Here is a 115,343-nt window from a genome sequence, read left to right on the forward strand (position 1 = left end):
TCTCTTACCAAGACGCGCCGGAATACCCACCCCCGGACGGTGGATCAGGGCTGAGTGGGCGGGATGAAAGGGGCAATTGTCCAAGCCGGTGTAGCTCGTGTGGCTGGGCCGTTGGACACGCCGAGCGATGGAGGCCGAGGTGGCTAGGAGGTTCCGGCCTGGACTTTCGCGGGGCATGAAGAACTGGTCGTACGACCGACTGTGTTACGCAAAACAACGTACCGGTGTAACTGGTCGAGCGTCTTGATCGACCGTATTTCGATGGCTCTCGTTGGGCTCGTCATGTCGGGTGTTCGTGCCCATCTTTCGGCGCCGAGGGGTGTCGACTGGTGGGGAGAGGGGCCTGGCTCGGTGCCGATGCGTGAGCTGGGCCGGGGGGTGTGAGTGTGCTGTGGCCTCACGGGGAGCGGTGCGCCCGCATGAAAACGAGCACGTGAGAAGCGGTTTCTGTCGAGTCGGTCGACCGGATTCCCCTAGCCAAGGTGCGGCTCGAGTGTGATCTATGCCATAGGTTCTGCGCTCAAGTTCCGGGGGTGTTTGCCGACTATAGGCGAGCCTCTGACCCTGACCTGAAGGTGCGTGAGGAGGCTCCGAGAAAACTGGATGTAATGCCAACGCCGGTTGAGCGATGATCAGGATGGTGTAACCATCAATCACGGCGGGTCGCCATCGGGATCCCGGTGGTCTGGGGGAAGTAGACCCCGGGTGACCGACCTCGCCAACCCCCCCGAGTTCGTCGTTTCAAACAGCCTTCAGGAGGCACCAGTGAACTCTGCAGCCAAGCTGCGCAAGCGCTCCGTCGCGACTCTCGCGGCCAGCGCCCTCATCATCGGCGGCGTCGCCCCCGCGGCCTTCGCGTGGACCAACACCCAGACGCCGAACGAATACACCGATGCCGCCGCCGCGAGCCTCGGTGTCATCGACTCCGACCGCAACGAGCCCGGCACTCAGGGTGCCCAGGCCATCTCTGCTGGCGCCACCGCTCAGCCTCTGGCTGACACGCGCTTCGTCCTTCCCAGCACCTGGCGCAACGGTGACTACATCGAGTTCACGGTGGCTGCCGCGGGCAAGGCCAATGGCGCCGCCGCGTCCCGGATCAACTTCACGTCGCAGCCGACCGTCAACATCGACACGAAGGCCTACGCCGCCAACACGCACGTGGCGAACACGAGCGGCGCGGCCAACACGGTGGGCTCCGTCGAGGATGGCACTGAGCAGCCGTTCACCGGCGCGATCGCACCCGTGGCGCCGACCTACACGGTCTCCATGCAGTCCACGACCGGTGACGCTTACAAGGACAAGGTCCGCATCACCTTCACCAACGACTCCAAGGGCGACGTTCAGACCGCCAAGTTCATCGGCAGCATCAACGGTGCCAAGGTGGACGTCGGTGCGAGCCTCACCGGTGACGTGAGCCTGACGGCCAGCGCCTATAATGCTGGGGACGTGGCTCCCACGTCTTCCGCCAACACGGCGGGGACGCTGCAATTCTTTGACGAGACGGGAGCTAACGCCGTCACCTACCCGGCCACGATCGCCCAGGCCAAGCTTGAGGTCGCCTCGAGCACTCTGGTTGCCGACGGCACGTCCCAGACGGCCGGCCCCATCACCGTGACGCGGACCGACGGTTCCGCCTTCGGCGTGACCCAGCCCATCGCGGTCACCGCGGACGGTGTGTCGTTTGACACGACGGTCAAGCCGGTCGCCACGTTCTACAAGAGCGACGGGACCGTGGCCGGCACCGCCACCCCCGCGATCAGCGGCCCCAACAATGACATCCTCACGATCGCGAGCGGTGACCAGCCCGCGAACGCTGTTCGCGTGGTCATCTCCGGGTTCAACGTCAAGGCCCCCCGCGGTACGCAGTCCTACTCCTACAGCCTTACGCGGAACGGCATCTCTGCTGCCCCGGCAGGTTCGTACCTGACCGCCACGGGTAACCAGGAGGACATCACGTTCCCGGGTGGCGTGACGGTCTCCGAGGCCGTTGCCACTCAGGTCCCGAAGCGTCTCGGCGGGCAGGATCGCTACCAGACGGCCGTGAAGATCGCCGAATACGACGAGGGCACCAACGAGAACGACGGGATGGTGGGCGAGAGCGACAACGTCGTCATCGCGTCCGGTGAAGGTTTCGCGGACGCTCTCTCGGCCGGCTACCTCGCGGCGACCAAGGACGCGCAGCTCATCCTCACGCGCCAGGGTTCCCTTCCGCAGACGGACATCGAGTTCCTCAAGAACTACGGTGCCAAGAACGTCTTCATCGTGGGCGGCACCGGGTCGGTCAGCAAGGCCGTCGAAGACCAGCTCCGCAGCATGCAGGCGTACGACGTGCAGGCCAAGCAGCAGACCCAGCAGGTGACCGTGACCCGGCATGACGGAAACGTTGCCGCCACGAGCGCCGTGGGTGCGGGCGACGCTGGCACTGCGACCCTGAACGGCACCTTTGCCTACACCGACCTTGCTGCGGCGCCCAGCCCCCTGGTTCTGAGCGTTACGCGTGACGCGGCGGGTGCGCCCACGGCGGTAAGTGCGAGCCCCGGCTACACGGTCGCGTGGACGTCGGGCAACACCGCGACCGTCACCCTCGACGCGACCGGGCAGTCTCGCACCGTCACCATCGGCACAGGCACGACCACGCTGAACCATGTGGACGACTACACCTTCGCAGTAAACGACACCTCGAAGCAGGTCACGAACACGGTGCCGGTGGGCGGGTCTGTCACCGACGCCAGTGTCACGGAGAAGAGCGGCAACCGCTCGGTCGTCCCGATGGATGCTCGTCTCACCGTGACGCGCATTGCGGGCAACAACCGCTTTGAGACCAACAAGAAGGTCAACATGTACGCGGCCGAGACCGCGGTCAACCCCATCGGCACCACGGTTCCCGAGTTCGGCAAGCCGGGGCGTAAGACGGCTATCGTCGCCAACGGCATGGCGCCGTGGGACGCACTGGCGGCCGGGCCGCTCGTGGGCAACGAGCTCGGGGCCAACCCGATTCCGGTCATCCTCAGCAACGGCGCGGGCAGCATGAACGCTGACGCCGCCGCGCAGATCGGCCAGATGGACATCAAGCACCTCCTCTTCGTCGGTGACAAGGGGGTTCTCCCGGACTCCCTCGTCACGGAGTCCAATGGGCGGGGCGTCTCCGTGAACCGTCTCGGCGGCGCGAGCCGCTGGGACACGGCGAAGGCCGTCTCGGAGTTTGCTCTGAAGGCTCGCGGTGCGTCCTCGACGAACACGTCGCCCGGCCTTGGTTTCGCCGCCTCCGGCACCGGGGTGCCGTTCCTCACCAACGGTGGCTCGATCGACGGCAGCACCGGCGGCGTGGCCCAGGGTGCTTGGGCGGACGCCCTGGCGGCCGGCCCGTCGGCGGCCCGCCAGCGCACCATCATCGCGCTGACGGACTCCGAGAAGCTCCCCGACGCGACGAAGGACCTCCTTACGGCCCACAAGGCCGACTTGGAGCCCGTCATCGCGCTGGGCCTCGGTGGTGTCGTGTCCACCAACGTCATCAACGACGCCAACGCGGCTGTCGCCAACTGACCCACCTCGTGACGACGGCATGACCGTCTAGGAACGACACGCAGCGGGTCGGGATCTTCGGATCCCGGCCCGCTGTGCTGTGTCACGGCAGGGGAAAGGGACTGTCGGTGGACGTACCTACGGTGCAGCGCATGGCGTGCTCGAGAGTGCAGAGGTCGACCTTCGCCCGCGACGTGCGGAAGGCCCGGCGGGCGTGGTCGGGGCCGAGGCTCAGTGCTTCAGGGGTGCACCGTCTGCTCGGCCCGACGTCGACGTGTCTCGAGGTACTTGTGCCGCCGGAGGGTGGCGACCTCGCAGTCACGACCGCCGACGAACTCGGCTATCGCTGCGTGGGAAGCCGGCCCGAGGGAGCCGCCACTGTCCTCACGCTCGCCTGGACCCGCGGCGGATACGCACCCCACTCCGCGACGCAACGGTGCGACCTCATGGCCGCACTCCAGGCCGGGGGAGTGCCGGTCTCGGCAGTCACCTCGCCCGTGGTGGGTGCGTCGCACCCCAGCGAATTTCGCATGGTGGCCCGCAACCACGACGACGCCACCGAGCTCGACGTGTGGTTGGCAAGCCACGGCCGACACGGCCTGTCCCGTGCCGGGTGTGATGGAGGCTCTCATTCACCGGAAGGATGAGAGTCATGGCAGCACCGAGGAAGTACCCGGAGGAGCTTCGGGAGCGAGCGATCAGGATGGCGGTCGAGCTGCGGCGTGACCCTGCCACGAGGCAGGGGGCGTTGCGTCGGGTCGGTGAGCAGTTGGGGATCAACCCGGAGACGTTGCGGAACTGGGTGTCCCAGGCCGAGGTCGATGCTGGTGACCGGCCGGGAACGACCACGGCCGAGGCGGCCCGGATCGCCGAGCTCGAGCGTGAGGTTCGTGAGCTTCGGCGGACGAATGAGATCTTGCGGACGGCGTCGGCTTTTTTCGCCGCGGCGGAGCTCGACCGCAGGATCAGGTGAGCACGGCGGTGCTCGTCGACTACATCGACGAGCACCGTGTGCGGTTCGGGGTCGAGCCGATCTGTCGGGTCTTGCGTGAGGCAGGCCTGGCGATCGCCCCGAGCACCTACTACGCCGCAAGGAACCGTCCGCCGTCCAGACGCGCGGCCAGCGACGCGAAGCACGTTGCTGCGATCAAGGCGGTGCACGAGAGGAACTACGGCGTGTACGGGGTTCGTAAGGTCCACGCCGCGCTGAATCGCGACGGGCACCGCATCGCCCGCTGCACGGTCCACCGACTCATGCGTGCCCAGGGGTTGCGCGGGGTCAGCCGGGCCAAGGGACCGCGCACGACGATCGCCGGGCGTGGGCCCGACGATCGTCCTGACCTGCTGCAGCGGCAGTTCATCGCGTCGGCCCCGAACCGGGTGTGGGTCGCAGACATCACCTATTGCCGGACCTTCGCCGGCTGGGTGTACGCGGCATTCGTGCTGGACGTGTACTCGCGCAGGGTCGTGGGCTGGCAGCTGTCGACCAGCTTGCGCACCGACCTGGCCCTGGATGCCCTCGAGATGGGGTTGTGGACCCGCGACCGCGCCGGGCAGCCCACGACGGGCGTGATCGCGCACTCGGACAAGGGAGTTCAATACGTCGCCATCCGCTACACCCAACGCCTTGCCGAGGCCGGCGCGGTCGCGTCGGTCGGATCGACGGGCGACTCCTACGACAACGCGATGGCCGAAGCATTCAACTCGATCTTCAAGGCCGAGCTCGTCCGAAACCGCGGTCCCTGGAAGACCATCGACGACCTAGAGATCGCCGTGGCCGAGTACATCGACTGGTACAACCACCGACGCCTGCACGGACAGATCGGCCTGGTCCCACCCGTCGAGTACGAGACCACCTACTACGCCCAGAACCCCGCCCCGGCTACCGTCGAGGCGTCAGAACCGAGCCTCCACTAACCCCGGCACGGGACAGCCTTATTGTCAGCGCCCACGACCCCGCCGCTGCGCGAGCGGCAGTTCGCGCGGCCGTTCCCGAGGCGCCGGTGCAGTGGGATGTCGAGCGCATCGAGCGATCCCTTGCCTTCCCGCTCGATCGGGCGCTGCCCGCCCTCATCGCCGGACTGATCGGTCTCGCGCTCGGACTCCGTTTCGTTCCGCACCCGGCCCCTGGCAGTGGGCCCGTTGGGGAGGCGCTCTCTCCTCTGGCGACCTACTGCGTCGAGCTCCTCTGCGTGGCGCTCATCGTGGCCGGCGTCGCGGTCAGCGCGCGAGGCACGCTCGTCATGCCCCCGGCCCACGAACACATGACATCGCCGGCCTCCGCGTCGACGCGGCCCGTCACGATCGGGCGGCGCGTGCTCGACTGCGTCGTCGCTCTCGTGGTGGGAGTCTTCGCCGCGGTCGTCCTCGCAGGCACGGTTCTCGCCCAGCCGGTGATGACCACGGTCACGGTGCTCCTCGTCGGGGGAGCAGCCCTGGTGCTCCACGTGCTCGACCCCCGTGACCGCCCACGCGTGCGCCTTCCCCTCGCTGCCCTCGGCACCGCGCTTCTCGGGGCGTTCGCGTGGACCGAACTCGCCGACCTCGTGCTCGCCCGCGGCCTCGGCGTGCCCCCGGGCACCGTCGACGCGGACCTCATGAGTCGCGTCATCGTCACCGGCCTCCTCCTCGTGCCCTCCCTCGTCGCGGGCGCGTTCGGCGGTGCGGCCGTCTACGCGGTGCGGCGTCAGAGCCGCATCGGCGCGGCACTCCTCGCCCTCCTGGTGTCCCTGGCGAGCGCACTCGCCCTGATGGCGGGCCTGCGCTACGTCAGCAGCGAGGCACGAGCACTGCCACACCACCCCGGCAGGGGTCGTGGAGCTTCGTGGTCGACGCCGAGCAGGTCTTCGGACTCCGGACCGGGAACGGCCGGCCGCTGCCACCGCAGGATCGCGTCGTCGTCGGCCACGTGGGGGAGCGGGCCGTCCTCGTTCCTTGCGGAGGAGGGCAGCCGGTAGTTCTGCCGGCCGGCGACCTCACGTTCTCACCCCTGACTACTGAGGAGCGGAAGGCCTGCATCCGGTCGCATCGCGAAGCTACGCGGGTCGATGTCGGTGCTTCGTCGCCGCTCTCCGCATGACTCCAGCGGCTCCTGTCTGCCCGTGCGCGACCTGCCAGAGCGCTGTGGGCGACGTCGCGCCCCTCGGGGACCGGAAGCCCCCCGCGCGGACGTGCCTGGCCCTGCACGCACCTCTGGGCCGCGGGCAGTGGACCGGGCGCGAGGATCCCGGTCGGCCCACCGCGTGGGGTGCCGGTCTCGGCCGCCGTTCGTTGTCACAATGACCGGAAGCCGGTGGGGGAGACAGGGAGAGATGCGCATGGGTGTGGAGGGTGACGGCCGCTCGGCGAGCGACGGGCGCGTGGCGGCTCCCGCCGGTACGACCTTCGCGCCCGAATCACTCGCGTGGCTCGGGTGGTTCAGGTTGGTCGCGATCTGCGGCGTGATCCTCATCCACGTCAACGGGGTGACGGCGGCGCAGCTCTACGGCCGGGACGTGCCGGTGGGGGAGTGGGCGCGGGTGCTCGACTTCGTCTCCCGTTGGTCGGTGCCGGCGTTCGTCATGTGCAGCGGCGCGATGCTCCTCGACCCCTCTCGGTACCGCGGCACGGGGCACTTCCTCCGCCGCCGCGCCTCCCGCCTCGTGCCGCCGCTCGTGTTCTGGCATCTCGTCTACGCCGCCTGGGTCGTCCACCTCCGAGGCGCGTTCGATCCCGCTGCGCTCCTCCACGCCGCCGCCACGGGCACCCTCTACACGGCGCTCTACTTCTTCTGGATCGTCCTCGGCCTCGCCCTGCTCACCCCCCTGCTCGTGCCGTGGGTCGCGTCGGTCTCGCCGAGGGAGGTCGGCATCGCGGGTGTCGTGCTCACCGCCATGCCCGCCGCCGCAATGGCCATCGTGCCCGTCGCACCCGCCAGCGAGGAATGGATCCGCACCGCCGTGACCTGGTGGGTGCCCTACCTCGGTTACTACCTCCTCGGCTACGCCCTACGCCGCGCGCACCTCACCACCGCGCGAGGACTCGCCGCCCTCGCCGGATTCGTCGCCGGATGCGCCTGGATCGTGTGGCAGTGGAAACAGCCGACCGGGTTCGGCGCGGTGCTCGAGCACTACCAGCCCGCCGAGTCCTACTTTCACCCCGCCGTCGCGCTCGCCGCGTGCTGCGCCATGTACCTCACCCGCTGGATCGTCCGACCCGGCGGCCTCGGCGGCGGGTTCGCCCGCCCCGCCCCGGCACGGTGGGGACGGGAGCTCGGCGCCGCCACCCTCGGCGTCTTCGCCGCGCACCAGCTCGTCCTCGCCGCCGCCGAACGGGCCCCGATCATCGGCGGAGGGATCGTCGCGTCCTCACCCGCCGAACTCGTCGCGCGGTGCGTCGTCGTCATCGTCGGCGCCTACGCCTTCGCACTCCTCGGCCGCCGCATCCCCGGGGTGGACCGGGTCGTGTGAGCGCGCGCCGCATTCCCGCCCGCGCAGGGGTGGGTCAGCGCGCGAGCAGCGTCGTCCGGGGAAGCTCGACGGTCGTCGTCCCGTCGGTGACCGTGCCGGTGACGACGGCGCCGATCCCGCGTCCGAGACGGACCTCCATGGGCGCGGTTCCCCGCCGGTCCGTCTGGGTGGACGTGGTGCTCGGGCGTCCACGGGTCGGGGTGACGGTGAGGCGGATCCACGCGTTCGTGAGCGGAAGACCGCACGCGTCGGTGACGCGGATCTGCGACGTCCATCGTGTCCCGGTGCCCGCGGGGGAGGAGACCGTTCGCCCCGCCACAGCCTTCGCCCGAGCCGGGGAGGGGGACGTGCACCGCGGCCCCACCCTCGCGGGGGGAGACCTCAACGAGGCCGTCACGAGGTCGGCGATGCGCCGGTACCCGAGGACGTTGGGGTGCACCACGTCCCACATCGCGTCGTACGACGGGATGCCCGCAAGGACTTCACGCTCGTCGACGACGCCCATGCCCTGAGACCGGAGCAACCGGAGAAGACGGACCCGTCCCTCCGCCTGGCCGGGACGCACATCAGGGGTCATGTGGGCGAGAGTCGTCACCAGCGGGATCTGGCCAAAGCGCTGGTGCACCCCGGCGAGCAGGGCGGAGTACTGCGGCTTCACCGCGCCGGGGGAGAGGTTGTGTCCGAAGGAGACCACCGCGACGTCGGGACGCTCCGGCACCCCCACCTCGAGATGCTCCAACGCCCGCTGCGGTGTCCCGCCCGGCCATCCGAAGTTCCACACGACGATCGGCTCGGCGCGCGGCACACCGCTCGGCGGGAAGACCTCGACGTCCGGGTCGTACCGCTCCGCCCGCCAGTCGAAGTGATGCACGAAGACGTACCGGTCGGTGGCGAGATTGCCCGCCCACATCGACACCCACTCGCCCGGGTCGTTGCCGACGGAGTCGCCCAGCACGGCGACGGTGACGGCATCCCGTGAGGCCAACGCCGCGCGGGCTGGTGCGAGTCGCTGCGAGTCGGGAGCCGTCGGCACCACCGTCGCGACCGGTGTGACGGAGCGCGGCGGCGCCGCCCGTGTCGCTGCGCTCGCGGCCGGCACCGTGACACCTGCGGTGCCACCCCCACAGACCACGACGAGGGCCGCGGCGCACGACGCCGCAGCCCTCCGAACCGATGAAACGGCCATGACGACTCTTCCCTGAAGCACGCGCCGCAGGAATCCGTCCCCGCGGGGGCCGCAGACGCGGCCATCCCCCTATCGGCCGGGAGGCGACCGAGACGAGTGTCCGGAAGAACCCGCTGCCGGCGCCCAGGTCCGGGGTGCCCGGTGTCACCCCGGCCGCACCTCGGGTGGCGAGCCGACGGCCCACCACCCGAGGCTCCCGTCCAGCGGGAGGCGCGACCCCTCAGGGCCGGTGTGGGCTCACTGAGCCGAGGAGCTGGAGCTCGACGAGCTCGAGCTGGAGGAGGCGGACGGGGAGGCGTCCGTCGTCCCGGTGCCGCTCGTGCTCGACGACGACGGCGTCCCGGTGCTCGACGTGGTCGACGTGCCGGAGGGCGAAGTCGTGCTCGTGCCGGAGGGCGAGGTCGTCGCCGTGCCGGTGGGCGTGGCCGTCGGCGACGGGGCGGGGGTGGTGGCCGTGACGTCGCCGGAGTCCGCGACGGCCTCGGCGTTCGTCGCCACGGTGGTCGGGATCGAGGCAACACCGCCGAGCACGGCGATGTTCGGCTTCGTCGCGGCCAGGTACTTCTTGACCGAGTCGGGCAGGCCCGTCGGGGGCGTGAGCAGCAGCGGAACGCCGGTGCCGGCCGCGAGCGGCGAACCCGCCACCGCGTCGCCGTAGTCCGCGCCGGAGGCGAGGACCACCGACGCCGGGGCCGCGTAGTACGTCTGCGCGAGGAGCGCGGCCGTCTCGTAACGGTTGACCCCCGAGATCTTCGTGGCGGTGATCTCCGCCGCGTCCATGGCGCGAGAGGCGCCGCCGCCCACGGCGACGACCTTGCTCGCCTCGTCCTTGATCATCGCCTCGGTCGTCGCGTCCATGGCGCCGGTGCGGCTGAGGAGGATGACCCCACCCTGCTTCGACGCGGGCGCGCCGGCGGCGAGCGCGTCGGCGTACCCCGTGCCGTCGGCGACGAACACGGGCAGCTTGGCCCCGCCGCGAGCGGTGATGACACGGGCCGCGATGACACGGGCCGTCTCGTAACGGGTCTCCCCGCCGAGACGCTCCGTCGTCATCCCCGCCGACTTGAGCGTGGAGACCGCGGATGCCGAGACCGCCCCCAGGCCGCCCACGACGACGACGTGCTTGACCCCCTGAGCCTTGAGCGTGTCGAGCACGCGGGCGTCGAGCGCCTTCGGGCCCGTCGTGACGACCGGCGCCTTGAGGTGCGCGGCGAGCGGGGACGCCGTCAGCGCGTCGGCGAAGCCGTTCGTGCCCGCGAGGACGACGGTGTCGGAGGTGAACACCGCACGGTTCTGCGTGTACACCTCGAGGCCGGTGGCGATACGGTCCGACCCGCCGAAGCGGGAGACGTCGGCGGCCGAGGCGCTCTGCGCGAGGCCGAGGCCCAGCGCGCCTGCGGTGAGGAGGGCCGTCGCGCCGAGGAGCGGCGTGCGACGGACGGTGATGACCTTGCTCATGGAAGGGTCCTTTCGTCGAGCGAGAGGGGCGGAGGACCCGACGATCTCCGGGTCCACGGAACGCCCCCATCACTCCCTCATCGGCGCGAGACGCCGTTCCCCTGAGCGGGATTCGTCCGGTTCAGGCCTTGATGTAGAGGTGCCGACGGTGGAGCAGCATCGCGAGGAGCGTCCACGCCACGACCGCCGTGATGCACCACGGCCACGCCGCGCCCGGAGCGCCGACCCACTCGGCAGCGCCGTGCTGCGCCACCTCCGCCCACGACCGCCCGCGCACCGGCACCTCCCCGGACGGGCCGGTGCGCAGCAGCGTGCTCACCACCGCGTGGGAGCCGAAGTAGACGAGCAGGCTGTTGCGACCCAGCGCGACGAGGGGATACCGCAGACAGGCCTCGGCGCGGCTCACCTGTCGGCCGTCGAGCAGGACGTGCAGCACGGTGAGCACCGCGACGACTCCCGCTGCCACCGCGAGGGCGAACGGTGCCGTCCAGAGACGTTTGAACGCCGGCACCCACTGTGCGGCGACCACGGCCCCTACGGCGCTCACGACCACCGTCACCACCGCACGGCGGAGCATCTCCCGGGTGGATCCCCCGCGTGCGTGATCGAGGAGAGCGCGGCCGCCCGCCGCCCCGCATGCCGCCGTTGCGAGGGCACCGACGAGGACGACCAACCCACTCGGGTCGTGTCCGCGCGTGCCCTCCACGTACACGTGGGGTGCACCGAAGACGGCGACGTCGATCACCCGGGAGGGATTGCACTCCGGGGTCAGCACGCCGCCGGGGCAGCCGTGCGCCCAGATCGCGAGCAGCAACGCCTGGGCCGCCGCGAGGGTGAGGCCCGCGACGAGCCACCCCCGCCAGGACCGGCACGTGAGCCGGAGGGTCACCATCCCCGCGACGATCCCGGCGTACAGCTGGAGAACGCCCGTGAGATCGAACGTCGCCCACTCGACGCGTCCGGTCGCGAGGTAGGCGAGGAGAGCGGTGAACGCCACCCCGACGACGTACAGCGTGACGACACGCCGCACCTCGCGACGCAGGCGCACCCCGCGTGCGTACGTCATGGCCAACCCCGCGCCGCTCAGCGTGACGAACACCGGGAAGACGAGGTCGATCGGGTGGACCCCGACCCACACGGCGTGTTCGAACCATGCGGGGGCCGTGAACCAGGCGTTCACGGCCACGCTCACCACGAGCATGAGACCGCGGGCCACGTCCAGTGCCGCCAAGCGGGACGTCTGGGGAACGCGTTGTGCCGCAGCCTCACTCACTCGATCAGGGTGACTCATCGTGGCGCCGGGGACGACGCCCGGAGGGGCGTGTCGAGCGCCGTCTCGTCACGTCGACATCCCCCGGCCCGCCACGCGGGTCCCGGGGGACGTCGACGACCGTCGCGCTCTGCGCGATGTGCGGATTCCCCCAAGGGGGTGGCCGCGAGTCGGGTCAGTGCTTCTCGCAGGCGATGCCGTCGTGGTCGCGGTCGAGGGACTTGGGCTGCGCCGCGTAGACCTTCGCGTTCTTCGTGAACGAACGGACGGGCTTGGCCTTCTTCTTGCTCTTGTTCTTGTCGACGGCACCCGGCTTGCCCACACCGTGGGGGTAGACCCGGTTGAGCTGGGCGCAGCTCTTGTAGGCGATGACCCTGGTGGTGCGGGACGCGCCCGTCACGGCGGCCGACGACGAGGCCGCCGGGGCGGCGACGAGAGGCGTCGCGGCGAGGGCGGCGGTGAGGACGAGGGCGGAGACGCGGGACATGGGATCACCGATCGTGTCGAGACGCCGCACCCCGGACGAGGTGCGGTGACGCCGTGGTGGGCGTCCGACCGACACATCGGACCGGGAGACTCCCGCGTCACCACTCCTCCGTGCGGAGCAGATCACAGGGGAGACGAGTAACGGTGGGCTCTCCGCCTGCCGCCGAAGCGAACCGGCCGGGGAGAGGCCGGTCGAGCGAGTCGGACGTATGCATCGACGCGTTCCCACCCCGGCGACGACGTCGTCAGAACCGTGCCGGCCGGACGACGAAGCCCCGCGTGACGGGGTGACTCAGGTCATCCACGGGTGCGCCCGTCACCGCCGAGAGGTAGGCGGCGTCGACAGGCCGAGCGACGACGGCGGAGACGTGCCACTCCCGTGCCAGCCGGCGTGCGTGCGCCGGCGGCACGAGCGCCGGGTCGACCGAGATCACCGGATGCGGCACGGCCGCGTAGGCGACGGCGATGTCCGTCGCGTTGCCCGGCGCGAGGACGAGCACCGCTCGACCGTCGTCCACGAGGGGAGCGAGCGCCGCCTCGAGCTGGGCCGTCGAGACCGCGGCACGCTCACCTGCCGTCCGCAGCGTCTGCGCCACGTGCCACGACCGTCCGAGCCCCACGGCGACGACCACACACGTGAGGGCGGCGACCACGCCGCGCGTCCGGCTGCGGCCCGCGCGCCACGAACGACTCACCACGACGTCGAGGAGGACGGCCGCGAGCGGCGCCGTCGCGTAGAGGTACCGCGTCTGCGGCTGGAACACCGCACACGTCGCGACGTACGTGACGAACGACGCCGCCGTGAGGATCACCATCGCCGACCACGCCCGACCCCCGGGACTCCGGCGGCCCTTACGGCCACGTCCGTCGCTCCGGCCACGCCCACCGACGACGCCCACGAGAGCGGCGACGACGATCGGCAGCACGGTGGTCCACTCGCCCGCGGTCCGCGGCGTGAGCGCCCGCCACATCCCGCGGCCCGCCTTGTCGAGGAACACCGACGGGTCGAACGCCACGGGCACGAAGTAGAAGTCCATGTTCGACGACCGCCCCGCGGCACCGACCATGAGCGTCGCCGCGAGACCGGCGTTCGGGTACGGCCGTGCGACGAGCGCATGACCGACGACGACCGCGAGGGCCACCGCCAGACCCGCCGCCCGCCAGGCGACCTCGCGGCCCCCGCCCGCGGGCTCCTCGCCCGCGGCCCCTGCGTGCGGACCATGCCCCTGGGGTGCGGCATCGAGTCCATCCGGGGCGGCTCCACCGCCAGCCCCGGCTGCTGCGAGCCGGTGCCGACGAGCCTGCCGAGTCGCCCGGGGGCGATGCACGTCCCACCCGGACCAGGCGAGCCACCCCACCCAGGCGAGCAGCAGCAGGACGAAGTTCGAGCGTCCCCACACGAGCAGGCCGCCCGCCACGCCCGCGACGACCCACCAGGCCCCTCGCCCGGTGCGTTCCGCCGCCACGCTCGCCCCCACGAGGACGGCGACACCGAACGCGAGGCTCACCTCCGACAACGGGGAGAGCGCCGCCCATGTCGTCGAGGGGAACACGGCGAACGCGACGGCACCCCAACCGCCACTCCCGCCGAGGAGACGGGCCGTCGCCGCGACGACACCCGCCGTCGCGACCGCGAGGGCGACCCCGACGACGGTCCACGCCACGCCGTCCGCCCCCGGTCCACCGCCCACCGCGGCGTACACCCACGACGCCACGGACGTCACCGGGGTGTCGTGCATCCGCGGGGGCAGCACGCCCGCCGGTGCCGACGCCGCGTAGAGCGGATAGACGTGGTTGGTCACGGCCTCACCGGTCGCCCCCGTCATCCGCAGATCGCCTGCGTACCAGAACTCGTCGGTGCCGGCCACGCCTCCGCCGAAGCGCACCCCGAGGGCGACGAGCCACGCCGCCGCGGCCACCACCCACAGGAGAGGCCACCCACCGCGGGTCGTGCCGCCCGTGCGAGGGGAGCGGGTCGGCGAGGCGCGCATGGTCGCAGCCTACGAGCGGAGCCACGCCCGACCGGCCGACACGCGGTCACCGCCGCCACCTGGCCGGCCCCGTACGATCGACCGGTGAGCAGGGTCGACGAGTGGTGGAACCGCCTCGGATTCGGCGCGGCCGCCCGTCAGGTGACCAACCTCAGCCTCGGCGCCGCCGCGTCCCAGGCACTCCTCGTCGTCGCCCAGATCATCCTCGGCGCCCTCTACACCCCCGCCGAGTTCGGCGCGTTCTACACCGCCACCGCCCTCGGCGGCCTCTTCGCCATCGTCGTCACCGGCCGCTACGAGATGGCGATCCCCCTCGCCGACACCGACGACGACGCCCGCGGCCTCACCGCCCTGTGCCTCCTCCTCGCGTCCGTGGGCAGCACCGCCCTCCTCGCCGTCGCCGCGCTCGCCACGGTCGTCGCCGGCGACACCGTCCGCCACCTCGTCGGCCCCGGGCTCTGGCTCGTCCCGCTCGTCACGTTCGGCATGGCGATCTACACCGTCCAACGCCTCACCCAGGGCAGATACGAACGGTTCGGCCTCGTCGCCCGCGCCGGCGTCGGCGGCACCCTCCTCCAGGTCCTCACCCAGATCGGTGGCGGACTCCTCGGCGGATCCTCCTCCGCCCTCACCCTCGGCTACGTCCTCGGCCGACTCGGCTCCGCCGCCGGCATGATGCGCGGCAGCCGACGCTCCGAGGGCGCCCGCCCCACCCTGCGGCGCATGCGCGAACTCGCCCGCACCTGGCGCGAATTCCCCCTCCTCAACACGTGGCCCGCGCTCCTCAACGGCATCTCCGCCTCCGGCGTCGCCCCCGTCGTGCGCGCCTTCTACGGGGTCTCCTTCGCCGGCCTGTTCGGCTACGCGAGCTACATCCTCGCCGCACCCTCGGCACTCCTCTCCCAGGCCGTGGCCGGCGTCCTCCTGCCCCGCATGGCCGGCATCGAACGGGAGGGCCGCGACTCCGCTCCCTCCCTCCACCGCACGGCGACCGCCCTCACCTACGTCTCCACCGTGTTCTTCGGTGCCGTGATGCTCGTCGGCCCCGAGGCGTTCGCGCTCCTCCCGCCCGCCGGGCGGTGGCGTGACGCGGGCGTCGTCGCGGCACTCCTCGCGCCGTGGCTCGCCGTCAGCTTCGTCTCCTCGCCCCTCAGCACCTACGCCACCGTGCGTCGCCGCCTCGGACGCCTCCTCGTCGTCTCCGTGATCGAGGCCGGCCTCCGCCTCGCCGCGCTCGCCGTCGGACTCCTCGCCGGTGGCGCGCTCTGGGGTGTCGCCTGCTACTCGGCCGCAGGCGTGGCGATCTGCCTCTACTTCATCTCCTGGACCCTCGGCCTCGCCGGCAGCGGCCTGCTCCGGTGGGCCGCACAGATCCGCGGGTTCCTCGCCGCGAGTGCAGGCCTGCTCGCCGCCGGGCTCGTCGCCCGGTTCACCGACACCGCACCCGTGGCCGTCGGTCTCGTCTGCGCGATCGGCCTCGCCGCCCTCGGCGCTCGCGGGTTCCTCCGGCTGCGGCACGGCGGAGGGGCCTGAGCCCGCGCGACGTCTCGTCCGCCGACGCCGGGCGACGCGCGGCGCGGTCAGTCGGCCGCGCGAGGGGAGACAGGAGTGCCGGTCTCCACCCAGGCGGCGAGGACCCCGGCCGACGCGCGACCGTCGTGCCACCGACGCGCGAACCCCGGACCCCGGGCCGCGAGGTCGGCCGCCCCGTCGGGGTCGTCCAGCACCGACTCGAGAACGTCCGCGAGACCGTCGTGCGGAACACGACGCATCGGCGGCGCCTCGGGCATGAGCGCGGCGACGTCGTCGGCGAGGCTCCCGAGGACCACCCGCCCGGCCGCCAGGCCCTCGACCGCGTTCGCGCCGTAGTACCCCGACCGCACCTGCTCGACGACGACGTCGCACGACCGCACGAGCGCGGGCACCTCCTCGGGCGCGACCCCGGCCGGGCTCACGTACTCGACCCGTCCGGCCTCGGCGAGTCGCCGGAGCACCGGATCGACGAGATCGGTGCCCTTGATCGGCGGCACGCGGCGACTCGGCAGGTGGAGCACCCGCGGGCGCCGCCGGGCCTCGGGGGTCGCGAACGGCGGTGCCTCCGCGGCGAACCGCTCGACGTCGACGACGACCGGGAGCCACGTCGACGGCATGTCCTCGAGGAGGAGATCGGGCGTGCTCACGAAGACCGGCACCCCCGCCTCCTTGGCGGTGCGACGGTTGCGCGTCGCGACGGCGCCGAGCTCCTCGCTCCACGCCGCGTCGAGACGGTAATAGGACTCCGGCAGCCTCTCGGCGTGCTGCCGGGGATCACGGACGTCGCTGCCGTGCGCGATCAGGGCGAACGACGCCTCGGGCAGGTCCTCCCGCAGGCGGGGCAGCTCGACACCCACGTGGGAGGCGTCGAGACGGTGGTGGAGCGCGGCGAAGGAGTCGATCGCGACGTGCGTGCTGCCCCGGAGCATCCGCCGCACGAGGAACCGTTTGACCGGGTCGGGCGTGAGTCGGTGGTGCGGCAGCCGACGGGAGGCGGGGAAGAGCATGGGCGGCCGCCGCCCCGGCACCGGGGCGAACGCGAACGAGAACGCCTCGTGCGGGGTGTACGCCGCGACGGCGCGAGCCCACGCGTCCGCCTGGCCCGCGTTGTTGATCGGGCCGATCGCCAGCCGCGCAGGACCGTCGACCGGCGTCCGCTCCCGGGGGCCGGTCGCCTCGGCCGCGCCCTCGCCGCGCTCGGCCTCGGCGCCGTCACACCCACGGTCCTCGTTCACGGCGTCGTCGCCTCGAGGAGACGCCCGACCTCCGCCTCCCAGCAGTGACGTGCGCGGAACGCCTCCAGGGCGCTGGCACCCATCGCCGCGACCCCGTCCGGGTCGTCCCGCAGGCGGGTGAGCGCCTCCGCGAGTGCCGCAGGATCCTCCATGTCGCACGCGAGGCCGATGCCCTCGTCCTCGACGAGCGCCGACATCTCGACGGCGTACGAGGGGACGATCACCGCCATCCCCGCCGCCATGTACTCGAACAAGCGGTTGGGCAGACTGCTCACGCCCATGTCGCGCCCGTAGGCGACGAGTCCGACCCGGCACCGCGCGAGCACGTCGGGCATCGCGTCGTGGGCCACCGCGTCGTGCAGGACGACCGCGTCACGGACGCCGAGCGCCTCGATACGCGCATCGAGATCCGGCATCCATCGTGGGGCCGTCGCCACGGACCCCATGCCCGGGAACACGACGACCTCGACGTCGGCCACCTGCGCGACCGCCTCGAGGACGACGGGAGTCCCGTTGCCCGGCAGGCCCTTGCCGTGCATCACCCGCAGGGGATGTGCGGGGGCCGCCGACGCCGCAGGCACCTGCGCCGCGAACGACCGCGGCGCGCAGTTGCGCACCTGGAACGCCCGCGGATGACCCGCCGTGTACGGCGCGAGCACCGCCTCGTTCACCCCCACGACGACATCGCACCGCTGCGCCGTCGCGGCCACCCGTCGCCGCATCGCCTCACGCGCCGCGGGCACCGGGCGCCCGAACGTCCACCGGTCGAGCATCGCCCCGTGGAACTCCTCGTGGATGTCGAAGATCACCCGGCCGCCCTGGCGTCGGGCGACCCGGACGGCCGTCGCCGCCGCATCCGGATCGGGGGAGTACCACCAGTCGACGTCGCGCACCTGCTGCGCCGCCCGCGTGACACGGGACGCCGACCGCACCCGGTCGACGCGCCCCTGCGACGCCGGCGTGAGGTGGTACTCGACGCCCGGCACGCGATACCCCTCACCGGCGAAGAAGCTGTGATCCGGGCCGACCCAGCTCACCCTCCACCCGGCGTCGAGATACGCGCCGACGATCTTCGTCGTCACCCGGACATCGTCGAGAGGATGCGCCGTCGTGAGCACACACAGGTGGGGACGCTCCTCGGCCTGCTCGGTCGAGGGCGCGTCGTCCTCCAGCCGTCGCCGCGGCGGGGCGAACGACGGCGGCAGCACCGGCCCGGCGAGCATCGCCGCATGGCGCTCGCGATCCTCGCCGGTGAACCGGTCACGGATCTTCCGTGCCGGTACCCCACCCCAGATCTCGTACGGCGGCACGTCCTTCGTCACGACGGCACCCGCCGCGACGACGGCGCCCTCACCGACGTCCACCCCCGTCATCACCGTGACGCCCCGCCCCAGCCACGCGTCACGGCCGATCGTCGTGGGCCGCGACGGCGGTCGCCCGGCGAACTGCATGGGAACGCCCACGGTGTCGACGACGTGGTCGTCGCCGACGATCGCCACCTCCGCCGCGAACATCGTGTAGCGGCCGATGCGCACCCCGGCGGGGACGACGCAGCCGGGGCCGACGAACACGTACTCCTCGGCCCGCAGGTCCTGCGCCACCTGAGCCGAGGGATGGACGTAGGCCGTGGGATGCACCCCGTCGAGACGCTTGGCCCGGTGGACGGCCTGGTTACGGACCCGTCGCAGACCCGCGTGGAGGTCGCCGGAACGGACGCTCATCGCCGCACCCCACCCTCACCGAGGCCCGAGAGGGGTTGGGACGGAACGGTTCTCGCGGCGGTACTCACGTGCGTGGGCCCCCAGGTCTCGGCGCCGGTTGACCCCACCAGCCTACGGGCAGCGCCCCGCCGCGCCCCCTCGTGGCGGCGTGTGGCGCCACCGCGCCGGGCGCACCGCCATGTCGCGGAGGACGGCGGGACGCCGACACGACGTCGCCCCCTCCTCGACGACGAGGCGGGGGCGACGTGGGTCTCAGCGGCGCGGCAACCCGTACCGGCGCAGAAGGCGGTCGACCTGGGCAGGGCTGAGGCGCGTCTTCTGCACCGACGGCGGGTTCTGGCCCGTCCAGTACCGGGCGAACGACTCGGCCCACACCTCGGCCGGCATCCCGACGTACGGGTCGGAGGTGAACGTGCGTCGCTTGGCCGCACGCGTGACCTCCTGACGCAGCCCGCCCGCCTTCGGCATGTACGAGACGGCGTGGCCGAGCTCGTGCGCCGTGATGAACGACATCGACGAGACGTCGCGCGTCTCGAGGATCGCGATGTCGCGCTTGCCGTACTGGACGTAACCGAGGACGGCCGCGTCACGGATGTTCGTCTTCGGCGCCTTCCACGTGATGCGCGAGACGCACCGGATGCGGTAGTTGCCCGCCCGCTTCGCGAGGCCCGTGTGCGTCGAGATCGCCTGGCGGCACAGCTTCGGCGCGTCCGTGAGCGGACGACGCTCCGTGGCCGCGACCTGCGCCGCGCCCCACGCCGACGCCTGCGCCCAGCCCTGCGGGCCGACCTTCGTGTTGACCGTGAGGACCGCGACGCCGTCGAAGTAGAAGTCGTACCCCTTCGTCGTGCCGCCGTGGCACACGACGGTGTGGCCCGACGGGGACCACCACTTCGGCATCCGCGCCTTGACGTACTTCACGCACCGCTTGTCCTGCGCCGTCATCTTCGACGCGTCGGCCTTGCGCACCCGCGCCCGGATGTCGGGCACGCTCACCCCGACGAACGCGTCCGGCGCCACCGACGCCGAGACGGGCGACACCGGCTGCGGATCGGACGACGACACGGCCTGCGCCGAGGCGGGCGCCCCCACACCCACACCCACACCTGCGACGAGAACCCCCACCAACGCCGACGACGACTTCACGACTACCCCCACACGAAAGAACGACACCCACCCCGGGGACGAGACGCGTCCACCCGGCACGGGTCATCCTGCCCCATGGGAAGGCACCACGCCGCTTCGCCATCGGCCCGGCACGACACGCGGCGCTCGCCCGACCCTCCGGACGTCACATCCGGGGCCCGCGAGTCCCCTCGACGCGGGCCGACACGACGCACGGCGGTGGGCGCCGACGTGCGTCCCACACCGACGCCCACCGTCGTCTCACCTGCGGCCGGAAGGCCGGCGCAGTCTCAGGGGCGCCACCCGAACCGGGCGATGTCGTTGCACGTCACCTGCTTGCGGCGGTACCCGTCGGGGTAGCCGACGCACGTCGCCTGGGTGCGGGCCCACACCTCGGCGGGCATCGAGTTGTAATCGCCGCCGCCCCACGACGAGACGCCGGTGAACTTCGCGAAGGCCGTCCGCTGCGCGGTCGTGAGCTCGGAGTACGACCACGCGTGGCTCAGCTCGTGTGCGATGACGGCACGCAGCAGCGGCCCGCGCAGGTCGGAGCGGATCTTCACCCGGCCCTCGACGAACTCGCCCGTCGTGCTCGACACCCACGTCTCGGTGAGGCCGAGCGTGTCGGACGTGTCGAAGCCCCGAACGCACGAGATCCTGTACCGCGAATCCCGCGGGACCGGATGGAACGACGCGATCGCCTCCGCACACGTGTCGGGCAACGGAGCCGTCGGCGTCGTGGTCGTCGTCCGCGGCGCGGGGGCCGGTGCGGGGGCAGGGGCCGGTGCAGGAACCGGGGCCGGTGCCGGAGGAGGCGTCGGCGCCTCCGTGGGAGCCGGGCTCGGGGCGGGGGCGCCGGGCACCCGGTACGTCGGGAGCGACCCCGTCGTCGCCGTGGGCACCTTCGCCGCGACCGTACCGATCGCCGCGTCCGAGACCGCACCCGATCCGCCGAGCGTCCCGATGTTGCGAACGCCGAGTCGCGTGAGGGTGTTCGCGACGCTCTTGCTCCACGTCGTCGCGCTCGCGGGCGGGGTGAGGAGGATGGGGCCGTCGGCGAGCATGCCGCCGACGACGGCGTCGGCGAACATCGTCCCGCCGGCGAGGTAGGCGACCGATGCGCCCGACGGGAACGCGGCGCGGGCGACGGCCTGGGCCGTCGCGTACCGGTCGGCACCCGCGAGACGGTCGGTGGGCCGGCTTCCGGCAGCGGAGGCGAGCGTCGTCGCCGACACCGCGCCGGTGCCGCCGAGACCCGTGACCTTCGACGGGCCCCATGACGCGACGAGCGACCGGACCGCAGCGGGAGCGGCGCCGGTCGCCGGCACGGGAAGCACCGGGCCGTCCTTGAGCGCACCGCCGACGACGGCGTCGGCGCGCCCGCCGACCTGCGCGACGTAGACGTGGGACGCCCCCTCGGGGAACGCGCGGCGGGCGATCGCCACCGTCGTCGCGTAGACGTCGTTGTTGCCGAGGCGCGTCGTGGAGATCCCGCCGGCGGCCTGACCGAGGACGTCGGACGAGACCGAGGCGGACCCGCCGAGCGCGACGACCTGGGAGGGGGAGAGGCGCGCGATCTCGTCGCGGACGGCGCGGGGCACGGTGCCCGTCGTGGGTACGAGGAGCACGGGGCCGTCGGTGAGGGCGGCACCGGCGAGGGCCTCGTCGAGGCGGTTCCCGCCGACGAGGTACACGGTCTTGGCCGTGCCGGGGGAGTAGGCACGCTCGCTGATCGCGACCGACGTCTCGTAGCGGTTCGCGCCGGCGAGGCGGGTCGGGCCGGCCATCGCGCGTTGCACGATCGGGGCAGTCGCGGCGTCACCGGCGGTGACGACGCGCGTGTCGATGTCGGCGGTGGTCGTCGTCGTGGTGACGACCTCGAGGTCGGAGCCCTGGCCCGTGGCGGTGGTGGCCGAGGCCGCCTGGGGCGCGACCCCGACGGCGAGGCCAGCAGCGAGAGCGGTGAGGGTGGTGAGAGCGCGTGGCAGGCGCGACATGGGCGGAGCCCCTCCGTGACGGAACGATGAGCGGGCCCCATCCCTGGAGCCCGAGACCTCATCGGCCCTTACATGCCCCCTCTGCAGGCTCCCGACCTGCGAGAAAACCGGTCTCGAAACGCTCAGGTCCGGGCGTCCGTCCAATTCCCGTCCCGCGGCGGGTCGTTGTCACGATCCGGTCACGGGGCGGAGGAGCCTCACCTCGTATCCAAGCGTGTGCCGGAACGTGACGACCGTCTCGTAATCCCGGTCCACCGAGCGTCCGAGCGCCGGCAGGAGGCCCTCGATGCGCCGCGGCGAGGCGGGCGCGTCGAGGACCCACGCCCGATCCACGAGCGTCGGGTCGTCGCCATGCACCGCGTCGAGCGCCGCGTCGAGACTGCCCGGATACGCGCCGAGCAGCCACGAACTCCCCACCGGCCTGCCACCGAGCTGACGGACGTACCCCGGCGACGCGCCCGTGACGTCGAGGATCGGCACCCCGGTGAGGTGATGCTCGCGGGCGACGTCGGCGAGGAGACGCGACGTCGCCGCGTCGGCCCTCGTGACCCGGAGTCGCGCGCCCTCGGGGCTCACGACGGCGATCTCCGTCGCGGCCGGGTCGGACCACGCCGAGACCACCGCCGGGTACCGGTAGGCGTGTCCGAGCCCCGAGAGCGCCGCGACGAGGACGAGCCCGGCCGTCGCCGCCGTGACGACCTGCCGTGCGAGACGGCGTCCCCCGTCGTCGCGCGCCGAGCCGCCGTGCCTGCCGGTGAGGAGGACGACCACGACGAACCAGAACAGACACGCCCGGGCCTGCGCGATCGCGTAGTTGCCGTTCGTGCCGACGACGTACGCGAGCGGCGCGAGCGCGAGGGCGAGAAGCGTCACCGCCTCGACCGCCCGGTACGGCGCGGGACGCCGGGACGCGTGCGCTCCGGCGGTCTCCGTCGTCCCGGGTGTCGTCGTGGGCGGGTGGGGACCGTCGGCGTCGCGCGATCGCCGCGTGGTGGCGTGGGCGGGGATGGTGAGGAGGGGGATCCACCAGCACGCGCCGACCATCGGCACGGCTCGGGTGGGGGCGAGGCCCGTGGCGAACGCGACGACCTCGACGAGGACGGCGAGGACCGTCAGGGCGGCGATCGCGAGCGCCCGGCGACGTGTGGGGACACCGCGCCGAAGGAGCACCCACGAGACGAGCGCGGCGACGACGACGGCGAGCGCCGGGGCGGCGAGGAACCCGGTCCACGGGAACGGGTCCCACCGCACGAGGTCCTCGTGCCCCTGGAGAAGTGCGACGTTGCGGGCGCCCTCACGGTAGAAGTCGACGATCCATCGGGGCCCGTGACCGAGGAGCGCCATGAGCGCGACGAGCCCCACCGCCGCTCCGCCCGCGACCCATCCGACGACCGGGAGCACCGTCCGGCGGGAGGCGACGGCCAGGACGACGGCGACGATGAGCGTGAGGGCTGCGAGCGCCGCCCCCGTCGTCACCTTGCCCGACGCCGCGACCACTCCGCCCAAGCCGACGAGTGCCGGGCCGAGGGCGGCGCCGCGTGCGCTGTCGCCGAGGTGTCTCCGGGCGCCGGGCGCGGACTCCGCTTCACGAGCACCGTCGTCGGCCCGGCCGGGGCCGGGCCACGTCACGAGGACGAGGCCGGAGGCCCACAGGCACGTCCCCCAGAACGCGAGGGTGTTGTAGCTCGGGGTGAGCGGGAAGGAGACGACCGGCAGGAGACCGGCCGCCGCCGCGACGCCGCGCACGGCCCACGCGTCCGCGCCCCGCAGGCCGAGGACGCGGGTCACGGCCCAGCCGAGCGCCCCCGCGGTGAGGAGGCCGACGAGCATCCCGACGACGCGGAGGGCGAGCACGTCGCCGCCGACGAGCGCGAACACGGGGTGGAGGACGTATCCGAAGAGGAAGACCGTCGCGCGGCTCATCGTCGGGTCGGCGAGGAGGATGAGGTATTGGCCCTCGTCGGTGCGGTCGAGGCCCCAGCCCACCCGGGCGAGGGAGGCGAGGACGACCCCCGCGGCCGAAACGAGCGCGATCGCCGCCGGCCACCACCCGCCACGACGACGCCGGACCGCCGTCACCGCCGCCTGCTCACTCCCCACGCGCGCCTCCTCGGGCCGGATCACTCCCGGCCACGGGCCGGCGCCCCCAGTGTCGCAGCGGCGGGCCGGGCCACCGACGACCGACGCCCCCACCCGCGGGTCCCGGTGCGGCCGGCGAGGACTCGTGGCGGCACGGTCCTCGCCACCGCGTCGTGCGGGACGGGGGAGGGGGCGTCGGTGAGAGTGCGACGAGCGGCGTCACATCTCCTCGTGCGTGCGGGGGTCACCCCCGAAGAGGCGACCGTCGGGACGGCCGAGGGCGGTGATCGCCTCGACCTCGGCGTCGGTGAGCTCGAAGCCGAAGACGTCGAGGTTGGTGCGCTGACGCTCCGGGTTGGCGGACTTGGGCAGCGGCAGCGACCCGATCTGGAGCTGCCAACGGAGGATGACCTGCGCAGGTGTGACTTCGTGCGCCTTGGCGGCGTCGGCGACCGGGGCCTCGTCGTAGGCGGCGTCGCGCTTGCCGAGCGGACTCCACGACGAGGTCCGGATGCCGAGCTCTACCTGCACCGCCCGCATCTCCGCCTGCGGGAATCGGGGGTGCAGCTCGATCTGATTGACGGCCGGGACGACGTCGGTCGCCGCGATGATCTCCCGCAGATGCTCCTCGGTGAAGTTGCTCACCCCGATCGACGTGACGAGCCCCTTCTCGCGCGCGTCGACGAGGCCCTGCCACGTCTCGACGTAGAGGCCACGGCTCGGGTTGGGCCAGTGGATGAGGACGAGGTCGAGCCGGTCGAGGCCCATGACCTCGAGCGACGCCTCGATCGACGCGACGGCCTTCGTGCGGCCGTGGTCACGGCCGGGGACCTTCGTGGCGATCCGGACCTCCTCGCGCGGCAGCCCGCTACGTCGCAGCGCCTCCCCGACCTCGTACTCGTTGCGGTAGTTCACCGCCGAGTCCAGCATCCGGTACCCGGCCTCGAGGGCGCTCGTCATGGCCGTGACACCGGCCTCGCCCCGCAGGGGGTAGGTGCCGAATCCGATGCGCGGGAGCGTGACTCCGTCGTTGAGCGTGTAGGTCTCCATCGCCCCACGCTAACGCCGACCCTCCCGGCCGGTTCCTGCGGCCGCCGGGTCGTCGTGCCGACGTGCCGACGTGCCGACGTGCCGGGGCGGGAGTCAGGCCGGCACGAAGCCGCGGTCGACGGCCCAGGCGCGGGTGTCGACGGCGAGGGCGTCCCAGTCGCGGCCCGGGTTCATCACGCCCAGCTCGGCATGGCAGCCGAGGTTGGGGGCGGCGGCGTAGAGGAGGTGCGGGTCGGCGGCGTTGCGCTGCGAGCGCAGCGTGAGCGCGACCCGGAACGGCACGAGGAACGCCGCACGCGCCACCCCGCGCACCGTGGGCTCGAAGTCGTGGGGCGGCCCCGTGAGGTGCTCGATCGGCGAGTAGGGGCGCTGCCCCTGGTAGATGACGCACGTCTCGTGGTCGAGGTAACGGTTGCGGAACGGGAGCATCGCCTGCCGGAAGATCGGGTAGTCGGCACGCAACGCCCCGAGACGCGCACCGAACGTGCTCGCGGTGCTCACGACGTGGACGAACCGAAAACCGTCGACCTCGATGTCCGGGCGAGTGGGCCAGCCCTCGGGGTAGTGGTACCCGGTCGGGTACTCCTTGGGGTTGGCGTATCCGGGCGTTGCGCCGTAGAGCGCCACGTAGGACACCTCGGGACGGGTCTCGACGGCCTTGAGCGCCTGCACCGCGTCGGGGGTGTGGAGGTAATCGTCCTCGCAGAAGTAGACGAGATCGTCGTCGGCCCAGTCGCTCTCGATCGCGAGGCGCAGCGCCGTGACGTAGCTGCGGCGCATGCCGACGGGGCCGCCCGCGATCGTCTGGACGTCGCCGAACTCCTCGAAGAGGCGCATACGGTCGGCGGGGACCGGGCCGTCGTCGAGCCAATGGACGCGGACGCCGGCCTGCTCGGCCGCCCGCGCGAACGACGCCGCACACAGGAGCTTGCTGAACCAACCGGGCCGGGACTTGCTGTTCTCCCCGCCGTAGGAGCGGTAGATGAGATGCGTCGTCATGGCGAAAGGTGCTCCCTTCAAGGTCCTGCTTCCCCCGGAGCCAGTCGACCGATCGACTCCACGCCCACGATAACCACCGCGACCTGGATGAGGACCGCCATGGTGGTGCCGGGCAGGACCAATGGGTGCATCGTGCGGAGGTCGACACCGAGGAGGGGACGCACCGCGAGGACGGCGAGGGTGATCGAGACGACGATCATGGCGACGTTCGCCCACCGTGCGACGCCTCGACGGATGAATCCGCCGGGTCGGTGCAGGGCCTGCGCCGTGTATGCACACACGAGGGGGATGGGCAGGCAGAGGGCCGCTTGTGCGCGCTCGCCCCCGGTGACGAGCGCGAGGGCACCGACGAGGCCGAACCCCACGGCGACGCGGAGGACGACCACCCACGTGTGCTGCTCGAGAGGGAAGAGGGCGCGGGGCGGCGTCTCGGTCACCTGCCGATCTCCCTCTCGCACGGACGGCGCGCCGACGGCCGTTCCGCCGGTGCGTGATCCCCGAGGGGCCGGGCGCACTGGCACGGCCCCGGGAATCGTTCTCCCATCGGCGGGTCGGTCGCGATGCTGACGTCGGAGCGCGGGCCTGTGAACAAACTTTGCCAATCCGGGGCCGAAGCGAGAGGAAACCGCCTCTGACCTGCGGACGTGCGTCCTGCACGGCCGTGCCGCCGCCGTCGCGGGGCCGGCGGCGGGCGGGTGCCGACGTGACATGCCGCGCCACCGTGACCACCCGACCCGCGGCTCCTCGACGACGGCATCGTGGGGTCGGCCCGTGTCCGAGGCGGACCGACCCCCGAATCACCGCGCACTCGCCCGGCGTCGAGCAGCACGACGCCTGGATAGTCTTCGGGCATGAGTGGCAACCCCGATTTCGACCTCTTCAAGACCAGCGACGATCACGAGGAGCTGCGCCAGGCGATCCGCACCATCGCCGAGAAGCAGATCGCCCCGCACGCGGCGTCCGTCGACCACGAGAAGCGCTTCCCGAGTGAGGCGCTCTCCGCACTCGTCGCCAGTGACTTCCACGCGCCCCACGTCGGCGGGGAGTACGGCGGCATGGGCGCCGACGCCCTCGCGACGTGCATCGTCATCGAGGAGGTGGCGCGGGTCTGTGCGAGCTCGAGCCTCATCCCCGCGGTGAACAAGCTCGGCTCGATGCCGGTCATCCTCGGCGGTGACGAGGAGATCAAGCGCACCTACCTCACGCCGCTCGCCAAGGGTGACGCGATGTTCAGCTACGGCCTCTCCGAGCGCGAGGCGGGTTCCGACACGGCGTCGATGAAGACCCGCGCCGTGCGCGACGGCGACGACTGGATCCTCAACGGCCAGAAGAGCTGGATCACCAACGCCGGTGTCTCCGAGTACTACACGGTGCTCGCCGTCACCGACCCCGACGGGCGTCGGGGCGCGAACGTGAGCGCGTTCGTCGTGGAGAAGTCCGACGAGGGCTTCACGTTCGGTGAACCGGAACGCAAGCTCGGAATCAAGGGCAGCCCCACGCGTGAGCTGTTCTTCGACAACGTCCGCATTCCCGGCAACCGGATGATCGGCCCGGAGGGCACCGGCCTCAAGCTCGCCCTGCGCACCCTCGACCACACCCGCGTGACCATCGGCGCGCAGGCCGTCGGCATCGCCCAGGGGGCCCTCGACTACGCGATCGGCTACGTCAAGGAACGCCGCCAGTTCGGCAAGGCCATCGCCGAGTTCCAGGCCATCCAGTTCATGCTGGCCGACATGGCGATGGAGGTCGAGGCCGCTCGCCAGATGGTGTACGTCGCCGCCGCGAAGTCCGAGCGCGACGACGCCGACCTCGGGTTCTTCGGAGCCGCGGCCAAGTGCTACGCCGGTGACGTCGCGATGAAGGTGACGACCGACGCGGTGCAGCTCCTCGGTGGCGCCGGCTACGTCGAGGACCACCCGGTCGAGCGCATGATGCGCGACGCCAAGATCACCCAGATCTACGAGGGCACGAACCAGATCCAGCGCCTCGTCATGGGCCGCATGCTCGTGAGGTGAGGTCTCCTCATCGCCGTCAGGGCGCCGTCCGCAACCGTCGGGCGGCGCCCTCATGAGCGTCCAGGACCCCCGCCGACCCGCCCCACCCCCGGCAACCGTGCCCGAACCCGCATGACGTCATCGATGGCGTCATCCGAGCGGCGGGTGGGGGGTGGCGTGGGGTGGCGACACGCGCCCGGTCGAGGTCTCCAGGCTCCGTCCAGGTGAAGCGGAATACTTGACGATCATGAGCACTCCCCACGACGATCCCCGGTCGGATCCCCGACCCCGTTCTCGGCGTGGGGTGTCGGAGGTCGAGCCGATGGAGTTCCGCCGCGGCGCGACGTCGCTCGCGGACCCCGAGATCTTCACGCCGCGGTTGCGGCGACGTCGCGCGTGGACCCTCGTCCTCCTCACACTCGTCGCGCCCGGCAGTGCGCAGATCGCGGCGGGCAATCGGGCGCTCGGTCGGTTCGCGTTGCGCACCGCGGTCCTCGTGGTCGCCCTCGCGCTGCTCGCGGGGATCATCTACCTCGTGAGCCCGGGGTTCCTCCTCGGCATCGTCGCCGCGCCCTGGTTCCTCGGAGCGCTCGTGGCGGCGTTCGTCCTCGGGGCGGTGTTCTGGGCCTACCTGTTCCTCGACGCGATGCGGTTGGCGCGGCTCTCACGGGTCGGGGCGGGCACGCGGCGACTCGTCGCGCTCGTCACCGTGCTGTGCATGGTGCTGACGAGCGGGACCCTGCTCACCGGCGCCTGGCTCACCTGGGCGGGGCGGACGGCGGTGCGGACGGTGTTCGACGCCCAGGACAGCCGCGGACCCGTCGAGGGTCGCTACAACATCCTCCTCATCGGCTCCGACGGCGGCTCGGACCGCGTCGGCGTGCGCACCGACACCCTCATGCTCGCCAGCGTCGACGCCGCGACCGGTCGCAGTGCCCTGTTCGGCTTCGCCCGCGACACCGAGAACATCGACTTCCGCCCCGGCTCGACCATGCACCGGCTCATGCCCGAAGGCTGGAACTGCGGTGACCAGTGCCTGCTCAACGGCATCTACCAGTGGGGCAGCGAGCACGCCGACCAGTTCCCGAAGGACGTGAAGAACCCGGGGGCGGAGGCCACCAAGGAGGCCGTCGAGGCGCTCTCCGGACTCGACATCCAGTACTACGCGATGGTCGATCTCGTCGGGTTCCGGCGATTCGTCGATGCCGTCGGTGGGCTGGACCTCGTCGTGGGTCGGCGCACCCCGATGGGGGGCGGCACGTCGAGGATCTCGGGGTGGATCGAGCCCGGCGAGCAGCACATGGACGGCTATCACGCGCTCTGGTACGCCCGCTCTCGCGAGGGCGCGTCGAACTACGACCGCATGGCCCGGCAGAAGTGCGTGATGACCGCGATGCTCCACCAGCTCAATCCGCAGACGGTCGTGCTGCGGGCGCAGGACATCGCCGCGGTCTCGGGCAGCGTGCTCGAGACCGACATCCCCTCCGGTGATCTCGGCCGGCTCGGGTCGCTCGCGATGAAGGCCCGCGACGGGGAGATGACGACGGTCAACTTCACCCCGCCGCTCATCCAGCCGTGGCGCTACGACCCGCAACGGATCCACGACATCGTCGCGAAGACCATCGCGGGTGACCCCGACCCCACCGGGGCGAAGGCCTCGGCGTCGGCATCCGGGGCGGGTTCTCCCAAGCCGCGCGCGTCGACGGGCCGCTCGACGCGGGGAAGCGGCAAGGCCACGTCGTCGAGCGCCGACGAGGGCACCGACTACGCCTTCAGCGTCAGCGACTCCGCCGGCCTCATCTGCGCGGTGCCGTGACCGCGCCGCACCCCGCCGACCTCGCCCTCGGACGAGGTGACTCAGGACGTCGGGGTGGTGTGGCACGGGTTGTCGGTGCCGGACGGCAGAATGGAGCCGCCGCCGGGACCACCGGCGGGCTGCGACCCGCCGAGGCGGGGTGCTTCGCCCCACGTCTCGGGTCGCAGACCCGGGCCATCACGACGCCACGACGGTGACGTCCGTGGTGGTGGAGGTGGTGGAGGTGGTGGCCGGGACCGTCACGACGGTGATGACGGTCACGACCGGGGCCGTGGGCGCCACGACGAGGACGAGATGAGAACGACGAACGGGCAGGGAGACGACGTGAGCGGATCAGCGCCGGAGCGGCTACCGGCCGTGAGCGTCGTCATGCCGGTCCTCGAGGAGGAGCGGCACCTCCGGGCGGCGGTGGGGCGCGTCCTCGCCCAGGAATACCCGGGTGAGGTGGAGGCCGTCCTCGCGGTCGGGCCGAGCAAGGACCGCACGCAGGAGGTCGCCGAGGCGCTCGCCGGCGAGGACCCGCGCGTCCGCATCGTGCCCAACCCCACCGGCCGCACCCCCGACGCCCTCAACGCCGGGATCGGCGCGGCGCGGTACGACGTCATCGCGCGTGTCGACGGCCACGCCGAACTGTGTGACGGCTACCTCGAGACGGCCGTCACCGAGCTGCTCGCGGTGGGCGCGGCGAACGTCGGCGGCATCATGGACGCCCAGGGCATCACCCCGTTCGAACGGGCCGTCGCGACCGCGATGAAGAGCCGCCTCGGCGTCGGCAACGCGCGGTTCCACGTGGGTGGTGAGGCGGGGGAGGCCGAAACCGTCTACCTCGGGGTCTTCCGGCGCGAGGCGCTCGAGGCCGCAGGCGGGTACGACTCCCACTTCGCCCGGGCGCAGGACTGGGAGCTCAACCACCGCATCCGCCGGATGGGCGGACTCGTGTGGTTCGTCCCCGATCTCACGGTCACCTACCGACCGCGCGGCACCCTCGAGGCCCTCGCGCGGCAGTACTTCAACTACGGCCGGTGGCGTCGCGTCGTCGCCGCGCGCCACGAGGGCACGATCAACCTGCGGTACCTCGCGCCGCCGGCGATGGTCGTCGGCACCACTGCGGCCACGGTGCTCGGGCTGGCCTCACGCCGCACCCGACTCGCGCTGCTCGTACCCGCGGGGTACGCCGCCGCCGTCACCGTCGGTGGGTGGGCCATCAGCGCCGGGGAGCCCACGTCGACGCGCGTGCGCACCCCGCTCGTCCTCGCCGCGATGCACTGGTGCTGGGGGCTCGGGTTCCTCACGAGCCCCCGGACGCTGCGCGAGAACGCGCTCACCGTCGCCGCCCGGGATGACGGGCCTCCGGTGCCGGGCCCAGGGCCCGGCGCGTCGAGCACGGTGGACGCCCGGACGAACACGACGGCGGGCGCACGGGTGAGCAACGAATCGGGCGCGAACGGTTGGGGCACGAACGACGTGGTGGGGGAGGTGCGCGCGTGAAGATCCTCATGCTCGTGGCGACGACCGTCGCGACCGACACCCGCGTGCTGCGGGAGGCGACCGCGCTCGTCGAGGTCGGGCACTCGGTGCACGTCATCGGTCGCTCGGTCCCGGAGGACTTCGTGCCGCCGGAGGGGATCACGGTGTCGAGCATCGGCACGTCGTCGGTGTTCCGGGCCGAGGGCACCCCGTCGCTCACCGGACTCGCGTTGCCGCCGCACATGCGGTTCGCGCGCTGGGTGCTGCTGCCTCAGCACCGCAACTCGGCGTTCGGGAGGTGGGCGGACGGGGCGATCGCCGACGGCCGCGGCCGGGAGTTCGACGTCGTTCACGCGCACGACTTCACCGCGTTGCGGGCCGGGGCGACCCTCGCGGAGGAACGCGGCGTGCCCTTCGTCTACGACACCCACGAGCTGTGGAGCGGCCGACCCCGCGAGTACCGCCCCACCCCGCTGCTCGACCGACGCGAACGCCGCGTGGAGGGCGAACTCGGGTCCCGCGCGGCGGTCGTCATCACCGTCGGCGACGGCGTGGCCCGTGCGCTGCGCGAGCGGTACGGCTGGCCGCACGTCACCGTCGTCCGCAACACCTTTCCCCGCGCGACCCCGGTCGAGCGGACGGGAGGCCCCAGGGGACTCATCTACGCGGGTCGACTCGCCGCCTATCGCGAACTCGAGACGGTGGCCGAGGCGAGCGAACGCCTGGCGGGCGTGGGGCTGCCGGTCACCCTCCGTGGACCGGCGGACCCCACGTGGCTCGCCTCCTTCGACAAGAAGGCGACGCGTATCGAGCTGCCGTGCTCGCCCGAGGAGGTCACCGGGCATCTCGCGGCCGCCGGCCTCGTGCTCGTCACCCACTCCGACCGGTGGGAGAACCACCGACTCGCCCTGCCCAACAAGCTCTTCCATGCCGTTCAGGCCGGTGTGCCGGTCGTCGCGACCGACGTGGGTGAGCTCGCCGCCACCGTGCGCGCGTACGGACTCGGCACCCTCTACACCCCCGGCGACGCCGATGCGCTCGTCGAGGCGGCCCGTGAAGCCGTGGCAGACTATGCCGGGCTCACGGAGGCGGTCCGTGCGGCCGCACCCGAGCTGAGCTGGGACACCGACGGTGCCCGACTCGTCGACGTGTACGAGGGGTTGGCCAACGGCCGCACCCGACTCGACGTCGGGGGTGAGTAGCGTGGCACCAGCACCGACTGCACGAGGTATCACCGAAGGAGCACCCATGACCGGGCCGCGTCTGTGGAGGGTTCGCGCATGAGTGTGACGACCGACCCCACGTCCGACACACCGATCTACCACCGCTACGAGCCGCACAAGGCCGGAATGCCGCCGTTGGGCATCTACCTCAAGGAGCTCTGGAGTCGGCGCGAGTTCGCGATCGAGACCTCCAAGGCGGGCATGCGCGCCGCCAACTCGATGACATTCTTCGGGCAGGCCTGGCTCATCATCAACCCGCTGTTGCTCGCGTTCGTGTACTACCTGCTCATCAACGTCCTCAGCGGCAAGGCCGGTCAAGGATTCGACGCGCAACGGTTCACGCACCTCACCTGCGGGCTGTTCATCTTCTACTTCTTCCAGGGTTCGGTCTCGGCCGGGGCGTCCTCGGTCGTCGGCGCCGGCAAGGTCATCCTCAACACCGCGATGCCGCGGCTGCTGCTGCCGATCGCGGCGGTGCGCACCGCGTTCTTCCGGTTCCTGCCGACGCTGCCGGTGTACTTCATCTTCCACGTGCTCGCGGGCAACCCGTGGAATCTCGCCACTCTCGCGGCGATCCCCTTCCTGCTGTTCCTCACGCTCTTCGCCACCGGCCTGGCCTCCTTGTTCGCGGCCCTGCAGGTGTACTTCCGTGACACGGCGAGCTTCCTGCCCTACATCATGCGCATCTGGCTGTACTCCTCACCCGTGCTGTGGACGATCGATCAGCTCGGTCACCGTCGGCTCAAGGAACTCGCGGCCTTCAACCCGCTGTACTCGCTCATCGGCGGATACGGGGAGGCGCTCCAGGCCGGCCAGATGCCAGCGCCCGAGATCTGGGGGCAGGCCGTCTTCTGGTCTCTGTCGGCGCTCATCGTGGGCTGTTCGTACTTCCTCATGAGGGAGCGTGATTTCGCTGTCCGCCTCTGACGCCCACGCCGGCGGCTCCACCTCCCACAAGCGCGACACCCCCCTCGTCGGTGGGGCCTTCTCGCTCGGCAACCGCCGGCAGGACAAGGCGCGTCGTCGTGCCGAGGCCAAGGCGGAGACGGGGCCGGAGAAGACGTACGTCGACAACTCCTCCCGCACCGACCTCGCCGCGAGCGTGCAACACCTCTCGATCACCTACCGGACGACGTTCGAGCGGGTGCCGACCTTCAAGAACGCCATCGTCCGGGCCGGACGCGGCGAGCGGGCGCTCGTCGAGGTCCAGGCGCTCAAGGACGTCTCCTTCGACGTGCCCAACGGCACAGCGCTCGGCATCATCGGCGCCAACGGCGCCGGCAAGTCGACGATCATGCGTACCATCGCCGGCATCCTCCCGCCCACCGAGGGTCGCGTCGAGGTCTGGGGACGTGCCAGCACCCTCCTCGCCCTCGGCGTCGGGTTCAACGCGATGCTCTCGGGCCGCGAGAACGTCATCCTCGGTGGACTGGCCTCGGGCCTCTCCCGCCGCGAGGTGGAGGAGCGTGCCCGCGAGGTCGCCGAGTGGGCGGAGCTGGGGGACTACATCGACGCGCCCATGCGCACCTACTCCTCGGGCATGTTCAGTCGGCTCGCGTTCAGCGTGGCCGTCCACATGAAGCCCGACATCCTCATGATCGACGAGGCCCTCTCCGCCGGGGACGCCGCGTTCCGTGAGAAGGCCAACGCCAAGATGGACGAGCTCCGCAAGTCCGCGCGGGCGATGTTCCTCGTCAGCCACGGCCTGCAGAGCATCAAGGACATGTGCACCGACTGCATCTGGCTCCACAAGGGGCAGGTCATGATGCGGGGCGAGCCGGCGAAGTGCATCGACGCGTACACCGACTTCGTCAAGGTCGGCAAGACCCCCCGGACGATGGACGAGTTGTGAGCTCCTTCGACGTCACCATCCTCACCTCCGGACACGACGTCGCCGACGCGCGGCTCCACCGTGAGGTCGCGGCGCTCGTCGCCGCGGGGATGAGCGTCGAGGTCCTCGGTCTCGGTCGGGTGCAGGACGGTCCACCGGGGGCGACCGTGCGCACGTGGCCCCGGGGCGGGGGGATCCGCCGTGCGGGGCTGGCCGCGCGCATGGCCGCCACGGCGGGTGGCCGGGTCCTCATGTCCCTCGATCCGGATTCCGCACTCGCAGCGCACAGCGCCGTGTTGGCGAGCGGTCGCGAACTCGTCGTCGACGTCCACGAGGACTACGAGGCCCTCCTCTCCGACCGACCGTGGACGGCGTCTCTCGGTGGTCTCGCCGGTCGGGCCTCCCGCGAGCTCGTGCGGGCCTCCCAGCGCATCGCCGCCCGTGCGGCGCTCACCGTGGTCGCCGACGACCACGTGCCGCCGCTGCGGGCGCGGCGCCGGATCATCCTGCCCAACGAGCCCGACCTCGGCATGCTTCCGGAGCCCTCCCCGCCCGGGCCCGTCCCGCGGGCGCTGTACGTCGGCGACGTGCGCACCTCCCGTGGGCTGTTCGCCATGCTCGTCGCCCTACGGCAGGCCACGTCGTGGCGGCTCGACGTCGTCGGTCCGGTCGCGCCGGCCGACCAGGAGGGGCTCGAAGAGTTCCTCGCCGCCGACCCCGACGTCGCCTCGCGCGTCACGTTCCACGGACGCAAGCCACCGACCGCGTCCTGGGAACTCGCCCGGGGCGCGTGGGTGGGTCTGCTGCTCCTGCACGACACCCCGGCGTTCCGGGAGGCGCTGCCGAGCAAGGTGGGGGAGTACCTCGCCTGCGGACTCCCCGTCGTCACCACCGACCTCCCCCGTCAGGCCGCGCTCGTGCGGGGCGTCTCCGGGCGCGGCGCCGCCGGCGTCGTCGTCGGGGTAGGTGACGACGTGTCCGACACCCCCGCCGGTGGCGGTGTCGCCGGTGGCGGTGTCGCCGGTGGCGGTGTCAGGGACGCACGGGGCACCGGCGCAGGGGACGAGGCGACGATCGCCGCCTCGATCCGCGGCGTGAGCGCCGACGCCGCGACCGACGGGCCGACCGGCCGCGCGGGGATCGGCGCGGTCGACGCCGAGGGCGGCGAGCCCGCGCGCGGCGTGCCCGGTCGAGGCGATGAACGCGTCGGCACCGCCGTCGCCGCGCAGCTCGAGGCCTGGGCCCGGGATCCCGACTCGCTTCATCGGATGAGGCGGATCGCCGTGGCGGCCTCCGTGCGGGGCCGGGCTCACGACGACCCCTACGTGCACTTCGCCCGCGCCGTCGCCGACCTGCTCACCGGCCCCGATCCCGACTCACCCGACGTCTCCGAAGCCGGCGACGCCCACGAGGCCGACACGGCCCACGAGGCCGGCACGGGCCTGCGTGCACGGCTCGGCGGGCTCGGCGCGCGCCTGTCCCGCCGTCGCCCGACGGGCGAGGCCTGAGTCATGACCGGGGGGCGAGGTGCGTCGATCGCGCGGGGTGGGCGTTCACTCGGCGCCGCCGCGCGCAGGGGCATCCTGAGTGCCCTGCCGCGTGAGGTGAAGGACGGGGCGAAGGCCACGATCGCCGGTGCCCGCCGGGTCACCCCCACCCCGGCCGCCCGGCTCGCCGAAAGGGTCACCCGTCGCCCCCTCGCCACGCCCGACCAGCTCGCCGCCGCCCGGCGGGAACGTCCCGGCCTGCCGCAGACCGACGTCCGCCTGTGGGTGGCTCCCGCGAACTTCGCCGGTCAGGGCCACGAATGGGCGCGGGCCGCGCAGCGTCTCCCCGGCGTGGGGGCCCGGTCGATGGCGATCGCGGGCCCGATCCGGTTCCCCACCGACTACGAGGTGCCCGCCTCGGTGTACCGCGACCTCGGTTGGCAGCGTGAGCAGCGGCGGGCGCTCCTCGACTACACGCACGTCCTCGTCGAGGCCGAACGGCCCGTGCTCGGCAGTCTCTACGGCACGTGTGCCGCGGAGACCCCCGCCCTGCAACGCGCGGGCCTCACGGTCGCCCACCTCGTCCACGGTTCCGACGCGCGCCGACCCGACGTGCACGCGGCGCGGCACCCCCACTCCCCGTTCCGGGACCCGCGGGACCCGCGCACGGCCCGCCTGCAACGCCTCACCCAGCGCAACATCGCCTGGCTGGAGCGCAGCGACACTGCGGTGTTCGTCTCCACGCCCGACATGATCGACGTCGTGCCGGGCGCGCGCTGGTGCCCCGTGGTCGTCGACGCCGACGCGTGGGCGAGTGACACCCCCGTCCTCGAGCGGCAGCGGCCCGTCGTCGTCCACGCCCCCAGCAACGGCTGGCTCAAGGGCAGCGACCTCGTCGACCCGCAGATGCAGGCGCTCCACGACCAGGGGCTCATCGAGTACCGCACCCTGCGCGGCCTCGACCGCGCCGCGATGCGGCGGGAGTACCGCGAGGCCGACGTCGTGCTCGACCAGTTCGTCCTCGGCCTCTACGGTGTCGCCGCCGCCGAGGCGATGGCCGCAGGCCGCGTCGTCCTCGCCTACGTGGGCGACGTCGTCCGGGCATGCGTCGTCGAGGCGACCGGCCAGGACGTCCCGATCCTCGAGGCCACCCCGCTGGACGTCGCGACCGTGGTCCGCCGCCTCCTCGACGATCGCGACGGGGCCAGAGCGCTCGCCGCCGACGGCCCGAGCTTCGTCCGTCGGATCCACTCGGGGGAGCGCTCGGCCGCCGTCCTCGCCGACTTTCTCGGCACCTGAGCCCGCCCCGCAGCGCGCCGGACCCGCCCGACGCCTCCGCCCGCCGCGGCGCACCGCCACAATCACGCGCGCCCGCCACGAGTTCACCCTGCGCCGGCCGCGACCTCCTCGTCGGCCACGCGCGGTCGGGGCTCGGCCCACGACCCCGACCGACCGCGCCGCGCACGACCGGCCGCTCACGACCGCGCCCCGCATGACCGGCGCCGGGCAGCACCATCCCGGCGCGCGAGATCCGGCGCCCCGCGGGGATCCCAGGGCCGGGGGAGTGGCAAGGATAGGGTGGCCGACGGACATCCGAAACCCCCCGAGGAGACCGCGGTGAGCGACGTCGACACCCTCATGGCTGCAGCGCAACCCGTTCCCGGTGAGCGGTACGACGAGGTTGTGTTCGTCACGCCGTGGTACCCGACCGAGAACAACCCGATGTGGGGGTCGTTCGTCCGTGACGCCGTCACCACGCTTCGCCGGCACCACACCGACCCGGTGACCATCGTGCACGTCGACTCGACGCCGGTCGACGACGACGCCCCGGAGGAAGGCCGCCCCACCGGGGAGGACGGCGAGCCCGCCGCGTCGTGGGTGACGACGGCCGAACGCCCCGAGGGGCGGGTCGTCCACGTGCGCGCCCCGATGTCGCCGATGACCTCCCGCCACGACGCGATCGACGTCCAGCGTGCGGCGCTCATCGCCCACGCGCTGCCGCACATCACTCAGGCGACCGTCGTCAACGCCCACGTCGGCGCCCCGACCGCGGCCGCGGTCGCCCCGCTGCTTCCCCGGCCGACGCGCTTCGTCATCACCGAGCACGCCACGTACGTGCGCGCCGTCTTCGCCGACCTCGAGGCGGCGTCGGACTATCGGGCGGCCGTGGCGCGCGCCCAGGCCGTCATCGCCGTCGGCGACGAGTCGGCGGGGGTCCTGCGGCGGTACTGCGGCCAGCAGGGCGACATCATCCGGGCGGTGCCCAACCCGGTCCGCTTCGACGATCTGCCGCCCCGCGCGGAGCCCATGCGACACCCCGACCGGTGGCTGTACGTCGGGAGTCTCATCGAACGCAAGGGCGTCGACCGGCTGCTCGAGAGCTTCGCCGTCGCCGTGGCCCGCGACCCGCAACGCCCCTGGCACCTCACGCTCGTCGGCGACGGCCCGTTGCGCGAGAAGCTCGTGGACCGCGCCGTCGAACTCGGCCTCGACGAACGGGTGGCGTTCGCGGGGGTCGTCGACCCCTCGCAGGTCGGGGGTTACCTGCGCGAAGCCGACGTCCTCGTCCACCTCTCGGCCTACGAGACCTTCGGCATCACGCTCATCGAGGCGATCGCCGCCGGCCTCCCGGTCGTCGTCACCCGAAGCGGTGGCCCCGAGGAGACGATGGCGCTGCCCGAGGACGTCGGGATGGCGGTCTTCGTCCCCCGCGAACCGGATCCGGAGGCCGTCGCCGACGCCGTCGCGCGGCTGCGCACCGACGTCTCCACCCGCGAACTCGCCCACATCCGGGAGGTGCTCCGCGGGTTCTACGGCGAGGAACGCGTCGCCGACCTCCTCCACACCCACGTGCTCGGGCGAGTCCCGGAGACCCCCTTGACGGAGCCGGGCGACCTCAGCATCGTCGTCGTCTACCAGGGGCTTCTCCAGTGGCGCCGCCTCATGCACGGGGTGCAGCGGGCCATCGACATGGGCGCCCGCGTCGTGGCCGTCGACCTCGAGTCGATGACCGCCGGGGTGGTTCCGCCCGGGATGGCCCTCGTCACCGTCGGCGACCCCGACCGCTACAACGCCCTCCAGCGGGTCGAACGCGCCGTCGTGGACCGGGCGCCGCTCGCCGTACTGCGGGGGGCGGCCAAGGCCGCCGACGCGCTCCCGCCCGAGAAGCAGCGGTCGGCGCGTACGTACCTTGCCCGCGCCGAGACCTTCCACGGCCGGGTGTCCCGGTTCTCGCAGCGGCAGCTCTACCGGCGGCCCTGGCTGCTCGTGCGTGGCCTCGTCATGGCCCGCCGCGCCGAGAGTCAGCCCGAGTTGTACACCGCCGACCGTGTCGACGTCGTCGTCCACGGTGGCACCCGGTTCACCCAGCTCACCTACCGGCTGCTGAAGAAGCATCCCGAGGCCGCGTACCACTCCGGCGTCTTCACCGCCAAGCACGTCGCCCGGTGGTGGGGCGAGGCGCTCAAGAGGACGGACAAGGTCGAGCCCGAGCCCGATCCCGAGCCCGGTCGTGCGGACGGGGAGCCGGTGGGGGGCACCACGGTCGCCGAGCCCGGTGACGCAGGGGACGCCACGACGACGGTGGGAGGCACGGCATGAGGCGCCCCGGCAGCCGCGGTCACGTGGGCCTCGTCGCGTTCTACTTCCCGCCGTCACGGGCCAGCGGGGTCTACCGCATGCTCGCCCTCGCCAACCACCTCGTCGAGACGGGCTTCGACGTCACCGTCTTCACCGTGACGCCGGACTTCTTCGAGCACATCACCCGCTCCTCCGACGAGAGCCTGCTCGACGGCATCGACCCACGCATCCGCGTCGAGCGCATCCCGCTGCCGATGCAGCATCTCGAGACCCACCCACGGCGCTTCTCGTGGCTGCGGGGCAACTTCCCCGAGCTGCACCGTCGCCTCACCCAGCGCGCGACCGCGACGGTATGGCTGGACCAGTACGGCTCCTGGGTGCCCGGCCTGCTCGCGCGCATGGTCGCAGTGCACCGGCGGCGACCCCTCGACGTCGTCCTCGCGACGGGAAACCCGTACTCCTGTTATGAGGCGCCGTGGCTCTTCCGCCGAGCGACGGGTGTGCCCTACGTGCTCGACAGCCGCGACAGCTGGACTCTGGACCTCTTCACCGACGAACTCGCCTTCCCCGAGGGGCACCCGGCCTACACCTGGGAGCGGCGCACCTTCGACGACGCCGAGCTCATCTGCTTCGTCAACCAGCCGCTGCTCGCCTGGCACCAGCGGGCCTACCCTGCCGACGCGGACAAGATGATGGTGGTCGCCAACGGGTACGACCGCTCGGTGGTCGCCTCCCTCACCGACGCGGTCGGCCGGGCCGCCGAGTCCGAAGGCGCGCGGACACCGACCGAGGGCGCCACCGGAGGGGTGCGCTTCGGCTACGTCGGCACCCTCACCGGCAACCAGCCCCACGAACAGGTGTGGGCCGGGTGGCGGCGCGCCAAGGAGAGCCCGCAGATGGCCGCGGCGACGATGAACCTGTACGGCCACCTGGGGTTCTTCGGCGTGAGTCGGGCCGTCGCGAACGTGCTGCCCACGGGCGACCCCACACAGGACTGCACCTGGCACGGGCCCGTTCAGAAGGCCGAGATCGCCGCGGCGTACGCGGCGATCGACGTGCTCGTGATGATCGTCGCGGACTCCCCGTACGTCACCTCGGGCAAGGTCTTCGAGTACATGGCCACGGGGAAGCCCGTGGTCGGACTGTACGAGGACGACTGTGCCGTCGCCGACGTCCTCCGGGACTACCCCCTGCTCGTCAAGGCCACGTCGCTCGGGGCCGCCGACGTCGCGCGGGCCTTCGAGGAGGCCGAGCGCCTCGCCCACGAGGTGACTCCCGAGCAGGAGCGGGCGGCGAAGGCCTACGCGGAGAGATTCGAGCGGGTGCGTCAGATGACGCCTCTGGTCGAGGCTCTGGGCGAGATCGCGGCCCGCCCCGTCACCCCACCGTGGAAGGGACGCGCGCGGCGAGCGGACGTGGCCTCGTCCGCGAGGTGAGGTCGGCCAGCGTCGCGGCGCACGCACACGCGTTCGCGAGGACGAGCCACCACGTCGTGAGCGTGAGCGCGGAGCTCGCGGTGAGTCCGAGCGCGGCGAACACGACGAGGTGGCCGACGAGTTCGGTGCGCACGATCGCGACCCGGGGCCGCATCGAGGCCGGGCGCCGCGTCGTCCACCAGATGCGGACGAGCAGGACGAGGAGCGCGGTGAACACCGCGAAGACGACGATGCCGTACTGCATGAGCATCTCCACGAACGCGTTGTGCAGGTTGGCCTCGATGGCGATGCCCGAGTTCGGGTCGTTCCACATGAGGGGTTCGAACGACCCGGCGCCGGTGCCGAGGTAGCCCGACTCCCGCCAGTACCGCAGGCCGAGGAGGCTGACCTTGACGCGGAACAGGTCCGAGGCCGCGGTCTCGGGCTGCATCGCGGCGTTCACCATCCGCACGACGGGGTTGCGGGCCGCGAGCGGCGGCACGACGAACGCGGCGATGAGCACCACCGTCGCCAGCCCGGCGAGGGTCGCGACGAGCCGACGACGGGTCGCGACGACCTCACGGACGAGCCCGGGGTGCTCCCCGAGTCGCCGGGCGAGGTCGAGGCCCACGACGATGAGCAGACCCAGGACCGCGGAGCGGCTCTCCGAGGCGATGACGAGACCGGCGGCGGCGAGCGCGGCGACGGCGAGGAACGCCCGCATCCCGGATGAGCGGGCACCGGCTCGCCAGGCGAGGATCGCGACGAGCATCGACAACGTGAGGATGCCGAGGTTGTTGGGGTTGCCGTAGGTCGCCACGGCCGTGCGCGGTTCGAACGGCCACGGGTCGACGAAGAGGTGCTGCGTGGTCACCATCTCCCACACGGCGATCGACCCGGCGAGCCCGAGCGCGAACACCCAGCCGAGTCGCCACCAGAACAGCGGTGCCCGGCGTCCGAGGAGCAGGACCGCCGAGGACAGCACCGCGCAGTAGGAGAGGTTGAGGATCTCGCGGGCGGCGAGGCGGGCGTCGGGGGCGATGGCGCGCGCATACGGCATCCAGGCCGCGCCCACGAGCCAGAACAGCAGGAGGCCCCACACAGCGGGGTGCCGCCACCGCCGGGTGCCGACGACGGCCGCGACCCCGAGGGCCAGGGAGCCCAGATACACCTGCCAGAGGAGGCCGGCGGACGTGAGGGGGGCGTTGACGAGACGGCCCGCGTTGATCGTGAGGACGAGGACCGCGGTGAGCACGCCCGCGATCACCGTCGCCGCGGTGCCGCCCGGCAACCTCGGGGTGTCCAGGGCGTCGGAATCCGCAGTCGTCGATCCACGCACTCGGGCGATTCTAGTGGTGCCCGGCGCCTTTCCCGGAGAGCGCTCGCGCGACACCCTCGCACGCCCGCCGAGGCGACCCCGACACGAGTGCCCTTGCCCACCAGGCCGCCTCGCCGCTCTCACCTAGGATGTCGACACATGGACAGGCTGCGCGTGCTCATGTTGGTCAACAACGACATCCGGCACGACACGCGTGTCATGAAGAGCGCCCTCGCGCTCGCCGACGGAGGCGCGCAGGTCACCGTCATCGGGTACGGGTCGCAGGGATACCCCGAGCACGTTCGTCTCGGGGACGTCGAGATCCACCGCGTCCCCCTCGCGTGGCGCTACCAGAACAAGGCCTTGGAGCGTCGGGAGCGGTTTCTGGAGGGCAGCCTCGTGCCGGCGACCAGCCCGGCCGACCGCAGGGCGATCGTCCGTCGCTCGCGTCTGCGCATCTCGGAGGCGGCGGAGCTCGGCGGGCGGGAGCGCCGGGCGCGAGCGAAGGTCGCCGAGGCCGGGGCGCAGGCGCGCTCCCGCCTCAGCCGGGCGCAGCAGCGCCTCCACGAGGGGGAGAAGGACCTGCGTGGTCGGGTGCTCCAATGGCACGACGCGCGCACGGAGTTCGCGTCGTGGCGCCGGAGCATCCCCGCGATCGACGACTACGAGGTGGCCTACTCCGCCCTCGTCAACTCCCTCGACTGGGACGTGATCCACGCCCACGACATGCATCACATGGGGACGGCGGCGCGGGCGGTCGCGCGACGGCGCGCGCAGGGTCGGCCGGCCTGGTGGGTCTACGACGCGCACGAGTACGTCGCCGGTCTCGCGCTCTCCCCGCCGCGCACGGCGCGCGTCCGGGCCGCGAGCGTCGACCTCGAGCGCGAGTACATCGGCCTCGCGAACGCGGTGCTCACCGTCACGGACGCCCTCGCCGACGAGCTGCAGCGTGCCCACGGGTTGCCGGCCCGTCCGGCGGTCGTCTACAACTCCCCGGTCCTCGACGGGGATCCCGGACTGCGGGAGGGGCTCGACGTCCGCGCCGACTGCGGCGTGGGCGCGGACGAGCCGCTGCTCGTCTACTCCGGCGGCATCACCGTCGCGCGCGGGGTGCAGACGGCGATCTCGGCGCTCCCACAACTGCCCGGGGTGCACCTCGCCGTCGTCTGCGTCCCCACGACGCGGACGACGCGCGTGCAGGCGTTGCGCGACCTTGCCACGAGGCTCGAGGTCACCGACCGGGTCCACTTCCTCGAGCCCGTCGCCCCCGACGACGTCTCGGCCTATCTCGCGAGTGCCGACGTCGGCACGATCCCCCTGGTCCACTTCGGCAGCCACGAGTTCGCCCTCGCGAACAAGCTGTTCGAATACCTCCACGCGGGAATGCCGCTGCTCGTGAGCGACTGCCGAGCGCAGGCGGAGTTCGTCACCGCCCAGGGTGTGGGGGAGGTGCACCGCGCCGAGGACGTCGACGACTTCGCCGCGGCGGCCCGTCGGGTCCTCGACCGTGCGCCGCAGATCCGGCGGCACATCGCGCAGACCCCCGACATGCTCGCGCCGTACGACTGGCATCGGCAGTCCCGGGTGCTGCGCGACGTCTACCGTTCGCTCGTCGGTGAGGACGCCCTCGTCGAACCGACGCACGCGACCGATCTCTCCGAGGTCACCGAGGAACCGTGCTGGCGCACGGACCGTCCCACCGTCCTCGGCATCGGGCCCACGAACGCCGCGGGCCAGGGCCTGGCCTGGGGCCGGGCCGTCGAGGCACACGTCCCCGGGGTACGGGCCTCGGTGCTCGGCATCGACGCCGGGGGACCGTTGCGGTTCGACGCGGACGAGACCGTGCCGCTCAGCGTGTTCAGGAGCAACCCCCGCTGGGCGGCCGAGTTCGCCGAACGCATCGACGCCGACTGGACCCATGCCCTCATCGAGGCCGGCCGTCCGCTCGTGGGCCGGCGCTACGGACGCACGTTCGTCAAGCACGCCGACGCGCTGCGCGCGCTCGGAATCCGCGTGGGGCTCGTCATGCACGGCTCCGACGTCCGCAGCCCCGCGGCGACGACCCGGCGCACCCGCTTCTCGCCCTTCGACGACCCCCTGGAGCAGAGCACCTACGAGCTCGAGGCGCGCCGGGCGTTCCTGCTCCAGAAGATCGAGGCGTTCCGGCAGGTGGGGCACGGACCGGTGTTCGTCTCCGCGCCCGACCTCGTCGCGGACGTCCCCGGCTCGATCTGGCTGCCCCAGGTGGTCGACCTCGACGTGTGGGGCGAGGAACCGGTCGCGTTCGACGCGGACGTGCCCGTCGTCCTCCACGTCCCGAGCGACCCGCGGGTCGCCGGCAGTGAGGTCGCCGACGCGGTCTGCCGCGGCCTGGAGGCGGAGGGGCTCATCGACTACCGCCGCCACGAGAACGTCGTCCCCGCGGCGATGCCCGCGCTCGTCAAGGGGGCCGACGTCGTCATCGATCACCTGCGCATCGGGAGCTACGGCCGACGCGCGATCGAGGCGATGGCGGCCGGTCGCGTGGTCCTCGGCCACGTCGTCGACGAGGTGCGCGCGACGGCGCCGGGATGCGGGGTGCTCGAAGCCGACCCCGACACCCTCGAGGACGTCCTGCGGGAGGTGCTCCGCGATCGGGAGACGGGTCGCCGCGCCGCGCGCGCGGGCGCGGCGTTCGTGCGGGAGCGTCACGACGGCGCCTTCTCCGCCCGCCTCCTCGCCGATCACCTGGAGCTGCGCTGACCCCCACCGACCACGCGGCCTCGCCGCTGCATCGCTCCGCGGGGCCCCGGGGGTCGGCGAGGTCGACGGCGACGTCAGGGGGTGAGGTCATCGGGTGAGGTCATCGGGGGCGACGGAGACCGTCCGCGGAGGATGGGCGGGGATCGGACCGTGGCACAAGGAGATCGGTAGCATCGGGCCCGTGACCCACGTGCTCATGATGGTCGGCAACACGATCGCCCACGACACACGCGTCCTCAAGTCCGCGCTCGCGCTCGCCGACGGGGGGATGCAGGTCACCCTCCTCGGCGCGTCACCGACCGACTTCCGGCAGGACACCTGGATGCAGGACGTCCGCCTCATCCGGGTGCCCGTCCCGTACCGGTTGCGGGATCGGCGGTTGCGGCGTGTCGCCCGCCGCGGCGAGCGACGGCTGGAGCTGGGGGTGTCGCCCGAGAACGCCCGCCTCGTCGAGGTCGAGGCCCAGCAGCGCATCCGTGAACGCAACGACCTCGGCGGCCGGGACCGCGAGCTGCGGGCCCGGTGGGCGTTGGCCCGCCGCCGGATCGTGCGCCTGCGCAACGACCTCGACGCGCGGGTCGCCGAGGTGGAGACCGATCTGCTCGAGTCCGTGAACGACTGGTGGAACTCCCAGGACTTCGGTGTCTCGTGGCGGCGCGACCTGCCGGAGGTCGACGACCTCGACCTCGCGTTCACGCCCGTCATCGACCGGGTCGACTGGGACATCCTCCATGCGCACGACATCCACCACGTCGGCACCGCGGCGCGGGCGGTTGCCCGTCGACGCGCCGCCGGCGGCACCGGCGCGTGGATCTACGACGCTCACGAGTACGTCGCCGGGCTGCCCGTCTACCCGCCGCGCACGCCGCGCAGCAACGCCGCCTGGCTCGACCTGGAGAAGGAGTTCGCGCGCGACGCGGACGCGATCATCACGGTCACGGCGCCGCTGGCCGAGGAACTCCGGCGCGCGTACGACCTTCCGGTCACTCCGACCGTCGTCATGAACGCGCCGGTGTTCTCGGAGCACCTCCAGGAGGACGAGCCCGGCATCCGCGTCGCCTGCGGCCTGCCCGAGGAGACCCCGCTCGTCGTCTACAGCGGTGGCGTCACCCGGGCCCGCGGAGTGCACACCGTGGTCGAGGCGCTCCCGTCGATGCCCGGGGTGCACCTCGCGGTCGTGTGCGTGCCGCACAACCGGACGCGCCCGGTCCTCGCGCTACGCGACCTCGCCGAGAGCCTCGGCGTCGAGGATCGCCTGCACCTGCTCGACCCCGTCGCGCCGGAGTCGGTGTCCTCCTTCCTCGCCTCGGCGGATCTCGGCGTCCACCCGATGCTGCACTTCGGCAGCCACGAGTTCGCCCTCCCCAACAAGCTGTTCGAGTACCTCCACGCAGGGCTCCCGCTCGCGGTGAGCGACTGCCGCGCGCTCGCGCAGTTCGTCCGCGGCAACGACGTCGGCGCGGTCTTCACCGCCGAGGACCCGGCCTCCTGCGCCGCGGCGATCCGCGACGTCCTCGACCGGCGCGAGGCGCTGGCCCTCCGCATCGCCGAGGACCCGGGGCTGCTCGAACCGTACTCGTGGAACCACCAGGCGGCCTCGCTCCGAGGTCTCTACCGGCATCTCCTCGGACCCGAGGCCGTGCCCGTCGAGCCCACCGCCGAGACCTCGTTGCGCGACGTCACCGAGCACTACGTCACCCGCGACGACCGTCCCAGCCTCCTCGGCATCGGTGCCGTCAACGCCGCCGGTCAGGGCTGGGCCTGGGCCAAGGCGCTCGAACGGGAGATCCCCGGCACCGCGACGTTCGTGCTCGCCGTCGACCGCGACGGCTCCTACACCTTCCCCGCCGACGAGGTCGTGCCCTTCAGCGTGTTCCGCGAGAACCAGCGCTGGTCGGCCGCGTTCCGCGACACGATCTCCGCGACGTGGACGCACGCCCTCCTCGAGGCGGGCCGGTCCATCATCGGCCGGCGGTACGGGGCCGACTTCGTCACCGACGCCGCCGCCCTGCGCGCACAGGGCATCCGCGTCGGACTCGTCCTCCACGGCTCCGAGATCCGCGACCCCCGAGCGAACGCCGCCCGCACCCCCTACTCGCCGTTCGCCGACCCCGGGGACGAGCTCACCGCGCGGCTCCAGCTCGAACGGGACCAGCTCGCCCCCAAGATCGCCGAGTTCATCGAGGCGCAGCACGGGCCGGTCTTCGTGTCGACACCGGATCTCCTCGCCGACGTCCCCGGTGCCGTGTGGCTCCCGCTGGCCGTGGAGGTCGAGCGGTGGGCCGCCGAGCCCACGGCGTTCGACGCCGAGATCCCCGTCGTGCTCCATGCACCCAGCCGGGCGCGGCTCAAGGGCAGCGACGCCGCCGACGTCGTCTGCGAGCGGCTCGCCGATGCGGGCCTCATCGCGTACCGACGGCTCGGTGGTCAGGACGCGACGTCGATGCCCGACCAGGTGCGGGGCGCCGACATCGTCATCGACCAGCTCGCGATCGGCATGCACGGCGTCGCCGCCGTCGAGGGCATGGCGAGCGGGCGTGTCGTCCTCGCCCACATCACCGACGAGAACCGCGCGCTGCTACCCGACTGCCCCGTGATCGAGGCGAACCCGGAGACCCTCGAGGACGTCCTGCGGGGTCTGCTCGCCGACCGGGAGGCCGGGCGCCGTGCCGCGAGAGCCGGCCAGGAGTACGTCCGCGAGGTCCACGACGGGCGCCGCTCCGTGGCCGTGCTCGCCGAACACCTGCACCTGCACGGCTGACCCGACTCACCCGCACCGACGCCCGCGACGCGTCGTCACCGGCGTGGTCACGGGACGCCGCGGGACGTCGGCGCTCAGCCCTGCGTGTGCCGCCGGGCCCGGACGCACCGCACGGCGGCGTTGACGTCGGCGGGGACGTCGGGGCCCGCCACCCGACGGGCCAGCACCCAGGCCGCCTTGCGGGAGCGGATGTCGAAGGGCACGAGGACGTCGGCCCACGCGGCCAGGGCCGCGGTCTCCCGGGAGCGTGCCGCAGCGATCGCGAAGTCCGTCGCCACCCCGTCCGAGGACACCCCCAGCCGCGCCCGCACCCGGCCGCCGAGCTCGGCGCTGCTGAGGTGGGAGGTGAGGGGAGTGAGGTCGGGGACGACCCGGCCGAGACGATCGGCGATCTGGCGCGCGGTGGGCTGAGACAGACGCGTGAGGCGGCGGCTGCGCCACTGCACCGCGTGGACCACCCGGCGCGGGTGCCACACGGGCAGGCCGGCGACGGCGTGCGAGGCGGCGGTGGGCGCCCGCCTCGGCAGCGTGACCGAGGGATGGGCGGGCTCGCGTCGTCCCCAGTCCAGGGTGGGGCCGAGGACGAGATGGTCGACGACGGGGAGTGCGGCGCGGGGGTGGTGCCAGGAGAGGAGGGCGAGCTCGTCGCCGTCCTCGAGCCGCAGGTCCGCGCGCCGGGCCTGCACCCAGGCGGCGTCGCGGCCGCGGCCGGTGTCGACGAGGACGACCTTGACGGGGCTCATGCCCGACCTCCGTTGTTCTCCAGCATGTCGCGCAGCGCCCGCACCCGCGGCTCGATCTGCAGGTCACGGGCGTACCGGGCGGCGAACTCGGCGCAGGCGGTACGCGTCGCCTCATCGGCGGTGAGCGCGGCGTGCGCCGCGGCCTCCAGGGCGTCGGCGATCGTCCCGGGGTCGAGGTCGGCGACGCCGAACCACAGCGGGTAGTCCCGCAGGACGTCGGTGGCGGCGTTGCCCGGGTCGTGCACCGAGACGATCGGCAGCGCGCTCGCGGCGTACTCGAAGACCTTGCCGCTCGTCACGTACCGGCCGGCCCCGAGGATGAGCAGGCACACGTCGAACGACTCGTACGTCGATCGCACCGCCGCCTTGGGTACCGGTCCCTCGTAGGTGAGGCCGTCGGCGGCGTGGTCCTCGACGAGGCGCAGAAGTCCGGGGTTGGGGGTCGCGTAGAACCCGAGGTATCCCCACAGTTGCGCGCGGGCACCGTCGAGGTCACCGCCACGTTCCCGGGCCAGGCGCCAGCCGGCCGCGAACTCCCTCATCGGCACCTTCGCCGACGCCGTGCCGATGTAGCCGAACGTCAACGGACGCTCCGAGCGGGTCGTCCGCGGCCGGGGGGCGAAGTCGGGGTCGTAGCCGTTGGCGACGACGTGCATCCGTGCGGCGAGCCGTGGGTGTCGTGCCGCGTGCCAGTCCCGGATCGGGGCGTTGACGAACCACGCCTCGGACGCGCCCGCGAGCAGGGAGCGTTCGATCCGGTCCTCCCGACCGCCCTCCTCGTGGAGCAGGCCACCGTCGAAGACGTCGAGCATCCACGCGTCGCGGTAGTCCATGACGAAGGGGACCCCGAAGCGCGCGTTGAGCACGGCCGCAGCGCAGAAGTCGACGTTGGGGTTGGCCGTCGCGACCGTGAGGTCGACGGGGTCGGCCTCGTGCACGGAGACGGCGGCGCGCTCCAACGGCTCTCGCCAGGGGCCGTACCCGATCTCGGGGAAATCCTTGCGGTCCAGCTTCTTCCGCCGGTTGCGCCACTGCCGTGGCGCCCACATGCGCAACGCCGACCAGTGCCGCAGGTCGGTGTCCATCGCGGGCCACGCGAACGGCACCCGCACCACCTCGACCCCGGGGGCGACGAGCGCCTCGAGCGAGGGGTCGACGCCGGTGTACTTCTCGAACGTCTGCCGATCGGCGGTGAGGACGGTCACCCGGAACCCCTCGCGCACGAACGCGTTCACCGTCGCGAGGGCGCGGTACACGCCCCCTCCGCGCGAGGGCGGGAACCCCCAGGCGACGTAGAGCACGTGCGGCCGATGCGACATGCGGACTCCTCGGTCGGGGGTGGGGCATCGCTCAGCCTATCGGCGCGGCGGCGTACTCCCCGCGTGTGGCGCCCCCGCCGGCGCGCGCCGATTCCCCTAGGGCGTGGGACCGCTCGACGGGTGGGCGTGACCGAAGCGAGGTGTGGCCGCGGCGGTGAGGACGTTTCGCGTGAGCGCGGTGAGGGCGGTCCGCGTCGCGGGTGGCGCCGACTGGGACCCACAGGCGTCGACCGCCAGGCACGTCCAGTACGTCGTGCCGGCAGAGAAGAGGGCCGCCCCCGAGGGCGTGGACCGGTACGTCGTCGTGACCCGTGCTCCCTTGGCGGACGTCGAGGCCAGGAGGACCTGTGTGTTCGCCGGGGAGACGCGGGCGATCACGCCGTCACCCTCGTTGCCCGCCCCGGAGACGAGCACGGCGCCGGGGCGAAGCCGCGTTCCCGCGACGAACCACGAGGGCGGATCCACCACGACGGGGGAGGAGCGGAACCCGATGGCCGTCGTACGGACGCCGAGCAGGCGCGCGGGGTCGCGGTCGAGCAGCGGCGTCGCCCATCGGACGGTCGTGAGTCGTCGATCCGTCACCGGGTCGAGGTCGTTCTCACGGTAGAGCGTCATCGCCGTGAGCCGTCCGCGGGCGTCACGTGTCGTGCGCGCCTGCCAGTAGAAGGAGTTCGCGCCGAGGTTGGCGACGTTGACGCCGCCGGCGACGGCCTTCTCCACTCCGTCGTACATCGCGGAGGTCCAGTACTCGCTGTGGCCCGGCAGCACGACGCCCGTGTAGCGGCGCAGGAGAGCCGGATCGGCGTCGAGTTCGGAGTCGGTCGTCCAGTCGGCGGAGACACCGAGGCGGTCGAGCAGCCGCGCGAGGGGGACCTCCATCGACAGCACGTGGGTGAGCCCCTGCTCGGAGACCGGGCGCCTCGCCCAGGCGTGGTAGGCGCGGGTGGTGGACTGTTCGGTCCGATCCCGTCCGGGCCCGAAGTAGAGGGACCGACCCCCGTAGCGGTTGTACGCGAGGGCGGTGAGATCGGAGGCGACGACGACCAACGGTGGTCTGGGTCCCGAGACGGCGAGCCAGACCGGCTGCCAGCTGGGGTGGCGGGGGTCGTCGAGCGGTGTCGTGCGGATGAGGTGCAGACCAGGTCGCCAGCGGTTCGACGGGGTCACCCGCAACGTCGCCGGCCACGTCGTCGACGCGGTCCACTCGCCCTTCGGCGGGGTGAGTGCGCGTGCCGGCACCCGGATCGCGCCCGATCGCCAGACGACCCGGGCGGGCGCGCCCCGGTAGTCCCCGACCCGCAGGATCTCGACGCGCACCTGACGGCTGCGGGTCGAACCGATGTGGATGTCGATCGGGCGTCCGCACCGGGCGACGGGCTCGTCGACGTAGGCGGTCGCCGGACCGGCGAAACGCGTGTGGTTCGCGATGGGAAGGGCCGTGCGACCCGCCGTCGTCGCCCGCTCCGCGGCCTGCCATCCGCGAGGGGTGTTGACGCATCCTGTCGGCGCCGGGGGTCGGCCAGGACGCGCTGTCGGCGGCCGGGGTGTCGCCGCGGGGGGTGTGGCGCGGGCGGGCCCGGCGGCTCGGGTCTCGGCGACGGTGCGGGCGGCGACCTGCGGGGGAGGATCGGTGGCAGCGCCTGCGCCGACAGCCCCGGAGGGGGGAGTCACGCCGGAGAGGATGGTGGCGCAGACGAGGATGAGAGCGGCTCGGGCCGTGGGCCGGCCGGTCGGCTCGCGTCGTGTGGGCATGGCGTTCGCTTTCGCGGGACCGCTCGCCGACACCGGCGGGCGGGGAGTCGGGTCGAGGGGGTCGCGGGCGCGGCTCCGTATAGTGGTTCGGGCCGTGCGGCCCCGTTCTGAGGAGAGTTGATGACCGTTCGCATCCAGCCCAGCGCCGACGTCTCGGAGGACGCCCGGATCGGCGACGGTAGTTCCGTGTGGCATCTCGCCCAGGTGCGCGAGCAGGCCGTCCTCGGTGAGAACTGCATCGTCGGTCGCGGTGCCTACGTGGGAACCGGCGTGCGCATGGGCGACAACTGCAAGCTGCAGAACTACGCCCTCGTCTACGAGCCCGCCGTTCTCGAGGACGGCGTGTTCGTCGGTCCCGCCGTCGTGTTCACCAACGACCACTACCCGCGTTCGATCAGCCCCGACGGCACCCTCAAGCGCGGCGACGACTGGGAGGCCGTCGGCGTCACGTGCCGCACGGGCGCCTCGATCGGTGCGCGCTCGGTGTGCATCGCGCCCGTCACCATCGGCGAATGGGCGCTCGTGGCCGCCGGTTCGGTCGTCACGAAGGACGTCCCCGCCCACGCTCTCGTCGCGGGCAACCCGGCACGCCGCATCCGGTGGGTCGGACGCGCGGGTGTCCCGCTCGAGGACCTCGGCGACGGCCGCTTCCGCTGCCCCGAGACCGATGAGACCTACGTCGAGAAGGACGAGACGCTCACGCTGGAATCCTGAGCCGGCAACGCCTCACCACCGGCCGGATGACGTCACCGACGACGTCACCGTGCTCGCGGTGCGGTGAGGGCGGTGGGGCGAGGGGCGGAACTCGTCCGCTGAGAGCTGCGGGCCGGCTCCTTGCCGAGGAGGTAGCCCTCGAGGAAGCCCAGCCCCCAGCCGTAGTGCATGGCGACGAACGAGCCGGGCAGTGAGGGCACCGAGACGCTCGTGTCCCGGGGCGCACCCGGTTCGGGCTGGAGATCCCCCCGACGCCTCCAGGCGTGCACGGTCGCGGCGCCGACCCCGGCGAGGTAGGGCGAGTAGGCCGCGGCGGCGAGGCGCGGGTGACGGATCGCGAGCAGAGCGAGCCCGGCGGTGCCGACCACGGCGACGGGTGCGGCGAGGTGACGCGCGCGGATGGCCTCCCGGCCGTTCTTGCGCACCATGGCCGCCTTGCCGCGGCCGTAACGCCGGTACTGGTGGAAGAAGTCCGGCACGCTCTCGCGCACGTGCCAGTACACCGCCATCTCGGGGTCGAACGCGATGCGGTAGCCGCGGGCGAGGAGGCGGTGGTCGAAGTCGACGTCCTCGTTGACCAGCAAGGACTCGTCCCAGCCGCCGACCTCGCGGGCGGCGTCGGCACGGTAGACACCGAACGAGGCGTGGTCGGTCTCGCGGAACTCCTTGCCGAAGTGATTGATCGAGTTGCCGACGCCGAAGGGGCTCGAGAGGGCGAGGCTCACCGCCCGGCCCTGCGGGGTGCGGGCGACGCCGTGCCGGATGCCACCGACGCCGGCGAGTCCCTCATCCGCCTCGAGATGGCGCAACGCCCGGGCGGCGTAGTCGTGGGAGATCGACGCGTGGCCGTCGACACGGGCGACGTACTCCCCCCGAGCAGCGGCAAGGCCGATGTTCAGGCCGGTGGGGATGCTGCGTTCCGGGTTGTCGAGCAGACGGACCCGGGGGTCGCGGGCGGCGATCTCGGAGACGATCTCCCCGGTGGCGTCGGCGGAGGGACCGTTCATCACGAGGACCTCGAGGTCCACGCCGTGCTCGGCCTGCGCCAGGGCGGTGGTGATCGCCCCCGCCACGGATCTCTCCTCGTCGAGCACGGGCATGAGGACACTGACCTGGGGCCGGTTCATGGGATCAACTCTCCGAGAGGTGTGGTCGTGGGTGTCGAGGCCGTCACCGGCGCCGCGAGTACCGCCTCCAGAAGGGCGGTGGGTCGGGCTCGTCACCGTCCTCCGTCCCCGCTTCCGCGTAGGTGCGCGGCGCCGGTGCCCACAGGGTGACGACGGCGAACGCGGGCACGATGATCGGCTGTGCGGGTGGCTGGAGGAGGATGAACTGGAGCAGGAGGGTCGCCGAGAGGGCGCGCTCGTGCGGCCGCAGGAACGGCACGACGCACAACGCGACGAGAAGGGCACCCGCGAAGAAGCCGTACTCGAAGAACACCTTGCCGATCGTGGGGGCGATGAGGCCGTCGGTGCCGCTGGCCTCGACCGCGTGACGGGAGGACCCCGCGCCGTAGCCGACCCACACACCCCACGGCTCGGAGACCCAGCGGGGGATGAGGTAGAGGTAGGGCTCGAAGCTCCGCAGGGCGGCGGAGCTGTTGGTGTCGCCGACCTCGGTGACACGGCTGAGGAGCACCTGCCCGAGGGCGGTGGGGACGGCGATCGCCGCGGTGACGATGCCCGGGACGACGTACTTGCGCAGCAGGGAACCCTGCCCGCACAGGAGCATGCCGATGACGCCCAGGCCGATGATCGCGAAGCCGGAGCCCGCGACGGTCGTGATCAGCCCCAGCCCGAGCATGATGACCTTCCAACCCCGTGCCCGGGTGAGCAACGCCGTCATGAAGCACACGCCGAGCGTGAACGACATGAACGACGGCTCGAGCATGATCCAGCCGTTGGACTTCCAGATCGAGTGGCCGTAGCTGATGGGGTAGCTGATCGCGAACCCCGTCACGTGGAGGGAGTCCGGCAGGATGTCGAACAGCCAGTCCCGGTAGGGGATTCCGACGAGCTGGGTGACGAGGAACGTGATCGACAGCGCGCTCAGCCAGAGTCCGACGTTCGTCACCGACCGCATCATGCGGCGGTAGGTGGGGCCGGATCGGTCGCTCATCATGAACACGACCGGGAACCACATCGTCATCCAGAACAGCCAGCTGTTGACGCTGATGTAGGGGCGCTCGACGAACAACGTCTGGGGCAGCGCGACCACGGAGGACGCGGCCGCGGCGGAGAGCCACAGGAGTAGACGCCGCTTCTCGATCGCGAGGATCCCCACCCGCCAGGCGGCGAGACACCAGAGCACGGTGATCGGCACGGTCAGCGGGATCGAGATGTTCGGGACCGAGATGCGCTGCAGGACGATGTTGAGGACGAACAGCCAGAGCAGCCACGTCACGGGGTCCCGGCGCCGACCGTCGGGGCCGAGGACAGTACGCCGAGAGTCCCTCGACGTCTCTGCGTGGGCGTCGCGGAGATCGCGGGGGCCCTGGACGTCGCGGGCACCGAGGGTGTCGTCGCCGAGACGGTCGCCGGTCGCCCCGACGACCGTCTCGGACTGCTGGCCGAGACGGGCCTCAGCCGTCGACGACGATGCAGACACGGTCGCCGAATGAGGAGACGTGTTCATCGAGCCACTCGAATCGAGTCTTGTGGGGTCGCACGAGGACGAGCATCATCGCGTGTGCGTCGCGGCCCGTGCGCTTGACGACGGCGCTGGTCAGCGGCGTCTGGAGAAGCGTCGCCGTTCGGGGACGCCCGGCGGCGGAGTCGGCGTTGAACGCCGTGAGGTCCTCGGTGAGGACGACCTCGCGGCCGGCCGCGTGGAACCCGGCCGCGACCGGTTCGACGAGCGCGCGGACGGCCCCGGCAGGGGCCCGCACCCCGGTGAGGACGACGCGGTCGACGTCGGCGGCCTCCATGCTCATGAGCGTGGGCAGCTCGCGGGCGGAGACGAACTCGAGTTCCGGGTACACCCGCCGCATCTCGTTGAGCGAGGACATCTGGCCTCGACGCCCACCGAACACGAGCGCGAGGGCGATGCCGGCGAGGATGCCTCCGAGCAGACCCATCGCGACGAGAAGCATCGTCGAGGGACCCTGCGCGGTGTCGGCCTCGGCACTCTGCAGCAGGGCCAGTCGTCGCGACTGCGTGAGCAGCTGACCCTGCTGGTCGGCGAGCTGGCCGCCGAGGCGGGCCACCCGGGCGTCCTCGGCCGCCTTGTCGGCCAGGGCCTGACCCTGGATAAGGACGCTCGTCGCGCGGGTGAGTTCGTCGAGCTCGTCGTCGATGCGCTTGTTGCTCTGGTCGATCGCGGCGTCGGCGACGGCGTTGGCCATGCGCGCGGCCTTCTCGGCGTCACGGTCGGTGGACTTGATCGTGAGGAACGACGTCCTCACCTCCGCGCCCACCTCCGTCGCAGCGGCGAGCTCAGGCAGCGGCACACCGACCTTCTGGCTCGCCGCCTCGAGGACGTTGCGTGAGGACGCCTCGAGCAACGCACTCTGTTGCGCCGTCGCGACGGAATCGGAATCGGGCACGCTGATCTGGACGTTGACGATCGCCTGCGCGGATTTCGGCGCGGCGACGCCGGCGAGTCCGCCGACGACGGCCCCGACGAGCCCGAGGACGGCGGGGATCCACCACCATCGGCGCAGTGTCGCCATCAGTGACCGTCCCCACGGATCACGGTTGCTCTCGGCCGGTGTGGCCACGATCTTCCCCCCTGGTCGAACCGACGAAAGGTCCCTGACGTGCTGGGACCACCCCCCCTGCCGAGCAGGGTTCTCACGCCAGTCTACGGGCGGTGGCGACCCGCACAAATCGCTCTTGGACGCATGCTCAAGACGACCCTTCCCGGCCTACCGCGACAGGCCTTCCTCCCGCAGCCCCGACCACTGTCGGTGGCGACGGTGGGTGGAGAGGATGAACCGGACGGCGCGCTCCGAGCAGTTGGCGATGTCGTAGTCGGCAGGGAGGACGGCATCGGTGCGGCCCTGCGGCCCGACGGCGGCGACCGCGTCGCGGATCCCCTCGACGACGCCCGCCGGGTCGAGGCCGGTCATGACGATCGCGCCGGTGTCGAGGGCCTCGGGACGTTCGATCGAGTCCCGGAGCGTGACCGCGGGGAACCTCAGGAGCGAGGACTCCTCGCTGATCGTGCCGGAGTCCGAGAGCACGCACAGCGCGTCCTGTTGCAGACGGACGTAGTCGATGAAGCCGAGCGGCGGGTGGAACGTCAGGCCCGTGAGATCGATGTCCTCGGCACCGGGGCGGGCGGCGAGGACGTCGAGACGCTTGCGTGTGCGCGGGTGCGTCGAGACGAGGACCGCGACGTCGAAGGCGTTCCGCGCCTCGACGAGGCAGCGCAGGAGCGCCGACAGTCGCGCGGGGTCGTCGACGTTCTCCTCGCGGTGCGCGGACACGAGCAGGTAGCCCTGCGGCTCCAGGCCGAGGTCGGCGGGTGCCGTGCTCGCGGCGAAGGCGTCGGCGTGGTGGTCGAGGACCTCCTTCATCGGCGAGCCCGTGAGGAGGATGCGACGCGGGTGGAGGCCCTCGGCGAGGAGGTTGCGGCGGGCGTGCTCGGTGTAGACGAGGTTGAAGTCGGCGACGTGGTCGACGAGGCGGCGGTTGGTCTCCTCGGGGACGTTCTCGTCGAAGCAGCGGTTGCCGGCCTCCATGTGGTACACGGGGATCCGCATGCGCTTGGCGATGATCGACGCGATCGCGCTGTTCGTGTCGCCGAGGATGAGCACCGCGTCGGGCCGCACCTGCGCGAGCACCTGCTCGGTCTTGATGAGCGTCTCGCCGAGGACCCGACCGAGGCTGCTCGTGTCGACCTCGAGGAAGTGGTCGGGCCGGCGGATGCCGAGCTCGTCGAAGAAGATCCCGTTGAGCTCGTAGTCGTAGTTCTGCCCGGTGTGGACGAGGATGTGATCGACCGTCGCGTCGAGGCGGGCCATCACCCGGGACAGCCGGATGATCTCGGGTCTCGTGCCGACGATCGTCATGACCTTCGTCATCGGGTGCTCCCCGGGCCGCCGGGGGCGGTGTCGTCGATGTGCCCGTCGTCGCCGCGGTCGTCGGGGTCGGACAGGGCGGTGAGGTCGCGTTCGTTGCGCATGAGGCGTCGGCCCTCCGGGGTCACGCTCACCTGCGTCTCCTCCCATCCACAGCGCCGGTAGAAGGCGCGGACGGCGACGTTCTCGTCGGCGTCGGTGTGGAGGTAGGCGCGGCGGGCGCCCGCCGCGGCGGCCTGCTCGCACCACAGCTGCTGCAGGTGCGCACCGACACCGGAGCCGCCGTGGGCGGGCTCGACGACGATCGACGAGAGCAGCGCGTAGGAGGGGTCCGGCGCGTCACCGCGGTAGAAGAGCGCCCGCACGAGCCGGGGGACCGCGGTGGGGTGGCGTAGCGCCCCCCGTGCCCCGGCCAGCGCGAAGGCGAGACCCCGGTGGCGCAGGAGCCGGGCGTAGAACCCCGCGGGCTTCGTCGTCCCGACGACGACGCCCACCGGCTGCCCGCGGCGCGGACCCTCGGCGAGGCGGGCGACGACGGCGACCGCCGTCGGGTCGTCGACGTGCCCGCGGTAGAACTCGCGCAGGAACGGCTGCCCCAGGGTCGTGAGGAAGAACGCGGGGAACCCACGCTCGTGGATGCGGGCCAGTTCGGCGACGTCGCTGCGTCGGAGGTCGGTGTACTCGTACGGCGTGTCCACGGCGCTCACGCTTTCGGTCGGTCGTGCCCGGTGAGGACGGGCAGCGGGTAGGTGTCGGGATGGGCGGGGTCGAGGAGGTCGTTGGTCCAGAACGCGGTGACGAGGGGCTCGTCGCCGACGTTCTCGATCGAGTGGGTCCACAGGGTCGGCATGTCGATCACTGCGGGTTCCTCACCGGTGCATCGGAACTCGAGGACCTCGTCGGTGAACGTGCGACGCAGCCGGATGAGCCCGGTGCCCGAGAGCACCTGGAACCGCTCGATCTTGTGCAGGTGGACGTGATCGCCACGCGTGTATCCGGGGTTGGTACTCGAGACGAAGGCCTGCCCGGTGCCGCCGTGCACGCGGATCGTCTCGACGAGGGTGCCGCGCTCGTCCGAGCGTGGCACCGGGCGCAGCGGGTAGGCCTGCGGCCACATCGCCGCCCGCAGGGTGTTGAAGAGGTTGACGTCGAACGCGTCCGCGAGAGAAGGGATCTCGCCGACCGGCGCATAGATGTGGTGCATCTGGGCGAAACGCCGGGCGACCTCGGAGATGAGGATCGGGCGACCCTGGGGCCACGTCACCTCGGCCGCATCGTCCGCGACCACCCGGCCCGCGTCGGAGGCGCCGGTCTCGTCGACCGCGCTGCCCTTGTCGACGGCGCGAGTCCTCTCGAGGGCGCGAGTCCCGTCGACAGCGTCGAGCAGCGCCTCCGCCGCGTCCTGGACGTGGAGCAGCGGCAGCTCCCGGTCACCGACGATCTGCGGTTCCTCACCGCGGGCGATGCGGTGGGCGAACGTCGCGACGAAGCTGTTGTACTCCGGCCGACCGTGCTCACCGAACAGGCCGGGCAGACGTACCTCGCGCACGGGTGCGCCCGTGCGCGCGCCCCACGCCCGCAGGGCGTCCCCCGCGCCGCGCTTGCCCGCCGCGTACGGCGAGTCGACACCCCAGTGGCCGGGGTCGACATACGTGCTGCCCGCGTAGACGACCGTCGGGGGGGAGGAGCCACCGGCGGCGTCGAGCGCCGCGGTGAGTTCGGTGGCGAGGGCGACGTTGCCGTTCGCGAGGTCGTCCTCCTCGCCGCGGTTGTGGCCCGCAAGGTGGAGCACGGCGTCGGCGCCGCGGACGAGGTCGGTGAGCCGCGGCCACCCCGCCCGGCCCACGGGCACGACCTCCCAGTCGGGCCGGGTGAGGAGGATCCGGGTGCGCGTGTGCCAGCCGAGGAACCCACCGGCACCGGTGACGACGACCCGCATCAGCGACCCTCCTCCAGCGGCGCGATCTCGGGCAGGGTCCGCAGCAGCGCGACCGTGCCGTCGACGTCGAGACGCTCGGTGTTCTCGGACGTGTAGTCGGTCTCGACGCTCGCCCGGGGGTCGCCCTCCTCGAAGTACTTCTCGTACTGCAGCGAGCGGGAGTCGACCGGGACGCGGTAGTAGTCGCCCTCGTCGGTGGCGGTCGCGCGCTCCTCGCGGGAGAGGAGGGTCTCGTGCCGCTTCTCGCCGTGGCGGGTGCCGATGACCTCGATCGGGTGCTCGGGCACCCCCATGACGACGGCGACGGCCCTGGCGAGGGTCTCCATGGTGCTCGCCGGCGCCTTGCGCACGAAGAGGTCACCCGGCTCGGCGTGCTCGAACGCGTACTCGACGAGGTCGACGGACTCACGCAGCGACATGAGGAAGCGGGTCATGCTCGGGTCGGTGACCGTCATCGGGCGCCCTGCGCGGATCTGGCCGACGAAGTGGGGGATCACCGACCCGCGCGAGTACATGACGTTGCCGTACCGCGTGACGCTGACGGTGAGCGTCGCGTCGGGGTGCCGACGGGCGAAGGCCTGGGCGGTCTTCTCCATGAGCGCCTTGCTCATCCCCATCGCGTTGACGGGGTAGACGGCCTTGTCGGTCGAGAGGCAGACGAGGGAGCGCACCCCCGCGGCCGCGGCCGCGTCGACGACGTTCGCGCTGCCGACGACGTTCGTCTTCACGGCCTGGTCGGGGAAGAACTCACAACTCGGCACCTGCTTGAGCGCCGCCGCGTGGAAGACGTACTCGGCCCCGGCGAACGCCGTCTGCACGCTGGCGGCGTCGCGCACGTCGCCGAGGAAGAACTTCAGGCGGTCGTCGGCGAAGCCGACCCGCATGTCGTGCTGCTTGGCCTCGTCGCGGGAGAGGACGTGGACCGCCCCCACACCGCGGGTGAGCAGGTAGCGGGCCATCGTCGATCCGAACGACCCCGTGCCTCCCGTGATCGCGACGGTCGCTCCGGTGAGGTCGGTCATCGGTGTCCCTTCGTCGTAGTGGCGCGACCCGCCCGGTCCACGGCGAGCGTGACGAGTTCCTCGGCGGAGTCCCGGCAGGTCTCGACGTCCATGTGGGCCTCGTAGTAGGCCCGAGCGGCGCGACCCCGTCGGTCGAACTCGTCCTCGGTCCAGTCGGTCATGACGCGAACGGCCCGTGCGGTATCGGTCGCATCGCCCGGACGGCACGCGACTCCTCCCGCCGCCTCGACGACGTCGGCGACATCGCCGGCCGCGTGAGCGAGCACCGGGCGCCCCGCCCCGAGACAGGAGGCAACCTTGCTCGGCATCGTCACCCGCAGCAGCGGGGTGTCCGCCAGCGAGACGACGAGGACGTCGGCGCATGCGAGGAATCGGGTGAGGCGCTCAGGGGGCTGAGCGGGCAGCAGTCGGACGTTCCGCAGATCGCCGTCGGTGATGCGGCGCTGCAGTCGGTCGCGCATGACTCCCGGCCCGATGAGCGCGAGGGACGCCCCAGGTGCCGCGCCGAAGGCGTCGACGAGGGCCGGCAGGTTCTGCAGTTCGCCGAGGTTGCCGGCATAGACGAACAGACGCCCGCTCTCGGGAAGGCCGAGGTCCCGGCGGCGCCTCAGCACCTCGTCGCCGGACCACCGGTGGAGGGAGGCGACGTTCACCGGGTTCGGCGTGTCGACGATCGACGAGTTCGGGACGCCCCGTTCGACCAGCAGCCCGCGCATGCCGGGAGAGATGACCCCGACCGCGTCGGTGTGGGCGAAGGCGTAGGCGCAGAAGGCGGTGAGCCCCGCCTCCATCGCCGCGTTGACGCGTGAGTCTCCGACGAACCCGGCGGCCATCACGCTGTCGGGCCACAGGTCCTGAACGATCTGCGCGTGGGCTCCGACGTCGACAGCACGGCCGGCCACGGCGGCGATACGACGACGGAGGCGGTCGGTTGCTCCCGCCGTGAGCGCCGGGAGGGCCGCGGTCGCCGGGGAGGAGTACGTCAACCACACGTCCGGCCGCGGCAGTCGGGCGAGAGACACGGCCGTCGCGCTCGCGGCCCAGGAGAGGTAGTTCGCCATCCTCCTGGCCGCGCGCGCGTCGTGGCTGGGGAACAGCGGCGCACGGTGGATGACGACTTCGCCGTCGGTGCTGCCGTCGACGTCGAGACGGTAGGGGCGCAAGGGGTAACCCTCGGCCAGGCGGCCCGTGGGGTAGTTCGGAAAACCGGTGAGCACGTCGACCGCATGACCCCGCGCGGCGAGCCCCCGCGCGATGCCTTGCGGCACGCCCGCGGGCTCGGGCGGGTACCACTGGGTGACGAGGCGGATCCTCACGTCGCCGGCACGCCCTTGACCGTCACCCCGGCGGGAACGTCCCTGACGACCATCGCGGCGCCACCGACGACGGCGTCCTCCCCGATCGACTTGCCCTGGAGGATCGCCGCATGGGTGCCGACCATGACGCGGGGACCGATCCTCACGTCACCGGACACGGCGACGAGGGGATTGATCGACACGTGGTCCCCGATGACGCCGTCGTGGCCGACGCTGCACAGGAGGTTGACGTGGACGTGACGGCCGATTCGCAGATTGGTCGTGAGGACGGCGCCTGCGCACACGACCGTGCCGGGCCCGAACTCGACGTCGCCGCCGACGGTGGCCCGGGGGTGGACCAGGACGGGGCTCGGTCGATCGGCCAGTCTGGCGTCGATGCGCGCCTTGACCGCGGGGGAGCCGATGCCGATGACGTACTGCACCTCGGGCGGCGCGGATCGAAGCCATGGGAGGTCCCCGACGACCCGAGCGCCGCGCCGAGCGATCCTTTCGAGGTTCTCCGGCGTGGGCGCGTCGTCGACGTATCCGAGGAGGTCGAACGGAGGGTCCGCTGCTGCGGCGTTCAGTGCCTCGACGACGTCCTGCACCTCGCGGCCGAAGCCGCCGCATCCGACGATGACGAGCGGGATCGGGGGACCTGTCGTTGTCTCGTCCGTCACGGTGAGACCTCCGTCCTGGTGGTGGCTGGCAGGGGGCGGAACTCGGCCATCGTCGCCTCGCCCGGCGCTGAGACCCCCTCGCGACGAAGGACGACGAGGGCTGTGCGACACAAGATCTCTAGGTCGAGCCGGAGGCAGGCGCGGTCGACGTACTCGACATCCCACCGCAAGCGATCCTCCCACGTCGTCGCGTTGCGACCGTTCACCTGGGCGAGCCCGGTGAGCCCGGGGCGCACGTCGTGTCGCCGAGCCTCCTCGGGGGTGTAGCGGTCGAGGTAGCGCATCAGCAGCGGACGGGGACCGACGAGGCTGAGGTCCCCCTTCACCACGTTCCACAGTGACGGCAGTTCGTCCAGGCTCGTCGAGCGCAGGACGGTGCCCGCAGGGTCGAGTCGGGCGGCATCGTCCTCGCGGCCAGGGGTGGCCGGATGCATCGTGCGGAACTTGAGCAGGTCGAACGGCTCTCCGTGGAGGCCCGGTCGCTGTTGGCGGAAGAGCACGGGCCGCCCCAGGCGAGCCCAGACGACGGCGGCCACGGCCGCCTGGACGGGAAGCGTGACCACGACGACGGGGACGGCGAGGGCCAGGTCGAGGGCGCGCTTGGCGCGGAGGTAGCCGCGGCTCACAGCGACTCCTCGAGCACCGTGCGAAGCAACGCCCCGACGCGCTCCACCTGGGAATCGGTCAGGGCCGATCCGCTCGGCAGGGTGATCCCGGTGGCAAAGAGCCGTTCGCTCGTGCCGTCGAGCAGCGCCGTGGCGTCTGCGAACACCGGCTGGAGGTGCATCGGCTTCCACAGGTGCCGCACTTCGATGCCCTCCTCGCCGAAGCGACGGACCAGTTCGTCGGGGTGGGGACGACCCGTCCCCGCACCGTCGGAGCCGCCGATGACGAGGCACGTGAGCCAGCAATTGTCCCGAGCATCGGCCCCGGACCCCGTTCCGGCGGGCGGCTTGGTCGACTCGCGACCGAGGATGCGGATGTCGTCGTGGCCCGCCACCACGCCCGCGTAGTGGTCCCGGATCTGGCGCCGACGCGCGATCATCCCGTCCAGGCGCGCGAGCTGAGCCCGCCCCAGGGCAGCCAGGATGTTGGACAGCCGGTAGTTGTAGCCGATCTCGGTGTGCTCGTACCACGGGAAAGGTCGACGAGCCTGGGTCGAGAGGTACCGGGCTCTGTTGAGCAGCTCGGCGTCGTTCGACAGCAGCATGCCGCCACCCGAGGTCGTCATCACCTTGTTGCCGTTGAACGACAGCGCCGCCACCCGGCCGAACGATCCCGCCGCCCCCTCGGGGGTCGTCGCCCCCAGGGCCTCGGCGGCGTCCTCCACGAGAGCAACGCCGCGCTCGGCCAGCGCGGGGGCGATCCTCGTGTAGTCGCAGGCCCGCCCGAAGAGGTCCACGGTCATGACCGCCGCCACCTCACGGCCCTTCGCCCGGAGGGAGTCCACGGCCTCGAGCAGGAGTGACGGGGAGACGTTCGCATCGTCACCCGAATCGACGAACACGGGTTCGGCGCCGGTGTAGGCGACGGCATTGGCCGACGCCGCGAACGTCATGCTCGGGAGCACGACGCACGTGCCGGGCCGGGCCCCCAGCCCCTCGAGTGCGAGGTGGAGTGCCGCCGTGCCGGACGAGAGCGCCAGAGCCTGCACGCCACCGCCCACCCGTTCGGCCACCTCGGCCTCGAACGCGTCGACCTCCGGTCCGAGGGGAGCGACCCACCCCGAGCGCAACGCCCGCAGGACGTACTCCTCCTCCAGCTCGGTCACGTGCGCCTGGGACAGGAGAACTGGGTCGGTCATGAGGTCTCCTGTGCACGTGAGGGGAGGGGGGCGCGGTGGTCCTCAGGCGCCTCGGCGGCACGGGAGTGGTTCCTCACGTCCCTCATCTCGTCCTCGTCGTCGGGGGCGTCCGCGTCGGCCGGCCGGACACCGGGTGAGAGGTCGCGATGAACCACCGTGATCGGCGAGGGGTCGGCGAGTGGGGTGGTCCATAGGCGGGACGTCGTCCGCATCCAGTCCCGGGCGTCCTCGGGTGAGTCGAAGATGCGGCCGGCGACCTCCGACACGTCGAGTGCCGGCACCCCGACGCGGGCGACGAGCTCGTGAGAGGTCGGCCTCCGGCTCTCGGCATCCGAGAAGAGGTCCTCACCGAGCTTCTCCCCGGGGCGCAGACCCGTGTACACGATGTCCACGTCCTGCCGACCGGATATCTGGATGAGCGTGCGCGCGACGTCGGCGATCCGGATCTGCTCGCCCATGTCGAGGACGAGGACGTCACCATCCGCGCCGATGGCCGCGGCCTGCAGCACGAGCTGGCACGCCTCCGGGATGAGCATGAAGTACCGCTTGACCTCGGGGTGCGTCACCGTGACCGGGCCGCCGCGTTCGATCTGGGCGGCGAAGGCGGGCACGACGCTGCCCCGCGAACCCAGCACGTTGCCGAACCGGACGCTGACGAAGCGCCCCGGGTACCGCCGAGCGAACTCTGCCGTCAGTCGTTCCGTGAGCCGCTTGCTGTACCCCAGCGTCGAGGTGGGGTCCGCAGCTTTGTCGGTCGACACGTTGACGAACGTCTCGACCCCGACCTCCGCTGCCGCCCGCAGGACGTTGAGGGTGCCGAGCACGTTGGTCTTCCACGCTTCATCGGGAAAGCGCTCGAGCAGTGGCAGGTGCTTGAGCGCAGCGGCGTGGAATACCACGTCCGGGCGGGCATGGGTGAAGGTGGCGTGCAGGGCCCCTGGATCACGGATGTCGGCGAGCAGCACCGAATCCCCGCCGAGCAGCCCGTCCCCGTCCAGCGAGAGGCTCGTCGCATGCAGCGCCGACTCGTCACGGTCCAGGAGGAACAGCACGTCGGGGTCGAAGCGGGCGATCTGACGACATAACTCGCTACCGATGGAACCGCCGGCGCCCGTGACCAGAACACGCCGACCCGCAAGGCTCTGCGAGATCACCGCGGCGTCGAGGTGAGCGGGGTGCCGGCCGAGGAGGTCGGCGAGGTCCAAGTCCCGGAGACTGTCGGTGGGACGCCCGTCGATGATCTCGGCCATGGACGGCAGGACCTTGACCGCCATACCCGCGTCGGCAGCCGTCGCAGTGAGCTCCCGGGCGATCTCGGCGTCCATCGTCGGCGCGGCGAGCACGAGGGTCGTCGCTCCCGTCTGATCCGCCACCCTCACGAGATCGGCGCGGGTGCCCCGAACCCGCACGCCCTCGATGCGGAGGCGCGACTTCGCCGGGTCGTCGTCGAGCAGGGCTACGGGGAGAATCGGGCTGTCGTCCTCGCGTAGGGCGCTGCGCACGAGACGGCTCCCGCCGCGTCCGGCGCCGAACACGATCACGGGCTCCGCGCCCTGCCGACCGCGCGCTGCACGTGTGTGAGTTGACCGGACCATGAGTCGGGCCGCGAACATCGCGAGGAGGGCGAGGGCTCCGCCGGTAACGGGTGCCGACCTCGGGAGATAGTCCGGATGCCAGAGGCTGACGAGCCCGAACGTGACCAGGGTGGCGAGGATGGTGGCACGACCCAGGTCTGAGGTCTCTTCGTAGGACCCGCGATCGTGACCGGTGCGATAAGGGCCGAGCAGGGTACCGAGCGCGATCTGGCAGGCGGCCCCCACGGCTCCGGTGATGAGGACGAGGGGGAGGGCGCGAGCTGGGATGACGAAGTCGTACCGCAGCCAGACCGTCGAGACCATCGCCGCGAACCAGCAGATCGAGTCGATCAGGGCCCAACAGGCTCTGACGAGCCGTGCCCGTCGGGCCGTGGCAACATCGACCACCAGAACCTCCCCTGCCTCGTCGAACTCCCCCACGCCGAGCTGTCCAGCGCTTCCTCCGGCGGGAAGGAACCGGCCCGGGTGGAAACACCGCGAGTCCGTCACAGGCGTTCGGCGACATCATCGAGTGTAACCGCGAACGTCCGGCCGCCTCCCTAGGCGCCACGCGCGTGGGCCGGTGACTAGCCTGCAAGACATGCTCGCCGTCTACTGCGAATCCCAGTCCGCCACCGATCCCCTCTCCGGTCTCGTCGTGGGGGAGCGGCCAGAACCGACGCCGCCGCAGGGGTGGTCCGTCGTCACGCTCCGCGCGGCGACCCTCAACCACCACGACCTGTGGTCGTTGCAGGGCGTCGGACTGCCCGCCGACCGTCTGCCCATGATCCTCGGCTGCGACGGCGCCGGGGTCGACGACGACGGAAACGAGGTGATCCTCCACTCCGTCATCGCCTCACCGGGGTGGTCCGGCGATGAGACGTTCGACCCCAAGCGGTCGCTGTTCTCCGAGGTCCACCAGGGCACCTTGTGCGAACGCGTGCTCGTGCCCACCGCCAATCTCGTGCCCAAGCCCGCCGACATGGGATGGGCCACCGCGGCCGCTCTGCCGACGGCATGGCTCACCGCCTATCGGATGCTCTTCACGAACGGCGGCGTCACCCCGGGGGGTCTCGTCCTCGTCCAGGGCGCGGGCGGCGGCGTCGCGACGGCGTGCATTCAACTCGGGGCCGCCGCCGGCCTGCGTGTGTGGGTGACGAGCCGTGACGAGGAGAAGCGGCAGCGGGCCCTCGACCTCGGCGCCGAGGCCGCGTTCGAGTCCGGCGCCCGGTTGCCCGAGAAGGTCGACGCCGTGATGGAGACCGTCGGCGCGGCCACCTGGTCGCACTCGGTCAACGTCCTGCGCCCCGGCGGCACGATCGTCACGTGTGGCGCGACCAGCGGCGATGCACCCGAGAAGACCGAGCTCACGAAGATCTTCTTCCGGCAGCTGCGCGTCATCGGGTCGACGATGGGCAACCGCCAGGAGCTCGCGCTCCTCTCCCAGTTCGTCCAACGCCACCACCTCGAGCCGATCATCGACCTCGAGGTGCCGCTGTCCGAGGCGCGTCGCGGGTTCGAGCGCCTCGCCTCCGGCGACCTGTTCGGCAAGATCGTCCTCACCAACTGACGCCGGTCGCCCCTCCGTCGTACAACGATGAGCTCCCCCGTGACACCTCTCCCGCGGCGGCGCTCTGACCAGCGGTGATGGGCGGGGGTGCGGTCAGCAGGTGGTGGCCTCGCCATCGTTGTACGACGGAAGGGCGGTCCCGGGCATCAGGTGGGTCGCCCGATCAGCGGGTGAGCGCGACCGTCCGGCCCCCGACCGTCGAGGTGGGGGAGGTGACGACGCGGAGCTGCCCGGTCGCGGTCTTCGGCCGGGTGAGGACGGCGCGCCCGCGGGCGTCCGTGCGGGCGCTCGCGAGTGTCGTCCACCGACAGGCCGAGCCGCTGCACGACTTCGTCTGCAGCGTGACGCGAGCGCGCGACCACGGCGTGAATGCGGCGGAACCGGCCTCGTAGCGCGTCGCGACCGCGGTGACCCGCGCGCCCTTCGTCGCCACCGACAGGCGGGAACCGGCCTTGACGTTCACCGAACCCGGTCCGACGATCATGAGCCCGTACTCCGAGTCCGTGCCGGAGACGGGGACGAGGCGGTAGCGGCCGAACGCCGCCGCCGACGCCGTCGGGATCCTCATCGTCACCGGACGGGTGCCCGACACCGTGACCTTGGTGATCTCGGTCCCGGTCGGGGAGACCAGGCTCCAGGTGGCGCTCGAGCCGAGCGGGCACGACGGGCCACGGGTGACCTGGGTGCGGGCCGCCGAGCCCGAGGAGATCACGACGGGCGGGACGGAGATCGAGCACGACGCCGGGCGCGGCGGTGCCGGGCGGGAGGCCGCCGCGGCGGGGTCGGCGGCGACGGCCTGCGCGAGCGTCGCGATCATGGCCGCGCCGAGGGAGACGACGGCGCGAGTGGGGCGGGGCTGCATGGGGGAACTCCTCCACGAGGTTGGGGGCGCAGGGGGTGGGGTCGAGGGGAGTGGCCGGGTGCAGGGGTCGTCGACGGATCGGATTCCGGGATGGTCCCCGGGCCGCGCCCCACCCTAGCCATGCGGCGACCGTCACGGGTCGGGCAGCACCCTCGACGACGCGCGGCGGGTCCCCTCCCCGGCACGACGGACCCGTCCTGACGAGGGGGTGGCCGAGGGACCGATCCTCGGCGCAGGGTCGCTCCTCGCGGGCTATCGACCTGGGGAACCGCCCTCGACGCACCCGACGGCGCCGCGCGCGAGAACACCCCGGGTCCGCGCGGACCCGGGGCGTTCTCGGGATCCCCACTCGACCCGGCGTGAGGGCCGTGGGCCCTCGATGACCGGTCTCCGTGGGCGTCGTTCGTCGTCGGGCGGTGCCGGCGGCATCGACCCGAGCAACGTCGTTGACGCGGTGACGCGGTGACGTCGGTGATGTCATGGACTCCCGCGACGCCGCTCAGGGGCGCGGACGCTCGAGGACTTCGCGGATGCGCTCGCCGGCGTCCTTGAGGATCGCCACGACCTCCTTCGCCTGCTCCGCCGACGGGAACCCGGTGTCGTGACCTCTGCCGCCCCGCGTGTCGGAACCCGGCTGCGGGTCGACGCCGTCGACGACCTCGCCGACGACGTCGGCGTCCTCATCGAGGACGTCGACGTCCTCTCCGGCGATCTCGACGTCCTCGCTGAGGATCTCGACGTGCGGCCCACCGGTGCCCGGGGCGCCTGGCGGGGTCTCCTGTCTCACGTCGGGTCCCGCGCCCGTCTTCGTGGTCGAGGTGGAGCAGGTCGCGCTCGCCCGGTCCGCGACGTCCGGCTCGCTGGAGCGTGGGGCCCGCCCCGGGGCGTCCTCGGGCGTCTCACCGAACCGGGTGAATCCCCACGACCGCAGGGCACGCGTGACGGCCTCGACGTCGGGGCCCCGGCCGAGGGAGCCGAGCAACGCCTCGAGACCGGGGGCGGGGGACCCCGGGCGTCCCGAGCTGCCGAGACCCCCGTCCATCGCCGACTGCCACCAGCCTGCGCCGCTCCAGGCCTGACCGGACTGGCCCGCCCGGCCGCCGCGCCCCGAGGCCGACCGGGCGGCCCCGGCCGCCTCGTCCATCTCGCTGCGCAACTCGGCGGCGCTCGCGCGCACGCGGGCCCGCATCTCCTCGGCGAGCCGCGAGGCGGACGCGTCGAGGGAGGCCTCCAGCGCCTCGACCTCCTCGCGGCGGGCCTCGACCTCCGCGCGTCCGGCGTCGGTGAGGCGGTACAGCGCCTTGCGACCCTCGTCGGTCCGCTCGACGAGGCCCTCCTCCTCGAGCTTGGCGAGGCGGGGGTACACGGTGCCGGCGCTCGGGGAGTACAGCCCGGAGAACCGCTGCTCGAGGTCGCGGATGACGTCGTAGCCGTGGCGAGGACCCTCGCGCAGCAGCGCGAGCAGGTACAACCGCATCTGGCCGTGCCCGAACACACTCATCGGTCGTCGCTCCCGTGACCGCCGGCGGTCTCCTGCGGTCCCTCGTCGCCGGGATCCCGCGGCCAGGTCGTGTCGTGGTGGGTCGTGTCGTGGGGGGTCGTGTCGTGGTCGGGCGTGTCCTGGTGGGGCGTGTCCTGGTGGGTGGTGTCGTGACGGGTCGGATCGCGGTGGAGCTCGTCCTGCACGTCGCTCCGCCGACGAGGCTCGCCGATGACCGGCCCGGGGCCGCCCGGCACCGGCGACCCGTCGCGGTGGAGGACGACGAGGTCACCGGTGACCGTGCGCGCCTTGACGACGACGCTGCGGTCGCCGGCGTAGCGGTGGCCGCCGCGGGTGCCGTTCTCGACGAGGGGTTCACCGGCGACGACGACGTGCCCGGAGGTCGAGGCGACCGTGGCGTCGTATCCGCCCCCGGCGGGCAGTCGCACGGTGAGTTCGCCCGACACGGAGTTGGCCGTGACGAGCGAGGGGCCGTGTCGCACGTCGAGGATCATCCGCCCCGAGACCGTGTTCAGCCGCGTCGAGCGGAGCACGGCGTCCTGCACGGTGATCCCGCCGGTGACGGTCTTGACCTTCAACTCACCCGAGGGGGAGGCGGCGTCGACCGAGCCGCCGACCGTGGTGACATCGACGCGTCCGGTCGGTCGGTCGAGCGCCACCGCTCCGTTCACCGTGTACACCGAGACCGGCCCGTGCGAACCGCCGACCAGGACGTCTGCTCCCACCGTGCGCACCGAGACGGTCGTGTCCTCGGGCACCGAGACCGTGAGGCGCGCCGTGGCCGCGATGCCGGACCCGCCGGAGAACATCGTCTTGACCGCGCTCCAGATCTGCCCGTCCTCGCCGCGCACCTGCTCGATCTTGAGGGCCCCGGCGTCGGAGGTCACCGTGAGCGGCGGTCCGGCGAGCTCGTGCACCTCGAGGTGGGCGCGGTCGGTCATCGGGGCCGCGACGACGTCGACGGACCCGCCGACGATCGTGACGGTGACGCTGCGTGGTCTGTCGAACTCTCGGACGACGTCGTGCGCCGTCGGGTCGATCTGTTCCGTGGTACGGGTCATCGTGCCCTCCGAATGCGATATGTCGTGTCGTGACGCAGCTCACGATATGTCGCGAAGCGGGGTGGGGCAATGGGGAGGCGCACACGGGGGCGCGGGCGGGTGCCTCGCGGCCTCCCGGACGGGAAGGGTCACGAGAGACCCGGGTGACACCGACGACGGCCATCCACCGCCCGGTCCCCACTCCGCCCCCCGGCCGACGCCCCCGGAGCCGGGCGGGCTCACGGGGGCGTCGGGGGTGGGGATCGTCGAGGCGTCAGCCGATCTGGAGCCAGCTCTCCCAGCCGCCGTGGAGGACGAGCCACGCGAGGAGCCCGTAGCCGGCCTGGCCGGGGTGACGCTGGTCGCGCGAGGCACCGAGGTCGCTGAGCCACTGGTCGTGCTCGACGAGGGGGTAGAAGCAGTCGACGAACGGCACGGAGCGGCGGGCACACACGTCGGCCTGGGCCTCGACGATGACCTCGAGGCGGTCGTTGAGCCCCGGGTCGAGGGTCGGCGGCGGGCCGACGACGAACGGCGCGATGCCGCGGGCCGTCGCGTCGTCGAGGACGTTCGCGAGGTTGAGGCGAGACCGTGCGGTGGTGAGGTTGACGAGGGCGTCGTTCTGACCGACGCCGACGACGAGACGACGCTCGCGACGCTCCTGCCAACGCAGCATGCCCTCGGTCTTCCACCGTTCGAGCACGTCGGCCGAACACTCGCCGCGGATGCCGAGGTTGTACGTGGAGACGTCGAGGTCCGGGTGGGAGGTGCGGCCCATCACCCGGGAGACCCAGCCGAGGCCCTTGGGGTCGCCGTAGCCGGAGACGAACCCGTCGCCGATGAAGACGAGACCGACGTCGCGCGGCCCCTCGTGGGCGTAGCTCTCGGCGCTCGGGGTGAAGGTCGTGGGGATCCCGTCGTCGGCCGCGTCGCTCAGGCCCTCGCTGCTCGGGCGGTCGGCGAAGTCGAACCGGCCGGTGGTGTCGTCAGTGCTCACTGATGTTCAGTCCTCGTCGTCGTCGAGTCGGGCCAACCAGGTGGCGAGGCGTTCGATGGGGATCTCGAACTCGGGGTTGAGATCGACGAACGCCCGGAACTGCTCGGCCAACCAGTCGATCGTGACCTCGTCGTCCCCACGGCGGCTCGCCAACTCCTCGATGCCGCGGTCGGTGAAGTACACGACAGCCATTCTGCCTCATCACGGCCCGCGCTCCGCTCACCCCCGCCGCGGGCGGCATGCCGCGTGCCTCGCCGTCACGCCCCGACGACACACCGTCCCGGCACGTCGTCCCGTGACTCCGTCCCCGCAGTCCGTGCCGGCCGGCCGCGCCGTCTCCCCGACGCGGCGACACGCGCAGCGCCGACGACGCCCGACGCCCGACGACTGCGACGTCGACGTCGATGCCGAGCGCCCGCGACGCGACACGTCGCCGACTCGGTGAGACGCCGCGAGCCCCGACCGGTGGTGGTCGGGGCTCGCGGGACGGCGGTGTCTCAGCGGTCGAAGGCCCGCTTCATGAGCTCGGCCGCCTGGGCGGCATGGGCCTTGCCCGAGCCGGTGGACGGGGCCGCGGACTCCGGACGCGACACGAGGTGCAGCGGCCTCTCCTCGCCGCGCTCGGTGAGCGCCTGGGGCAGGTTGAGAGCCATGAACGGCCACGCCCCCTGGTTGCGGGGTTCGTCCTGCACCCAGTACAGCTCGGCGTTCGGGTACCGCCCGACGGCCTCGGCGATCTCGTCGGCGGGCAACGGGTAGAGCTGCTCGACGCGGACGATCGCCGTCTTGGTGTCCTCGCGGTTCCTCCGCTCGGCCTCGAGGTCGTAGACGACGCGGCTGGACGCGAGGATCACCCGGGTCACCGAGTCGGCCGCGAGGTCGGCGTGGTCGGCGATGACCGGCCGGAACTCGCCGCTGACGAAGTCCTCGACTCCGCTCGTGGCCGCCTTGAGGCGCAGGAGCTGCTTGGGGGTGAAGACGATGAGCGGCTTGCGCGGACGGGCGTACGCCTGACGACGCAGCAGGTGGAAGTAGCTCGCCGGCGTGCTGGGGTAGGCGACGGTCATGTTGTCCTGCGCGCAGAGCTGCAGGTACCGCTCGATCCGCGCCGAGCTGTGGTCCGGTCCCTGACCCTCGTAGCCGTGGGGCAGGAGGAGGACGACCGAACTCCGCTGGTTCCACTTCTGCTCCGAGCTCGAGATGAACTCGTCGACGATGGACTGGGCACCGTTGGCGAAGTCACCGAACTGCGCCTCCCACAGCACGAGGGCGTCCGGCCGCTCGACGGAGTAGCCGTACTCGAAGCCCATCGCGGCGAACTCCGACAGGAGCGAGTCGTAGGCCCAGAACCGCGCCTGGTTGCCGAGGTACAGCAGCGGGGTCCACTCCTCGGCCGTCTCCCGGTCGATGAGGACCGCGTGCCGCTGGGTGAACGTGCCACGCCGGGAGTCCTGACCGCAGAGGCGCACCGGGGTTCCCTCGGTGAGCAGCGACCCGAACGCGAGCAGTTCGCCCATCGCCCAGTCGATGCCGCCCTCGCGGGTCATCTCCGTGCGCTTCTCGAGCATCTTGACGAGCTTCTTGTGGACGGTGAACCCGTCGGGGTAGTTCGTCCACGCGTCGCCGAGGCGCTCGAGCAGCTTGTGGTCGATCGCCGTCGAGACGCGACGGCCGGGGGTGCGGTCGTCCTGCTCCTGGACCTCCGGGCGGTCGATGCCGGCGCCCTCCTTGCCGGGCGTCGTCTGACCCTTCGTGGCCTCCTTGGTCTCGACGAACACGGCCTCGAGGCGGGACTGGTAATCCTTGAGCGCCGTGGCCGCGTCGTCGGGCGTGATGTCGCCGCGACCGATGAGGGCCTCGGTGTAGAGCTTGCGGACGCTGCGCTTGGCCTCGATGAGGTGGTACATCAGCGGCTGCGTCATCGACGGGTCGTCGCCCTCGTTGTGGCCCCGGCGGCGGTAGCAGACGAGGTCGATGACGACGTCCTTGGCGAACGTCTGCCGGAACTCGTACGCGAGCCGGGCCACGCGCACGACGGCCTCGGGGTCGTCGCCGTTGACGTGGAAGATCGGCGCCTGGATCGTGCGCGCGGGGTCGGAGGAGTAGACCGAACTGCGCGAGGAGGCCGGGGCGGTGGTGAAGCCGACCTGGTTGTTGACGATAAGGTGCACGGTGCCGCCGGTGCGGTATCCGCGCAGCTGGCTCAGCTGGAGGGTCTCGAGGACGACGCCCTGGCCCGCGAACGCGGCGTCACCGTGCAGCAGCACGGGAAGCACGGTGAAGGCCTCGCCGTGGAGGTCGAGCCGGTCCTGCTTGGCGCGGACGATGCCCTCGAGGACGGGGTTGACCGCCTCGAGGTGGCTCGGGTTCGCCGCGAGGTAGACCTTCGTCTTCTCCCCGTTCTCACCGACGAACTCGCCCTCGGTGCCGAGGTGGTACTTGACGTCGCCGGAGCCCTGCACGCTGCCGGGATCCTGCTTGCCCTCGAACTCGCGGAAGATCTGGCTGTAGCTCTTGCCGGCGATGTTGGCGAGGACGTTGAGGCGACCGCGGTGCGGCATGCCGATGCAGACCTCCTCCATGCCGTCCTGCGCGGAGGCGAGCAGCACCTCGTCGAGCGCGGCGATCGCGGACTCGCCGCCTTCGAGGCTGAACCGCTTCTGGCCGACGAACTTCGTCTGCAGGAAGGTCTCGAACGCCTCGGCGGCGTTGAGGCGGCGCAGGATGCGCATCTGCTCGTCGCGACCGACACGCTGTGCCGGGACCTCGACCTGCTGCTGCAGCCACAGCCGTTGCTCGGGATCCTGGATGTGCATGTACTCGACGCCGACGGTGCGGCAGTAGCTGTCCTGGAGGACTCCGAGCATCTCGCGGAGCGTCATCATCGGCTTGCCGCCGAACCCACCGGTGGGGAACTCGCGGTCGAGGTCCCAGATCGACAGCCCGTGCGTCGAGAGCTGCAGGTCGGGGTGCCGACGCTGGCGGTACTCGAGCGGGTCGGTGTCGGCGAGGAGGTGGCCGCGCACGCGGTAGGCGTGGATGAGCTGCTGGACGCGGACCGACTTGCTGAGGTCGTCGTCGTGAGACGTGGAGACGTCCTGGCTCCACCGGATGGGCTCGTACGGGACGCGCAGCGAGGCGTAGATGTCGTCGTAGAAGCCGTCCTCGCCGAGGAGGTACCCGTGGACGATGCGGAGGAAGTCGCCGGAGGCGGCGCCCTGGATGATGCGGTGGTCGTAGGTGCTCGTCAGGGTCATGATCTTGCTGATCGCCTGACGGTTGAGGGTCTCGGTGCTCGCGCCCTGCCACTCGGCGGGGTAGTCCATCGCCCCGACGCCGATGATCGTGCCCTGGCCCTTCATCAGGCGCGGCACGGAGTGCACGGTGCCGATCGTGCCGGGGTTCGTGAGCGAGATCGTCGTGCCCTGGAAGTCCTCGATCGTGAGCTTGTTGTCGCGGGCCCGGCGCACGATGTCCTCGTAGGCGCTCCAGAACCCGAAGAAGTCGAGCTGTTCGGCGGCCTTGATCGAGGGGACGACCAGCGAGCGCGAGCCGTCGGGCTTGGGCAGGTCGATCGCGAGTCCGAAGTTGACGTGAGCGGGCTTGACGATCGAGGGCTTGCCCTCGACGACGTCGAAGCTGTTGTTCATGTCGGGCATCGCGGTGAGCGCCTTGACGATCGCGTACCCGATGATGTGCGTGAACGAGACCTTGCCACCGCGGTTGCGGCGGAGGTGTTCGTTGATCGCGATGCGGTTGTCGATGAGCGCCTTGGCGGGCATGGACCGCACGGAGGTGGCCGTGGGGATCTCGAGGCTGGCGTCCATGTTCGCGACGATGCGCGCCGCGGGGCCGCGCAACTTCTGGACCTCGGACTCGGTGTCGGCGGAGGAGCCGCGGGCCGCGGGCGTGTCGCGGGAGGTCGGCATCTGGCGCGACTTGGGCTCGCACGACTCGTCACCGGCGCCGGGCATGGGGGCCGCCGGGCTCGTCTCGTGGGCGGCGGCGTTGACGGCCTTGGACTCGGCGCCCGTCTCGGCGTTGGCCTTGGTGTCGGCCTGGGTCTTGGCGGGGGAGCGATCGCCCGTCTCGGTGGTCGCCTGACCCTCGCCCGTGCCCGTCTTCGTGCCGCCCGGGGCCTTGCCGGCCTTCTCCGTGTCGGACGTGGACGTCGGCTTCTCGACCACGCCCTCGTCGGCGCCGGTGTCCTTGGTCGCCGCCGAACCCGACGCCTTCGGTGCCGCGGCCTTGGGGGCGCCCTTCTCGGACGACGCCGCCTTCGACGACCGCCCCGTGGCGGAGTCGGCCTTGTCGGAGGATTGGGAGGACGCATTCCCGTTCGTGCTCGTCCTGCTCGCCGAGGGCTTGGCCTCGGACGACGTCGACGACGAGGCCCCTTCGTCGCTGCGGGACTTGCCGGGCTTGTAGTCCGCGAAGAAGTCCCACCACGCCTCGTCGACGGAGTGCTTGTCCTCGAGGTATTGCTCGTAGAGCTCGTCCACCAGCCACTGGTTGGGGCCGAACGCCGCCAGGGGGTCGCTTGAGGGCTTGTCGGTCACGGGAGTTCACGCCTCTTTCGGTACGTCGACTGTGACGGCTGAGCCCCGCGACGTCCGTCGGGCACGGGCGTCCACGAGACGCGGTGACGACATCTGACGCAGCGAGGACATACGTCCTTCAGCGTACATGTGGGCGGTTCGTCGCAGTGCGGCGGCCCGAGGACGATTCCGCCGTTGGGCCGGGGTGTCGGCTCCGGCCGCCGAGGGTCCACCGCCCGGCCTCGGTGGGTGGCGGTCGGGACTCACGGGTGTCGTCGTCCCGCTCCGCCGAGCACGGCGGCGTAGCCCTCGACATAGGTGGGGTGGGTGAACGCGAACCCCGTGCCGACGAGGGCGGAGGAGTCGAGACGGCGCCCCTCCTGCTCACCTGCACGGGGTCGGGGGGTGAGCGGGGGGAGGCCCTCGAGGCGGCGGATCTCGTCGGCGACGTCGACCGCGTGGGCCGGGAGTCGGTCGGTGCCGAGGTAGAGCCGGGCGACGGCGGCCCCGTCCCTCCTGTCGTCGGCGGGGGCTCCGGCGGCCGGCGCGGCGGCCCCGAGCAGGTGGACGATCGCGGCCGCGGCGTCGTCCCGGTGGATGCGGTTGGTCCAGTGGTCGTCGACCTCACCCCGTCGGGCCTTCTCGATGAAGCGCGACCGGCCGGGACCGTAGAGCCCCGAGAGTCGCAGGACCGTCGCGTGGGGGAGCGCGTGCGCGATCAGCTCCTCCGCCTCGAGGAGCACGTCGTGGGTGGGGCGGCTCGGGGCGACCGGGGTCGACTCGTCGATGTCGCCGACCGAGTCCCCGTAGACGCCGGTCGAGGAGACGAGGACGGCCCGCTGCGGCCTCACCCCGGCGGCGTCGAGGGCGGCGAGGGTGCGACGCAGCCCGCCGACGTAGGTCTCCCGGTAGGCCTCGGCGTCGCGTCCGTCGGCGGTGAGGATGACGGCGAGCCGCTCGTAGGACCCGGGCGGCAGGTGCGGGATCTCCCTCGTGAGGTCGACCGACAGGCCACGGACGCCGGCCGGCAGCACCTCGGCCCGTCGACGCACGCCGACGACCGACTCACCCCGGGCGCTGAGCCGCAGGGCGACCTCGGTGCCGAGATCACCGCACCCCGCGACGAGCACGGTGGCGCCGCCGGCGCGGCCACCCGCGTGCTCCGGGTCCGCACGGCCGGGGTCCGCACGGCCTGGGTCCGCACTGCCGGGCTCCGGCGTCGCGTGGGGCTCGCGGCCCCCGTCGTCTCCGCCGCGACCGGTGACCGGTCGCGCGCCAGGGTTCTGCGGCTCCCGCCCGGCGGACTCCCCGTGCGGGGTCGGGGAGGTCGGGGAGGGCGGGAATGAGGGTGTCGCGGGTCGGTGGGTCACGCTCGGCACGCTAGAGCAGAGGGTCGGGGATCGGTCCATCGGCTCGCGCGCGAGACACGCGCGAGGGCGCCGGAGGAGATCCGGCGCCCTCGCGTGGACTGACGTGGTGACGTGGTGACGTCGTGTTGTCGTGTGTTGTGACGTCGTGTTGTCGTGAGGTCGCGGGCGTGACATCACGGGTGGGACGCCGTGAGCAGGCGGTCTCCCGACGTCGCGATCAGGCGGTCGGGGTGGCGCCCACGGCGCCCTGGCGCAGTCCGTCCGCCGAGGCGGCGAGGCGACGGACCCACGCGTAGAGGCCGAGGATGATGCCGGCGAACACGAGGATGCCCGCGATGTTGGCGATCGGGGCGAAGTCCTTGCCCATGATCGCCAGCGGCGCCTCGTCGCCCGTCGCCGCGACGATCCCGGCGAACAGCACGCCGAAGAGGCTCTCGCCGACGATGAGACCGGTGGCGAGCAGGACACCGAGCCGCTTGGCCGACTCGGGGTTGGCCCGGTGCTCGGCCCAGCGGTCGTAGAACAGACCGAGCACGGCACCGATGGGGATCATGAGCGTGAGGTCGATCGGCAGGTACATCCCCATGCCGACCGCGAGCGGCGGGAGGGAGAACCGCGTCGTGGTCTTGTGAAGGATCTCGTCGACCGCGACGACGACCGCGCCGATGAGCGCCCCGAGACCGATGAGGCCCCAGTCGAGTCCGCCTCCGAGGACGCCCTTCGCGAGCGTCGAGATGAGCGAGGCCTGCGGCGCGGCGAGGGCGTCCTCGCCGGCCCCGGGGGCGCCGGCGAACCCGAAGCTCGTGTTCATCACCTGCAGGATCGGCGGGATGATGAGCGAGCCGAACGCGACACCGATGACGAGGGCGACCTGCTGCTTCCACGGCGTGGCGCCCACGAGCTGACCGGTCTTGAGGTCCTGCAGGTTGTCGTTGGAGATCGTCGCGACGCCGAAGACGACGGCGGTCGTGAACAGGGTGTACGCGACGAGCGCCTCGGTCGTGGCACCCGTCCCCGCGCCGTGGACGGCCTTGATGAGCAGCGCGGCGGTGACCGCGACGATGATGCCGACGCCGGAGATCGGCGAGTTCGACGCGCCGATGAGACCGGCCATGTACCCGCAGACCGAGGCGACGAAGAGGCCGACGAGCAGGACGTAGAGGATCGAGGTGATGACGAGGCCCGTCGCGTTGCCCTCGAGCGGGGTGCCGCGGGTGAACAGCCAGAGCAGCGCGCCGATGGGCAGCATCGAGGCCAGCGTGACACCGCCGACGATCTTGATCGAGAGGTCGCGTTCGGTGATCGGGACCTCCTGGCCGGCGGCGCGGGCATTCGTCGAGGCGAGCGCGTCCTTGATGCCGTTGAGGATGGGGCCGATGATCTTGAGGAGGGTCCACACGGCCGCGACGCCCATGGCGCCGGCGCCGATGAGGCGCACGTCGCTGGCGAACACGGCCCGGATGGCGTCGGCGTCCGCGGGGTTCCCGGCGACGCCGGCGGTGCGCATCGGCAGCAGGATCCCCCAGGAGATCACGAGGCCGACGATCATCGAGATGCCGACGGCGATGCCGACGAGGTGGCCGACGCCGATGAGCGCGAGGGAGAGGCTGGAGCCGACGATCGAACCGCCGGCGCCGACCCGGAACGCCGTCTCGACGCCCTCGGCGAGCAGCTTGAGCTTGGCGACGAGGAGGTACCCGGCGGCGCCGAGCGCACCCCCGACGATCACCTTGAGGCCGCGCTTGTTCTCCTCGGCCCCTTCGGTGGAGTCACCGACACGGAGCACCTCGGCTGCGGCGACACCCTCGGGGTAGGGCAGATCCGAGCCGGTGACGAGGGCCCGGCGCAGCGGGATCGAGTACATGACGCCGAGGACGCCGCCGAAGAAGCAGACCGCGACCGTCGTCCAGTAGGGGAACCCCGTCCAGTACCCGAGCATGATGAGGCCGGGGAGGACGAAGATGATCGCCGACAGCGTGCCCGCCGCCGACGCGATCGTCTGGACGATGTTGTTCTCGACGATGCTGTGGTCGCGGAAGAACCGCAGCACGGCCATCGAGATGACGGCGGCGGGGATCGACGTCGCGAACGTCAGCCCCACCTTGAGGCCGAGGTAGACGTTGGCGGCGGTGAAGACCAACGTGATGATCCCGCCGATGATGACGCTGCGGATCGTCAGTTCACGGAGCCCCGACGGGCGCGTGGCCGCCGGGGCAGTGGGTGTCGTTCGTGCGGGCATCGCGCACACTCCTTCTCGGGCGCTCGTGGCGCCACCGGACATCTGAGGGGCCGGGCAGGCGACGATCGGGTCGGAGGCCTGGAGCCGCGCACACGCTACGCCTGCCGACCTCGCCGCGTGAGCGGGTTCGCCGATCGCAGGGCGGGAGTCCCGGACGCGACATGCCGGGACACGACCCGATCGGCCGGGCACGCCCGGTGCCGGGACCCGGGTGGCGACGGACCGCGACGTGATGCCGGGCCGGGAGACGGTGCGGGAGCACGGGTCGGGGGCTGGTACTCTGCTTCGGTGCCGCGGGGCCGTCAGGTCCCGTGAGCCCCCGTAGCTCAGGGGATAGAGCACCGCCCTCCGGAGGCGGGAGCGCAGGTTCGAATCCTGCCGGGGGCGCCAGAGAAGAAGCGCCGTGGTCAGCCACGGCGCTTTCTCGTTCCCGGCCCCCACCCGTGACCGTCCTCGTGCCCAGAGAGGCGATGACGTCATCGGTGACGTCATCGGTGTTCTCGGGTCCGCGTGGACCGGAGGCGGGTGGCCGGGGTCGGGGCGGGATGGGGGGCGCCGCACGCGACGCGGAGGCGGTCGGAGGCGGCATCTAGACTCGGGCGCATGGTTGCACCGGTCGACGTCATCGCCCCCAAGGTCACTGCCGCGATCGCCGACGCGCTCGGCGACGAGTACCGGGACGTCGACCCCGTCCTGCGACCCAGCCAGTTCGCCGACGTACAGGTCAACGCGGCGCTCGCGCTCGCCAAGAAGGTCGGCGCCAAGCCGCGCGACCTCGCCCAGCAGATCGTCTCCCACCTCGACCTGACGGCCGAGTGCTCCGCGGTCGAGGTGAGCGGCCCCGGCTTCCTCAACCTGACATTCCGTGAGGAGTGGCTCTCCACCCTCGTCGCCGACCTCGCGGCCGACCCGCGGCTCGGGGTCCCGGTCGAGGAGCGACAGAACATCCCGATCGACTACTCCGCGCCCAACGTCGCCAAGGAGATGCACGTCGGTCACCTGCGCACGACGATCGTCGGCGACTGCCTCGCGCGCACCCTCGAACACCTCGGTCACCACGTCATCCGGCAGAACCACGTCGGCGACTGGGGGACCCCGTTCGGCATGCTCGTCGAGCACCTCCTCGCCGTCGGCGAGGACTCGGCGGAGGCCCACGTCGTCGAGACCGACCCCAACGCCTTCTACCAGGCCGCTCGCGCGTCGTTCGACTCCGACCCGGACTTCGCGACCCGCTCTCGGGCGCGCGTCGTCAAGCTCCAGGCCGGGGACCCCGAGACCCTGCGCCTGTGGAACCGCCTCTACGACCTCTCGAAGTCCTACTTCAACAAGGTGTACGCCAAGCTCGGCGTCACGCTCACCGACGAGGACCTCGCGGGCGAGTCGACGTACAACGACATGCTCCCCGGCATCTGCGCCGACCTCGAGGACAAGGGCATCGCGACGATGGACGACGGCGCGCTCGTCGTCTTCCTCCCCGGCTTCACGGGGCGTGACGACCGGCCGGTGCCGCTGTTCATCCGCAAGTCCGACGGCGGCTACGGCTACGGCACGACCGACATGGCGACGGTCAAGTACCGCGTCGAGGACCTCGAGGCCGACCGCATCCTCTACGTCATCGGCGTCACCCAGAGCCTCCACCTCGCGATGGTCTACGAGGCCGCCCGGCGCGCCGGCTACCTGCCGGAGCGGGTCGAGGTCGAGCACGTGAAGATCGGTTCGGTGCTCGGCGACGACCGTAAGATCCTCAAGACGCGCTCCGGCGCGCCTCTGCGCCTCATGTACCTCCTCGACGAGGCCGTCGACCACGCCCGCACGTACGTCGACGAGGCCCGCCCCGAGCTGCCGGAGGACGTGCGCGCCGACCTCGCGCGCCAGGTCGGCATCGGCGCCGTCAAGTACGCCGACCTCTCGGTCGCCCACGACTCCGACTACGTCTTCGACCTCGACCGCATGCTCGCGCTCACCGGCAACACCGGTCCGTACCTGCAGTACGCGGCCGCGCGCATCCGGTCGATCTTCCGCGGCATCGACGCGGCACCCGATCCCACCGCGGCACCGATCACGCTCACCGAGCCGGCCGAACGCGACCTCGCGACCCGGTTGCTGGAGTTCGGACGCGTCGTCGCCCAGGTGGGGGCGATCTACGAGCCGCACCGCCTCTGCTCCCACCTGTTCGAGTTGGCCCAGAGCTTCTCGGGCTTCTACGAGCAGTGCCCGGTGCTCAAGGCCGAGTCCGAGGAGGTGCGGGCCTCCCGCCTCGCCCTCTGCGCGCTCGCGCTGCAGGTCATGGTCACCGGTCTGGACCTCCTCGGCATGGAGGCTCCGGAGCAGATGTGACCCCGTCCGACCTCACCGACGCACTGCGCCGCGTCCTCGCCGACCTGGGGGAGGACGCGGCGCAGCGTCGTCTCGACCCTCGGTGGCGTCGCCCCCGAGCCGAGGTCGGTGGCGACTGGTCGAGCGGCGTCGCCCTCGAACTCGCCGCGTCGACGGGGCGCCCCGCGACCGTGCTCGCCGCCGACCTCGCGGCGGGTCTCGAGGCCGTGCCCGGAGTCGCGCAGGCGCGGGTCACCGGTCCCGGGTTCGTCACCGTCACCCTCGTGGCGCCGGGTGGCGTGGTCGCCGACATCCTGCGGGCCGGTCCGGGCTTCCTCCGCAGTGACGCCCTCCTCGGGCGGACCGTCCGACTCGACGGGATCCGCCGGTCGGGGGAGCGAGAGGTCGACGACCTGCGCGAGGTGCGGACGACGGTCGTCGGTGAGTGCCTCCGTCGACTCCTCGCAGCGTCGGGAGCGGACGTCGCTCTCGGCCCGGCACGGGCTGGTGAGCCGGTGCTTCGCGGTGTCGGTGTCGGTATCGAGGGCGACGCCGTTCCCGGGGTCGAGGGGATGAGCCTGCGGATCGGTCCCGTCGCCCTCGTCGGCGCCCTCGCCCCTCACGCCCCGGCTGCGACGACACCGACCGCGACCGTGAGTGGGTCGTCGTCCGGGGACGCCGGTCGCGAGACGCGCGACGCGGGATCCGATCTCACCGATCTCACCGACCTCGCCGTCCGGCTCGGCACCGACACCCTCCGGGTGGGTCTGCTTCGGGTGCCGCCCGAGGAGCCCGCCACGATCGACGTCGACGCGTGGTCGAGGCGCGACGACGGCAACCCGGCCTTCCGGCTCGTCCACGCGCAGGCGCGGGCCGCTCGTGAGGTGCGCGCCGGCGCCCACCTGGCCGACGAGCCGTTCCACGCGACGGCCCTGACCGACGAGCAGGACGCGGCGCTCGCGTCGCTCCTCGCCGACACCCCCCGGGTCGTCCTGAGGGCCGCGCAGGGGTGTCGGCCCGACCACCTCGTCCGCCACCTCGACCTCGTGGCCGCCCGCGTCGGGGTGTGGACCTCGACGAGGGGCCTGACCGGCGCCGATCTCACCGCGACGGGACCCGCCCGCGACGAGGCCGCCGCGCGCCGCTGTCTCGCCGAGGCCTCCCGCCTCGTCCTCGTCGGGGGCCTGGACCTGCTCGGTGTCACCGCCCCGGAGCGGGTCTGACCGGGTCGGGGCCACGCGCCGGCGGATCGCCGTGCCCTCGCTGATGCGCCTGCCGCGTGGATCTGTGGGCCCGGCGGGTCGCCGTCCACCCGGTGGATCGCCTCGCGACGGAGGGTCGCGGTGCGCCTGCGGATCATCACGCCCCGGTGGAGCCCCCAGGCCGGACCGCTCGCCCTGTCCGACCCGCGCCGGGCGACGCCACGAGGTCCGCATGCCGGAGACGCGTTCCGCGACTCGGACATGCCGACCTCGACCGGGTGTCCCCGTCCATCCTGGTCGGCGGTCGAGGCAACGACCGTGCGACGACGAGAACCCCCCTCGCCCCACCCCAGAACCCTGGAGACGACATGATCATGCGCGCCCACGAGGCCGGCGCCCTTCACGCCGAGGGCTATGGCGCGGCACCGCAGTGGCTGCCGTACCCGAGCGACGTCAACGCCCTCCTCCCGCAGCTCTGGCCGGAGGGGGCGCACCGCGACGACGACGGTCACCTCGTCGTCGGCGGCGTTCCCGCCTCGGAGATCGCGACCGAGTTCGGCACCCCCGCCTACGTCGTCGACGAGGTCGAGTTCCGCCGCCGCGCACGGTCGTTCGTCGGCGAGTTCGCGGGTGGCTTCGCGACCGCCGGGGTGGGGCTGGACGTCTACTACGCGGGCAAGGCGTTCCTCTGCTCCGCGGTCGCGCGGTGGGTGCAGGAGGAGGGGCTCGGCCTCGACGTGTGCTCGGGCGGCGAACTCGCCGTCGCGCAGCGCGTCGGGTTCCCCGCCGACCGCATCGAGTTCCACGGCAACAACAAGAGCGAGGCCGAGATCGAGCAGGCCCTCCGCTACGGCGTGGGCCGGATCGTCGTCGACTCCCTCGACGAGATCGACCGGCTCGCGCGGGTGGCCGAGCGACTCGGCGTCACGGCGCCGGTGATGCTGCGGGTCACGGTCGGGGTCGAGGCCCACACGCACGAGTTCATCGCCACAGCCCACGAGGACCAGAAGTTCGGCTTCTCCCTCAGCGGGGGGCAGGCGGCCAAGGCGGTCGCCGAGACCCTCGCCCACCCGAGTCTCGACCTCCGTGGCCTGCACAGCCACATCGGCAGCCAGATCTTCGACACCGCCGGGTTCGAGGTGGCCGCCCACCGCCTCGTCGGTCTGCACGCCCAGGTGGCGCGCGACCACGGTCTGCAGATGCCCGAGATGGACCTCGGCGGTGGGTTCGGCATCGCCTACACCAGCGAGAACACCCCGCTGGAGACCGGGGAACTCGGGACGCGGCTCGCGCACATCGTCGCGGGCGAGTGCGATCGTGCCGGCCTCCCCGTCCCCACGGTCTCCATCGAACCCGGGCGCGCGATCGCGGGCCCCGCGGGGTACACGCTGTACGAGGTCGGCACGGTCAAGCCGGTCGAGCTCGACGGGGGATCGCGGCGGACCTACGTCTCGGTGGACGGCGGGATGAGCGACAACGCCCGGACGGCGCTCTACGGGGCCGATTACTCCGTGACGATCGCGAACCGTGCCGGTGAGGGCGCGCCGATGATCTCCCGGGTCGTCGGCAAGCACTGCGAGAGCGGCGACATCGTCGTCATGGACGAGTACCTCCCCACGGATCTCCGCCCGGGTGACCTGCTCGCCGTCCCCGGGACGGGCGCGTATTGCCGGGCGCTGTCGAGCCAGTACAACCACGTCCCCCGCCCCCCGGTCGTCGCCGTGCGGAACGGGGAGGCGCGCGTCATCGTCCGGCGCGAGACCGTCGAGGACATCCTCGTCCTCGACGTCGACTGATCCGCCGCCGACCCGGCACATCGCGACCTCGGACCGGAGGGTGCCGGTCGGACCGGAAGGCATACCCTCCGGTCCGAACGGCACCCTCCGGTTCGAGATGTGGGGACCGCGAGTGCGGGCCCTCCGCGACACGCGGTGTTTCGTGGGGCGGACCCCCGCCGCCCGCGTGGGAGGCGGGCAGGCAGGATAGAAGGGTGAGTCGCCCCGAGAACGAAGGAATGCCGGTGAACGCGAAGGACGAAGCCGAGGAGAGCCCGCTGCGGGTGGCCCTGCTGGGGTGCGGTGTCGTGGGCACGTCCGTCGCCCGCCTGCTCGTGCAGGGGCGGGACGACTTCGCGGCCCGCATCGGCCGTCCCCTCGAGGTGGCGGGCGTGGCCGTGCGCCGCCTAGGCCGCGACCGCATCGAGACCGGTCTGCCCGACGAGGCGTTCACCACCGACGCCGAGGAGCTGGTCACCCGGGCGGACATCGTCGTCGAGGTCATCGGCGGCATCGAGCCGGCGCGTTCCCTGATCCTGCGGGCGTTCGAGCACGGGGCGAGCGTCGTCACCGCGAACAAGGCACTCCTCGCCGAGGACGGCCCCCGACTCTACGAGGCCGCCCGCGCGCACGGCGTCGACCTGTACTACGAGGCGTCCGTCGCCGGGGCGATCCCGCTGCTGCGCCCGCTGCGCGAGTCTCTCGCCGGTGACGAGGTGCGCACGGTGCTCGGCATCGTCAACGGCACGACGAACTACGTCCTCGACAAGATGGACAGCACCGGTCAGGGGTTCGCCGAGGCGGTCGAGCAGGCGCAGGCCCTCGGGTACGCCGAGGCCGACCCCACCGCCGACGTCGAGGGTTTCGACGCTGCGGCCAAGGCGGCGATCCTCGCCTCGCTCGCGTTCCACAGCCGGGTCACCGCGGCCGACGTGTACCGCGAGGGCATCAGCGAGGTCACCGCCTCCGACGTGCGGGCCGCGGCCGAGATGGACTGTGTCGTCAAGCTGCTGGCGATCTGCGAGCGTCAGACCGTCGAGGGCGGCGGGCAGGGGATCTCGGTCCGCGTGCACCCGGCGATGATCCCGAGGAGCCACCCGCTCGCAGGGGTGCGGGAGGCGTTCAACGCCGTGTTCGTCGAGGCCGAGGCCGCGGGCGAGCTCATGTTCTACGGCCCGGGCGCGGGCGGCGACCCGACGGCCTCGGCCGTCCTCGGTGACGTCGTGGCCGTGGCGCGGCACCGCGTCGGCGGTGGACTCGGCCCGGCCGAGAGCGCGTACGCCGACCTCCCCGTCCTCCCCATGGGCCAGGCGCGCACCCGCTACTACCTCAGCCTCGAGGTGGCCGACCGTCCCGGTGTGCTGGCGCAGGTCGCGGAGGCGTTCTCCCGGCACGGGGTGTCGATCCAGCAGGTGCGGCAGAGCGTCAGCGCCGAGGAGGCCCCGTCGGCGGAGCTCGTCATCGTCACGCACGCCGCGACCGACGAGGCGCTCGCCGCGACGGTGCAGCAGATCAGCGACCTCGAGGTCGTCGTCGGCGTCACCTCCGTCATGCGGGTGGAGGGCGAGTGAGCCTCACTCCCGGCGCCGCCGTCGACCTGATCGTCCCGGCGAGTTCGGCCAACCTGGGACCCGGGTTCGACTCCATCGGGCTCGCCCTCGGCATCCATGACCGCTACCGCGCGATCGTGCGGGAGGAGCCGGGCATCGTCGTCGACCTCGGCGAGGACGCCCAGGGCGTGCCGGCCGACGAGAGCCACCTCGTCGTCGCGACCCTGCTCCGCTGCCTCGACGTGCTGGGCGAACCCCGACCGCTGGGGCTGGAGCTCGTGTGCCGCAACACGATCCGCATGGGGCGCGGCATGGGGAGTTCCGCCGCCGCGATCGTCGCCGGTGCGGCCCTGGCCGCTGCGCTGCGCCATCCCGAGGCGTCGGCCGTGCCGCCGTCCGAGGGGCACTCGGACACGGCAGAGAGTCTGGAGGCTCCGGACACGGCGCCGGTGAAGATCCCCCTCGACCTCACGTTCGTCAACGACGCCGCGGCTGCGCTGGAGGGGCATCCGGACAACTCGTCGGCGAGCGTGTTCGGCGGCGCCACGGTGTCGTGGGTCGAGGACGCGAGCGAGACCGCCGGACCGCGCAGGGGCCCGGGAACGTACGCGTCGATGCCGCGGGTGCACACGACGCGCCTGGACGTGCACCCCGACATCGAACCGGTGGTCCTCGTGCCGACGACCCGCCTCTCGACACACACCGCGCGCGCCGCGCTGCCGACGCAGGTGCCGCACGCGCACGCCGCGCTCAACTCCGCGCGGGCGGCGCTGCTCGTCCACGCACTCACGAACGATCCCGACTCGTTGCTGCCCGCCACTCGCGAGTGGCTCCATCAGGAACAGCGTCGAAGCGCCTATCCCGAGGCGATGGCTCTCGTCGACGCGTTGCGCGCGCAGGGGCACGCGGCGGCGATCTCCGGCGCCGGCCCGAGCGTCATCGTCCTCGCCACGTCGGTCACCGTCGATGACGTGCGCGTCCCCGCGGATACCGACGTCGCGTGGCAGCGGCTCACGCCCGGGGTTCCGCACGTCGGGGTGGGTGCGGTGCGTGCTACATTGGGAACGTCTCTCGGGGAGCGCGCGGCCACGCGCCGGATCGAGCTGTGACGATCACGCATTCGAGATCCCACGGCCACCGACCGGCATCGGCCTGAACGATCGGTTCTTCTCGCACCGGCCCCGGTCCGGGTCGCCCCGCTCCCGTGGACGCAGTATCAGTCGCCGACCGGCCGTCCTCGACCGTCCCTCGTGGGACCTCGACGGGACACCGCCGCCGCGCGGCTTCATCACCTCCCTCGTCAACGCCGTCGCGCGCGTCACGACGGCAGGAGGTACCGACTCTCCCTACCTCGGGCGCCCGACGGGCCGCGAGGGGAAGGACCCACGTGACCGACACCACCGAGCTCACTGCCACGCCGGAACCGGCGAAGCGCCGGGGCCTCACTGCGATGCGTCTCGCCGAACTCCAGGATGTCGCGGCCGGTCTCGGCATCACCGGCACCGAGAAGATGCGCAAAGGCGATCTCATCACGGTGATCCGCGAGCGTCAGGGAGGCACCGCCTCCCGTGGCTCCGCCCGGTCCGCCGCCCCGCAGACCGCCGCGCCGACGACGACTCCCGTCGAGCGCCCACGGGAGGAAGCCGCCTCCGCCGGCCCCCAGGATGAGCGCCCCGCGCGCCGCAGCCGTCGCGCCACCACGGGTGTCACGACCCCCGAGCGCGCCGATGCCTCCCCGGCCACCGAGGCCGCTCCCGAGCGAGCGGAGCGTGACGGGTCCGCGGACCGTGCCCAGGGCCAGGCGGGTCAGAACCGCGCCGATCGTGGCGAGGGCCGCCAGGACGGGCAGCGCGACCAGCGCGACAACCGCGAGCGGGACGACGACCGGGACGACCAGCGCCGTGACGACCGCGGCCGCGACTCGCGGGAGTCCCGCCAGGGCGACCAGCGCCGTGACGACCGTGGCGACCGTCAGCAGCGCTCCCAGGGTGACAGCCGCCAGGGTGAGAACCGCCAGGCTGAGAACCGCCAGGGTGACAACCGCGATCGTGGCGACCGTCAGCAGCAGGGCGGCGCAGGCGCCGACCGCGGCAATCGCCAGCGTGACGACCGTCAGCGCGACGACCGGGGCGACAACGGCGACCGGGGCGGCAACCGTCAGCGCGACGACCGCCAGCGTGACGACCGTGGCGACGAGGAGGGCGGCGGCCGACGTCGTCGCAACCGCCAGCGCAGCCGTGACCGCAAGCGTCGCGGTACCCGCGGCCAGGGCGGCGGCTACGACGACGTGCAGGACGTCGACACCCAGATCGGGGCGGACGACGTGCTCGTCCCGGTCGCCGGTGTGCTCGAGCTCAACGACAACGCCGCGTTCGTCCGCACGAGCGGCTACCTTCCCGGCGCGAACGACGTGTACGTGCCGATGAACATGGTCAAGAAGAACGGCCTGCGCAAGGGTGACGCGGTCACCGGCGCGGTGCGCGCGCTTCGCGACGGCGAGCAGCTGCCCGCGCGTCAGAAGTTCAACGCGCTCGTTCGTCTCGACACGATCAACGGAATGTCGCCGGAGGAGGCGAAGAAGCGCGTCGAGTTCGGCAAGCTCACGCCGCTCTACCCGCAGCAGCGCCTTCGTCTCGAGACCGAGCCGAACATCTTCACGACGCGGATCATCGACCTCGTCGCGCCGATCGGCAAGGGCCAGCGAGGCCTCATCGTGGCGCCGGCGAAGGCCGGTAAGACGATGGTGATGCAGGCCGTCGCCAACGCCATCACGACGAACAACCCCGAGTGCCACCTCATGGTCGTCCTCGTCGACGAGCGTCCCGAAGAGGTCACCGACATGCAGCGGGCCGTCAAGGGCGAGGTCATCTCCTCGACCTTCGACCGTCCGGCCTCGGACCACACCACGGTCGCCGAGCTCGCGATCGAGCGCGCCAAGCGCCTCGTCGAGATGGGTCACGACGTCGTCGTGCTCCTCGACTCGATCACCAAGCTCGGTCGTGCCTACAACCTCGCGGCCCCCGCGAGCGGACGCATCATGTCCGGTGGTGTCGACTCCAGCGCCCTGTACCCGCCCAAGCGGTTCTTCGGTGCAGCCCGCAACATCGAGCACGGGGGTTCGCTGACGATCCTCGCGACCGCGCTCGTCGAGACGGGCTCGAAGATGGACGAGGTCATCTTCGAGGAGTTCAAGGGCACCGGGAACATGGAGCTCAAGCTCGACCGGCAGCTCGCCAACCGCCGGATCTTCCCGGCGGTCGACGTCAACGCCTCGGGCACGCGGCGTGAGGAGATCCTCCTCGGCCCCGACGAGCTCAAGATCATGTGGAAGCTGCGCCGGGTGCTCGCCGCGCTCGACCAGCAGCAGGGCATCGAGCTGCTCATCGACCGGCTCAAGAAGACGAAGAGCAACGGCGAGTTCCTCATGCAGGTGCAGCAGACCTCGAACATCAAGCTCGACGACGAGTGATCCGGCGGCGCCGCCCGGCGCCCCGCCGCCGACCGCCCCGCGGTCCACACGGTCCTCGCGCCTCCCCCGTCCCGGGGAGGCGCGGGGACCGTGTCGTGTACAGGCGTGTTCCTCGCCGCCGGCGGAGGCGATCCCGGGTGGGGGAGGGCCGCCACGGCGGGAGGGCGTCCCGGCTCCGGACGGCGACGGCCCGCGCGGACGCCGGGGCGGTCTCCGTGAGACGACGGCGTGCCTCGCCCCGCCACCGACGCGATCCCCCCAGGCCGGACGAAATACGTTCTCCTGGTAGTGAATCGAGGTCTCCCGCCCCCTCTGGCCTGCGCGGTTGCATTCAACGGCGTGACGTGGGATTCCTGTCGGTCGGTCGTTCTGGACTATCGTCCAAGGAGGGGAAGGAGCGCGGTTGGAGGACCGCGCCGAGACGGCCGAGGAGAAGGCGCGCATGTTCGGGAGCAGACCCATGTTCTGGGCCACGCCGGGAGGACTGGCGACGGATCTCGTGATCCTCGCCTCCACCCTGTTGGCGCTCGCCGGTCTCTTGTTCATCGCGTACGTCGTCGCGGTCGTCGCCTCGGTCGTCCACGGGGTCGTTCGCGGGCCGCTCCCGTCGGTGTCGCCGGTCGCGCTCGGGAGCCCGGCGACCGCGTCCCGGGTTCCCGCGACCACGGTCGGGGCAGGCGTACCGTCCGCGTTCGACGCGCCCGCCGCGTCGGACGGACGACGTTCCGATGCGCGAGGGCCCGAGGGAGGCGGCGCGTGATGATCACCTGGCCCGCCGTCTCGCTCGTGCTCAAGGGCGCCGCGATCGCGTTCGTCGCGACGGTGCTCACGCACGCGCTCATCATGTTCCTGCTGTCGCGCCGGGCCGTGACCCCGCCGACGGGGCCGGTCCCCACACCGCGGGTCATCCTGCTCGTCCCCTGCCTCGACGAGGCCGCCGTCATCGCCGCGAGCCTGGACCGACTGCTCTCCCTTCCGTACGAGGACCTCGTGGTCGTCGTCATCGACGACGGCTCCGGCGACGACACGGCGGCGATCGTCGCCGGCTACCACCACCCCAAGGTGCGTCTGCTCCGGCGCGTGCTGCCCGAGGCGCGCACCGGCAAGGGCGATGCGCTCAACGCCGCGGTCTCCTGGGTGCTCTCCTCCGACCTCGTCGCGGGGCTCAGCCTGGACGACGTCGTCATCGGCGTGGTCGACGCCGACGGACGTCTCGAGGACCGCGTGCTGGAGGAGGTCCTGCCCTGGTTCGCCGACCCGGACGTCGGGGGCGTGCAGACCGGGGTCCGCATCAACAACCGTCACGTGAGCCGGTTGGCACGGATGCAGGACATGGAGTTCGTCACGTTCACCGACGTCTACCAGCGGGGACGCCTCCACGTGGGCAGCGTCGGGCTGGGCGGCAACGGCCAGTTCATGCGCCTGTCGGCCCTCAGGACGCTCGGGACGCACCCGTGGTCGGACTCCCTCACCGAGGACCTCGACCTCGGGCTCCGCCTCACGGCACGCGGCTGGCGTCACGTCTACTGCCCGACGACCGCCGTGCACCAACAGGGCGTCGTCGAGTTCGGCCGGCTCGTGCGTCAGCGCACCCGCTGGTTCCACGGGCACGTCCAGTCGTGGCGCGTGCTGCCCGAGGTCGTGCGCGGGGTCCGCGGCGCCGCGCGCTGGGACCTCGTCTACCACATGACCGCACCGTTCCTCCTGCTCGTCGCCTCCCTGCTCACGGCGTCGTTCCTCCTCGGCCTCGTCGCGATGACGATCGCCGCCTGGCACGGCGCCCCGTTCGTCGGGCGCTGGCTGCCGATCGCCTATCTGCTCGCCGTCACCCCGTCGCTCGTGTTCTCGCAGGTGTACTGGTCGCGTGAACGGGCCGACGGCATGTCGCGCCTCCGCGCCGCCGGTCTGGCTCACCTCTACGTGGTCTACGGGCTCATGTGGTACGTCGCGGGCTGGCGCGCCGTGGGCCGGATCGTCGTCGATCACACGGGGTGGGCCAAGACCGCCCGCACCGTCGAGACCGACGAACTCGTGTTGCCCCCGGTCGACGGCGCCACCGGCGTCCCCGTCCTCACCGGGGCGGACGTCCCCCTCACGGTGGCGCTCCCGGACCGGCCGGCGCCCGTGGGTCCACGCGGCGCGACCTCGGTGCGGGGGGACCGCGCCGGTCGTGCCCGCACGGCCCACGCCGTCGCGCGGACGGAACGGTCGTGAGACGCAACCGGCGCCCACTCCTCCCGGTGCTCGCCGCGGTGCTGGTGCCCCTCGCCGCGTGTGGGACGAGCGGCGGAGACTCCTCCCCTCGTCCCTCGGACGGTGCGGAGTCGTGGAGCGAGGGTGGGCAGCGGGGCGTCTGGACGCTCGTGTACTCCGGGTACGGCGTGGCGTCCGCCGACGTCGGTAAGGGAACCGGCGATCACATCCGTCTGGGCCCGACCGCCGCGGCGGATCACGACATCACCCACGGCGCGCTGGCGGTCCACCCCGAGGCACCGGCGGACGTGCGGCTCACGGGTCGGGTCACCACGGAGCGGCAACGCCGCGAGGGGACCCCCAACCCGTGGGAGGTCGGCTGGTTCCTCTGGCGCTACACCGATCCCGACCACTTCTACGCCCTCGCGCTCAAACCGAACGGGTGGGAGCTGTCCAAGCAGGACCCGGCGTATCCGGGCAGGCAACGGTTCCTCGCCTCCGGCGACACCCCGACGTACGCCGTGGGGTCGACCCATGAGGTCGAGATCGTCGCGGTGGGGGACACGACGACGGTACGGGTCGACGGGCGGGCGCTCGGCACCGTCACCGACACCGAACGCCCCTACCGCGACGGCGGGGTCGGCCTGTACACCGAGGACGCCGTCGTCGACTTCGCCGACGTCCGCGCCGAGGCGGCGGCCTCGATGCCCACGTGGGCACCGCCGGCCGTCGTGGGGGCGACGGGTCGCGGGGCGGGCGCAGGGCCGGCGACCGGCACCGGCACGGCGCCCGCGACGACCACGCCCGCACCGACGGCGACCGCGCCGATCACGAGAGCGACGACCACGGGGGGACAGTCATGAAACGCATCAAGGGCTCGTCGGTCGCGGCCGTCGCGCTGCTCGTCGCGACGGTCGGTGGTGGCGCGGGCATCTTCGAGGCGGAGCGATCGAGTTACCTGGCCAGTCAGTTCGCGCCCGACCAGGAGTACGCGAACGACGTCGACGCGTGGGCGCAGCAGGGAGTCCCCACGCCGGCGCCGGTCGCAGGGCCGAAGCGTGACGGGGACTCCCTCACGTTCGGGCCGAAGACCGGAACGCACACCCTCGTGTTGTTCGGGGGGCAGGGGAGCTTCGCCGACTCCAGTGAGGGCGCGGCCATCTCCGCGGCCCAACTCGCCTCCCACTTCGGGCCGGTGACGACCCGGCCGCTGTCGAGTTACCGGCCGGGGATGCTCCGGGACTACGACGCCCTGCTCTACGTCGGCGTGGCCTATGAACACGCGATGCCCCGGGGTCTCGCCGAGGACATCACGACGGGGGACACCCCGGTCGTGTGGGCCGGGGGGAACGCGCCCACGCTGGCCGGCGTCACCGAGAAGGGCCGATCGCAGGCCGCCCACGACCGTTTCGTGACGCGGTACGGCTGGGACCCGGCCGCCTCCGAGGTCGACGACGACGACGTCGTCAAGGCCGTGCGGTACAAGGGCGTCGACCTGGCGCGGGCCCACCCCGAGGAACAGAGCGGCCTCGTCGTCCCCCACGTCGTCGATCCGGCGACCGTGAAGGTCCTCGCCCGAGGGGTCTGCAAGGACGTCTGTGCCTCCGTGGACGCCGACGGTGAGCACACCGTTCCGTGGGCCGTGCGGTCGGCCAACCTCACGTTCGTCAGCGAGGTGCCGTTCGGCTACCCCGTCGAGGGTGGTCGCAGCCTCGCCTACGCCGACCTGCTCTACGACGCCCTCGGCCCCGACGTCGAGCCCGTCAAGCAGGCCGCCGTGCGCATCGAGGACGTCAGCCCCAACACGGACCCCAAGAAGATCCGCGAGATCGCCGATGTGCTGTCGGCGAGGGGTGTCCCGTTCCAGCTCGCGGTGATCCCGAACTTCGTGGACCGCAGCGGCGCGACCCTCTCGGGTATCCCGCGAAACGTCGTGCTCTCCGACACCCCCGAGCTCGTCGAGGCGCTGAAGTACGCCCAGGACCGAGGTGGGGTGCTCGTCCAGCACGGCACGACCCACCAGTACGCCTCGCTGCCCAACCCCTACGACGGGGCATCGGCCGACGACTTCGAGTTCTACCGCGCCGCGTGCATCCACGGGTCGGACGCGTCGACCTACGTGCCCTGTGAGAAGGACACCGCGGTGCAGCTCCTCATGCCGATCGGCGACGACACCCCGGACGCGGCGGCCGTGCGGGTCGCGGGTGGTCGCCAGCTGTTCCGCAAGGCCGGTCTCGACGCGCCGATGATCTTCGAGACCCCTCACTACGCCGCGAGCGCCAACGCCTACGAGGGCATTCGTCGCGTCTACGACACGCGGTACGAACGCGCGCAGTTCACGGCCGGCGTGCTCACCGGGCGACCGGAACAGGGGGAGCTGTTCGAGCAGATCTTCCCCTACCGGGTGACCGACGTGCACGGGTCGACGGTTCTCCCCGAGACGCTCGGGAGCGTGGCCCCGGAGCCCTACAGCGGTCACGCGCAGCGCTCGGGGGCGGAGCTGGTCGAGACGGCACGAGCGATGGGCGTCGTCCGTGAGTCGACGGCGAGCTTCTTCTACCACGCGTTCCTGCCGGTCGAGGGACTCGTCGAGATCATCGACGGAATAGAGGCGCAGGGGTACACGTTCATACCGGCGACGAAGCTGCGTTGAGTTCAGGGCGTCCGGCCCGGCCGCGAGAGTCCTGCTCGCGCCGGCCGACGACAGGACCCGGCGCGATCGGTCCGACGCGATTGGGCCGACGCCTCTTCGTCGTGGCATGATTCATCGTTGGCTCCCGGTTCACGCGCGATCGCCCGGCAGGCGGTCAGGAGGCCACCCCGACCCGCGGGGAGAGGCGTCCGGCGACCCGGGAGACCGAGAATGCGACAGGAGATCACCGTGCAGAACAACATCCACCCCGACTACGTCGAGACCACCGTGACGTGCACCTGCGGCAACACGTTCGTCACGCGCAGCACCGCCACCAGCGGCAAGATCAGCGCCGACGTGTGCAGCCAGTGCCACCCGTTCTACACGGGCAAGCAGAAGATCCTCGACACCGGTGGTCGCGTCGCCCGCTTCGAGAAGCGCTACGGCAAGAAGGCCGGCAACTGACACGGCCCTGACGGAACGCCGACCTCCCCGCGCGGAGGTCGGCGTTCCTCGTTCACGGGCCGGTCGGGGTTGACGGGACGGTCGAGGTGGACGGGACGATCGAGGTCGACGGGACGATGGAGATCCGGCGCCGCGCGCCGGGGGAGGTGAGGGGATGGCGATGGTGACGTCGTCCGAGGCCGACGGGGCGCTGCTGGACTCCGCCCGATCGGCCCTTGCGGAGCACGCCGAGTGCGAGGCGATGCTCGCCGACGCCGCGGTGCTCGCGGACCCCGCGAAGGTGCGCCGCATCAACAAGCGCTACGCCGCGCTCGGCCCGATCGTCGCCGCCGCGCACGCGCTCACCACGGCGGGGGAGGACCTCGCCACGGCGCGGGAGCTCGCCGCCGACGACGCCTCGTTCGCCGAGGAGATCCCGGCGTTGCAGGCCGCTCGCGACGAGTCCGCCGAGAGACTGCGCCTCCTGCTCGTCCCGCGGGACCCCGACGACGACCGCGACGTGATCCTCGAGGTCAAGGCCGGGGAGGGCGGCGAGGAGTCCGCGTTGTTCGCCGGTGACCTCGTGCGGATGTATCTGCGGTACGCCGAGCGTCGTGGATGGTCGGCGCAGGTGATGGACACGACGGACTCCGACCTCGGCGGGTACAAGGACTGCAAGGTCGCGATCAAGGCCAAGGGCACCCCCGGTCCGGGGGAGGCGCCCTGGGCGCGGCTCAAGTACGAGGGCGGAGTCCACCGCGTGCAGCGCGTGCCCGTCACCGAGAGCCAGGGCCGCATCCACACCTCGGCCGCGGGCGTGCTCGTGCTGCCGGAGGTCGAGGACGAGGGGGAGGTCGAGATCGCCCCCGCCGACCTACGGGTCGACGTGTACCGCAGCTCCGGACCGGGCGGTCAGAGCGTCAACACGACGGACTCGGCCGTGCGCCTCACGCACCTGCCCACCGGCATCGTCGTCTCCTGCCAGAACGAGAAGAGCCAGCTGCAGAACAAGGAGGCGGCGCTGCGCGTCCTGCGCGCCCGGCTCCTGCAGGCCCAACGTGACGCGGCGGAGGCCGAGGCCAGCGCGGCCCGCCGCAGCCAAGTGCGCACCGTCGACCGCAGCGAACGCATCCGTACCTACAACTTCCCCGAGAACCGCATCGCCGACCACCGCACCGGCTTCAAGGCGTACAACCTCGACGCCGTCCTCGACGGCGACCTCGACCCCGTCATCACCTCGGCCGTCGACGCCGACGACGCCGCCCGCATGAGCGCCCTCGCCGACGGCGAGTCGTGAGCGTGAACGCCGCTCTCCCCGACGGGCAGGGTGCCGCGCCGATCGCCGAGGTGCTGCGCCATGCGCGCACACGGCTGGCCGAGGCGGGGGTTGCCTCGCCCCGGGTCGACGCCTCGACGCTGCTCGCGTTCGTCCTCGAGGTCGACGGGGGTGAACTCCAGCGCCGGGCGATCCTCGGTCACGGCCTTCCCCCGGGTCTCGCGCCACGGTTCGCCGCTCTGCTCGACCGACGCTGCGCCCGCGAACCCCTCCAGCACCTCACCGGCCGGGCGCCCTTCCGACGGCTCGACCTCGCCGTCGGCCCGGGGGTGTTCGTGCCCCGCCCCGAGACCGAGCTCGTCGCGGATCTCGCGATCACCGCGTGCACCGGCGCGGCCCGGCCGCTCGTCGTCGACCTGTGCACCGGATCCGGATGCCTCGCGCTCGCGCTCGCCGACGAGGTGCCGGGCGCCGAGGTGCACGCCGTCGAGGTGTCCGAGGACGCACTGCCGTGGGCGCGGCGGAACATCGAGGCCACGGGGCTCGGCGTGCTGCTCCACTACGACGACGTCACCGGGCCCCTCGACACCCTTGCCGACCTGCGTGGATCCGTCGATGTCGTCGTGAGCAACCCGCCGTACGTCCCGCCGGACGCGGTCCCGGTCGACGTCGAGGTCGCCCGTCACGACCCGCGGGCCGCACTGGACGGCGGGGGTGAGGACGGCCTGGAGATCCCACGGGCCGTGATCGCCGCGGCGGCGAGGCTGCTGCGCCCGGGCGGCTCGCTCGTCATCGAGCACGCCGACGTGCAGTCCGCTGCGCTCGTCGCGCACCTCGAGGTGGCGCAGACGGGCGCGTGGACGGATGTCGCCGCGCACACCGACCTCACCGGGCGCCCACGCGCCGTGACCGCCCGCCGCGCAGGTCCGCGCGTCGAGGCCTCCTAGACTGCGCTCCATGAGCCCCGTCATCGACTGCAGCGAGGAATCGGGCCGCGAGGAGGGTCTCCGCGCGGCCGCCGACGCCGTCCGGGCGGGGCGTCTCGTCGTCCTCCCCACCGACACCGTCTACGGCATCGGCGCCGACGCGTTCGACGCGGCCGCCGTCGCCGCCCTGCTGGAGGCCAAGGGCCGGGGCCGGGAGATGCCGCCGCCCGTGCTCGTCCCGAGCCCTCGCACGGTCGACGGGCTCGCGACCGCGGTGCCGGAGTACGCCCGCCGTCTGGTCGACCGCTACTGGCCCGGCGCGCTGACCCTCGTGCTCCGCGCGCAGGCGTCACTCATGTGGGACCTCGGCGAGACGAACGGCACCGTCGCGGTCCGCATGCCCGACCACCCTCTTGCCCTGCAGCTGCTCGCCGAGACCGGTCCCATGGCCGTGACCAGTGCGAACCGCCACGGCGAACCACCCGCCCGCACCGTGATCGAGGCCGCGACCCAACTCGGCCCGAGCGTCACGGTCTACCTCGACGGTGGACGCAGTAGCGACGGCGAGGCCTCGACCATCCTCGACTGCACCGGCGACGTGCCCATCGTGCTCCGTCACGGCGCGATCCCCGAGGCGGAGATCCGCGCCTTCCTCGACAGGCCGGAGTCCGAGGAGGACCCCCGCCACGCGGACGGGTCCGAGGTGGTCGGGTCGGACGCGGACGGGTCCGACGCGGACGGGTATGAGCAGGACGGGTCGTCCGATGTCGACACCTCACCCGAGATGGACGACGACGACTCCCACCCCTCCGTCGTCGACGCCCTTCCCGGCGAGTCCTCCGTCGACGGCGAGGTCCCCGTCGCCGCGAGTGCGGAGGGCCTCGGTGCCCACCCGGACTCGACCTCCGACGAGGGTGTCCCCGCCGCATCCACGCCGGACGGCGGCCACGCCGACGAGCACGCGGAGACTCTGCACGCGGAGACCGGGGACGAGCGGGACGACGAGGATTCCCACGCCTCCGCACGCAGGCGTGAGCGACCCGACGTGGAGTGGCCGCACGGCTCGGCCGCCGTCCCCACCCCCCGTGAGGACTGAGCGGGTCGGATGCGCGAGTACCTGCTCGTCTTCGTCGTCGCGGCCGCGGTGACGTTCGGCCTCACCCCTCTGGTGCGGGTCGTCGCGGTGCGCATCGGCGCGATGACGGCGGTCCGGGCCCGCGACGTCCACTCCGTGCCCGTGCCACGACTCGGGGGCGTGGCGATGCTGTTCGGATTCCTCGCCTCCGTGCTCGTCGCGACGCGGTTGCAGCATCTGTCGCAGATCTTCGCGAGCCCGGAGATCCTGGGGATCTGCCTGGGTGCGGTGCTCATCACACTGGTCGGGGCGATCGACGACGTGCGCGAACTCGACTGGCTCACCAAGTTGGCCGGTCAGATCATCGCGGCCGGTGCGATGGCAGGGCTCGGGGTGCAGCTGCTGTCGTTGCCGCTGTTCGGCGTCACCGTGCTGCCGGCACCGGTCCTCATGGCCATGACGATCGTCATCGTCATCGTCACGATCAACGCGGTGAACTTCATCGACGGCCTCGACGGGCTCGCGGCCGGCATCGTCGCGATCGCCTCGTTCGCCTTCTTCCTGTACGCCTACCAGCTGTCGTTCCAGTACAACCCGCCCAACGTGTTCTCCACCGCGACCTTCGTGACGGCGGCACTGCTCGGCTGCTGCCTCGGCTTCCTGCCGCACAACATCAACCCCGCGAGGCTGTTCATGGGGGACGCGGGGGCCCTGCTCCTCGGCCTGCTGCTCTCGGCAGCGACGATCTCGATGATGGGCAACGTCGACCCGAGCGTCGAGGTGAGCCGCAACGCGACGGTCGCGATCGTGCTGCCCATCGCGCTGCCGCTCGCGATCATGTCGATCCCGCTCCTCGACATGACCCTCGCGGTCGTGCGCCGCACGCGCAGGGGGCAACGCCCGTGGCATCCCGATGCCCAGCACCTCCAGCACCGCATGCTCCAGCTCGGTCACTCCCACCGGGGCGCCGTGTTCCTGCTGTACCTGTGGGCCGCGATCATGGCCTTCGGAGCGACGTCGTTCGCCTTCGTCGACGGGTGGCTGCCGTTGCCGTTCATCGCCGGGGGAGTGGTCGCGGCCATCGTGCTGACGGCGCGCCTGCCCGAGTGGTTGAAGCGTCACCGGCGCCGCTGACGTGCGGCGGTGAACCGGACGGGTGACCCGGATGTGATAACTTTGCGATGCTCCGCCCGACGGTGCGCGGCCCCCGGCCCGCCGTCTTGTCGGAACACCCCCTCCGTTCGCCCGCCCATCGACAGGCAGGTCTTGGCCCACGTGAAGCTCTCGACGACGACGCCCCCGCGCCTCGCGCGTGGTGCCGCCGCCTCGACCGCGTGGCGACCCCTCCTCCTCGGTGGCATCCTGCCGTGCCTGGCCCTCGCTCCCGTCGTCGGGCTCGGTGGATGGGCGCTCGCCGGCGCTCTCGCCGGCTGGAGCGCTCTGGGGGGACTCGGGTTGGCCACCGCGTTCTTCCTGCTCGGCTTCGCCTGTCTGCGCCTCGTCCTCGCGGCCCCGGACTCCGTGCAGGTGGCCGGAGCGGTCGGCGTCTTCTTCCTGCAGGTGCTCGGCCTCCTCGCCCTCGTCGATCTCGTCGGCGACATGCCGATGCTCGCCACCCGACCGTTCGCTCTCGGCGGCCTCGTCGGCGCTTTGGCGTGGCAGGCGGGGCAGGCCTACGTGGTCCTGCGGGTCCGCGTCCCCACGTACTCGGGGCTGAGGATGCCGGGTGATGTCGCATGAGCACGGCGCGCAACCCCCGCACCCACTCCGTCTCGTCGACCGCGCACCGCCGCGCCGCCTCCGAGAGCCCCGGGATGCCTCCCGAGGCCGAAGTCCGTGGCCGCGGTGTCGAGACCGAGCCCGCCGTGGGTGTGACGTCCTACCTACTCGCCGGGCCGCTCTGCTTCGGCGGGATCGGATATGGTCTGGATCGGTGGCTCGGCACAACCGGTGTCGTGGCCGTCGGAGTCCTGCTCGGTATGGCGTTGTCCCTCTACGTGATCTGGCTCCGATACGGTGGCGGTGCCGGGTCGAGCACGAACGGCGCGCCGAGCGAGTCCTCCACACAGGAGGTCACGCCCGCACGGGTCGACCACGCCACCAACGCAACGAATGAGGAGAGCCAGTGAACGTCTACGCCTTGGCGGCGTCGGGTGCATGGGTGGCAGCCGGGGACAGCTACACCCCACCGAGTCCGGACGACTTCTGGCAGCCGCTGTTCGGCCACGGGATCCTCACCTTCACCCGGCCGATGGCCGTGCTCCTCATCGCGGGGATCATCGTCGGCGGCCTCTTGCTCTGGATGAGCAGCAACGCCCAGGCCGTCCCCACGCGCAAGCAGTACTACCTCGAGCGGATCTACGACTTCGTCCGCAACGACATCGGCCGCGACATGATCGGCAGCGAGCACTTCAAGCGGTTCATCCCGCTGCTGTTCACGCTGTTCACGTTCATCCTCCTGAACAACCTCATGGGCGTCATCCCGCCCTTCCAGAACCCGCCGATGGCGCGCATCGGATTCCCGATCGCCCTCACGCTCGTCGTGTACCTGGCCTACCACTACGTCGGGCTCAAGCGATTCGGCCTCGGGGGCTACTTCAAGCACATGGTCCCCCCGGGGCTGCCCAAGTGGATCGCCCCCTTCATCTTCCTGCTCGAGCTCATCACGTACTTCATCACGCGGCCGCTCACGCTCGCCCTGCGACTCTTCGGCAATATGTTCGCCGGTCACATGGTGCTCGTGCTCTTCATCCTCGGCGGTGAGTTCCTCCTCCTCCACGGTGAGGGCCTGGTCAAGCTCGCAGGTGTCGCCTCGTTCCTCATGGCCATCCTCATGACGCTGTTCGAGCTGCTGATCCAGTTCCTGCAGGCGTACGTCTTCACGCTGCTCACCGCGTCCTACATCGGCACGGCCCTGGCCGACGAACACTGATCTTCACGACGGCACGACCACAACCGAATAGCACCCATGATCTCCGGCGGGAACCCGCCGGTACGTCCTACGAAAAGGAACCCATCACCATGACCGGCTCCCTGTCGCTCGTCGGCTACGGCATCTCGACCCTCGGCCCGGCCCTCGCCATCGGTCTCATCTTCGCGGCCCTCATCAACGGTGTGGCCCGTCAGCCGGAGGCGAAGAACATCCTCCAGCCGCTCGCCATCCTGGGCTTCGCCGTCGCCGAGGCGCTCGCCATCCTGGGCTTCGTCCTCGTCTTCATCGTCGGATGATCGCGGCGGCTCCGGCCGCCGACACCTCACAGCCGCCTCCCGTGACGCGAGGCGGGACACCGAAGCCCGGTACTAGGAGAACCCCGTGCACACCAGCCTGACGCAACACGTCGTGGCGATCGCCCCGGCGGCGGGCGGAGGCGGCGGCGCCTTCGGCATGAGCTCGCCGATCCTTCCCCACATGGGGGAGCTCGTCTTCGGCACCATCGTCTTCCTCGTTCTGCTGTTCCTCGTGTGGAAGAAGGTCGTCCCCAACCTCGAGCGCGCGTACACCGAGCGCAGCGAGGCCATCCAGGGCGACATGGGCCGGGCCGAGCGTGCGCTCGCCGAGGCCGACGACCTCAAGCACCAGTACGAGCGTCAGCTCGGCGACGCGCGCACCGAGGCCGCCCACATTCGCGAGGAAGCTCGCGAGCAGGGGGCGAGCATCATCGCGGAGATGCGCAGCGAGGCCCAGGCCGAGGCCGCCCGTATCACCGAGACGGCGCACAAGCAGATCGAGGCCGACCGTCAGGCCGCCTACACCCAGCTCCGTGGCGAGGTGGGCAGGATCTCGACCGACCTCGCGAGCCGCATCGTCGGGGAGTCCCTCCACGACGAGGCGCGGCAGAAGGGCATCGTCGAGCGCTTCCTCGCCGACCTCGAGGCCGGCGACGTGCGGCGGGAGTCCCTCGCGCGTCCCGAGGGGGGCGAGGTCTGATGGAGGGCGTGTCGCGCGGATCGTGGGCGGCGGCCGTGGAGACCCTTGAGAAGGTTCTCCCCGGTGTCGAGGCCCGCACCCTCGCGGGTGAGATCTTCGCCGTCGGGGAGGCCGTGGACGCGGACTCCCAGTTGCGGCGCGCTCTCGCTGACCCCTCCCGCGACGCGGGGCCCAAGCGGGCCCTCGCCGAGCGTCTGTTCACCTCCCGCGTCTCGCCCGAGACGCTCACGGTGATCCTGACCGTCGTGTCGGGTCGGTGGTCGCACGACCGCGACATGGTCGACGCCTTCGAGCGCCTCGGCATCAACGCCGTGCTGGCCGCGGCTGAGAAGGACGGCGTGCTCGACCAGGTGGAGAACGAGTTGTTCCGGTTCGAGCGGCTCGTCGCCGACGACCACGAGCTCGGCACCGCCATCGGTCGTCGTGAGGTCGAGCCTGCCCTTCGGGCCAAGCTCGTCGTCGACCTGCTCGCCGGCAAGGCCCTGCCCGACACGGTCTGGCTCGCGCAGCGGCCCGTCCTGCACGCCCGTGGCCGCAAGTACTCGGCCGCGATCTGGCGACAGCTCAAGATCGCCGCGTGGCGTCGCCAGCAGATCACCGCGATCGTCACGAGCGCCGTCGAACTCGACCAGGCGCAGCGGGACCGACTCGCGGCGGCGTTGTCGTCCGACTACGGCCGCAGCGTCTTCATCACCACCCAGGTCGACCCGTCCGTCCTCGGTGGGCTCAAGGTGCAGATCGGTGACGACGTCATCGACGGCACCGTGGCCCGACGACTGGAGGACGTGCGTCGCACCATCGGCGCCGGCTGACGAACACCTTCCGGCGGCGACACCGCCGATCCACCCGATGCACGACACCGCTTCTCACCCGGCCCCCCCGCCGGTGGAGCTGACAGGAGAGAGACGAAACGATGGCGGAGCTTACGATCCGTCCGGAGGAGATCCGGGCCGCACTGGATTCCTTCGTGCAGTCCTACGAGCCCGATTCGGCCACCCGCGAGGAGGTGGGCCGGGTCGTCGACGCCGGTGACGGCATCGCGCACGTCGAGGGTCTCCCCTCGGCGATGGCGAACGAACTGCTGAAGTTCGAGGACGGCACCCTCGGCCTCGCGCTCAACCTCGATGTCCACGAGATCGGTGTCATCGTCCTCGGCGACTTCGCCGGTATCGACGAGGGCCAGGAGGTCCGCCGCACCGGTGAGGTCCTGTCCGTGCCCATCGGCGACGGCTACCTCGGCCGGGTCGTCAACCCCCTCGGCCAGCCGATCGACGGCATGGGCGAGATCCCCAACGAGGGCGTCCGCGAGCTCGAGCTCCAGGCCCCCAACGTCATGGCCCGCAAGTCGGTGCACGAGCCGCTGCAGACCGGCATCAAGGCCGTCGATTCGATGATCCCGATCGGGCGTGGCCAGCGTCAGCTCATCATCGGCGACCGCCAGACCGGCAAGACCACCGTCGCGGTCGACACGATCCTCAACCAGAAGGCCAACTGGGAGTCCGGCGACCCCGACAAGCAGGTGCGCTGCATCTACGTCGCGATCGGCCAGAAGGGCTCGACCATCGCCTCGGTGCGCGGGACGCTCGAAGAGGCCGGCGCCATGGACTACACGACGATCGTCGCGGCCCCGGCCTCCGACGCGGCGGGCTTCAAGTACCTCGCCCCCTACACCGGTTCGGCCATCGGCCAGCACTGGATGTACCAGGGCAAGCACGTCCTCATCGTCTTCGACGACCTGTCCAAGCAGGCCGAGGCCTACCGCGCCGTGTCGCTGCTGCTGCGTCGTCCGCCGGGTCGCGAGGCCTACCCCGGTGACGTGTTCTACCTGCACAGCCGCCTGCTCGAGCGTTGCGCCAAGCTGTCCGACGACATGGGTCGCGGATCGATGACGGGCCTGCCGATCATCGAAACCAAGGCGGGCGACGTCTCGGCGTACATCCCGACGAACGTCATCTCGATCACCGACGGTCAGATCTACCTCCAGGCGGACCTGTTCAACTCCAACGTCCGCCCGGCGATCGACGTGGGTGTCTCGGTCTCCCGTGTCGGTGGTTCGGCCCAGATCAAGGCGATGAAGGAGGTCTCGGGTCGTCTCAAGCTCGACCTCGCGCAGTTCCGCGCCATGGAGGCCTTCGCGATGTTCGCCTCCGACCTCGACGCCGCCTCCCGTGCGCAGCTCGCCCGCGGTGCGCGTCTGGTGGAGCTGCTCAAGCAGCCGCAGTCCTCGCCGCTCCCGGTCGAGGAGCAGGTCGTCGCCGTGTGGGCCGGCACCACCGGCCAGCTCGACGACGTCGAGGTCTCCGATGTCCGCCGCTTCGAGAACGAGTTCCTCGACGACGTGCGTCGCAACCACCCCGGCATCCTCGAGGCCATCCGCGAGAGCAAGAAGCTCGAGGACGACACGAAGAACGCGATGGAGGAGGCCATGGCGGCCTTCAAGCGCGACTTCCGGCCGGGCGAGGACGAGGGCCTCGTGGCCGTCGGGGACGACGAGCCCGTCGAGGCCGCTCGCGACGAGGACATGGACCAGGCGCAGATCGTCCGTCGCTGACGGCCGAGACTCTCCGTAGGGCGGGCCGGGTCCGGTACCCCGGACTCGGCCGCCCGCACGGAATCCCCACCGACAGCACCGAGCGCACACACGAACCACAGAAGGGCGGAAAAACATGGGAGCGCAGATCCGGGTCTACCGGCAGCGCATCCGCTCCGTCAGCTCGATCAAGAAGATCACTCGGGCGATGGAGCTCATGGCGGCCTCCCGCGTCGTCAAGGCGAGGCAGCGGGTGGACGACACCACCCCGTACTCGGCCGCCCTCACCCGGGCACTCTCGGCCGTGGCGTCCTACGGAGAGATGGATCACCCCCTCATCACGGCCAACGAGAACCCCACCCGCGCCGCGGTCGTCATCATGACGAGCAACCGCGGCCTGGCGGGCGCCTACGCGTCCTCCGTGCTCAAGGAGAGCGAGCGCGTCGTCGAGCGCCTGCGCAGCGAGGGCAAGGAGGTCGTCCCCTTCCTCGTCGGCCGCAAGGCCATGCGCTACTACAGCTTCCGCAACCGCGACTTCGCCGAGTCGTGGGAGGAGTCGACCGACGCCCCCACGTTCGAGACGGCGAAGGCGATCAGCGACGCCGTGCTCGCCACCTACCTGGGGGAGGACGAGGGCTCGGTCGACGAGGTCCACGTCGTCTACACCCGGTTCCGGTCGATGGTCACCCAGGAGCCCCGGACGTTGCGGCTGCTCCCGCTGGCGGTCGTCGACGCGGACGAGGCGAACACGGACGACTACGGCCACGGCGGCACTGACTCGATGCACCCGCTGTACGAGTTCGAGCCGAACGCCGAGGAACTGCTCGACACCGTGCTCCCGCAGTACGTGACCCACCGGATCTACAACTGCCTGCTGCAGGCGGCGGCCTCGGAGCTCGCGGCGCGTCAGCGGGCCATGAAGTCTGCGACCGACAACGCCGACGAACTCATCAAGACCTACACCCGGCTGGCCAACGAGGCGCGCCAGGCCGAGATCACCCAAGAGATCAGCGAGATCGTGGGCGGCGCCAATGCCCTCGCGGACTCCAAGTAAGAGAGAGCAGGGAGTACGCACGGTATGTCTACTACGTATGTCGAGCCCACGACCTCCGGGCAGACCGAGGGTGGCGTCGGTCGTCTGAGCCGCATCATCGGCCCCGTCGTCGACGTCGAGTTCCCCGCCGACGCGATGCCGGACCAGTACAACCTCCTCCACACCGAGGTGAGCCTCGGTGGGGAGACCAAGCGCATCAACCTCGAGGTCGCCCAGCACATCGGCGACAACCTGGTCCGCGCGATCTCGCTGCAGCCGACCGATGGTCTCGTGCGTGGCCAGGAGGTGCACGACACCGGCGGTCCGATCACGGTCCCCGTCGGGGACGTCACCCTCGGGCACGTCTTCAACGCCACCGGTGACTGCCTCGACCTCGCAGGCACGGGCGAGACCCTGGAGATCAACGAGCGGTGGGGCATCCACCGTTCGGCTCCGGCGTTCGACCAGCTCGAGTCCAAGACGCAGATGTTCGAGACGGGCATCAAGGTCATCGACCTGCTCACCCCGTACGTGCAGGGTGGAAAGATCGGCCTGTTCGGTGGTGCCGGTGTCGGCAAGACCGTCCTCATCCAGGAGATGATCGCGCGTGTCGCGCGCGACCACGGTGGTGTGTCGGTGTTCGCCGGTGTCGGTGAGCGCACCCGTGAGGGCAACGACCTCATCGTCGAGATGGAGGAGGCCGGAGTCCTCGGCCAGACCGCCCTGGTCTTCGGTCAGATGGACGAGCCGCCGGGCACGCGTCTTCGCGTCGCCCTCTCGGCGCTCACGATGGCGGAGTACTTCCGCGACGTGCAGAAGCAGGACGTGCTGCTCTTCATCGACAACATCTTCCGGTTCACGCAGGCCGGGTCCGAGGTCTCCACGCTGCTCGGCCGGATGCCGTCAGCCGTGGGGTACCAGCCGACCCTCGCCGACGAGATGGGTGTCCTCCAGGAGCGCATCACCTCGACGCGTGGTCACTCGATCACCTCGATGCAGGCGATCTACGTGCCCGCCGACGACTACACCGACCCGGCGCCGGCGACGACGTTCGCCCACCTCGACGCCACCACCGAGCTCTCGCGTGAGATCGCCTCGCTCGGTATCTACCCGGCCGTGGACCCGCTCACCTCGACGAGCCGCATCCTCGACCCGCGGTACATCAGCAGGGAGCACTACGACACCGCGGTGCGCGTCAAGGGGATCCTCCAGCGCAACAAGGAGCTCCAGGACATCATCGCGATCCTCGGTATCGACGAGCTCTCCGAAGAGGACAAGATCCTCGTCAACCGGGCGCGCCGCATCCAGCGGTTCCTCTCGCAGAACACCTACGTGGCCAAGCAGTTCACGGGTATCGAGGGCTCCACGGTTCCGCTCGTGGACACCATCGAGGCCTTCACGAAGATCTGCGACGGCGAGTACGACCACGTGCCCGAGCAGGCGTTCTTCATGTGCGGTGGGCTGGACGACGTCGAGCGTCAGGCGGCTGAGCTGGAGAAGTGACGTCGACGTGACGGCGATGAGCCCGAGGTAGGGACGGCGACACAGTCGCTCCTTCCGAAGGTGAGAGAGGGGCCCCGCAGCGCGAGCTGCGGGGCCCCTCTCTCGTCATGTCTGGATCGACGCCGGGTTGGTATGCATGGCAGCCCGGTCGGATTGCGGTGTCGGACGGCGGAACCGGACAATTCGTCGCGGTAGGACGCGGGTCGTCCCTCTCCGCGGTCGTCGGTCGGTCTCAGGAGGTCCGGTGCGGAGTCGATGGGAGGGCGTTCGGTCTCACGGATGACTCACCCGCCATGGAAGGCACCATGTCTCGCCCTCGTCTTCGCCCTGCCATCGTTCTCAGCAGCCTGCCCCTACTCGCGCTCACGATCTCCCCTGCGCCGTCGGCCACCGCACGGTCCGCCGCAGCCCAACCGCTCCCGGCCACCTCCAGTGCGTCCGCCGTGACCGGCGGCGTCGTGACGTCGGCGGCGAGGAAGGCGCCGACCTCGAAGGCGTCCGCTGCGAAGAAGCGCACGTCCACGTCCGTCCGGAAGCGGGCGGCCAAGTCCACGGCCAAGAAGCCGGCCAAGAAGTCGGCCAAGAAGGCAACCACCAGGCGTGCCCTGAAGCCGGTGGCGAAGAGGCCGACCACCAGGAGGCCTGCGGCGAAGGCAGCGGCCAAGAAGCCCGCGCCCGCACCGGTGGCGAAGAAGCCGGTGGCGAAGAAGCCGGTGGCGAAGAAGCCGGTGGCCAAGACGCCGGTGGCGAAGAAGCCGCTGCCGACGAAGCCGGCTCCCCAGACCGCGGTCTTCAGGAGTCGGGTGACGGCCCACCCGTATCCCGTCAAGGATTCGGCAGGACAGGTGTGGGGAGCGATCCCGGCCAACTGGGGCACCCGGAGGATCTCGACGACGTTCAAGGGGAAGGACTTCGCGGGGACGTCGGACGACGTTCTGTACCAGGCGAACGCGTGGGACGCGAAGGGCTATGACGTCGCGGTCCCGGCGGCGGCCACCTATCGGGTGACGATGCACTTCGCCGACGACAAGGCCACCTCGGAGGGCCAGCGGGTGTTCGACGTGAGGGCGGAGGGGCGGACGGTCGTTCGCGATCTGGACGTCTTCCGTGCCGTCGGGCAGGGAGCCGCACACCGCGTCACGTTCGACGTCCGGGTCACCGACGGGTTCCTCAACCTCGACTACGTCAAGCGGGCCGACCTTCCGCTCGTCTCCGCGATCGAGGTGCAGTCGACGGTGCCCGTCGCGCTGCCTCGTCCGGCGCCGCGCCTCATCACCTTCGCCCCCGGGAACCCGTACACGACGAGGATCGACAAAGCACCGTTGGCGGCGAACAGCGACCGCCTTGCGGCGGCTCTGGCCGGACAGGTGAGGAACTTCTGGGGTGGGGTGGCGGCGACCAACGCCTACGGCTTCAACGTCGCGTTCAATGTCGCCCCGAAGGGGACTCCACGCATCCGCGTCGGCTTCCACGACTGTCAGAACAAGCGCAGCGTGCCGAGCGGGCTGTACGACGGTCCGGGGCACTTCGTCGACGTGCCGGTGCCGCGAGGCGCGGTCGCCGCGAACGGCTCGGACGGGCAGATGACGGTCTACGATCCGGCCGCCGACCAGGTGTGGGACTTCTGGCAGATGCGGCGGAACGCCGGCACCGGCCGCTGGGAGGCCTGCTGGGGTGGGCGGTTGGACAACGTGTCGAAGACCATTCGCCCCGTGTACCCGGCGCCGTACGGTGCGAGTGCATCCGGGCTGGTCATCGCGGGCGGCGTGATCACTGCCGATGACGTCCGGCGAAACGAGATCAACCATGCCATGAACCTCGGGATCATCGACGTGTCGCGCTGGGACACGCATTCGTGGCCGGCGAACCGCTCGGACGGCACGCAGCCTCCGGGGACCGCGATCATGGAGGGTCAGCGCCTGCGCCTGGACCCGACGCTGGATCTCACTCGGTACAACCTGACTCCGTTCGGGCGGTTGGTCGCCGAGGCCGCCCAGCGCTACGGGTTCATCGTCACGGACCGTTCCGGCGCAGTCGGGGTGGCGACGGAGTCGGGCGCGCCCGAGAAGGCGCGGACCGGTGTCAACCCGTGGCCCGTCCTCCTCGGTGGTGAGGCGTACGACGCTCTCAAGGGCTTCCCGTGGGACCGCGTCCAGGTGCTTCCTCCGGATTACGGCCGCCCCCGCGGCTGACCGACACGACGCGCACGTCCCTCGACCGCCTCCGACTCCCTCCCGTCCCATCCCACCGATGGTGAGTCGCCCCCCACGGGCTCACCGTCCGCCCGGGGATCTCGCACGCGTCCCGGGGCAGCCCTGATCCGTCGCGCGCCGATTCGGTGCAGGACGGGCGTGCCGAGCTCCGTCGTCCTCACTCGCGAACCGGGACACCCCGGTGCGGGGAGCTGGCCGACACCACCGCCGACGTCGTCCGCTCTGCCAGGCGGCGGCACGTTCACCGACGAAGGAACCTTGCCATGTCTTCTCATGCCCGTCGAAGGGCGGGCGGTCTTCTCACCGCCCTCGTCCTCGTCCTCACCTCTCTGACCATGGCGTCACCGCCACCCGCGGCCGCCACCGACGCCTGGACCCACCGCGTGACCACGAACAACTCTCCCGTCACCGACTCGATGGGGCGGGTGTGGGAGTCGGGCGTCAACCGGTTCGGGACCGACCGCCGCTCCTGGATCCTCTTCAACAAGGACGTGCTCGGTACCACCGAGGACGACCTCTACGAGGTGAATGCCGTCGGGGCCAAGGGATTGACCGCTCCGGTTCCCAGCCAGGGCGTCTACCGGGTGCGTCTGCTCTTCGCAGAGGACTGGTACTCCGAGGCGGGTCGCCGCGTCTTCGACGTCGTCGGCGAGGGGAAGGTGATGGAGAAGGGTGTGGACATCGCCGCTCGTGCCGGCAAGGGCCGGGCCTACGACCTGACGTTCGACGTCGAGGTGACCGATGGCGCCCTCGACCTCGGTTTCGTCGCCCGCGTCGAGAACACCCTGGTCTCGGCCGTGGAGATCACGCGGGTCGGTGACATCCCGGCCCCTCCGCCCCCGCCCGCACCGGTGGAGCGGCCGGTGGTGCGGATGAGCAGCTGGGACCACCCGGTCAAGGACTCCTCGGGAACCGAATGGACGACTCCTCGGGGCTGGACGGGCAATGTCCGCCGCTCGACGACCCTCGGGTCCGTCCCCATCGACAAGACCGACGACGACATCCTCTACCAGAGCGCCGTCTACGGGATGAGTGGCTGGTCGACGCCGGTCCCGGAGCCCGGGGACTATCGAGTGCGCCTTCACCTGGTCGACGGGTGGTGGACCGAACCGGGCCGTCGCGTCTTCGACGTCGGCGCGGAGGGCAAGACCGTGGCGAAGGGGATCGACATCTTCGCCGAGGTCGGGAGGCGCACGGCTCTCGTCCGTGAGTTCACCGTCCACGTCGACGACGGGCGACTGGACCTGACGTTCACGGCGCTGGCCGACAACGCCATCGTCTCCGCCGTGGCGGTGGATCAGCTCGTCCCGGCGCCCCCCTCGACACCCGGCCCGACGCCGACCACGCCCGATCCGGGCGGTACGCCGGTGGAGAAGCGGATCTTCGAGTCGCGCATGGTGGCCCGTCCGACACCGGTGACCGACAGCGCGGGTCATGTGTGGAGCCGGTGGTCGGCGACCCTGGGCAGCTGGCGGACCTCGACGAAGATGGCCGGCTGGGACATCAAGGGGACCGACGAGGACGAGCTCTACCGGGCCAACGTGTGGGACGTTCGCGGGTACGAGCTGCCCGTCCCGGCGAAGGCGACGTACCGCGTGCGACTGTTGATGGCCGAGGACAGCTACTGGAGCCCCGGGCACCGCATCTTCGACGTCATGGCCGAGGGGCAGATCCGCGCGGCGGACGTGGACATCACCGCCGCCGTGGGTCCGGCCACGGCCCATGACCTCGTGTTCGACGTGCCGGTGGCCGACGGCCGCCTCGACCTGCGATTCGTGGCCAAGAAGGATCTCCCGCTCATCAGCGCCATCGAGGTCGTGTCGACCTCCGAGGTGCCGATCCCGGCCGACGCTCCGCACCGTGAGGTGACCCTGGCGCCGAACAGCTTCTACACGCAGGACATCTCCAAGGCGCCGGTGCGCGAGGATTCGAAGGCGATGGCCGATGCCCTCGCCGGCGAGGTCTCGTCGCGCTACGGCGGGATCGCCGCGTTCAACGCGTACTCCTACCACGTCGGGCATCACCGCGTCCCGGCCGGCACGAAGCGCGTGGACGTGCGGTACTCCTGCAGTCCGGACGGCCGGATCCCCCCGAGCCTCTACGACGGGCCCGGCTACTTCCGCGAGGTGCCGGTGCCGGACGACGCCGAGGCCGCTGCCGGCGACGACGGTCAGATGACGATCTACGACCCGACGAGTGACGAGCTGTGGGAGTTCTGGCAGATGCGGCGTGACCCCGACGGCGGATGGTCGGCGTGTTGGGGTGGCCGGATCGACGACGTCTCGACCTCGCAGGGCATCTTCCCGCTGGGGTTCGGGGCCAGCGCCTCGGGACTCGCCGTCACGCCGGGCATGGTGTCGCTCGCCGATGTGCGTCGTGGCCGGATCGACCACGCCCTCAGCATCTCGCTGCCCGAGGTCCGCTCCGGCGCGTTCTCCTGGCCGGCGAACCGCACCGACGGCACCTCCTCCTCCCCGCTCGCCCCGGTGGAGGGGCAACGGTTCCGCCTGAACCCTGCGCTCGACCTCGACCGGTACAACCTCACGCCGCTGGGGCGGATGATCGCCGAGGCCGCTCAGACGTACGGGTTCGTGGTCACCGACCGCGGCGGGTCCGTGGCGGTCGCGGCGGAGTCGGGCGCCTTGGAGCGTCAGGCGACCGGGAGCGACCCGTGGGACAGCCTCATCGGCGGACACGCCTGGGACGTGATGCACGAGTTCCCTTGGAACGAGGTGCAGTTCTTGCCGATGGATCACGGCCGCCCGTGACCACGGCGCCGGCCGGCCGGTCCCGGGGGTCGGCCGGCCGGTCCTCCTCGGCGCCGGCCGGGGCGGATCCCTCGGCCTCGGGAGAGCCGGGGGCCGTCGAGTCGGCGGGTGCGCTCACGACGTCGTCGCTCACACCGGGGTCGGCGAGAACGGCGTCGAGGGTCGCGGGCTCGTCACCGTAGTAGCCGTAGCCGAGGAGCGGAGGACGTTCGGAGTCGCCGATGCCTCCGCGGCGGCGGGCCTCCCACCAGGCGCGAGCGAGGAAGACGGGGTTGCCGACGACGTACCGACGCCACATCCGGCCAGGTTCCTGGGTCAGGCGCCAGATCCACTCCAACCCCATCTCGCGCAGCCAGCCCGGTGCGCGTGGGATGCGGCCGGAGTAGAAGTCGAAGAGACCGCCGACGCCCATGGCGACGCCGACGCCGAGCGACTCGAGGTGCTCGTCGAGCCAGAACTCCTGGCGGGGGACTCCCAAGGCCACCATGAGGATGTCGGCCCCCGAGGTGCGGATCTCCTCGATGACCGCGGGCTCGGCGTCGGTGTCGAAGTATCCGTCTCGCGTGCCGACCACCGACAGACCGGGGAACCGGCGGCGCATCTCCTCGGCCGCGGCCGCCGCGACCCCCGGCCTGGCGCCCAGGAGATAGAGAGAGAGCCCCTCGATGGCCGCCCGCTCGCAGAGCCGGGGGAACATGTCGGTGCCGTTGACGTTCTCGCGGACGTCGACGCCCTGGAACCGGGCGGCCATCTTGATGCCGATGCCGTCGGGCAGCACCCGCGCGGCCCGCCCGAGCACGGACCGGTAGGCGGAGTTGGTCACGGCCTTGTTGAGGCAGTCGGGATTGACGAACGCGAGCAGCGCCGGCCGCTCGTCCCGTGCGCGGTCGACGACCCAGTCGACGGCCTCGTCCATGCTCGTGTTGGTCACCTCGACACCGAGGACGGTGAGGCGGGGTGGAGCCGGTCGGCCGCCACCGCCGAGGAGCTCGGCGACGGCGTAGCGCACCACCAGGCCCGCGCCCTTCAACGTGGTGAGATCCGTCTGTGGCGCCTCGCTCCCCTCGTAGGCGATGCCGGTGCGGGCACGCAACCGATGCGCGGACATGAGACCCGGCGTGAGGTCGGGATCACGTGAACGACGTGCGGCGACGTCGCGGGGATGCAGCGGGCGGGGCCCGAAGAAGCGAAGGTCACCGGAGGCGACGGAGAGCAGGTAGGCGAGTCGGCGGCCGGGGGCGTCGCCGGCGAAGGAGCGGATGGTGACGGGCCGACCGTGACGGCCCACACGCACGTGCTCGTCGAACACCCGCCCCTGTCGAACCAGTCCGACGGCGCCACGGACGGCCATCGCGGGGGAGAGCACGGCCGTGAGCGCAACGCCGACCACGCGGTCGCGTCGCCCGTCGTGCGCGTCCCCGGCGTCGGCGCCCGGCCGGAAGGACGTGGGGCTCACAGGGGTCATACTCGGTAACGTTAGTGGGGACTCGGCTGGCGCTCAACGCGACTCGGCGTCCGCACGACGACTCACCCGATGCGTCGTCGCAGACCTGCACCCCTCGGAGACCCACGTGACCTCACCCACCCCCGCGGAGCGTCCTCGCGATCTGAGGACGGCGATGCGCACCTGCCGTGAGCTGCTCGCCGCGGATTACGCCCGCTCGCCCTACCCGTACCAGCGCCTCACACTCGCGATCTGGCGGGCGGGTCAGTGCCTGCGGTACGCCAAGGGACCGGGGGCCTTCATCGTCCGACGCCTCGTGCTGCTCGCGGATCTGGTCTGGACCCAGGGCGTCATCGGTGCCGAGTTGCCGCACGAGGTCTGGGCCGGGCCCGGCGTCAAGCTCGAGCACGCGGGGCGCGGGGTCATCATGCATCCGTCGGTCTCGATCGGGAAGAACCTCACGCTGTACCACCAGGTGACGATCGGGGTCCGCGACGGCAGGCCCGCCGCGACGCTGGGCGACCGCGTCTTCCTCGGCGCGGGGGCCAAGGTCCTCGGGCCGGTGCAGATCGCCGACGGCACGCGGGTGGGCGCGAACGCGGTCCTGCTCACCGACACGGAGGCCGAGTACACGTACGCGGGTGTCCCCGCCCGGCGAATCGGCGGACCGAGCCGTACCGGAGTCAGTTAGACCGAGGAGGACGCGTCACCTAGGCTGCTGCGACAGGGGATCCGCTCACCCAGCCGCCTGTTCCGGGGAGGATCGGCGGCCGAACGAAGGACGTCTCGTGACAGCCTCGGCCACCCCTGCAGACTCCGACCCCTCCTCCGCGACGGCACTCCAGCCGTCCGAGGCCGGTGCCGACACCGGCGCCCCGACGGTCACCGTCGTCGTCCCGACCTATCGACGTGCGGGCTCGATCCGGGCCGCCGTGGACAGTGTGCTGGGGCAGACCCATCAGGATTTCGAGATCGTCGTCGTCGACGATGCCTCGGCCGACGAGACGCCCGAGGTCGTGCGCGACATCCCCGACCCGCGCGTGCGCCTCGTGGTCCACGAGAGGAATCTGGGCGGCAACGCGGCCCGGGCCACGGGCGTCGCGCATGCCCGAGGCCGGTACGTCGCGTTCCTCGACAGTGACGACGTCTGGTGGCCGACCAAACTCGAGCGCCAGCTGGACCTCCTCGCCGCCAAGGGGCCGTCCTACACCTTCTGCGGCACGTGGTTCCGTCTCCAGACACCCGACGGCGAGGTACGGATGGAGATCGAGCCCGACATCGACGGTGTGCGATGCCCGGAGCTGTGCGTGAGGAACGCCCTCGGCGGCTACTCCGTGCTGCTCGTCGAGAA

The 115,343-nt window shown here is 71.8% G+C and carries 86 protein-coding genes, 1 tRNA gene and 1 other annotated feature (1 of these 88 running past the window's edge); of the genes, 48 read left to right on the plus strand and 39 right to left on the minus strand.

Features of this window, described 5'->3' with window-relative positions; all coding sequences use genetic code 11:
* Positions 1-705 precede the first annotated feature (705 nt).
* The 4 genes from RT054_RS10425 (at position 706) to RT054_RS10440 (ending at position 7,970) form a co-directional block, all read left to right on the plus strand.
* Positions 706-3,543, plus strand: coding sequence for a cell wall-binding repeat-containing protein (locus RT054_RS10425; RefSeq protein ID WP_313023478.1), 2,838 nt, complete (start codon positions 706-708; stop codon positions 3,541-3,543).
* 631 nt (positions 3,544-4,174) lie between these two features.
* Positions 4,175-5,439, plus strand: a protein-coding gene (locus RT054_RS10430; protein ID WP_396837274.1) for an IS3 family transposase whose coding sequence is annotated in 2 segments (ribosomal slippage) — positions 4,175-4,454 and positions 4,454-5,439 — 1,266 coding nt in all. Because the reading frame shifts where the segments join, the coding sequence is not laid out codon by codon here.
* Positions 4,453-4,596 (plus strand) — a sequence feature (AL1L pseudoknot). It overlaps the preceding gene by 144 nt.
* Before the next feature lie 86 nt (positions 5,440-5,525).
* Positions 5,526-6,479: a hypothetical protein gene (locus tag RT054_RS10435; RefSeq protein WP_313023480.1), complete on the plus strand. Its 954-nt coding sequence runs from the start codon at positions 5,526-5,528 to the stop codon at positions 6,477-6,479.
* Positions 6,480-6,839: 360 nt separating this feature from the next.
* On the plus strand, positions 6,840-7,970 hold the full coding sequence (locus RT054_RS10440) for an acyltransferase (protein ID WP_313023481.1): 1,131 nt from the start codon (positions 6,840-6,842) through the stop codon (positions 7,968-7,970).
* 34 nt (positions 7,971-8,004) lie between these two features.
* On the opposite strand, the gene RT054_RS10445 is transcribed toward RT054_RS10440, so the two are convergent.
* From RT054_RS10445 to RT054_RS10465, 5 genes are all read right to left on the minus strand, one after another.
* Positions 8,005-8,955: an SGNH/GDSL hydrolase family protein gene (locus tag RT054_RS10445; RefSeq protein WP_313023482.1), complete on the minus strand. Its 951-nt coding sequence runs from the start codon at positions 8,953-8,955 to the stop codon at positions 8,005-8,007.
* Between the two features lie 438 nt (positions 8,956-9,393).
* Positions 9,394-10,614: a cell wall-binding repeat-containing protein gene (locus RT054_RS10450; RefSeq protein ID WP_313023483.1), complete on the minus strand. Its 1,221-nt coding sequence runs from the start codon at positions 10,612-10,614 to the stop codon at positions 9,394-9,396.
* A 121-nt stretch (positions 10,615-10,735) separates the two neighbouring features.
* On the minus strand, positions 10,736-11,887 hold the full coding sequence (locus RT054_RS10455) for a heparan-alpha-glucosaminide N-acetyltransferase domain-containing protein (RefSeq protein WP_313023484.1): 1,152 nt from the start codon (positions 11,885-11,887) through the stop codon (positions 10,736-10,738).
* 172 nt (positions 11,888-12,059) lie between these two features.
* Positions 12,060-12,371, minus strand: coding sequence for an excalibur calcium-binding domain-containing protein (locus RT054_RS10460; RefSeq protein WP_313023485.1), 312 nt, complete (start codon positions 12,369-12,371; stop codon positions 12,060-12,062).
* A gap of 244 nt (positions 12,372-12,615) precedes the next feature.
* Positions 12,616-14,361, minus strand: a complete 1,746-nt coding sequence (locus RT054_RS10465; protein WP_313023486.1) for a hypothetical protein — start codon at positions 14,359-14,361, stop codon at positions 12,616-12,618.
* An 84-nt stretch (positions 14,362-14,445) separates the two neighbouring features.
* On the opposite strand from RT054_RS10465, the gene RT054_RS10470 reads away from it, so the two are divergent.
* Positions 14,446-15,894, plus strand: coding sequence for an oligosaccharide flippase family protein (locus tag RT054_RS10470; RefSeq protein ID WP_313023487.1), 1,449 nt, complete (start codon positions 14,446-14,448; stop codon positions 15,892-15,894).
* Positions 15,895-15,941: 47 nt separating this feature from the next.
* On the opposite strand, the gene RT054_RS10475 is transcribed toward RT054_RS10470, so the two are convergent.
* From RT054_RS10475 to RT054_RS10510, 8 genes are all read right to left on the minus strand, one after another.
* Positions 15,942-17,129, minus strand: coding sequence for a hypothetical protein (locus RT054_RS10475; protein WP_313023489.1), 1,188 nt, complete (start codon positions 17,127-17,129; stop codon positions 15,942-15,944).
* Positions 17,126-18,850 carry a glycosyltransferase gene (locus RT054_RS10480; RefSeq protein WP_313023491.1) on the minus strand — a complete coding sequence of 575 codons (1,725 nt, stop codon included), beginning with the start codon at positions 18,848-18,850 and terminating at the stop codon, positions 17,126-17,128. Before RT054_RS10480 ends, RT054_RS10475 begins: the two co-directional genes overlap by 4 nt.
* Positions 18,851-19,102: 252 nt before the next feature.
* Positions 19,103-19,996, minus strand: coding sequence for a hypothetical protein (locus RT054_RS10485; protein ID WP_313023492.1), 894 nt, complete (start codon positions 19,994-19,996; stop codon positions 19,103-19,105).
* A gap of 269 nt (positions 19,997-20,265) precedes the next feature.
* On the minus strand, positions 20,266-21,972 hold the full coding sequence (locus tag RT054_RS10490) for a cell wall-binding repeat-containing protein (protein ID WP_313023493.1): 1,707 nt from the start codon (positions 21,970-21,972) through the stop codon (positions 20,266-20,268).
* A 168-nt stretch (positions 21,973-22,140) separates the two neighbouring features.
* Entirely contained in the window at positions 22,141-24,072 is a 1,932-nt protein-coding gene (locus tag RT054_RS10495; RefSeq protein WP_313023494.1) for a hypothetical protein, read from the minus strand.
* 198 nt (positions 24,073-24,270) lie between these two features.
* Positions 24,271-25,101 (minus strand): aldo/keto reductase, encoded by an 831-nt coding sequence (locus RT054_RS10500; RefSeq protein ID WP_313023496.1) that lies wholly within the window; start codon positions 25,099-25,101, stop codon positions 24,271-24,273.
* A 93-nt stretch (positions 25,102-25,194) separates the two neighbouring features.
* Positions 25,195-26,100 carry a hypothetical protein gene (locus RT054_RS10505; protein ID WP_313023497.1) on the minus strand — a complete coding sequence of 302 codons (906 nt, stop codon included), beginning with the start codon at positions 26,098-26,100 and terminating at the stop codon, positions 25,195-25,197.
* A gap of 17 nt (positions 26,101-26,117) precedes the next feature.
* Positions 26,118-26,537, minus strand: a complete 420-nt coding sequence (locus RT054_RS10510; RefSeq protein ID WP_313023498.1) for a hypothetical protein — start codon at positions 26,535-26,537, stop codon at positions 26,118-26,120.
* A gap of 414 nt (positions 26,538-26,951) precedes the next feature.
* Between RT054_RS10510 and RT054_RS10515 the strand changes: the two genes are divergently transcribed.
* From RT054_RS10515 to RT054_RS10560, 10 genes are all read left to right on the plus strand, one after another.
* Entirely contained in the window at positions 26,952-28,115 is a 1,164-nt protein-coding gene (locus RT054_RS10515) for an acyl-CoA dehydrogenase family protein (protein ID WP_313023500.1), read from the plus strand.
* Positions 28,116-28,416: 301 nt separating this feature from the next.
* A complete protein-coding gene (locus tag RT054_RS10520; RefSeq protein WP_313023501.1) occupies positions 28,417-29,910 on the plus strand; it encodes an LCP family protein in 1,494 nt (497 codons plus the stop codon).
* Between the two features lie 324 nt (positions 29,911-30,234).
* Positions 30,235-31,398, plus strand: a complete 1,164-nt coding sequence (locus RT054_RS10525; RefSeq protein ID WP_313023502.1) for a glycosyltransferase family 2 protein — start codon at positions 30,235-30,237, stop codon at positions 31,396-31,398.
* Positions 31,395-32,579, plus strand: a complete 1,185-nt coding sequence (locus RT054_RS10530; protein WP_313023503.1) for a glycosyltransferase family 4 protein — start codon at positions 31,395-31,397, stop codon at positions 32,577-32,579. The genes RT054_RS10525 and RT054_RS10530 overlap by 4 nt, the downstream gene beginning before the upstream one ends.
* A 78-nt stretch (positions 32,580-32,657) precedes the next feature.
* Entirely contained in the window at positions 32,658-33,527 is an 870-nt protein-coding gene (locus RT054_RS10535) for an ABC transporter permease (RefSeq protein WP_313023504.1), read from the plus strand.
* Positions 33,505-34,452, plus strand: coding sequence for an ABC transporter ATP-binding protein (locus tag RT054_RS10540; RefSeq protein WP_313023505.1), 948 nt, complete (start codon positions 33,505-33,507; stop codon positions 34,450-34,452). The genes RT054_RS10535 and RT054_RS10540 overlap by 23 nt, the downstream gene beginning before the upstream one ends.
* Positions 34,449-35,939 carry a glycosyltransferase gene (locus tag RT054_RS10545; protein ID WP_313023506.1) on the plus strand — a complete coding sequence of 497 codons (1,491 nt, stop codon included), beginning with the start codon at positions 34,449-34,451 and terminating at the stop codon, positions 35,937-35,939. The genes RT054_RS10540 and RT054_RS10545 overlap by 4 nt, the downstream gene beginning before the upstream one ends.
* A 3-nt stretch (positions 35,940-35,942) precedes the next feature.
* Positions 35,943-37,217 (plus strand): hypothetical protein, encoded by a 1,275-nt coding sequence (locus RT054_RS10550; RefSeq protein ID WP_313023508.1) that lies wholly within the window; start codon positions 35,943-35,945, stop codon positions 37,215-37,217.
* 318 nt (positions 37,218-37,535) lie between these two features.
* Positions 37,536-39,518: a glycosyltransferase gene (locus RT054_RS10555; protein WP_313023510.1), complete on the plus strand. Its 1,983-nt coding sequence runs from the start codon at positions 37,536-37,538 to the stop codon at positions 39,516-39,518.
* A complete protein-coding gene (locus tag RT054_RS10560) occupies positions 39,515-40,933 on the plus strand; it encodes a glycosyltransferase (RefSeq protein WP_313023511.1) in 1,419 nt (472 codons plus the stop codon). The genes RT054_RS10555 and RT054_RS10560 overlap by 4 nt, the downstream gene beginning before the upstream one ends.
* Here the strand turns inward: RT054_RS10560 and RT054_RS10565 are convergent.
* Complete coding sequence (locus RT054_RS10565) at positions 40,875-42,251, minus strand: O-antigen ligase family protein (protein WP_312720521.1); 1,377 nt, start codon at positions 42,249-42,251, stop codon at positions 40,875-40,877. The genes RT054_RS10560 and RT054_RS10565 overlap by 59 nt on opposite strands.
* A 138-nt stretch (positions 42,252-42,389) precedes the next feature.
* Between RT054_RS10565 and RT054_RS10570 the strand changes: the two genes are divergently transcribed.
* A complete protein-coding gene (locus RT054_RS10570; RefSeq protein ID WP_313023512.1) occupies positions 42,390-44,972 on the plus strand; it encodes a glycosyltransferase in 2,583 nt (860 codons plus the stop codon).
* Between the two features lie 181 nt (positions 44,973-45,153).
* Positions 45,154-47,733: a glycosyltransferase family 4 protein gene (locus tag RT054_RS10575; RefSeq protein ID WP_313023513.1), complete on the plus strand. Its 2,580-nt coding sequence runs from the start codon at positions 45,154-45,156 to the stop codon at positions 47,731-47,733.
* Positions 47,734-47,807: 74 nt separating this feature from the next.
* Here the strand turns inward: RT054_RS10575 and RT054_RS10580 are convergent, their stop codons facing one another.
* From RT054_RS10580 to RT054_RS10590, 3 genes are all read right to left on the minus strand, one after another.
* Entirely contained in the window at positions 47,808-48,476 is a 669-nt protein-coding gene (locus RT054_RS10580; RefSeq protein ID WP_313023514.1) for a hypothetical protein, read from the minus strand.
* Complete coding sequence (locus RT054_RS10585; protein ID WP_313023515.1) at positions 48,473-49,795, minus strand: glycosyl transferase; 1,323 nt, start codon at positions 49,793-49,795, stop codon at positions 48,473-48,475. The genes RT054_RS10580 and RT054_RS10585 overlap by 4 nt, the downstream gene beginning before the upstream one ends.
* Positions 49,796-49,891: 96 nt before the next feature.
* Positions 49,892-51,466, minus strand: a complete 1,575-nt coding sequence (locus RT054_RS10590; protein WP_313023517.1) for a N,N-dimethylformamidase beta subunit family domain-containing protein — start codon at positions 51,464-51,466, stop codon at positions 49,892-49,894.
* 201 nt (positions 51,467-51,667) lie between these two features.
* On the opposite strand from RT054_RS10590, the gene RT054_RS10595 reads away from it, so the two are divergent.
* Positions 51,668-52,261 (plus strand): acyltransferase, encoded by a 594-nt coding sequence (locus tag RT054_RS10595; RefSeq protein WP_313023519.1) that lies wholly within the window; start codon positions 51,668-51,670, stop codon positions 52,259-52,261.
* 44 nt (positions 52,262-52,305) lie between these two features.
* On the opposite strand, the gene RT054_RS10600 is transcribed toward RT054_RS10595, so the two are convergent.
* From RT054_RS10600 to RT054_RS10655, 12 genes are all read right to left on the minus strand, one after another.
* Positions 52,306-53,388 (minus strand): glycosyltransferase family 2 protein, encoded by a 1,083-nt coding sequence (locus RT054_RS10600; protein ID WP_313023521.1) that lies wholly within the window; start codon positions 53,386-53,388, stop codon positions 52,306-52,308.
* Between the two features lie 43 nt (positions 53,389-53,431).
* Positions 53,432-54,895 carry a hypothetical protein gene (locus RT054_RS10605; RefSeq protein ID WP_313023522.1) on the minus strand — a complete coding sequence of 488 codons (1,464 nt, stop codon included), beginning with the start codon at positions 54,893-54,895 and terminating at the stop codon, positions 53,432-53,434.
* Complete coding sequence (locus RT054_RS10610) at positions 54,843-55,931, minus strand: hypothetical protein (RefSeq protein ID WP_313023523.1); 1,089 nt, start codon at positions 55,929-55,931, stop codon at positions 54,843-54,845. The genes RT054_RS10605 and RT054_RS10610 overlap by 53 nt, the downstream gene beginning before the upstream one ends.
* A gap of 195 nt (positions 55,932-56,126) precedes the next feature.
* A complete protein-coding gene (gene wecB / locus RT054_RS10615) occupies positions 56,127-57,287 on the minus strand; it encodes a non-hydrolyzing UDP-N-acetylglucosamine 2-epimerase (RefSeq protein WP_313023524.1) in 1,161 nt (386 codons plus the stop codon).
* On the minus strand, positions 57,284-57,982 hold the full coding sequence (locus RT054_RS10620) for a GNAT family N-acetyltransferase (protein WP_313023526.1): 699 nt from the start codon (positions 57,980-57,982) through the stop codon (positions 57,284-57,286). The genes wecB and RT054_RS10620 overlap by 4 nt, the downstream gene beginning before the upstream one ends.
* A gap of 5 nt (positions 57,983-57,987) precedes the next feature.
* Positions 57,988-59,223, minus strand: coding sequence for an NAD-dependent epimerase/dehydratase family protein (locus RT054_RS10625; RefSeq protein WP_313023527.1), 1,236 nt, complete (start codon positions 59,221-59,223; stop codon positions 57,988-57,990).
* Positions 59,223-60,245: a polysaccharide biosynthesis protein gene (locus RT054_RS10630; RefSeq protein WP_313023528.1), complete on the minus strand. Its 1,023-nt coding sequence runs from the start codon at positions 60,243-60,245 to the stop codon at positions 59,223-59,225. Before RT054_RS10630 ends, RT054_RS10625 begins: the two co-directional genes overlap by 1 nt.
* On the minus strand, positions 60,242-61,561 hold the full coding sequence (locus tag RT054_RS10635) for a glycosyltransferase family 4 protein (RefSeq protein ID WP_313023529.1): 1,320 nt from the start codon (positions 61,559-61,561) through the stop codon (positions 60,242-60,244). Before RT054_RS10635 ends, RT054_RS10630 begins: the two co-directional genes overlap by 4 nt.
* Positions 61,558-62,220: an acetyltransferase gene (locus RT054_RS10640; protein ID WP_313023531.1), complete on the minus strand. Its 663-nt coding sequence runs from the start codon at positions 62,218-62,220 to the stop codon at positions 61,558-61,560. The genes RT054_RS10635 and RT054_RS10640 overlap by 4 nt, the downstream gene beginning before the upstream one ends.
* Complete coding sequence (locus RT054_RS10645; RefSeq protein WP_313023533.1) at positions 62,217-62,846, minus strand: sugar transferase; 630 nt, start codon at positions 62,844-62,846, stop codon at positions 62,217-62,219. The genes RT054_RS10640 and RT054_RS10645 overlap by 4 nt, the downstream gene beginning before the upstream one ends.
* Positions 62,843-64,024 carry an aminotransferase class I/II-fold pyridoxal phosphate-dependent enzyme gene (locus RT054_RS10650; protein WP_313023534.1) on the minus strand — a complete coding sequence of 394 codons (1,182 nt, stop codon included), beginning with the start codon at positions 64,022-64,024 and terminating at the stop codon, positions 62,843-62,845. The genes RT054_RS10645 and RT054_RS10650 overlap by 4 nt, the downstream gene beginning before the upstream one ends.
* On the minus strand, positions 64,021-66,006 hold the full coding sequence (locus RT054_RS10655; RefSeq protein WP_313023535.1) for a nucleoside-diphosphate sugar epimerase/dehydratase: 1,986 nt from the start codon (positions 66,004-66,006) through the stop codon (positions 64,021-64,023). The genes RT054_RS10650 and RT054_RS10655 overlap by 4 nt, the downstream gene beginning before the upstream one ends.
* A gap of 193 nt (positions 66,007-66,199) precedes the next feature.
* On the opposite strand from RT054_RS10655, the gene RT054_RS10660 reads away from it, so the two are divergent.
* The gene (locus tag RT054_RS10660) at positions 66,200-67,168 is read left to right on the plus strand and encodes a zinc-binding dehydrogenase (protein ID WP_313023537.1); all 969 of its coding nucleotides are present in this window, start codon (positions 66,200-66,202) and stop codon (positions 67,166-67,168) included.
* 163 nt (positions 67,169-67,331) lie between these two features.
* On the opposite strand, the gene RT054_RS10665 is transcribed toward RT054_RS10660, so the two are convergent.
* The 8 genes from RT054_RS10665 to RT054_RS10700 all read right to left on the minus strand — a co-directional run bounded on the left by RT054_RS10665 (position 67,332) and on the right by RT054_RS10700 (position 79,715).
* Complete coding sequence (locus tag RT054_RS10665; protein WP_313023539.1) at positions 67,332-68,030, minus strand: hypothetical protein; 699 nt, start codon at positions 68,028-68,030, stop codon at positions 67,332-67,334.
* Between the two features lie 499 nt (positions 68,031-68,529).
* Entirely contained in the window at positions 68,530-69,531 is a 1,002-nt protein-coding gene (locus tag RT054_RS10670; protein ID WP_313023540.1) for a PadR family transcriptional regulator, read from the minus strand.
* Entirely contained in the window at positions 69,528-70,592 is a 1,065-nt protein-coding gene (locus RT054_RS10675) for a DUF4097 family beta strand repeat-containing protein (protein ID WP_313023541.1), read from the minus strand. The genes RT054_RS10670 and RT054_RS10675 overlap by 4 nt, the downstream gene beginning before the upstream one ends.
* A 253-nt stretch (positions 70,593-70,845) precedes the next feature.
* Positions 70,846-71,568: a GDSL-type esterase/lipase family protein gene (locus RT054_RS10680; RefSeq protein WP_312720538.1), complete on the minus strand. Its 723-nt coding sequence runs from the start codon at positions 71,566-71,568 to the stop codon at positions 70,846-70,848.
* 6 nt (positions 71,569-71,574) lie between these two features.
* Positions 71,575-71,751, minus strand: coding sequence for a DUF6104 family protein (locus RT054_RS10685; RefSeq protein WP_312720587.1), 177 nt, complete (start codon positions 71,749-71,751; stop codon positions 71,575-71,577).
* Positions 71,752-72,065: 314 nt separating this feature from the next.
* Entirely contained in the window at positions 72,066-76,127 is a 4,062-nt protein-coding gene (locus RT054_RS10690; protein WP_313023543.1) for a multifunctional oxoglutarate decarboxylase/oxoglutarate dehydrogenase thiamine pyrophosphate-binding subunit/dihydrolipoyllysine-residue succinyltransferase subunit, read from the minus strand.
* A 242-nt stretch (positions 76,128-76,369) separates the two neighbouring features.
* Positions 76,370-77,476 (minus strand): NAD-dependent epimerase/dehydratase family protein, encoded by a 1,107-nt coding sequence (locus tag RT054_RS10695; RefSeq protein ID WP_313023545.1) that lies wholly within the window; start codon positions 77,474-77,476, stop codon positions 76,370-76,372.
* A 217-nt stretch (positions 77,477-77,693) separates the two neighbouring features.
* Positions 77,694-79,715, minus strand: coding sequence for an OPT family oligopeptide transporter (locus RT054_RS10700; protein ID WP_312720533.1), 2,022 nt, complete (start codon positions 79,713-79,715; stop codon positions 77,694-77,696).
* 315 nt (positions 79,716-80,030) lie between these two features.
* Between RT054_RS10700 and RT054_RS10705 the strand changes: the two genes are divergently transcribed.
* From RT054_RS10705 to atpD, 25 genes are all read left to right on the plus strand, one after another.
* A tRNA-Arg gene (locus tag RT054_RS10705) sits at positions 80,031-80,105 on the plus strand.
* A 213-nt stretch (positions 80,106-80,318) separates the two neighbouring features.
* Complete coding sequence (argS, locus tag RT054_RS10710) at positions 80,319-82,052, plus strand: arginine--tRNA ligase (protein WP_313023546.1); 1,734 nt, start codon at positions 80,319-80,321, stop codon at positions 82,050-82,052.
* Positions 82,049-83,254, plus strand: coding sequence for a DALR anticodon-binding domain-containing protein (locus RT054_RS10715; RefSeq protein WP_313023547.1), 1,206 nt, complete (start codon positions 82,049-82,051; stop codon positions 83,252-83,254). The genes argS and RT054_RS10715 overlap by 4 nt, the downstream gene beginning before the upstream one ends.
* A 353-nt stretch (positions 83,255-83,607) precedes the next feature.
* Positions 83,608-85,029 (plus strand): diaminopimelate decarboxylase, encoded by a 1,422-nt coding sequence (gene lysA / locus RT054_RS10720; RefSeq protein WP_313023574.1) that lies wholly within the window; start codon positions 83,608-83,610, stop codon positions 85,027-85,029.
* A 218-nt stretch (positions 85,030-85,247) separates the two neighbouring features.
* Positions 85,248-86,579 carry a homoserine dehydrogenase gene (locus RT054_RS10725; protein WP_313023575.1) on the plus strand — a complete coding sequence of 444 codons (1,332 nt, stop codon included), beginning with the start codon at positions 85,248-85,250 and terminating at the stop codon, positions 86,577-86,579.
* Complete coding sequence (locus RT054_RS10730; RefSeq protein WP_313023549.1) at positions 86,576-87,667, plus strand: homoserine kinase; 1,092 nt, start codon at positions 86,576-86,578, stop codon at positions 87,665-87,667. The genes RT054_RS10725 and RT054_RS10730 overlap by 4 nt, the downstream gene beginning before the upstream one ends.
* Positions 87,668-87,945: 278 nt before the next feature.
* On the plus strand, positions 87,946-90,027 hold the full coding sequence (rho, locus tag RT054_RS10735) for a transcription termination factor Rho (protein ID WP_313023550.1): 2,082 nt from the start codon (positions 87,946-87,948) through the stop codon (positions 90,025-90,027).
* Between the two features lie 403 nt (positions 90,028-90,430).
* On the plus strand, positions 90,431-90,787 hold the full coding sequence (locus tag RT054_RS10740; RefSeq protein ID WP_313023552.1) for a hypothetical protein: 357 nt from the start codon (positions 90,431-90,433) through the stop codon (positions 90,785-90,787).
* A complete protein-coding gene (locus RT054_RS10745; protein ID WP_313023553.1) occupies positions 90,787-92,241 on the plus strand; it encodes a glycosyltransferase in 1,455 nt (484 codons plus the stop codon). The genes RT054_RS10740 and RT054_RS10745 overlap by 1 nt, the downstream gene beginning before the upstream one ends.
* Positions 92,238-93,083 (plus strand): hypothetical protein, encoded by an 846-nt coding sequence (locus RT054_RS10750; RefSeq protein ID WP_313023554.1) that lies wholly within the window; start codon positions 92,238-92,240, stop codon positions 93,081-93,083. Before RT054_RS10745 ends, RT054_RS10750 begins: the two co-directional genes overlap by 4 nt.
* Positions 93,080-94,873, plus strand: coding sequence for a polysaccharide deacetylase family protein (locus tag RT054_RS10755; protein WP_313023555.1), 1,794 nt, complete (start codon positions 93,080-93,082; stop codon positions 94,871-94,873). Before RT054_RS10750 ends, RT054_RS10755 begins: the two co-directional genes overlap by 4 nt.
* 228 nt (positions 94,874-95,101) lie before the next feature.
* The gene (gene rpmE, locus RT054_RS10760) at positions 95,102-95,317 is read left to right on the plus strand and encodes a 50S ribosomal protein L31 (RefSeq protein ID WP_312722003.1); all 216 of its coding nucleotides are present in this window, start codon (positions 95,102-95,104) and stop codon (positions 95,315-95,317) included.
* 154 nt (positions 95,318-95,471) lie between these two features.
* Complete coding sequence (prfA, locus tag RT054_RS10765; RefSeq protein WP_396837276.1) at positions 95,472-96,593, plus strand: peptide chain release factor 1; 1,122 nt, start codon at positions 95,472-95,474, stop codon at positions 96,591-96,593.
* Positions 96,594-96,595: 2 nt separating this feature from the next.
* The gene (prmC, locus tag RT054_RS10770) at positions 96,596-97,519 is read left to right on the plus strand and encodes a peptide chain release factor N(5)-glutamine methyltransferase (protein ID WP_313023556.1); all 924 of its coding nucleotides are present in this window, start codon (positions 96,596-96,598) and stop codon (positions 97,517-97,519) included.
* A 10-nt stretch (positions 97,520-97,529) separates the two neighbouring features.
* Positions 97,530-98,594, plus strand: a complete 1,065-nt coding sequence (locus RT054_RS10775) for an L-threonylcarbamoyladenylate synthase (protein ID WP_313023557.1) — start codon at positions 97,530-97,532, stop codon at positions 98,592-98,594.
* A gap of 9 nt (positions 98,595-98,603) precedes the next feature.
* A complete protein-coding gene (locus tag RT054_RS10780) occupies positions 98,604-99,707 on the plus strand; it encodes an MraY family glycosyltransferase (RefSeq protein WP_312722053.1) in 1,104 nt (367 codons plus the stop codon).
* Positions 99,708-99,848: 141 nt separating this feature from the next.
* Complete coding sequence (locus RT054_RS10785) at positions 99,849-100,313, plus strand: hypothetical protein (protein WP_313023559.1); 465 nt, start codon at positions 99,849-99,851, stop codon at positions 100,311-100,313.
* Positions 100,310-100,702 carry an AtpZ/AtpI family protein gene (locus RT054_RS10790; protein ID WP_313023561.1) on the plus strand — a complete coding sequence of 131 codons (393 nt, stop codon included), beginning with the start codon at positions 100,310-100,312 and terminating at the stop codon, positions 100,700-100,702. Before RT054_RS10785 ends, RT054_RS10790 begins: the two co-directional genes overlap by 4 nt.
* Positions 100,699-101,505 carry a F0F1 ATP synthase subunit A gene (gene atpB / locus RT054_RS10795; protein WP_312722061.1) on the plus strand — a complete coding sequence of 269 codons (807 nt, stop codon included), beginning with the start codon at positions 100,699-100,701 and terminating at the stop codon, positions 101,503-101,505. Before RT054_RS10790 ends, atpB begins: the two co-directional genes overlap by 4 nt.
* 83 nt (positions 101,506-101,588) lie before the next feature.
* Positions 101,589-101,801, plus strand: a complete 213-nt coding sequence (locus tag RT054_RS10800; protein ID WP_312722086.1) for an ATP synthase F0 subunit C — start codon at positions 101,589-101,591, stop codon at positions 101,799-101,801.
* 85 nt (positions 101,802-101,886) lie between these two features.
* On the plus strand, positions 101,887-102,501 hold the full coding sequence (locus RT054_RS10805; RefSeq protein WP_396837277.1) for a F0F1 ATP synthase subunit B: 615 nt from the start codon (positions 101,887-101,889) through the stop codon (positions 102,499-102,501).
* An 8-nt stretch (positions 102,502-102,509) separates the two neighbouring features.
* Positions 102,510-103,313 (plus strand): F0F1 ATP synthase subunit delta, encoded by an 804-nt coding sequence (locus tag RT054_RS10810; protein ID WP_312722063.1) that lies wholly within the window; start codon positions 102,510-102,512, stop codon positions 103,311-103,313.
* 101 nt (positions 103,314-103,414) lie between these two features.
* Positions 103,415-105,052, plus strand: a complete 1,638-nt coding sequence (gene atpA / locus RT054_RS10815; protein WP_312722065.1) for a F0F1 ATP synthase subunit alpha — start codon at positions 103,415-103,417, stop codon at positions 105,050-105,052.
* A gap of 115 nt (positions 105,053-105,167) precedes the next feature.
* Complete coding sequence (locus tag RT054_RS10820; RefSeq protein WP_312722068.1) at positions 105,168-106,085, plus strand: F0F1 ATP synthase subunit gamma; 918 nt, start codon at positions 105,168-105,170, stop codon at positions 106,083-106,085.
* A gap of 24 nt (positions 106,086-106,109) precedes the next feature.
* Positions 106,110-107,567 (plus strand): F0F1 ATP synthase subunit beta, encoded by a 1,458-nt coding sequence (gene atpD / locus RT054_RS10825; RefSeq protein WP_313023563.1) that lies wholly within the window; start codon positions 106,110-106,112, stop codon positions 107,565-107,567.
* A gap of 232 nt (positions 107,568-107,799) precedes the next feature.
* Here atpD and RT054_RS10830 read toward each other — a convergent pair whose 3' ends face one another.
* Positions 107,800-108,303, minus strand: coding sequence for a hypothetical protein (locus RT054_RS10830; protein ID WP_313023564.1), 504 nt, complete (start codon positions 108,301-108,303; stop codon positions 107,800-107,802).
* Here RT054_RS10830 and RT054_RS10835 point away from each other — a divergent pair.
* Complete coding sequence (locus tag RT054_RS10835) at positions 108,266-109,759, plus strand: malectin domain-containing carbohydrate-binding protein (RefSeq protein WP_313023565.1); 1,494 nt, start codon at positions 108,266-108,268, stop codon at positions 109,757-109,759. The two genes, RT054_RS10830 and RT054_RS10835, sit on opposite strands and share 38 nt — an antisense overlap.
* A 284-nt stretch (positions 109,760-110,043) precedes the next feature.
* Positions 110,044-112,548 carry a malectin domain-containing carbohydrate-binding protein gene (locus tag RT054_RS10840; protein ID WP_313023566.1) on the plus strand — a complete coding sequence of 835 codons (2,505 nt, stop codon included), beginning with the start codon at positions 110,044-110,046 and terminating at the stop codon, positions 112,546-112,548.
* Here the strand turns inward: RT054_RS10840 and RT054_RS10845 are convergent.
* Positions 112,463-114,004 carry a WecB/TagA/CpsF family glycosyltransferase gene (locus RT054_RS10845; RefSeq protein WP_313023568.1) on the minus strand — a complete coding sequence of 514 codons (1,542 nt, stop codon included), beginning with the start codon at positions 114,002-114,004 and terminating at the stop codon, positions 112,463-112,465. The two genes, RT054_RS10840 and RT054_RS10845, sit on opposite strands and share 86 nt — an antisense overlap.
* 115 nt (positions 114,005-114,119) lie before the next feature.
* On the opposite strand from RT054_RS10845, the gene RT054_RS10850 reads away from it, so the two are divergent.
* Together RT054_RS10850 and RT054_RS10855 are read left to right on the plus strand one after the other, a co-directional pair.
* Positions 114,120-114,683, plus strand: coding sequence for a hypothetical protein (locus tag RT054_RS10850; protein WP_313023570.1), 564 nt, complete (start codon positions 114,120-114,122; stop codon positions 114,681-114,683).
* A 97-nt stretch (positions 114,684-114,780) separates the two neighbouring features.
* Positions 114,781-115,343, plus strand: the 5' portion of a protein-coding gene (locus RT054_RS10855) for a glycosyltransferase family 2 protein (RefSeq protein WP_313023572.1). The gene runs 430 nt beyond the window's last position; only the first 563 of its 993 coding nucleotides appear in the window; its start codon is at positions 114,781-114,783; its stop codon lies beyond the right edge, outside the window.

The sequence above is a fragment of the Mobilicoccus sp. genome, from assembly GCF_032060985.1.
GTDB lineage: Bacteria > Actinomycetota > Actinomycetes > Actinomycetales > Dermatophilaceae > Mobilicoccus.

Excerpts from the sequence above, each read along its gene's own strand:
- RT054_RS10440 (WP_313023481.1), top strand. The coding sequence starts at position 6,840 with ATGGGTGTGGAGGGTGACGGCCGCTCGGCGAGCGACGGGCGCGTGGCG.
- RT054_RS10450 (WP_313023483.1), bottom strand. The coding sequence starts at position 10,614 with ATGAGCAAGGTCATCACCGTCCGTCGCACGCCGCTCCTCGGCGCGACG.
- RT054_RS10460 (WP_313023485.1), bottom strand. The coding sequence starts at position 12,371 with ATGTCCCGCGTCTCCGCCCTCGTCCTCACCGCCGCCCTCGCCGCGACG.
- RT054_RS10465 (WP_313023486.1), bottom strand. The coding sequence starts at position 14,361 with ATGCGCGCCTCGCCGACCCGCTCCCCTCGCACGGGCGGCACGACCCGC.
- RT054_RS10480 (WP_313023491.1), bottom strand. The coding sequence starts at position 18,850 with ATGAGCGTCCGTTCCGGCGACCTCCACGCGGGTCTGCGACGGGTCCGT.
- RT054_RS10490 (WP_313023493.1), bottom strand. The coding sequence starts at position 21,972 with ATGTCGCGCCTGCCACGCGCTCTCACCACCCTCACCGCTCTCGCTGCT.
- RT054_RS10500 (WP_313023496.1), bottom strand. The coding sequence starts at position 25,101 with ATGGAGACCTACACGCTCAACGACGGAGTCACGCTCCCGCGCATCGGA.
- RT054_RS10505 (WP_313023497.1), bottom strand. The coding sequence starts at position 26,100 with ATGACGACGCATCTCATCTACCGCTCCTACGGCGGGGAGAACAGCAAG.
- RT054_RS10515 (WP_313023500.1), top strand. The coding sequence starts at position 26,952 with ATGAGTGGCAACCCCGATTTCGACCTCTTCAAGACCAGCGACGATCAC.
- RT054_RS10520 (WP_313023501.1), top strand. The coding sequence starts at position 28,417 with ATGGAGTTCCGCCGCGGCGCGACGTCGCTCGCGGACCCCGAGATCTTC.
- RT054_RS10535 (WP_313023504.1), top strand. The coding sequence starts at position 32,658 with ATGAGTGTGACGACCGACCCCACGTCCGACACACCGATCTACCACCGC.
- RT054_RS10550 (WP_313023508.1), top strand. The coding sequence starts at position 35,943 with ATGACCGGGGGGCGAGGTGCGTCGATCGCGCGGGGTGGGCGTTCACTC.
- RT054_RS10560 (WP_313023511.1), top strand. The coding sequence starts at position 39,515 with ATGAGGCGCCCCGGCAGCCGCGGTCACGTGGGCCTCGTCGCGTTCTAC.
- RT054_RS10570 (WP_313023512.1), top strand. The coding sequence starts at position 42,390 with ATGGACAGGCTGCGCGTGCTCATGTTGGTCAACAACGACATCCGGCAC.
- RT054_RS10580 (WP_313023514.1), bottom strand. The coding sequence starts at position 48,476 with ATGAGCCCCGTCAAGGTCGTCCTCGTCGACACCGGCCGCGGCCGCGAC.
- RT054_RS10585 (WP_313023515.1), bottom strand. The coding sequence starts at position 49,795 with ATGTCGCATCGGCCGCACGTGCTCTACGTCGCCTGGGGGTTCCCGCCC.
- RT054_RS10595 (WP_313023519.1), top strand. The coding sequence starts at position 51,668 with ATGACCGTTCGCATCCAGCCCAGCGCCGACGTCTCGGAGGACGCCCGG.
- RT054_RS10600 (WP_313023521.1), bottom strand. The coding sequence starts at position 53,388 with ATGAACCGGCCCCAGGTCAGTGTCCTCATGCCCGTGCTCGACGAGGAG.
- RT054_RS10605 (WP_313023522.1), bottom strand. The coding sequence starts at position 54,895 with ATGAACACGTCTCCTCATTCGGCGACCGTGTCTGCATCGTCGTCGACG.
- RT054_RS10610 (WP_313023523.1), bottom strand. The coding sequence starts at position 55,931 with ATGGCGACACTGCGCCGATGGTGGTGGATCCCCGCCGTCCTCGGGCTC.
- wecB (WP_313023524.1), bottom strand. The coding sequence starts at position 57,287 with ATGACGAAGGTCATGACGATCGTCGGCACGAGACCCGAGATCATCCGG.
- RT054_RS10625 (WP_313023527.1), bottom strand. The coding sequence starts at position 59,223 with ATGCGGGTCGTCGTCACCGGTGCCGGTGGGTTCCTCGGCTGGCACACG.
- RT054_RS10630 (WP_313023528.1), bottom strand. The coding sequence starts at position 60,245 with ATGACCGACCTCACCGGAGCGACCGTCGCGATCACGGGAGGCACGGGG.
- RT054_RS10650 (WP_313023534.1), bottom strand. The coding sequence starts at position 64,024 with ATGACCGACCCAGTTCTCCTGTCCCAGGCGCACGTGACCGAGCTGGAG.
- RT054_RS10660 (WP_313023537.1), top strand. The coding sequence starts at position 66,200 with ATGCTCGCCGTCTACTGCGAATCCCAGTCCGCCACCGATCCCCTCTCC.
- RT054_RS10665 (WP_313023539.1), bottom strand. The coding sequence starts at position 68,030 with ATGCAGCCCCGCCCCACTCGCGCCGTCGTCTCCCTCGGCGCGGCCATG.
- RT054_RS10670 (WP_313023540.1), bottom strand. The coding sequence starts at position 69,531 with ATGAGTGTGTTCGGGCACGGCCAGATGCGGTTGTACCTGCTCGCGCTG.
- RT054_RS10675 (WP_313023541.1), bottom strand. The coding sequence starts at position 70,592 with ATGACCCGTACCACGGAACAGATCGACCCGACGGCGCACGACGTCGTC.
- RT054_RS10700 (WP_312720533.1), bottom strand. The coding sequence starts at position 79,715 with ATGCCCGCACGAACGACACCCACTGCCCCGGCGGCCACGCGCCCGTCG.
- argS (WP_313023546.1), top strand. The coding sequence starts at position 80,319 with ATGGTTGCACCGGTCGACGTCATCGCCCCCAAGGTCACTGCCGCGATC.
- lysA (WP_313023574.1), top strand. The coding sequence starts at position 83,608 with ATGCGCGCCCACGAGGCCGGCGCCCTTCACGCCGAGGGCTATGGCGCG.
- RT054_RS10725 (WP_313023575.1), top strand. The coding sequence starts at position 85,248 with ATGCCGGTGAACGCGAAGGACGAAGCCGAGGAGAGCCCGCTGCGGGTG.
- RT054_RS10745 (WP_313023553.1), top strand. The coding sequence starts at position 90,787 with ATGATCACCTGGCCCGCCGTCTCGCTCGTGCTCAAGGGCGCCGCGATC.
- RT054_RS10755 (WP_313023555.1), top strand. The coding sequence starts at position 93,080 with ATGAAACGCATCAAGGGCTCGTCGGTCGCGGCCGTCGCGCTGCTCGTC.
- prfA (WP_396837276.1), top strand. The coding sequence starts at position 95,472 with ATGGCGATGGTGACGTCGTCCGAGGCCGACGGGGCGCTGCTGGACTCC.
- RT054_RS10775 (WP_313023557.1), top strand. The coding sequence starts at position 97,530 with ATGAGCCCCGTCATCGACTGCAGCGAGGAATCGGGCCGCGAGGAGGGT.
- RT054_RS10780 (WP_312722053.1), top strand. The coding sequence starts at position 98,604 with ATGCGCGAGTACCTGCTCGTCTTCGTCGTCGCGGCCGCGGTGACGTTC.
- RT054_RS10790 (WP_313023561.1), top strand. The coding sequence starts at position 100,310 with ATGAGCACGGCGCGCAACCCCCGCACCCACTCCGTCTCGTCGACCGCG.
- atpA (WP_312722065.1), top strand. The coding sequence starts at position 103,415 with ATGGCGGAGCTTACGATCCGTCCGGAGGAGATCCGGGCCGCACTGGAT.
- RT054_RS10820 (WP_312722068.1), top strand. The coding sequence starts at position 105,168 with ATGGGAGCGCAGATCCGGGTCTACCGGCAGCGCATCCGCTCCGTCAGC.
- atpD (WP_313023563.1), top strand. The coding sequence starts at position 106,110 with ATGTCTACTACGTATGTCGAGCCCACGACCTCCGGGCAGACCGAGGGT.
- RT054_RS10840 (WP_313023566.1), top strand. The coding sequence starts at position 110,044 with ATGTCTTCTCATGCCCGTCGAAGGGCGGGCGGTCTTCTCACCGCCCTC.